The 115,026-nt window shown below is 48.3% G+C and carries 112 protein-coding genes, 1 tRNA gene and 1 pseudogene (1 of these 114 only partly in view); 21 read left to right on the forward strand and 93 right to left on the reverse strand.

The window, feature by feature from the left end:
- The 14 genes and pseudogenes from ftsZ to mraZ form a co-directional block, all read right to left on the reverse strand.
- Positions 1 to 624, reverse strand: the 5' portion of a protein-coding gene (gene ftsZ / locus CPZ25_RS04855; RefSeq protein WP_058694251.1) for a cell division protein FtsZ. 471 nt of this gene lie to the left of the window's left edge; 624 of the gene's 1,095 nt are visible here — the first part of the coding sequence; it begins with the start codon at positions 622 to 624; its stop codon lies off the left edge, out of view.
- A 311-nt stretch (positions 625 to 935) separates the two neighbouring features.
- Positions 936 to 1,247, reverse strand: a pseudogene (locus CPZ25_RS20745) (small basic family protein); the annotation flags it as partial.
- A gap of 31 nt (positions 1,248 to 1,278) precedes the next feature.
- The gene (locus tag CPZ25_RS04865; protein ID WP_058694250.1) at positions 1,279 to 2,007 is read right to left on the reverse strand and encodes a DUF881 domain-containing protein; all 729 of its coding nucleotides are present in this window, start codon (positions 2,005 to 2,007) and stop codon (positions 1,279 to 1,281) included.
- A gap of 9 nt (positions 2,008 to 2,016) precedes the next feature.
- Positions 2,017 to 2,733: a DUF881 domain-containing protein gene (locus CPZ25_RS04870; protein WP_058694249.1), complete on the reverse strand. Its 717-nt coding sequence runs from the start codon at positions 2,731 to 2,733 to the stop codon at positions 2,017 to 2,019.
- 14 nt (positions 2,734 to 2,747) lie between these two features.
- Complete coding sequence (locus tag CPZ25_RS04875) at positions 2,748 to 3,524, reverse strand: cell division protein FtsQ/DivIB (protein WP_074617305.1); 777 nt, start codon at positions 3,522 to 3,524, stop codon at positions 2,748 to 2,750.
- A 52-nt stretch (positions 3,525 to 3,576) separates the two neighbouring features.
- A complete protein-coding gene (gene murG, locus CPZ25_RS04880) occupies positions 3,577 to 4,683 on the reverse strand; it encodes an undecaprenyldiphospho-muramoylpentapeptide beta-N-acetylglucosaminyltransferase (RefSeq protein WP_096919674.1) in 1,107 nt (368 codons plus the stop codon).
- On the reverse strand, positions 4,680 to 5,795 hold the full coding sequence (ftsW, locus tag CPZ25_RS04885) for a putative lipid II flippase FtsW (RefSeq protein ID WP_074617303.1): 1,116 nt from the start codon (positions 5,793 to 5,795) through the stop codon (positions 4,680 to 4,682). Before ftsW ends, murG begins: the two co-directional genes overlap by 4 nt.
- Positions 5,795 to 7,171, reverse strand: a complete 1,377-nt coding sequence (gene murD / locus CPZ25_RS04890) for a UDP-N-acetylmuramoyl-L-alanine--D-glutamate ligase (RefSeq protein WP_058694245.1) — start codon at positions 7,169 to 7,171, stop codon at positions 5,795 to 5,797. The genes ftsW and murD overlap by 1 nt, the downstream gene beginning before the upstream one ends.
- 20 nt (positions 7,172 to 7,191) lie before the next feature.
- The gene (gene mraY, locus CPZ25_RS04895) at positions 7,192 to 8,157 is read right to left on the reverse strand and encodes a phospho-N-acetylmuramoyl-pentapeptide-transferase (RefSeq protein ID WP_096919673.1); all 966 of its coding nucleotides are present in this window, start codon (positions 8,155 to 8,157) and stop codon (positions 7,192 to 7,194) included.
- Positions 8,158 to 8,179: 22 nt separating this feature from the next.
- Positions 8,180 to 9,541, reverse strand: coding sequence for a UDP-N-acetylmuramoyl-tripeptide--D-alanyl-D-alanine ligase (locus CPZ25_RS04900; protein ID WP_096919672.1), 1,362 nt, complete (start codon positions 9,539 to 9,541; stop codon positions 8,180 to 8,182).
- Between the two features lie 728 nt (positions 9,542 to 10,269).
- A complete protein-coding gene (locus tag CPZ25_RS04905; protein WP_224168795.1) occupies positions 10,270 to 12,621 on the reverse strand; it encodes a penicillin-binding transpeptidase domain-containing protein in 2,352 nt (783 codons plus the stop codon).
- A gap of 57 nt (positions 12,622 to 12,678) precedes the next feature.
- Positions 12,679 to 13,191, reverse strand: a complete 513-nt coding sequence (locus tag CPZ25_RS04910) for a septum formation initiator family protein (RefSeq protein ID WP_096919671.1) — start codon at positions 13,189 to 13,191, stop codon at positions 12,679 to 12,681.
- Positions 13,192 to 13,210: 19 nt separating this feature from the next.
- Positions 13,211 to 14,146, reverse strand: a complete 936-nt coding sequence (gene rsmH / locus CPZ25_RS04915) for a 16S rRNA (cytosine(1402)-N(4))-methyltransferase RsmH (protein ID WP_058694240.1) — start codon at positions 14,144 to 14,146, stop codon at positions 13,211 to 13,213.
- A gap of 17 nt (positions 14,147 to 14,163) precedes the next feature.
- Complete coding sequence (mraZ, locus tag CPZ25_RS04920) at positions 14,164 to 14,586, reverse strand: division/cell wall cluster transcriptional repressor MraZ (protein WP_058694239.1); 423 nt, start codon at positions 14,584 to 14,586, stop codon at positions 14,164 to 14,166.
- 286 nt (positions 14,587 to 14,872) lie between these two features.
- Between mraZ and CPZ25_RS04925 the strand changes: the two genes are divergently transcribed.
- The 5 genes from CPZ25_RS04925 (at position 14,873) to CPZ25_RS04945 (ending at position 19,048) form a co-directional block, all read left to right on the forward strand.
- A complete protein-coding gene (locus CPZ25_RS04925) occupies positions 14,873 to 15,142 on the forward strand; it encodes an ACT domain-containing protein (protein WP_013380838.1) in 270 nt (89 codons plus the stop codon).
- A 13-nt stretch (positions 15,143 to 15,155) separates the two neighbouring features.
- Positions 15,156 to 16,514, forward strand: a complete 1,359-nt coding sequence (locus CPZ25_RS04930; protein WP_096919670.1) for a PFL family protein — start codon at positions 15,156 to 15,158, stop codon at positions 16,512 to 16,514.
- Between the two features lie 168 nt (positions 16,515 to 16,682).
- Positions 16,683 to 16,943 (forward strand): NAD(P)H-dependent oxidoreductase subunit E, encoded by a 261-nt coding sequence (locus CPZ25_RS04935; RefSeq protein ID WP_058694237.1) that lies wholly within the window; start codon positions 16,683 to 16,685, stop codon positions 16,941 to 16,943.
- A 23-nt stretch (positions 16,944 to 16,966) separates the two neighbouring features.
- On the forward strand, positions 16,967 to 18,487 hold the full coding sequence (locus CPZ25_RS04940) for a 4Fe-4S dicluster domain-containing protein (protein WP_058694236.1): 1,521 nt from the start codon (positions 16,967 to 16,969) through the stop codon (positions 18,485 to 18,487).
- 354 nt (positions 18,488 to 18,841) lie between these two features.
- Positions 18,842 to 19,048, forward strand: coding sequence for a hypothetical protein (locus tag CPZ25_RS04945; protein WP_096919669.1), 207 nt, complete (start codon positions 18,842 to 18,844; stop codon positions 19,046 to 19,048).
- Positions 19,049 to 19,098: 50 nt separating this feature from the next.
- Here the strand turns inward: CPZ25_RS04945 and CPZ25_RS04950 are convergent, their stop codons facing one another.
- The 6 genes from CPZ25_RS04950 to CPZ25_RS04975 all read right to left on the reverse strand — a co-directional run bounded on the left by CPZ25_RS04950 (position 19,099) and on the right by CPZ25_RS04975 (position 25,655).
- Entirely contained in the window at positions 19,099 to 19,746 is a 648-nt protein-coding gene (locus tag CPZ25_RS04950; protein ID WP_058694234.1) for an SGNH/GDSL hydrolase family protein, read from the reverse strand.
- 39 nt (positions 19,747 to 19,785) lie between these two features.
- Positions 19,786 to 20,367, reverse strand: a complete 582-nt coding sequence (locus CPZ25_RS04955) for a glycerol-3-phosphate responsive antiterminator (protein ID WP_074617296.1) — start codon at positions 20,365 to 20,367, stop codon at positions 19,786 to 19,788.
- Positions 20,368 to 20,719: 352 nt separating this feature from the next.
- The gene (locus CPZ25_RS04960; RefSeq protein ID WP_096919667.1) at positions 20,720 to 22,069 is read right to left on the reverse strand and encodes an amidase domain-containing protein; all 1,350 of its coding nucleotides are present in this window, start codon (positions 22,067 to 22,069) and stop codon (positions 20,720 to 20,722) included.
- A 404-nt stretch (positions 22,070 to 22,473) separates the two neighbouring features.
- Entirely contained in the window at positions 22,474 to 23,805 is a 1,332-nt protein-coding gene (locus tag CPZ25_RS04965) for an amidase domain-containing protein (RefSeq protein WP_167495164.1), read from the reverse strand.
- A 79-nt stretch (positions 23,806 to 23,884) separates the two neighbouring features.
- On the reverse strand, positions 23,885 to 24,331 hold the full coding sequence (locus CPZ25_RS04970) for a MarR family winged helix-turn-helix transcriptional regulator (protein ID WP_096919665.1): 447 nt from the start codon (positions 24,329 to 24,331) through the stop codon (positions 23,885 to 23,887).
- A complete protein-coding gene (locus CPZ25_RS04975; RefSeq protein WP_096919664.1) occupies positions 24,321 to 25,655 on the reverse strand; it encodes an MATE family efflux transporter in 1,335 nt (444 codons plus the stop codon). Before CPZ25_RS04975 ends, CPZ25_RS04970 begins: the two co-directional genes overlap by 11 nt.
- Before the next feature lie 152 nt (positions 25,656 to 25,807).
- Here CPZ25_RS04975 and CPZ25_RS04980 point away from each other — a divergent pair, with 152 nt between their 5' ends.
- Positions 25,808 to 26,692 carry a radical SAM protein gene (locus tag CPZ25_RS04980; protein WP_096919663.1) on the forward strand — a complete coding sequence of 295 codons (885 nt, stop codon included), beginning with the start codon at positions 25,808 to 25,810 and terminating at the stop codon, positions 26,690 to 26,692.
- A 446-nt stretch (positions 26,693 to 27,138) separates the two neighbouring features.
- Here CPZ25_RS04980 and CPZ25_RS04985 read toward each other — a convergent pair whose 3' ends face one another.
- The 38 genes from CPZ25_RS04985 to CPZ25_RS05170 form a co-directional block, all read right to left on the reverse strand.
- On the reverse strand, positions 27,139 to 27,711 hold the full coding sequence (locus CPZ25_RS04985; RefSeq protein ID WP_096919662.1) for a YcbK family protein: 573 nt from the start codon (positions 27,709 to 27,711) through the stop codon (positions 27,139 to 27,141).
- Positions 27,712 to 27,769: 58 nt separating this feature from the next.
- A complete protein-coding gene (locus CPZ25_RS04990) occupies positions 27,770 to 28,009 on the reverse strand; it encodes a DUF2922 domain-containing protein (RefSeq protein WP_096919661.1) in 240 nt (79 codons plus the stop codon).
- 211 nt (positions 28,010 to 28,220) lie between these two features.
- Entirely contained in the window at positions 28,221 to 28,448 is a 228-nt protein-coding gene (locus CPZ25_RS04995) for a DUF1659 domain-containing protein (RefSeq protein WP_058694225.1), read from the reverse strand.
- Positions 28,449 to 28,554: 106 nt separating this feature from the next.
- Complete coding sequence (locus CPZ25_RS05000; RefSeq protein WP_167495165.1) at positions 28,555 to 29,136, reverse strand: sigma-70 family RNA polymerase sigma factor; 582 nt, start codon at positions 29,134 to 29,136, stop codon at positions 28,555 to 28,557.
- A gap of 34 nt (positions 29,137 to 29,170) precedes the next feature.
- Positions 29,171 to 29,380 carry a hypothetical protein gene (locus CPZ25_RS05005; protein WP_058694223.1) on the reverse strand — a complete coding sequence of 70 codons (210 nt, stop codon included), beginning with the start codon at positions 29,378 to 29,380 and terminating at the stop codon, positions 29,171 to 29,173.
- Between the two features lie 9 nt (positions 29,381 to 29,389).
- Positions 29,390 to 29,953 carry a restriction endonuclease subunit S gene (locus tag CPZ25_RS05010; RefSeq protein WP_096919659.1) on the reverse strand — a complete coding sequence of 188 codons (564 nt, stop codon included), beginning with the start codon at positions 29,951 to 29,953 and terminating at the stop codon, positions 29,390 to 29,392.
- On the reverse strand, positions 29,954 to 30,877 hold the full coding sequence (locus tag CPZ25_RS05015) for a phage antirepressor KilAC domain-containing protein (RefSeq protein WP_167495166.1): 924 nt from the start codon (positions 30,875 to 30,877) through the stop codon (positions 29,954 to 29,956).
- Positions 30,877 to 31,545 (reverse strand): hypothetical protein, encoded by a 669-nt coding sequence (locus tag CPZ25_RS05020; RefSeq protein ID WP_096919657.1) that lies wholly within the window; start codon positions 31,543 to 31,545, stop codon positions 30,877 to 30,879. The genes CPZ25_RS05015 and CPZ25_RS05020 overlap by 1 nt, the downstream gene beginning before the upstream one ends.
- A 128-nt stretch (positions 31,546 to 31,673) precedes the next feature.
- Positions 31,674 to 32,516 carry a hypothetical protein gene (locus tag CPZ25_RS05025; RefSeq protein WP_096919656.1) on the reverse strand — a complete coding sequence of 281 codons (843 nt, stop codon included), beginning with the start codon at positions 32,514 to 32,516 and terminating at the stop codon, positions 31,674 to 31,676.
- A 116-nt stretch (positions 32,517 to 32,632) separates the two neighbouring features.
- On the reverse strand, positions 32,633 to 33,757 hold the full coding sequence (locus CPZ25_RS05030; protein WP_096919655.1) for a DegT/DnrJ/EryC1/StrS family aminotransferase: 1,125 nt from the start codon (positions 33,755 to 33,757) through the stop codon (positions 32,633 to 32,635).
- A gap of 1 nt (position 33,758) precedes the next feature.
- The gene (locus tag CPZ25_RS05035; RefSeq protein ID WP_096919654.1) at positions 33,759 to 34,667 is read right to left on the reverse strand and encodes an LbetaH domain-containing protein; all 909 of its coding nucleotides are present in this window, start codon (positions 34,665 to 34,667) and stop codon (positions 33,759 to 33,761) included.
- Between the two features lie 12 nt (positions 34,668 to 34,679).
- Complete coding sequence (locus CPZ25_RS05040) at positions 34,680 to 35,756, reverse strand: Gfo/Idh/MocA family protein (protein WP_096919653.1); 1,077 nt, start codon at positions 35,754 to 35,756, stop codon at positions 34,680 to 34,682.
- A 47-nt stretch (positions 35,757 to 35,803) separates the two neighbouring features.
- On the reverse strand, positions 35,804 to 37,129 hold the full coding sequence (locus CPZ25_RS05045; RefSeq protein ID WP_341473490.1) for a nucleotide sugar dehydrogenase: 1,326 nt from the start codon (positions 37,127 to 37,129) through the stop codon (positions 35,804 to 35,806).
- A gap of 12 nt (positions 37,130 to 37,141) precedes the next feature.
- Complete coding sequence (locus tag CPZ25_RS05050; RefSeq protein ID WP_096919651.1) at positions 37,142 to 38,572, reverse strand: flippase; 1,431 nt, start codon at positions 38,570 to 38,572, stop codon at positions 37,142 to 37,144.
- 48 nt (positions 38,573 to 38,620) lie between these two features.
- The gene (locus CPZ25_RS05055) at positions 38,621 to 39,709 is read right to left on the reverse strand and encodes a glycosyltransferase (protein WP_167495167.1); all 1,089 of its coding nucleotides are present in this window, start codon (positions 39,707 to 39,709) and stop codon (positions 38,621 to 38,623) included.
- An 81-nt stretch (positions 39,710 to 39,790) separates the two neighbouring features.
- Positions 39,791 to 40,828 (reverse strand): EpsG family protein, encoded by a 1,038-nt coding sequence (locus tag CPZ25_RS05060; protein WP_096919649.1) that lies wholly within the window; start codon positions 40,826 to 40,828, stop codon positions 39,791 to 39,793.
- Between the two features lie 62 nt (positions 40,829 to 40,890).
- Positions 40,891 to 42,087 (reverse strand): glycosyltransferase, encoded by a 1,197-nt coding sequence (locus tag CPZ25_RS05065; RefSeq protein ID WP_167495168.1) that lies wholly within the window; start codon positions 42,085 to 42,087, stop codon positions 40,891 to 40,893.
- 316 nt (positions 42,088 to 42,403) lie between these two features.
- Entirely contained in the window at positions 42,404 to 43,540 is a 1,137-nt protein-coding gene (locus tag CPZ25_RS05070; RefSeq protein WP_096919647.1) for a glycosyltransferase, read from the reverse strand.
- A 6-nt stretch (positions 43,541 to 43,546) separates the two neighbouring features.
- On the reverse strand, positions 43,547 to 44,410 hold the full coding sequence (locus CPZ25_RS05075; protein WP_096919646.1) for an NAD-dependent epimerase/dehydratase family protein: 864 nt from the start codon (positions 44,408 to 44,410) through the stop codon (positions 43,547 to 43,549).
- Complete coding sequence (locus CPZ25_RS05080; RefSeq protein ID WP_083337118.1) at positions 44,407 to 45,027, reverse strand: sugar transferase; 621 nt, start codon at positions 45,025 to 45,027, stop codon at positions 44,407 to 44,409. Before CPZ25_RS05080 ends, CPZ25_RS05075 begins: the two co-directional genes overlap by 4 nt.
- A 364-nt stretch (positions 45,028 to 45,391) precedes the next feature.
- Positions 45,392 to 46,516: a GTPase family protein gene (locus CPZ25_RS05085; RefSeq protein ID WP_096919645.1), complete on the reverse strand. Its 1,125-nt coding sequence runs from the start codon at positions 46,514 to 46,516 to the stop codon at positions 45,392 to 45,394.
- Positions 46,500 to 47,642 carry a YcjF family protein gene (locus CPZ25_RS05090; RefSeq protein WP_096919644.1) on the reverse strand — a complete coding sequence of 381 codons (1,143 nt, stop codon included), beginning with the start codon at positions 47,640 to 47,642 and terminating at the stop codon, positions 46,500 to 46,502. The genes CPZ25_RS05085 and CPZ25_RS05090 overlap by 17 nt, the downstream gene beginning before the upstream one ends.
- A gap of 260 nt (positions 47,643 to 47,902) precedes the next feature.
- A complete protein-coding gene (locus CPZ25_RS05095; RefSeq protein ID WP_096919643.1) occupies positions 47,903 to 48,844 on the reverse strand; it encodes a serine O-acetyltransferase in 942 nt (313 codons plus the stop codon).
- Positions 48,845 to 48,971: 127 nt separating this feature from the next.
- Complete coding sequence (locus CPZ25_RS05100) at positions 48,972 to 49,739, reverse strand: ABC transporter ATP-binding protein (protein WP_096919642.1); 768 nt, start codon at positions 49,737 to 49,739, stop codon at positions 48,972 to 48,974.
- Positions 49,717 to 50,565: an ABC transporter ATP-binding protein gene (locus CPZ25_RS05105; protein ID WP_074616981.1), complete on the reverse strand. Its 849-nt coding sequence runs from the start codon at positions 50,563 to 50,565 to the stop codon at positions 49,717 to 49,719. Before CPZ25_RS05105 ends, CPZ25_RS05100 begins: the two co-directional genes overlap by 23 nt.
- The gene (gene opp1C / locus CPZ25_RS05110) at positions 50,562 to 51,446 is read right to left on the reverse strand and encodes a nickel/cobalt ABC transporter permease (protein ID WP_096919641.1); all 885 of its coding nucleotides are present in this window, start codon (positions 51,444 to 51,446) and stop codon (positions 50,562 to 50,564) included. The genes CPZ25_RS05105 and opp1C overlap by 4 nt, the downstream gene beginning before the upstream one ends.
- 1 nt (position 51,447) lies before the next feature.
- Entirely contained in the window at positions 51,448 to 52,377 is a 930-nt protein-coding gene (gene opp1B, locus CPZ25_RS05115; RefSeq protein WP_096919640.1) for a nickel/cobalt ABC transporter permease, read from the reverse strand.
- A gap of 147 nt (positions 52,378 to 52,524) precedes the next feature.
- Positions 52,525 to 54,114 (reverse strand): nickel ABC transporter substrate-binding protein, encoded by a 1,590-nt coding sequence (nikA, locus tag CPZ25_RS05120; protein WP_096919639.1) that lies wholly within the window; start codon positions 54,112 to 54,114, stop codon positions 52,525 to 52,527.
- Positions 54,115 to 54,223: 109 nt separating this feature from the next.
- Positions 54,224 to 54,982 (reverse strand): class I SAM-dependent methyltransferase, encoded by a 759-nt coding sequence (locus CPZ25_RS05125; protein WP_058694194.1) that lies wholly within the window; start codon positions 54,980 to 54,982, stop codon positions 54,224 to 54,226.
- A 199-nt stretch (positions 54,983 to 55,181) separates the two neighbouring features.
- Positions 55,182 to 55,682: an HD domain-containing protein gene (locus CPZ25_RS05130; RefSeq protein ID WP_167495169.1), complete on the reverse strand. Its 501-nt coding sequence runs from the start codon at positions 55,680 to 55,682 to the stop codon at positions 55,182 to 55,184.
- 100 nt (positions 55,683 to 55,782) lie between these two features.
- A complete protein-coding gene (locus CPZ25_RS05135) occupies positions 55,783 to 56,082 on the reverse strand; it encodes a helix-turn-helix domain-containing protein (RefSeq protein ID WP_013380888.1) in 300 nt (99 codons plus the stop codon).
- Between the two features lie 990 nt (positions 56,083 to 57,072).
- On the reverse strand, positions 57,073 to 58,581 hold the full coding sequence (locus CPZ25_RS05140) for a sensor histidine kinase (RefSeq protein ID WP_243129345.1): 1,509 nt from the start codon (positions 58,579 to 58,581) through the stop codon (positions 57,073 to 57,075).
- Positions 58,565 to 59,260: a response regulator transcription factor gene (locus CPZ25_RS05145; RefSeq protein ID WP_096919636.1), complete on the reverse strand. Its 696-nt coding sequence runs from the start codon at positions 59,258 to 59,260 to the stop codon at positions 58,565 to 58,567. The genes CPZ25_RS05140 and CPZ25_RS05145 overlap by 17 nt, the downstream gene beginning before the upstream one ends.
- Positions 59,261 to 59,712: 452 nt before the next feature.
- The gene (locus tag CPZ25_RS05150; protein WP_096919635.1) at positions 59,713 to 61,104 is read right to left on the reverse strand and encodes a sensor histidine kinase; all 1,392 of its coding nucleotides are present in this window, start codon (positions 61,102 to 61,104) and stop codon (positions 59,713 to 59,715) included.
- On the reverse strand, positions 61,095 to 61,754 hold the full coding sequence (locus CPZ25_RS05155) for a response regulator transcription factor (protein ID WP_096919634.1): 660 nt from the start codon (positions 61,752 to 61,754) through the stop codon (positions 61,095 to 61,097). The genes CPZ25_RS05150 and CPZ25_RS05155 overlap by 10 nt, the downstream gene beginning before the upstream one ends.
- 72 nt (positions 61,755 to 61,826) lie before the next feature.
- Entirely contained in the window at positions 61,827 to 62,597 is a 771-nt protein-coding gene (locus CPZ25_RS05160) for a lantibiotic immunity ABC transporter MutG family permease subunit (RefSeq protein WP_096919633.1), read from the reverse strand.
- Positions 62,598 to 63,356, reverse strand: a complete 759-nt coding sequence (locus CPZ25_RS05165; protein WP_096919632.1) for a lantibiotic immunity ABC transporter MutE/EpiE family permease subunit — start codon at positions 63,354 to 63,356, stop codon at positions 62,598 to 62,600.
- Entirely contained in the window at positions 63,350 to 64,072 is a 723-nt protein-coding gene (locus CPZ25_RS05170) for a lantibiotic protection ABC transporter ATP-binding protein (protein ID WP_058694186.1), read from the reverse strand. The genes CPZ25_RS05165 and CPZ25_RS05170 overlap by 7 nt, the downstream gene beginning before the upstream one ends.
- A 126-nt stretch (positions 64,073 to 64,198) precedes the next feature.
- On the opposite strand from CPZ25_RS05170, the gene CPZ25_RS05175 reads away from it, so the two are divergent.
- Together CPZ25_RS05175 and CPZ25_RS05180 are read left to right on the forward strand one after the other, a co-directional pair.
- The gene (locus CPZ25_RS05175) at positions 64,199 to 65,353 is read left to right on the forward strand and encodes a M20 metallopeptidase family protein (protein WP_096919631.1); all 1,155 of its coding nucleotides are present in this window, start codon (positions 64,199 to 64,201) and stop codon (positions 65,351 to 65,353) included.
- Positions 65,354 to 65,408: 55 nt separating this feature from the next.
- Positions 65,409 to 67,025, forward strand: a complete 1,617-nt coding sequence (locus CPZ25_RS05180) for a putative polysaccharide biosynthesis protein (protein ID WP_096919630.1) — start codon at positions 65,409 to 65,411, stop codon at positions 67,023 to 67,025.
- Between the two features lie 44 nt (positions 67,026 to 67,069).
- Here the strand turns inward: CPZ25_RS05180 and CPZ25_RS05185 are convergent, their stop codons facing one another.
- Positions 67,070 to 67,651, reverse strand: a complete 582-nt coding sequence (locus CPZ25_RS05185) for a sugar O-acetyltransferase (protein ID WP_279230340.1) — start codon at positions 67,649 to 67,651, stop codon at positions 67,070 to 67,072.
- 132 nt (positions 67,652 to 67,783) lie between these two features.
- Between CPZ25_RS05185 and CPZ25_RS05190 the strand changes: the two genes are divergently transcribed.
- Positions 67,784 to 68,272, forward strand: a complete 489-nt coding sequence (locus CPZ25_RS05190) for a GNAT family N-acetyltransferase (protein WP_058694182.1) — start codon at positions 67,784 to 67,786, stop codon at positions 68,270 to 68,272.
- A gap of 119 nt (positions 68,273 to 68,391) precedes the next feature.
- The gene (locus CPZ25_RS05195; protein ID WP_096919628.1) at positions 68,392 to 69,849 is read left to right on the forward strand and encodes a helicase HerA-like domain-containing protein; all 1,458 of its coding nucleotides are present in this window, start codon (positions 68,392 to 68,394) and stop codon (positions 69,847 to 69,849) included.
- Between the two features lie 49 nt (positions 69,850 to 69,898).
- Here the strand turns inward: CPZ25_RS05195 and CPZ25_RS05200 are convergent, their stop codons facing one another.
- Entirely contained in the window at positions 69,899 to 70,126 is a 228-nt protein-coding gene (locus tag CPZ25_RS05200) for a hypothetical protein (protein ID WP_058694180.1), read from the reverse strand.
- Positions 70,127 to 70,321: 195 nt separating this feature from the next.
- Positions 70,322 to 72,157 (reverse strand): ATP-dependent zinc metalloprotease FtsH, encoded by a 1,836-nt coding sequence (gene ftsH, locus CPZ25_RS05205; protein WP_096919627.1) that lies wholly within the window; start codon positions 72,155 to 72,157, stop codon positions 70,322 to 70,324.
- 252 nt (positions 72,158 to 72,409) lie between these two features.
- On the opposite strand from ftsH, the gene CPZ25_RS05210 reads away from it, so the two are divergent.
- Positions 72,410 to 72,940 (forward strand): TetR/AcrR family transcriptional regulator, encoded by a 531-nt coding sequence (locus CPZ25_RS05210; RefSeq protein WP_096919626.1) that lies wholly within the window; start codon positions 72,410 to 72,412, stop codon positions 72,938 to 72,940.
- Positions 72,941 to 72,962: 22 nt separating this feature from the next.
- Here the strand turns inward: CPZ25_RS05210 and CPZ25_RS05215 are convergent, their stop codons facing one another.
- The 7 genes from CPZ25_RS05215 to CPZ25_RS05245 all read right to left on the reverse strand — a co-directional run bounded on the left by CPZ25_RS05215 (position 72,963) and on the right by CPZ25_RS05245 (position 79,470).
- The gene (locus CPZ25_RS05215) at positions 72,963 to 73,382 is read right to left on the reverse strand and encodes a NifB/NifX family molybdenum-iron cluster-binding protein (protein ID WP_096919727.1); all 420 of its coding nucleotides are present in this window, start codon (positions 73,380 to 73,382) and stop codon (positions 72,963 to 72,965) included.
- 10 nt (positions 73,383 to 73,392) lie between these two features.
- Positions 73,393 to 73,788, reverse strand: a complete 396-nt coding sequence (locus tag CPZ25_RS05220) for a DUF134 domain-containing protein (protein ID WP_074616993.1) — start codon at positions 73,786 to 73,788, stop codon at positions 73,393 to 73,395.
- Between the two features lie 82 nt (positions 73,789 to 73,870).
- Positions 73,871 to 75,397 (reverse strand): DUF4153 domain-containing protein, encoded by a 1,527-nt coding sequence (locus CPZ25_RS05225; protein ID WP_096919625.1) that lies wholly within the window; start codon positions 75,395 to 75,397, stop codon positions 73,871 to 73,873.
- Between the two features lie 186 nt (positions 75,398 to 75,583).
- Entirely contained in the window at positions 75,584 to 75,811 is a 228-nt protein-coding gene (locus CPZ25_RS05230) for a helix-turn-helix domain-containing protein (protein ID WP_058694174.1), read from the reverse strand.
- Positions 75,812 to 75,822: 11 nt separating this feature from the next.
- A complete protein-coding gene (locus CPZ25_RS05235) occupies positions 75,823 to 76,275 on the reverse strand; it encodes a DUF2975 domain-containing protein (RefSeq protein ID WP_096919624.1) in 453 nt (150 codons plus the stop codon).
- Positions 76,276 to 76,313: 38 nt separating this feature from the next.
- Positions 76,314 to 77,318 (reverse strand): DUF3089 domain-containing protein, encoded by a 1,005-nt coding sequence (locus tag CPZ25_RS05240; protein ID WP_096919623.1) that lies wholly within the window; start codon positions 77,316 to 77,318, stop codon positions 76,314 to 76,316.
- A gap of 76 nt (positions 77,319 to 77,394) precedes the next feature.
- Positions 77,395 to 79,470 (reverse strand): PTS sugar transporter subunit IIC/EAL domain-containing protein, encoded by a 2,076-nt coding sequence (locus CPZ25_RS05245; protein WP_096919622.1) that lies wholly within the window; start codon positions 79,468 to 79,470, stop codon positions 77,395 to 77,397.
- A gap of 176 nt (positions 79,471 to 79,646) precedes the next feature.
- Here CPZ25_RS05245 and CPZ25_RS05250 point away from each other — a divergent pair, with 176 nt between their 5' ends.
- Entirely contained in the window at positions 79,647 to 79,889 is a 243-nt protein-coding gene (locus CPZ25_RS05250) for a helix-turn-helix domain-containing protein (RefSeq protein WP_058694170.1), read from the forward strand.
- 32 nt (positions 79,890 to 79,921) lie between these two features.
- Here the strand turns inward: CPZ25_RS05250 and CPZ25_RS05255 are convergent, their stop codons facing one another.
- From CPZ25_RS05255 to CPZ25_RS05270, 4 genes are all read right to left on the reverse strand, one after another.
- Positions 79,922 to 82,951, reverse strand: coding sequence for a bifunctional diguanylate cyclase/phosphodiesterase (locus tag CPZ25_RS05255; RefSeq protein ID WP_243129346.1), 3,030 nt, complete (start codon positions 82,949 to 82,951; stop codon positions 79,922 to 79,924).
- Positions 82,952 to 82,969: 18 nt separating this feature from the next.
- Positions 82,970 to 84,409, reverse strand: a complete 1,440-nt coding sequence (locus CPZ25_RS05260; protein WP_096919621.1) for an extracellular solute-binding protein — start codon at positions 84,407 to 84,409, stop codon at positions 82,970 to 82,972.
- 157 nt (positions 84,410 to 84,566) lie between these two features.
- Positions 84,567 to 84,643: transfer RNA gene (locus CPZ25_RS05265), tRNA-Arg, on the reverse strand.
- Positions 84,644 to 84,824: 181 nt separating this feature from the next.
- Positions 84,825 to 85,274, reverse strand: coding sequence for an OsmC family protein (locus tag CPZ25_RS05270; RefSeq protein WP_058694167.1), 450 nt, complete (start codon positions 85,272 to 85,274; stop codon positions 84,825 to 84,827).
- A gap of 139 nt (positions 85,275 to 85,413) precedes the next feature.
- Between CPZ25_RS05270 and CPZ25_RS05275 the strand changes: the two genes are divergently transcribed.
- Positions 85,414 to 86,070 (forward strand): Crp/Fnr family transcriptional regulator, encoded by a 657-nt coding sequence (locus CPZ25_RS05275; RefSeq protein WP_058694166.1) that lies wholly within the window; start codon positions 85,414 to 85,416, stop codon positions 86,068 to 86,070.
- A gap of 83 nt (positions 86,071 to 86,153) precedes the next feature.
- Here the strand turns inward: CPZ25_RS05275 and CPZ25_RS05280 are convergent, their stop codons facing one another.
- The 5 genes from CPZ25_RS05280 to CPZ25_RS05300 all read right to left on the reverse strand — a co-directional run bounded on the left by CPZ25_RS05280 (position 86,154) and on the right by CPZ25_RS05300 (position 90,880).
- Positions 86,154 to 87,107, reverse strand: coding sequence for an SPFH domain-containing protein (locus tag CPZ25_RS05280; RefSeq protein ID WP_038351343.1), 954 nt, complete (start codon positions 87,105 to 87,107; stop codon positions 86,154 to 86,156).
- Positions 87,108 to 87,118: 11 nt separating this feature from the next.
- A complete protein-coding gene (locus tag CPZ25_RS05285; RefSeq protein WP_096919620.1) occupies positions 87,119 to 87,568 on the reverse strand; it encodes an NfeD family protein in 450 nt (149 codons plus the stop codon).
- 113 nt (positions 87,569 to 87,681) lie between these two features.
- Positions 87,682 to 88,845: a CdaR family transcriptional regulator gene (locus CPZ25_RS05290; protein WP_096919619.1), complete on the reverse strand. Its 1,164-nt coding sequence runs from the start codon at positions 88,843 to 88,845 to the stop codon at positions 87,682 to 87,684.
- An 18-nt stretch (positions 88,846 to 88,863) separates the two neighbouring features.
- Positions 88,864 to 89,994, reverse strand: coding sequence for a glycerate kinase (locus CPZ25_RS05295; RefSeq protein ID WP_096919618.1), 1,131 nt, complete (start codon positions 89,992 to 89,994; stop codon positions 88,864 to 88,866).
- 76 nt (positions 89,995 to 90,070) lie between these two features.
- Entirely contained in the window at positions 90,071 to 90,880 is an 810-nt protein-coding gene (locus tag CPZ25_RS05300) for an alpha/beta fold hydrolase (protein WP_013380924.1), read from the reverse strand.
- A 213-nt stretch (positions 90,881 to 91,093) separates the two neighbouring features.
- Here CPZ25_RS05300 and CPZ25_RS05305 point away from each other — a divergent pair, with 213 nt between their 5' ends.
- Complete coding sequence (locus CPZ25_RS05305; protein WP_058694162.1) at positions 91,094 to 91,555, forward strand: hypothetical protein; 462 nt, start codon at positions 91,094 to 91,096, stop codon at positions 91,553 to 91,555.
- Positions 91,556 to 92,358: 803 nt separating this feature from the next.
- Here CPZ25_RS05305 and thiI read toward each other — a convergent pair.
- From thiI to CPZ25_RS05325, 4 genes are all read right to left on the reverse strand, one after another.
- Complete coding sequence (gene thiI / locus CPZ25_RS05310) at positions 92,359 to 93,516, reverse strand: tRNA uracil 4-sulfurtransferase ThiI (protein WP_074617002.1); 1,158 nt, start codon at positions 93,514 to 93,516, stop codon at positions 92,359 to 92,361.
- A 17-nt stretch (positions 93,517 to 93,533) separates the two neighbouring features.
- Positions 93,534 to 94,700, reverse strand: coding sequence for a cysteine desulfurase family protein (locus CPZ25_RS05315; RefSeq protein WP_058694160.1), 1,167 nt, complete (start codon positions 94,698 to 94,700; stop codon positions 93,534 to 93,536).
- 130 nt (positions 94,701 to 94,830) lie between these two features.
- Positions 94,831 to 95,373 (reverse strand): dCTP deaminase, encoded by a 543-nt coding sequence (gene dcd / locus CPZ25_RS05320; RefSeq protein WP_058694159.1) that lies wholly within the window; start codon positions 95,371 to 95,373, stop codon positions 94,831 to 94,833.
- Between the two features lie 29 nt (positions 95,374 to 95,402).
- A complete protein-coding gene (locus tag CPZ25_RS05325; RefSeq protein ID WP_058694158.1) occupies positions 95,403 to 95,792 on the reverse strand; it encodes an ASCH domain-containing protein in 390 nt (129 codons plus the stop codon).
- Positions 95,793 to 96,087: 295 nt separating this feature from the next.
- Here CPZ25_RS05325 and CPZ25_RS05330 point away from each other — a divergent pair, with 295 nt between their 5' ends.
- A complete protein-coding gene (locus CPZ25_RS05330) occupies positions 96,088 to 96,681 on the forward strand; it encodes an XRE family transcriptional regulator (protein WP_013380933.1) in 594 nt (197 codons plus the stop codon).
- Positions 96,682 to 96,806: 125 nt separating this feature from the next.
- Positions 96,807 to 97,595 carry an EFR1 family ferrodoxin gene (locus CPZ25_RS05335; protein WP_167495170.1) on the forward strand — a complete coding sequence of 263 codons (789 nt, stop codon included), beginning with the start codon at positions 96,807 to 96,809 and terminating at the stop codon, positions 97,593 to 97,595.
- A 24-nt stretch (positions 97,596 to 97,619) separates the two neighbouring features.
- Here the strand turns inward: CPZ25_RS05335 and CPZ25_RS05340 are convergent, their stop codons facing one another.
- On the reverse strand, positions 97,620 to 98,162 hold the full coding sequence (locus tag CPZ25_RS05340; protein WP_096919616.1) for a hypothetical protein: 543 nt from the start codon (positions 98,160 to 98,162) through the stop codon (positions 97,620 to 97,622).
- A 249-nt stretch (positions 98,163 to 98,411) separates the two neighbouring features.
- Here CPZ25_RS05340 and CPZ25_RS05345 point away from each other — a divergent pair, with 249 nt between their 5' ends.
- Together CPZ25_RS05345 and CPZ25_RS05350 are read left to right on the forward strand one after the other, a co-directional pair.
- Positions 98,412 to 99,089 (forward strand): LiaF transmembrane domain-containing protein, encoded by a 678-nt coding sequence (locus CPZ25_RS05345; RefSeq protein ID WP_058694155.1) that lies wholly within the window; start codon positions 98,412 to 98,414, stop codon positions 99,087 to 99,089.
- Positions 99,086 to 99,931, forward strand: a complete 846-nt coding sequence (locus tag CPZ25_RS05350; protein ID WP_096919615.1) for a DUF4097 family beta strand repeat-containing protein — start codon at positions 99,086 to 99,088, stop codon at positions 99,929 to 99,931. Before CPZ25_RS05345 ends, CPZ25_RS05350 begins: the two co-directional genes overlap by 4 nt.
- A 47-nt stretch (positions 99,932 to 99,978) precedes the next feature.
- On the opposite strand, the gene CPZ25_RS05355 is transcribed toward CPZ25_RS05350, so the two are convergent.
- From CPZ25_RS05355 to CPZ25_RS05390, 8 genes are all read right to left on the reverse strand, one after another.
- A complete protein-coding gene (locus CPZ25_RS05355) occupies positions 99,979 to 101,577 on the reverse strand; it encodes an ABC-F family ATP-binding cassette domain-containing protein (protein ID WP_058694153.1) in 1,599 nt (532 codons plus the stop codon).
- Between the two features lie 157 nt (positions 101,578 to 101,734).
- Entirely contained in the window at positions 101,735 to 102,778 is a 1,044-nt protein-coding gene (locus CPZ25_RS05360; protein ID WP_096919614.1) for an RnfABCDGE type electron transport complex subunit B, read from the reverse strand.
- A 13-nt stretch (positions 102,779 to 102,791) separates the two neighbouring features.
- Positions 102,792 to 103,367 (reverse strand): electron transport complex subunit RsxA, encoded by a 576-nt coding sequence (rsxA, locus tag CPZ25_RS05365; RefSeq protein ID WP_013380941.1) that lies wholly within the window; start codon positions 103,365 to 103,367, stop codon positions 102,792 to 102,794.
- On the reverse strand, positions 103,364 to 103,990 hold the full coding sequence (rsxE, locus tag CPZ25_RS05370; RefSeq protein ID WP_058694151.1) for an electron transport complex subunit RsxE: 627 nt from the start codon (positions 103,988 to 103,990) through the stop codon (positions 103,364 to 103,366). Before rsxE ends, rsxA begins: the two co-directional genes overlap by 4 nt.
- The gene (locus tag CPZ25_RS05375) at positions 103,990 to 104,619 is read right to left on the reverse strand and encodes an RnfABCDGE type electron transport complex subunit G (protein WP_074617008.1); all 630 of its coding nucleotides are present in this window, start codon (positions 104,617 to 104,619) and stop codon (positions 103,990 to 103,992) included. Before CPZ25_RS05375 ends, rsxE begins: the two co-directional genes overlap by 1 nt.
- Positions 104,612 to 105,592 carry an RnfABCDGE type electron transport complex subunit D gene (locus tag CPZ25_RS05380; protein ID WP_058694149.1) on the reverse strand — a complete coding sequence of 327 codons (981 nt, stop codon included), beginning with the start codon at positions 105,590 to 105,592 and terminating at the stop codon, positions 104,612 to 104,614. The genes CPZ25_RS05375 and CPZ25_RS05380 overlap by 8 nt, the downstream gene beginning before the upstream one ends.
- A gap of 12 nt (positions 105,593 to 105,604) precedes the next feature.
- Positions 105,605 to 106,945: an electron transport complex subunit RsxC gene (gene rsxC / locus CPZ25_RS05385; protein ID WP_058694148.1), complete on the reverse strand. Its 1,341-nt coding sequence runs from the start codon at positions 106,943 to 106,945 to the stop codon at positions 105,605 to 105,607.
- A 186-nt stretch (positions 106,946 to 107,131) separates the two neighbouring features.
- Positions 107,132 to 108,574, reverse strand: coding sequence for an aminopeptidase (locus CPZ25_RS05390; RefSeq protein ID WP_096919613.1), 1,443 nt, complete (start codon positions 108,572 to 108,574; stop codon positions 107,132 to 107,134).
- 131 nt (positions 108,575 to 108,705) lie between these two features.
- Between CPZ25_RS05390 and CPZ25_RS05395 the strand changes: the two genes are divergently transcribed.
- Positions 108,706 to 109,518 (forward strand): MBL fold metallo-hydrolase, encoded by an 813-nt coding sequence (locus tag CPZ25_RS05395; protein WP_058696363.1) that lies wholly within the window; start codon positions 108,706 to 108,708, stop codon positions 109,516 to 109,518.
- Between the two features lie 23 nt (positions 109,519 to 109,541).
- On the opposite strand, the gene CPZ25_RS05400 is transcribed toward CPZ25_RS05395, so the two are convergent.
- The 3 genes from CPZ25_RS05400 to CPZ25_RS05410 all read right to left on the reverse strand — a co-directional run bounded on the left by CPZ25_RS05400 (position 109,542) and on the right by CPZ25_RS05410 (position 113,606).
- Positions 109,542 to 110,435 (reverse strand): methyltransferase domain-containing protein, encoded by an 894-nt coding sequence (locus CPZ25_RS05400; RefSeq protein WP_082669255.1) that lies wholly within the window; start codon positions 110,433 to 110,435, stop codon positions 109,542 to 109,544.
- A gap of 1 nt (position 110,436) precedes the next feature.
- Positions 110,437 to 111,747: a methionine gamma-lyase family protein gene (locus CPZ25_RS05405; RefSeq protein WP_074617162.1), complete on the reverse strand. Its 1,311-nt coding sequence runs from the start codon at positions 111,745 to 111,747 to the stop codon at positions 110,437 to 110,439.
- Positions 111,748 to 111,824: 77 nt separating this feature from the next.
- The gene (locus CPZ25_RS05410) at positions 111,825 to 113,606 is read right to left on the reverse strand and encodes an ABC transporter ATP-binding protein (protein WP_058694146.1); all 1,782 of its coding nucleotides are present in this window, start codon (positions 113,604 to 113,606) and stop codon (positions 111,825 to 111,827) included.
- A gap of 172 nt (positions 113,607 to 113,778) precedes the next feature.
- Here CPZ25_RS05410 and CPZ25_RS05415 point away from each other — a divergent pair, with 172 nt between their 5' ends.
- Entirely contained in the window at positions 113,779 to 114,141 is a 363-nt protein-coding gene (locus tag CPZ25_RS05415; protein WP_074617011.1) for a demethoxyubiquinone hydroxylase family protein, read from the forward strand.
- 12 nt (positions 114,142 to 114,153) lie between these two features.
- On the forward strand, positions 114,154 to 114,963 hold the full coding sequence (locus tag CPZ25_RS05420) for a family 1 encapsulin nanocompartment shell protein (protein WP_074617012.1): 810 nt from the start codon (positions 114,154 to 114,156) through the stop codon (positions 114,961 to 114,963).
- The last annotated feature ends 63 nt before the right edge of the window (positions 114,964 to 115,026 follow it).

The raw sequence follows: 115,026 nt of genomic DNA on the forward strand, positions 1-115,026 counted from the left end.
GCTTACAAGACCCGGCATGGAGATCAGGTCAGAGATACTCTTAACACCCTGTAATAATACATCATCTGCCAGTTTGAAAGCGTCTCTTAAAGAAGTGGTTTTGTCAGCCATTCTTAACAAACGGTCATTTGGAATGGTGACCAGCGCATCGACATTATCCTGAAGGAAATCACTGGCAATCTGAGCGTTGCGCATACGGACTCGGCCTTCAAAAGAAAATGGTTTGGTGACAACACCAATGGTTAAGATTCCCATTTCACGGGCAATTTTTGCAATGATCGGCGCAGCACCGGAACCGGTTCCGCCGCCCATACCAGCAGTGATAAATAACAGATCTGTTTCCTGAATTAAATCTGCAATGGCGTCACGGCTTTCTTCCGCAGACTTCTGACCCATTTCAGGGTTACCGCCCGCACCAAGACCGCCGGTGGTCTTTTCACCAATCTGAAGGCGTTTTTCAGCCAGGGTCAGGGCCAGCGCCTGATTATCGGTATTGATGGATATGAAGTCAACACCCTTCAGACCGGATTCGATCATGCGGTTAACGGCATTGTTCCCGCCGCCGCCAACACCAATTACACGAATTCTCGCAAAATTATCATTGTAGCCATCTAATTCAATCACTTTTCTTCCTCCTCTATTTCACGTAAGAAACTCTTAGTTTGTTTTTTATCATCATTTTTTTGTTCTTCATCCAGTTCTTCATCATCTTCAAAGACTTCATCCTCGTCGGAAGCGTCACCGCGGTAGCCGTTCTCGTCAAGCTCGACGGCATCATAGTCTTCTTCCTCATAGTCCTCTGTCTCGTCCAAATCATCGGTCGTGGAATGTATTATTTCTATAGGCTCAGCTTTATGGCCGGTTGAATGACCATGCTTCTGCTCCTTTGAAATCGCTTTAGGATCTGATTCTTTGCTGCCAGACCGGAAATAATAACGCCGGATCTTCGCAAAATTTGAAAACAGGCTGGTTCCAAAATAAAAGATTGCTGCGTAATAAATTGGAATCCCTACTCTGTCACCGATATAGGTCAGCAGCGCCGCTAAAATGGTGTTGCCAAAAAAACCGGTAATAAACAGTTTTTGGTCAAATTTTCCTTCCAGGTCTGCCTGAATACCGCCAAATACTGAATTCAGCGAAGCGAGTATTGCGATTGAGAGATAGGATGAATATGCCAGCGGTATTTCAAAAGGCAAAACAACACCGATTAAAAGCCCTGCAAGCAGCCCTATTAATGGATATAGCATCGTTGTCCTCGTTTCTCTGCAAAAAATCAAATTACAGTTTATTACTTTTGTTGAGTAGTAAATATTCTGACTTTTCTATATTAACCTTTATTTCCCAATATTTCAACAGTTGAATAACACTTTCATCAGAATTTAAGTAAATATACATGGATTCTGGGTCTCCAATGGCCTCAATCACAAATGGCGGTGAGGATATCTCATCATCTACATTGATGACCGCGCCGCCGCAGTCGATGTTGCTGCTGTTTGTCACGCGCATCTTATTGAGCTGGATTCCCTCCGCCCCGGCTGCCTTCAGTTCGTTGATGACCGCCAGCACATCTGAGTTGTGTACCAGGTATTTATTGGGGTTTTCACCAGGCTCGATGGCTTTGTCACTGTCTTCCAGCGTAATGACAATGCCAGGTCCCTGGATGGGTACAGAGCCGTCCGCCATTTTATAGTTTTCAAGCTCTGCGTCCAGATATTGGCCGACGGTATCGACCACAGACCCTTCATCCTCGATGGCCCTTCTGGCCTGTTCGTAGGTTTCAAGCCTTTTCTGCTCAGCCTCTATTTTTTTGCCGAGCTCCTCATTTTTGACCTTGAGGTTATCCTCCTCAAGCTCCTGGTTATATAAGGTCTTCGCATTGACAAAGGTACGCTGCGCCGGGATGTCTTTTGAACCAATTTCCTTAACGATCAGAGCCATTCCAATGCCAACCACCAGAAAGACCAAAACCAGTATCCGGTTCATGGTTTTTTCACTTATACTTTTCATAGCCCACCGCTACTCATCGGCCCCACTGCCTGAGGCCGGCGTTGCATACTTAAGGTCAATCACACCACTGTAGGCCTTTACCAGAACATTGTCCTCCTGTGAAATAGAAACCTTCAGTTTATTGGACTGCATGACATCCACAACACCAGCCCGCATTTTGATGGCAGCGGACAGATCCTGGGGATTGCCAATGACTTTCACCTCAAAGGGTGCACCGTATTTGTTACGGTTAATATTAATATAGGAGCCCGCCTGGCGGATCTCCGAGGTATTAATCAAACGTTCGCCATTGATGGAAATGGCTTCTGCGCCTGCTGCGTTCAGCTCGTTTACCAGTGAGAGCAGCAGATCGGAGCTCTTGGAATAGAGAGACGCGTCGTAATCTGTGCTGTCGGTATCGATGGTGATGACCAGGCCTGAGCCCGTCACATCCGTCACACCTGCAAGCACGCGTTCCTTCTCCAGCTCCTGCTGTTTTTTCTTTATGACATCATCGGTTCCAGCGGCGTCAGATTCATAGTTAGCCAGCTGTTTTTCGAGATCCTTGAGCTGATTGTTCAGCTCGTCATTTTTGTTTTCAAGGGCTTTCACTTCAGCAGCCAGGTCGCCAGCGCGCTCGGAATCTACCGTCCCGCCCAGCTGGTCGACTGTTTTCATCTGAAGGATAATCAAAACGCCCACAAAAATACATATTAACGCAATGGCCAAACTGCCTTTTCGCTTCAAGCCTTCACCTCAGTTTATCTTGGTTTCAGAATCGGTTTGTTACCGCCAGTGGTCAGATTGATATCCAGATTGCTCTTGTTTTCGGCAAACACCGTATTGATATAATCATAAGAGCTCTTAAAGTTATCCAGATCCGCCACTGTCATAACCACATTATTTTTTGTAATGATCCGATAAGTATTATTTTCCGTAATACCCACTTCCGAAATCTTCGCAAGGTTGCCATCATTCTGGAAGGTCTTCAGAATCTCCATGACTGTGTCAAACTTCCAGTCCGGATTAAAGGTTACCGGATGTCCGATTTTATCAATGGTAATATCCGTGAAGCCCGTCACAATAGGAATATCCGTTTTGCGCAGATACTCACTGCGCTCAACCAGAAGGCCCTCACGGTTGATATAATTGATCTTGCCATCGTAGTTGACCGCGCAGATTGCCGGCGCTTCCTTTACCTTGATCACGATTTTGTCCGGCATGACTTTTGTAATCTCCAGCTTTTCAACATTTATGAGTTCCTCAATATTATAATGAGCCTTATTTAAATCTACCCAAAAAATGCTCTCACCTTCATTGATTCCTGAAGTTTCTATAATTGTTTCGCTATCGACAACTTCATTCCCAATTACTTCAATATGCTTAATGTTAAACACACCGGCGGAAATGGCGCTTGCCATGACAAAAATAAAGACAAATAAAATAGAAACAGCAACCACTAATAGTGTAACATATTTTAGCAGTCTTTTCCTTTTATTTTTTTTTAATTTTTTACGTCTTTGCAGCTTTTCATCCATTTTATCACCATTTACCGGTTTTTGTCACCCTTTTTATTTGTTTTTGTTCAATTTATTTGATCAGCTTCAAAGCTTCTGCACAAATCCGGTCACCTGCATCCAGTATTGCCCGTTCTTTCGTAGCTTTCCGCATCTTTTCAAGCCCCTTTTCATCCCGGAGCAGCGCCGGAATAGTTTCGGCCAGCAGGTCCGGCGTCAGCTCGGCGTCATGGATCAGGATACCGCCGCCGTTATCGGTGATAACACGGGCGTTGAATTCCTGGTGGTTTCCTGCCGCCATGGGGTAAGGGACCAAAATGGATGGAATTCCCACCGCCGCGATCTCAGCCACCGACATGGCGCCGGAACGGCTGACAACTAAATCTCCTGCGCCGATAAGGGTGTGGACGTCATTGCTGTAGGCTAAGACATTTATATTACGGCAATCATCTAATTTTACACCATTTTCCTTTAATTTTTCTAGGACTTTATCATACTGTCCTCTCCCGGTCAGGTGATAGACAACAATCTCCGGATTATCTGCATTCCGGACGATAAACGAAGCGGCCGCATTGTTGATGCTCCCAGCCCCCTGGCTGCCGCCCATGATGACGACCAGACGCTGGCTTTCCTTCAGGCCAAGCTTATCTCTGAGGGCCTTGCGGTCTGTCTGTTTAAACACGTCGCGCACTGGGTTGCCAGCCAGAAAAGTCTTGTCCTCCGGAAAGTACTCGGCGGCCTCCTTAAAGCTGATGGCCACGCGGTCCACCTTTTTCCCAAGCATCCGGTTTGTCTTGCCCGGGTAGGCGTTCTGCTCATGGATCATGGTGGGGATGCCCCGCTTCGCTGCCTCGAGAAGCAGCGGGCCACAGGTGAAGCCGCCTGTCCCAACCACCAGATCTGGCTGATGCCTTTTCAAGACCTTCTTTGAGTCTGAGATACCGTCAAAGATCCCCTTGACCGCAGCCAGCGTTTCCAGCGACAGCTCACGCTCAAAGCCGCGGACGCGGATGTACTCAATAGGATAGCCCTCCTTGGGCACAATATTTTTTTCCATGCCTACCTGTGAGCCGATAAAAACGATCTCGGCGTCGGGCAGGCGCTCCTTTAGTTTATCTGCAATGGCCAGCCCCGGATAAATATGTCCTCCGGTGCCGCCGGCCGCTACTAAAATTTTCATTTTCTTCTCCCTTTCCTTTTGCGCAGGTCGGCCTGCCTTGAAATATTGAGGATGGGCCCCAGCATGGCAAAGAGCACAACCATCGAGGTCCCGCCAGCGCTGACAAAGGGGAGCGCCATACCGGTAACCGGGATGACCGAGGTGGCGACCCCCACGTTTACAAACACCTGAAAGCCGAGCAGCAGCATGACACTGCTGGTGTAAAGGTAGCCGAACCGGTCTGGCGAGGTGTTGGCAATTTTGAAGCCGCGCCAGATAATGAAGGCGAAAAGACCCAAAACAAAAACACAGCCGATGAGGCCGAACTCCTCACCGATATTGGCGAAAATAAAGTCATTCTGAAGCTCGGGCAGGAACAGAAATTTCTGCTTGCCGTTGCCCAGCCCCTGGCCAAAGATTCCGCCGGTCCCAATGGCTAAAAGCGACTGGGTGATCTGATAATCATAGCTCCCGCGGCCCAGGAACACGTTAAAACGTTCCAGCCGCCAGGGCTCAAGGATCATCAGCCCAATGACACCCGCCGCGCCCAGAGCCGCATAGGGCGCAAAGCGTTTAAAACGCACCCCTGCAAAATAGAGCACTGCCACCATGCCAAAGCCGATGGCCATGGCCGCGCTCAGCGAGGGCTCAATGGCTGTGATACCGCAGATCAGAAAAATAGGGATCATGCACTGCTTGGTAAACTCCCAGGTACTGCCGTTCAGCACCTCCGGCTCCCGCGTGAGCAGCGAGGAAAGATAAAGAATGCCTGTGACCTTTGCGAGCTCCGAGGGCTGAAACTGACCGATGCCGACATTCAGCCAGCGTCTGGCATCATTGACCTTAACCCCGATGCCCGGTATCAATACAAGGAGCAGCAGAAAGACCGTCACGCCCAGCAGGATCATGCTGATTTTTTTATTGTTGTATTTGCGATAATCGATATTACTCATAAAGCCCATTACAAGGAGCCCCAGCGCTACAAACCCAAATTGCTTGAGAAAGAGCGAGTAGCCCTTGCTGCCGTCGACTGTTGAAGAATACATGCTGGCGCTAAAGACCATCAGGAGGCCAAAGCCTACCAAAATCAACAGAGCGATGACAAACGGCCTGTCTACTTTTCCTTTTTTCATCAGTTACTCCCGATTCGTTTAACTAAATCCTTAAAGACCTGTCCTCTGATTTCAAAATTATCAAACATATCCCAGCTGGCACAGGCTGGTGACAGCAGCACCACATCGCCAGGCGCCGCGCATTCAGAGGCAACCTTGACCGCCTCGTCATAATCGCCCACGCGCACGGTGTTGTAATAGCCCTGGCTCTCAGCTGTCTCCTCAATCTGAGACGCGGTTGCTCCGACCAGCACCATCCGTTTCACCTTTTTCCTGACCACCTCGATAAATTCGCTGTAGTCTTCTTTTTTATCGTAACCCCCGGCGATGAGGATGACCGGTTTGGTCATGGCGTTCAATGCCACGATGGCCGCGTTGGTGTTCGTGCCCTTGGAGTCGTTGATATAATCCACGCCGCCGATGTTCGCCACAAATTCCTGGCGGTGTTCTACCCCGCCAAAGGATTTCAGCGTTTCCGCGATACTGACCACGTCCACGCCCATAAAATAGGCGAGCACTGTGGCCGCAAGAGCGTTCTGTACGTTGTGAGGGCCCTTGATACCCATTTCCTCGATACGGCAGATTGGAATGACCGATTCATTGTCATTGATAAAAATACCGCCGTCCATGGCGTAGGCACCCTGGGCCACTTTTTTGTCCAGGCTGAAATAGTACTTCCGGCACTGTGCCTGGCGGCCCAGCTCACAGACCTGTTCGTCATCGGCATTAAGCACCAGAAAATCCTCGCCGCGCTGGTTTTCAAAAATCCGGGCCTTGGCGGCAATGTAGTTTTCCATGGTGCCGTACCGGTCCATGTGATCCGGTGACAGGTTTAAAATGGCCGAAGCGGCTGGACGGAATTTATTGATGGTCTCCAGCTGAAACGCGCTGATCTCTGTCACAAAAACATCCTCAGGCGCTGCTTCCATCACATAGTTGCTGATGGGGTCTCCAATGTTGCCCACCGTATAGGTTTTCCGGCCGCTGTTCTTAAAGATTTCACCTGTGAGGGTCGTGGTGGTGGTTTTGCCGTTGGTGCCGGTGATGGCTACAAAAGGCGCCTTTGTCATACAGTAGGCCAGCTCAGCCTCGCCGATGACAGGAACGCCGCAGCGGTAGGCCTCGGCGATGATGGGAATGGTCAGCGGCACGCCCGGGCTTGTGACCACACGGTCAATCTCATTGATAACCCCGGTGTCGATCTGACGGCCAAAAACCGTTTCGATGCCCTTTTCCTCAAGCTCTGCCAAGGTCTCCCGCACCTGGGGAAACTCTGCCAGAACCACGTCCTCCGGACGGTTATCGGTCAGTACCACTGCTTTGCCGTTATCCATTAAAAGCTTTGAAACCGCCACACCGCTGCGGGCAGCCCCAATCACTAAAATCTTTTCACTCAATTGTACTTACGCCTCCTAAATTATAAACATAAAAATGCCAGTGCCACAAAGACTGCCGTAACAATCCAGAACACGGTGACTACCCGGGTCTCACTCCAGCCCTTCAGCTCAAAATGATGGTGAATCGGCGCCATTTTAAAGAAGCGCTTGCCGTGGGTCAGCTTGAAATAACCCACCTGTATCACGACCGATAAGGCCTCAATCACGTAGAGCAGGCCTGCGATCAGCACGAATATTTGCATCCGTGTAATGATGGCCATCACGATCACAGCGCCGCCCAGAGCCATGGAGCCCGTGTCGCCCATAAAAATCTCGGCCGGGTTTGAGTTATAGCGCAGGAAGCCAAGGCACGCGCCGATCACCGCGCCGCTGAAAACAGCAGTGCTGACCTGATTCAGCGCAACGGCCATGGCCAGGAAAAAGACGCAGACAATGGCAGTAACGCCAGAAGCGAGACCGTCAAGGCCGTCGGTCAGGTTGACCGCGTTGGTCACTGCCACGACAGCAAAAAAGGTAAAAGGAACATACCAGAACCCAAAATCCACAGTGGCGCCTATAAAGGGGACAACCAGCTCTGTGCCGATGGAAGGCGTCCACGCCGCGTAAAGGGCAATGGCCAGGGCCGCCACAAACTGAAGCACCAGTTTCTGCCAGGCGCGCAGTCCCAGATTATGCTTCTTCGAAACCTTGATAAAATCATCGATAAAGCCAATAGCACCAAAGGCCACCATCACGATCAATGGAAAGAAGTCCCATTTTCTGGTAAAGAAGCTGATGATCATAACAGCGATGAGAACCGCGCCCTGGATGACAAGGCCGCCCATGGTGGGTGTGCCGGATTTTTTCATATGGCTCTGGGGACCCTCCTCACGGATGGCCTGCCCAAAGTGCAGCCGGTGCAGAATCGGCAGGACTCTGGGCATCGCGAGCCAGACAATAATAAACGCGGCTAATAAACTGACAATTGAAATTTTTAAAGTATCCATCTTTTCCTTGTTTCCTCTTCCTTTACTCCTGAATCATTTCCAGTGTTTTTTCCAGATGTACGCCCCTGGAGGCCTTGATGAGAATCACGTCTCCCGGCGCCATCAGCTTTTTCAGCAGTCTGCCGGCACTCTCTGCGTCGGCAGACCAGAAGCAGCGCTCATCTGCCAGGCTGGCGCCTGCGCCTTTAATATAGGCTTTCGATTCCGGGCCCACCGCAATGAGCACATCGGCCTTTTCTGCCGCATAAGCGCCAATCTCGAGGTGGCCGGTCTCAGACATCTCGCCCATTTCCAGCATATCTCCGAGCACCGCGAGCCTGCGGCTGCCTTTCCCCATATCCCACAGCATATCAAGGGCTGCCTTCATGGCGTCGGGATTGGCGTTATAAGAGTCGTTGATCACCGTGGCCGCTTTTACCTTGACAATATCCATGCGGTTGCCGCTTGGTTTAAAGGCGTCGAGGCCGTGCTGGATTTCGTCATGGGTCATCTGATAATATCTGCCGAGCCAGATGGCGGTCAGGCAGTTGTAAACATTGTGAATGCCAGGGTAAGCAAAGTGGTAGTGTTCGCCGTCTGCCTCAAAGCGGATACCCTGGGCAGAGGACTCGACCTGTTCTGCCTTAAGCGACAGACCCGCGCCCCTGATCCCCACTCGGGCAACCGAGAAGGGCTCTTCATCCTCTCTGATCTTATTGAGATACACATCGTCCCCGTTGAGCAGCGCGATGTCGCCAGCGCCCATGGTCTCAAAGATTTCCTTCTTGGCCGCCAGGATGTTATCCTGGGTTTTCAGAATCTCGATATGGGCTGTGCCGATATTTGTGATAACACCAATATGCGGCCTGACCTCACCGATGGATTTTCGAATATCGTTCAGGTGGTCCATTCCCATCTCGATCACGGCGATTTCGTGCTCTGGCTGTAAATTAAAGAGGGTCTGGGGTATTCCATACTCGTTGTTAAAATTTCCCTGGGTTTTCAGGGTGTTGTATTTCTGAGACAGCACCGAGGCGATGAGGTCCTTGGTGGTGGTCTTCCCGCTGCTGCCGGTAACGGCGATGACCGGTATATCATAGCGCTCCCGGTTGTACTTCGCCAGGGCCTTCATGGCTTCCAGGCAGGATTCGACCAGAACGATGTTGATCCCCTCTGGAAAATCCAGGGCTTCTGTCTCTGTAAAGCTTGTTGAGCAGCCTTTTTCAGCCGCGGTTTCGATGAAACGGTGCCCATCTACCTTTTCACCCTTAATCGGGATAAAAAGATCATTTTTTTCAATTTTACGGCTATCGATGGCCGCGCCGGTGACCCAGTCCGTTTTTCCTTTCTGGATAAGCCGGCCTTCTGTGATTTTCACCAATTGTTCAAGTGAAACTTTTTCCATATTTAAGTATCTTCTTTCTCTTGTTGTTTTGTCAAAGACAAACTGAAATTTTTACATACTTTCTTATTATAGCAAAACCACAGGCAAGGTTCCAACAATTTTATATTTTATTTACAAATTGACAAAAAGAAGCAAGAAAATCCTGCTTCTTCAATGATGATTTTAAGCTTAAGCGCCACGACCGTACGAAACGGGCGGTCGTCGCTAAACAGCTAAAACCGCCGATGGATATTATGAGATGTGGCACAATCAGGGTACTCTTACCTCTCAGCTTCGGCGGCTCTGCGGAAAAAAGCACAGCATTCTTTCTCAATGAGACCGCAGGCGCTGTTCGGTAAAATACCCTGCTCGCGCCATGGGGATAAATATCCATCGGCTCCGTTGAGAATTGATTGTGTTGTGGCGCAGCAGGTTATATTTAAATAAAGAATGTTTAACCTAAACAGACAGCTTTGATCTCTTTTAGCTAAAAGCAGCTGAACCGCTGCCTTTCAATTTTATGAGAAAGCAATGGATTTTTCACCCTTTCGCACCGCAGAGCGTAGCACTTTACCGAACTGCGCCTACGGTCTCATTACCGTACAATTATGTACAGATAACGCAGAGCCGTCGAAGCTGTGAGGTAAGAGTGCTGGGATTTGCGGCATCCTAAAAAAATCCATTGCTTGTCCCGCGCTACACCGTTGACCGTACGTTTCGTACGGTCGTCGCTGCCTTTACTTTATGCTTTAAGGCTTAAAAGTCACGCTGATCTCACTGCCTTTATCGACAACGGTTCCCGCCGCCAGGGACTGCTCGGTGGCAAAGCCGGAGCCGGTGACCTTAAGATTGAGGCCAAGGCCGGTAACAATCTCGTTGACAGACTGGATGGACATACCATTCAGGTCTGGAACTGTGACTTTGTCACCATTTTCACTGCTCTGGGACCCAATTTCAAGCACCAGCTCTGTATTGGGGTCGTAGACACTCTGGGCCGGGAAGCTCTGGGAAATGACCGTATCACCGTCACCCTTTACCTCCAGCTTATACTTGATGCCCTTTTCCTCCAGAATTTTAACGGCAAAATCCTTTTCCTGGCCGATCAGGTCCGGGATGGTAATGGAGTTCTGCTGAATCTGGGTGTCGCTGTCGGTCTGGCCGCCCATGTAGTCCAGAACCTGCTTCATCAGATTAATGGCTGTCGGCGCGGCGCTGGTGCCCCCAAAGGCGCTGGGGTCTGGCTCGTCAAGCACCATAAGGATTGAGTATCGCGGGTCCTCGACCGGCGCGTAGCAGAAAAAGGAGGTAACATAATAGGTGCTGTTGTAAGCGCCGTCCACAAATTTTTCGGCTGTACCGGTCTTGCCGCCAATACTGTAGCCCTCTGCCAGATTGGCGAGGGTCGAGTTTTCAGCGACGACATTTTTCATGATGTTACGCATTTCCGCCGAGGTATCTGAGGAAATGATCTGCTTGGGGCCGTTCAGCTGATTATTGACATATTCCTGCTGGCTGCTCCCCTTTCCGATGATGGTCGGATTCATATAGTAACCGTTATTGACAACACAGTTCAGCGCTGAGAGCAGCTGAATAGGTGTGGTGGCAAGGCCCTGTCCAAAGGAGAAGGTGGCGTAGTCCAGAAGGTTGATCTCACCGTTTCCATCAAATGGGCGGTTGATGATCCCGGATTCCTCTCCCGGGAGCTCGATGCCAGTCTGCTTGCCAAAGCCAAAGTTGTAAACATACTGGTAAAACAGCGCCGGGTCCAGCTTCTGAATGATCTGAACCAGCCCCGGGTTACAGGAGTTGGCAATGGCTTCTGAAACTGTCTGTGTGCCGTGGGAGCCTGTACAGTTGACGGTTACGCCGTTAATATTGATGGAGCCGCTGCAGTACACCTTGGTGTCCGGCGTCACCACGCCCTCCTCAAGAGCGCTGGACGCTGTTACGGCTTTGAAGGTAGAGCCAGGCTCATAAATAAAGCTGACTGCAGGGTTCTTCCACATCTCACTGAGCTGGTCAGCCTTGGATTTATCCTTAAGGTCGCCCGCATGCTTCGAACTGTAGTAGTCGCTGATGGAATAGGGATCGTTCAGATTATAATCCGGCTGGGTGGCCATGGCGATGATCTCGCCGGTTTTGGTATCCATGACAATGGCGGTGCCGCTTTTGGCCTTCCACTCCTCAACGGCAGACTTGAGTCCCCGCTCGGCCAGCATCTGAATATTGCTGTCGATGGTCAGCGTCAGGTCCTTGCCCTGGGTCGGTTTCTTGATGATTTTGGTCTGTGAAGGGATCTGGTTTCCCTGGGCATCCTTCTGGAAATAAATGATGCCGTCGTCCCCCTTCAGCTGATCGTTGTAGGAGGATTCGACCCCGGTGAGCCCGGTGTGGTCCTGCCCGGTAAACCCTAAGACATAGGAGGCAAAATTGCCGTTGGTATAATAGCGGCGTTTATCCTCAATGAGCTCAATGCCGTTGTAGCTCTTGGTCTCGCCCTTTTCATTTTTAATGGCCTGGTCCTCTTTAATCTCCCGGGCCAGGGTGTTGTCAACCTTGCCCTCGATGAGCACCGCACTGTTTTCCTTGCGGGTCAGCACCTCGTAGGCGTCGTCGTAGTCCATACCCAGCACGCTGACCAGCACCTGCGCGGCAGATTCGGGGTCTTTGACCTCATCGGGCACTGCGTAGACGGTGCCGTCCAGAAAGCTGACTCCCTCGGGGATGCCGGCCACGACCTTCTCGCCATCGCCTTTTTTAACCCCGTTTTTAACCTCGACCTTGTCATCCTCCGTCTTGTTGACCTTGTCCAGAACCTCCTGGTAATCAAGGTTCAGCTTCTCACTGAGTTCTCTTGCCAGTTTTTCCGGTTCCTTGACCTCCAACGGGATGACGTGGATAGCGGTGGCTGAGGAGTCCTGCACCAGGATACGCATGTTGCGGTCATAAATATTTCCCCGGGAGGCCTTTAACGGCACCTCCTCCACCAGCTGATCCACCTGACGCGAGTACTGGTCGGTGGAGTCGATAATCTGGAGATACATCAGCTTTATTACAAGTATTAAAAATGCAACTGCTAAAATAACAATTGCATAATACATACGGGATTGCTTTAAATTTTTCTTTTTTCTCTTACGCACTCTCATTGTCACCCTCGATTATTTAAAAATCGAACGGAGCCAACTGTCGCCCTGGGTGTCCGCTGACGCTCTCTGCGTGTTTTCCATGGTGGTTTCATAGACATACTGGCCGGCAGTGGGCGTGGTCATGCCGTAGCCCCTGGCAGTGGCCTCGATGCCGCTCAGATCATCGGTGCTGGCCATAATCTGTCCGTTTTTACTGTCGTTGACTGCCTGCTTGTCCTCAAGCTCAGCCTGCATGGTGCGCACTTCCTCGTTCAGCTCTGAAATCATGGACTGCTGGAACAAAAGACCGATGCAGACCACAAAGATGAGCACTGCCGCGATCATCAGGTAGGATAAGGCGGTAAGCTCCTTGGCCTTGGCGTGGCCGCGGTGTTTTCGGCTGCCTGCCCTGGCGGCTTTTACGTTACTTTTAGCTTTTTTATGTGATTTTTTGCGGGTGCTGGCATGGCCCAGGCTTTCGCTGGCTGAAGCAGCATCCAAATTCATGGTATCAGAAATAACCCAACTGTTCTGCATGTTCTCCATTTTGATTTTGCTCCTTGTTCTATAGCTTTTCTGCAATTCTTAACTTAGCGCTTCTGGACCTGCGGTTGGCCTCGATCTCCTCCGCTGATGGAAGGATCGGTTTGCGCGTTATAATCTTGACTTCCGGTTTTTTCCCGCACACGCAAGTGGGGAACTCCGGCGGACAGGTGCAGGGGTTCTGCTTGTCCTTGAAAAAATGCTTGACGATCCGGTCCTCAAGGGAATGGAAGGTAATGATGCACATGCGCCCTCCGGGCTTCAGTGCTTCGATCCCCGCTGAAAAGGCATCCTCTAAAATGTCCAGCTCATGGTTGACCTCCAGGCGGATGGCCTGAAAGCTTTTGCGCGCCGGATGCTTCTCCTTGAAGCGCTCTTTAGCCGGGTAGGCGGCTTTGATGAGCTCGCTGAGCTCCAGGGTCGTCTCGATGGGCTTCGTTTCCCTTTCCTTTATAACGGCGTTTACAATACGGCCGGCAAAACGCTCCTCCCCATAGACCTGCAGCACCTTTTTCAGGCGCTCCGGCGGATAGGTGTTGACGACCTCATAGGCCGACAGCGCTGCTCCGCTGTCCATACGCATGTCCAGTGGGCCGTCGTGATGGTAAGAAAAACCCCGGGTTTCATCATCGAACTGAAAGGAGGAAACCCCCAGGTCGTAAATAATGCCGTCGATCTGTGAGACGCCGGTCAGCTCGAGTACCTCTTTCAGATTGACAAAATTATTTTTGACAAACTGCTTGTGGCACGCGCAGGGCGCGAGGCGTTTGCCCGCATAGTCCAGAGCAAAATCGTCCTGGTCGATGCCGATCAGGGTTCCGTCTTTACTCAGGCGTTTGCAGATCAGCTCTGAATGGCCGCCGCCGCCCAGGGTACCGTCTACATAGGTACCGTCTGGCTTAATCATCAGCCCATCTACGGTTTCGTGCAAAAGCACCGTTGTGTGTGAAAATTCCAAAGGCTCCCTCCTTTCTGCTAAATTCCCAGCTCTGCCATTTTATCGGCAATATCGCTGACGTCCATATTGTTGTAGTTGTCCCAATTTTCTGTGTTCCAGATTTCAAGCCGGTTGGAAACGCCGATAATCTTGGTTTCCTTCTCCAGCTCCGCATGCTTTCTGAGCGTCGCGGGAATGGAGATACGCCCCTGCTTGTCCAGCGCGCACTCGGAGGCGCCGCTGAAAAAGAAACGTGTGAAATCCCGGGCGTCCTTATCCGAGATGGGCAGGGTTCTGAGCTTGTTCACAAAGATCTCCCACTCCTCGGTTGAAAAGACAAAAAGGCAGCAGTCAAGCCCCTTGGTGATGACAAAGTCCTTGCCCAGCGCCTCCCTGAATTTGGAGGGGATGATCAGACGGCCCTTGTCGTCAATATTATGCTCGTATTCGCCAAAGAACATGCCAAACGCCACCCTTTCTTCCACTAATCTCCCACTTTATTGGGTTACTACTCCAATTCTCCCCACATTATACCACAATGCACCACCCAGGGACAAGTTATTACCACCAATCTTAAAAAATTAAATATTTACTTTTGCTCTTTATTTTAATAATTTTTGGGTATTACTTAAGCTGAAGTCCGTTTCAACCCACATTACCCCTTGTTCTGCGCGCTTTTTTAGTTTAATATAGTAGGGATCATTCAAATACTTTAACGCTATTAAATTGTAAGGAGTACGTGTATAAATGAGAGCAGTAGTTACGGTCATTGGTAAGGACCGCACAGGAATTATTTACAATGTGTCCAAAATTCTGGCAGAGAGCAACGCCAACATTGAGGACATCAGCCAAACGGTTATGCAGGACTTTTTCACCATGATCATGCTGGTGGACGTCACCAAGATGACCTGCGATTTCGCGCAGCTCAAGGAAGAGCTGGAAGCGCTCAGCAAGACCATCGGCATGTCGATCCGCATTCAGCATGAAGACATTTTTAATGCCATGCATTCCATTTAAGAGGTGATGCGCGATGGCAATGTTTAAAGATGTGCTTGAAACCGTCCGTATGATCGAGAAGGAAAATCTGGATATCCGTACCATTACCATGGGGATCTCTCTGATGGACTGCATCGACGCCGACGGCGAAAAAGCCCGCCGCAAAATTTATGACAAAATTACCCGAATGGCTGAACACCTGGTATCCCAGGGCGAACGCATCGAAACCGAGTTTGGCATTCCAATCGTCAACAAGCGCGTCTCGGTGACGCCCATTTCTCTGATTGCGGGGGCCAGCAATGACACGGACTATGTGGCCTACGCCGAAACCCTGGATAAAGCCGCCCACGAAATCGGCGTCAACTTTATCGGCGGGTTCTCCGCGCTGGTGCCCAAGGGCTTTACACGGGGGGACCTCAACCTGATCAACTCCATTCCCGAGGCGCTGGCCTGCACCGAGCGTGTCTGCTCCTCTGTCAACCTTGGCTCCACCAAAACTGGAATCAACATGGACGCGGTTAAAATGATGGGCGAGATTGTCAAACAGACGGCTTACCTCACACGCGACGACGACTCCATCGGCTGCGCAAAACTGGTGGTCTTCTGCAACGCGGTCGAGGACAACCCCTTCATGGCAGGCGCCTACCACGGCATCGGCCAGCCGGACACTGTGCTGCATGTGGGTGTCAGCGGACCGGGCGTTGTCAAAAAGGCTCTTGAAAAACACCAGAATGCCAGCTTTGACGAGATGGCTGAGATCATTAAAAAGACAGCCTTTAAGATCACCCGCGCCGGCCAGCTTGTGGGCACCACAGTCGCAGAGCGCCTGGGCGTTCCCTTTGGCATTCTGGATCTCTCTCTGGCTCCAACACCCGAAATCGGCGACTCTGTTGCCCGTATTCTTGAAGAGATGGGACTGGAACACTGCGGCGCCCACGGAACCACCGCAGCGCTGGCCATGCTCAACGACGCGGTTAAGAAAGGCGGCATCATGGCCTCTACCTCCGTTGGCGGCCTGAGCGGCGCTTTTATTCCCGTCAGTGAGGACGAGGGCATGATCGAGGCAGCCTCCATTGGTGCGCTGTCCCTCGACAAGCTGGAAGCCATGACCTGTGTCTGCTCCGTCGGCCTCGACATGATCGCCATTCCGGGCGATACCCCTGCCGCGACCATCTCCGGCATCATCGCCGACGAGGCGGCCATTGGCATGATCAACGCCAAAACCACCGCTGTGCGCCTGATTCCAGTATACGGCAAGGGCCTTGGCGAGTCTGCCTCCTTTGGCGGGCTGCTGGGCACTGCGCCCATCATGGCAGTCAATCCCAACGACTGCTCTGTCTTTGTGAACCGCGGCGGCAAAATTCCCGCTCCGATCCACAGCTTTAAAAATTAAAAAAATTCGAATTCAAATTTAACGCCCGGCCTAAGATAAATGGCAAAATATAAGACGCAGCGCCGTTCATAACGAAAGCGCGCATCCAATATATGCAGCTGATTTTGAACGGTACCGCAGCGCGGCATTCTGGCATTTATCGGCGGCCGGCAAACAGGGGGAGAAAACATGGAAGATTTAAAAGTAGCAGTTTGTGTCTGTACAGAATGTGTCATGAAAGGCGCCATGGACATCATCGAATCCATCGAGAGCTTAAACGATGTGAAGGATGTTCTGGAGCTTTCACGCGGTATTTATATCGAAACGGTTAAATGTATCGGCGAAGCAAGGCATGGAATGAAATCCCCTATTGTTTCTGTCGGAGATGTTGTGATCGAAAAGGCAAATACTGAGACTGTTATGGCACAAATTCTTGAAATGACAAAATAATCAAGAAGGAAGTGAATTTGTAAATGAGAGGAATTTACACACCTGTGACCAAAATCCGTCGTCAGGTTTTTGCCGCCATTGCCAAAATGGCCTATGAGGGCGGCGATTACGCCAGTAGAGTGGAAGAAATCCCTTTTGAAATTATACCCGGAGAGGTCGCAAACTACCGGGACAGCGTTTTTAAGGAAAGGGCCATCATCGGGGAGCGCCTGCGTCTCGCCATTGGCCTGCCCTTATACCCGGTCGACCAGCCTTCTCCCATCTCCAGAGATGTGGAGGAGAGCGCCATCGCTGAAAAGGTCTATGATCCACCGCTGGTTAATGTTATTCCTTTTGCCTGCGACGCCTGTGAGCCCAAGGCTTTCATGGTGACGGACAACTGCCGGGGCTGCCTGGCGCACCCCTGCGTATCGGTCTGTCCGGTAAACGCAGTCTACATGAAGGACGGCAAATCCCATATCGATAAAGAAAAGTGCGTGCGGTGCGGGCGCTGCCGGGAGGCCTGCCCATACGAGGCCATTGTAAAATACGACCGGCCCTGCGCGGCTGCCTGCGGCGTCGACGCCATTGAGAGCGACGAGCTGGGACGGGCCAAAATCAATTACGACAAGTGTGTTTCCTGCGGTATGTGCCTGGTCAACTGTCCCTTTGGCGCCATCGCGGATAAAACCCAGATTTTTCAGCTGATCCACGCCATCAAGGAGGGCGATGAGGTCATTGCCGAGATTGCCCCGGCCTTTGTCGGCCAGTTTGGCCCCCTGGCAACACCGGAGAAGATCAAGGAGGCCATTAAGGAGCTGGGCTTTGCCGATGTGGTGGAGGTTGCCCTGGGCGCTGACCTGGGCGCGGTCGAAGAGGCCCACCACTATGTCAACAAAGTCGTTAAGGGTGATGATCCCTTTATCGGCACCTCCTGCTGCCCCTCCTGGTCTGTCATGGCCAAGACAAAATTCCCGGAGATCGCCCACTGCATTTCCGGCGAGCTGACCCCAATGGTGGCCACGGCCCGCATTATTAAAAAGGAACACCCCAAGTCCAGGATTGTCTTTATCGGCCCCTGCGCGGCCAAAAAGCTGGAGGCCTCCAGAAAAAGCGTGCGCAGCGACGTGGACTTTGTCATCACCTTCGAGGAGCTCATGGGCATGTTCGTGGCCAAGGGCATTGAATTCGGCGACCTCGGGGACGACGGCAAGCTGGACGACGCAACCGCGGCCGGCCGGGGTTATTCTGTGGCCGGGGGCGTCGCAGACGCCATCTGCAACGCAGTCCATGACCTCTACCCGGGCGTGGATGTAAAGATCGACCGCGCCGAGGGCCTGAGGGAATGCCAGAAAATGCTGAAGCTGGCCCAGGCTGGCAAGCGTGACGGCTACCTGTTGGAGGGCATGGCCTGCCCGGGCGGCTGTATCGGCGGCGCCGGCACACTCATGCCGATTAAGAAGGCCGTCACAGCGGTTACCAAGTTCCAGAAAGAGGCCGACGAAAAACTGGCGACCAAGAGCGCCTATATGTCTGAGCTGAATCTGATGGACGATAAAAAATAAGCGCTCTAGAGAGCATCTTTATAAAATATTTATACGATCCGCCAAGCCTTAACACCACCTTCACGCCAAACGTGATAAGCTATCCTTAAAGAAGGTGGAAACTATGGCAAATATCTTTTTACTCTTAATATTCATTTTTACTGGCATCGCGGGCTATTTCGCCGCCTCCCACATCGACAGCTTTATAAGAAAGCTGCGCACTTACGGGTGGCGCAGGCTGTGAAGTGATCACGTATCATTAAAAAGACGACCGTACAAAACAGGCGGCCGTCTTTTTTTGATACTCCCTCCCTGCTCTGGGTATAAACGAGACAGAAAGGCATTTATGCCGTTTACGATGAGGAGGAAAATAAAATGACAAAACACACCATTGCAGGCGAATTTGACAAAATAAAAAACAAGCTGCACCGCAAAGATAAAGCCGGGCATCCCAAGGAGCTGGATGTGGAGGATGTGATTTCGGAAGAAATTGATCTAAATTCAGAGGCGGCGGTAAACATCAGCGAGCACAACAGCCGCGAACACGCCAGCCATCCGTCCATTGACGATATGACCCGGTAAAACCACGATAAGCGGGCAGGCCTTTTGACCTGCCCGCTTTTTTATTCTCACTATCCAATAATACGCTTAACTTCCTCTACCATGGCCTTGCCAAGCAGCTCGTGCTGGTCTGCCTGAAGGTGGAGGCCGTCCTCATCGCTGCTTTTTACCACTGTTCCGGCGTCGAAGAACTCGACACCGTAGGCTTCAGCCACACCCTTGTAGAACTGGGCGACATCCTTGGATTTTTCTTCGTTGCCTGCAAACATGTACTTGAACACGCCGTCTGCGATTGGCCCCAGCGGCGGCGGTCCTACCAACAGCACCTTGGGCTCGCCGGTATAGTCTCCGACCTGATGCAGGGCTTTATCCACCAGAATACCCACGCCGTTGGCAATATCCTGGGGCGATACGGTATAGCGCACCTTGAGGTCATTGGTGCCCACAAAGATGATGATCATGTCAAAGGGCGCCTGGGCGTCCATGGTTGGAATGATCTGGTCCTTGCCGCAGCGGTATTCCTCGATGGGATCGTCCCAGACAGTGGTACGGCCGTTAAGCCCGTCGGCGATGACCTTGTACCCGTCCCCCAGGCCGGCCTGCAGTACGCCCGGCCAGCGCACATCGTCATCCCATCGCTCCAGCGGCTTGATCATGTCGTTTGAGGGCTTCCAGCCCCAGGTGTTTGAGTCTCCAAAAATCAAAACAGTCTTTTTCATTATATTACCTCCACTAAAATATATTTTAAGCCCGAAGGCTTATGAACCAATGGTCTGCCATAATGCCGGCTTGGTAACGGCCGCGGCCAGGGCGCCGTTATCCAGGGCTGCTGTCACCAGCGCTTCCTCCATGCCCAGCCCGCCTGCCAGAAGCGGCACCCGTATCTGGCGCAGAATGGCCTCGTAGATGCTGCCCGGTATGGTCATGGGCATGACCAGTCCCGCGTCGGGCCGGCTCTCATTAATGCTCTGGATGCCTGTGGCCAGGGCGTTGGTATCAATGAGGAACAGCCCCAGAATCGAGAGCATTTCCTCCTCCTTTATCCACCGCACACACTGGGGCTTCATGGTGACCACTGCGTCCGCCCCCAGCCTTGACAGAAAATCGATGCTGGTGCGGTCCCGGGCCAGCCCCTTGATGGAATCCTGATGCACCACCGCTTTGCGCCCGTACTGGTGAATGAGCCTGATGATTTTTGGCAGGGTGTTAATATCCCCCAGCTTGAGCATAACGCAGGGCAGGCTGGTCTTTGTGAGCACACACTTCAGCCCCTCTGCCGAATTGACCGACGGGATGATCCGCGTGCCGGCGAGCAGCAGCTCCAGTTTAGACGTTTCCAAAAAAATCCCTCCTGATTTTAGGTATAAAAAATCCGTATCATACCTCATCGCACAACAAATAAACGTTACACTGTGTAACAAGGTATAATACGGACAACTCTTAGACTCAAGTCCCTAAATGAATGATTAATTGTTTACATTATATGCTAAACCTTTTCAGTTGTCAAGCTTTAAATTAGAGAAGCCGTAGAGGGGCAGATTTGCACCTGAACTTTCCACTATCCACTTTCAACTTTCAACTTTCAACTTTCAACTTTCAACTGAACAGTCCTCTCTTTAACGCTCTGCCTGTTCATGATATCCTTTGTCTGCACTTTGAGACGGCCGCCCGTTTCGTACGGTCGTCTCTTTCTTAATCGTTCCAGCCAAGAATGCGGATGAGCCTCAGATCAGAATAGGCGTAGGCACTGGCCGGGTAATTGATCCGGTCGGTGGTGTTGGAGTTGATCAGGTAATCTTTGACGCTGCCATCAGCGCCTTTCACCACATCGGTGATGATCACGGAATGGTTCCACACGCCGTCCACGCCGTACTGGAGGATATCCCCAGCCTGTCCTGTGTAAAGATTGGCGGTGGTATCCGCTGCCAGGCCATAGCCGGTGTTACCTTCGGCATAGTCATAGAATTCCTCAACCCCTGCCCAGGAGCCGGAGCGGCCGCTTGCTGTCTGGCGGGTATTAACGGAATCACCATACCATTTCCACTGCTCCTCCCCCTCGGTATCCATGGGGATACCGCCCGCGTACAGGCACTGTGAGATATAGTTATTGCAGTTGCCGCCGTATTCGTCATAGCGTCCCCAGGCGTCGTTTCGGATAACGGACAGCGGGTCCACCCAGTCCATGGCGTAGGCCACAGCGGCAGTCCGGTCATAGTCATGGCCGCACAGAGCAGCGGGCTCACTGCCGGCTGCGGCCTGGCTTTTTGCCTGGCTTAAGGCGTCAATATCCTGCCGCGCCTGATCCAGCAGCTCTGATTTGATCTGGTCCAGAATCTGGCTGGACTGAGCGTGTACCGCGCCCTGGCTTTTTTCGTCATAGCGCTCCTCGATGAGCAGATAGCCGTCCTCCTCCTTTTGGTGCTCAATGATCCGGCAGTTGTTTCCATCCCGGCGGATCACAAAGCTATGCTCAATGCCGGAGCTGTAGGAATCAACCCCGTCGATAAAGCTGAAGCGCACCGCATGGTCCTCCTCCAGCGTCACCTCCAGATCGCCGTTTTCCAGCGTCTGGGCTCCGGTATAGGTCACGCCGCAGCTATAGCCCGTAAGCCGCAGGTCATTATCCTGGAGAGACCGCACGCCCACCAGAAAGGACAGGGCTGTCTGGTCGATGGCGGCGCTGACAGCCCCCTGGCTGTCGGACAGGTCAAAATATTGGGTCACGTCCTGCTCGCTGAGGTCTGCCAGAGCGCCAAACCAGGTGTCCAGATAATCCCTGATGGTGTCCTCCTCGCCGCTGTCAATGCCATAGGCGGTTCGGCTGTTGCGCACAACCACCTTCTTTTTATCCTCCGAGCTGTCTGTGGCGGCCTCCTCGACCGGTACCTCAGCGCTGCGCCCCGCGGCCAAAGCACTTGTCACATGGCGCACAGCCGCAGAGCCCGCCACGATGAACACTGCCATCAGCGCCACCAGCGCTGCCGCCTGCCGCCTCTTTCTGTTCTTTCTTCTGGTCTGCCTTGTATCTGGCCGTCGATTCATCTGTCAATTTCCGATCCTTCCTCAAAGATAGTTTACATTATAGACGACTTTTGTGACAGTTTTGTGACAATTATGTGACGCAATAAAAAAAGATGATGAATGGTTTCATCATCTCAGACTGTAGACAAAGGATATCAGCAAGAGATAAAGCGTTAAAAAGAGGCTGTCAAGTTGATAGTTGATAGTTGACGGTTGAAAGTTTGGGAGCAAATCAGCCCTTGGCCGATTTGATTGGACGCGGCCTTTGGCCGCATATTAATCGCTTGAGCCACAGGCGAAAGCGCACTGCAACTATCCACTATCAACTATCCATTATTAACGCAAACAATTTCAAGCTTTAGCTTTGCATCTCATGGATAACTTTGTCGACACGCTGAGATGATGAATGGTTTCATCATCTTCCTTTAATCGTTCCAGCCCAGCACGTGTATGAGCCTGAAATCATAGTAGGCATACGCGCTGGCCGGATAGCTGATTCTGTCGGTTGTGTTGGAATTGATCAGATAGTCCTGAACCCTGCCATCCTCGCCGTAGATCACATCGGTGACGATCACGGAGTGCCGCCATTCCCCGGTGGCGCCGTACTGCAGGACATCTCCGGGTTCTCCGGCGTACAGGTTTGGATGAACATCTGCCACCAGGCCAAAGCCGCTGTTGTTCTCGGCGTAGTTATAGAACTCCTCGACCCCTGCCCATGCCGGCGACCGGCCGCTTGGCTGGTTCCAGGTATCCACCTCATCGTCAAACCATTTCCATTGGGCATAGCCGTCCCAGTCCATGGGGATGCCTCCCGCGTAAAGGCACTGCGAGATAAAATTATTGCAGTTGCCGCCGTAGCCGTCGTAGAGAAACCAGTCCGGGTTGCGCTTTACGGTGAGCGGGTCGACCCACTCCATGGCGTAGGCCACTGCCGCGCCCCGGTCATAGGGATGGGCGTGGGGCTTGTCGGCCGCCTTGCTGTCTGCCGCTGTGTCACGCTGGGCGTTCTGGTAATCGATGGCCGCCCTGGCGCTTTCGAGCAACGAGGACTTGATCTGGTCCAGAACCTCTTTGACATTGGCGGGGTCTGCACCGCCGGTTTCCTTCTCATAGCATTCCTCAATGAGCAGGTAGCCGTCCTCCTCCTTTTCGTGGGCCACAATGCGGTAAGCATCGCCGTCTTTGCGAAGTGTAAAGAGATGCCGGATACCGGTGCTGCTGGCATCGACCTCCGGAATAAAGGCAAAATTGACGACCTGGTCCTCTAACACCTCGATCTGCACGCTGCCGCCGGGCTGCGGCACTGCATTAACATAGGTAACACCGATGCTGCAGGCGTCCATTTTAAGGTCGTTTGGCTGCAGCGCTCTCACCCCGATCAGGTAGGAAAGCGCGGTCTGGTCGATGGCCGCGGCCCTGGCGGCCTGTGGGTCGGCAGTGTCGTAAAGGGCCGTGAGGTCCTGTTCTTCCAGGGAGGCCACACTGTCAAAATACAGGGACATATAGCTCAGAATGCAGTCCTCTGCCGCGGTGTCAAGGCCAAAGGACTGGCTATCGTTCCGGGCCGTTACGGTGATCTCACGGGCTTCTGTCAATCCCTCCAGGTCTCTGAAGCTTCTTGACCAGTTTTCATAGGCCAGGGCTCCGCCGGATACAAAATCGTAGGCTGCCAGCCCCTCCAGGAAAACAATGGCCAGAATCAGAATGGTCAGAACCAGCTTGCTGCATGGCTGCACTGTTTGCTTTTTATCACTCATTCTGTTCTCCATTTGAAGGTATTCGCTTCATTATATCATTTTTGGAGGCGTCTGTGTGATAAAATTTCACTCAATTCCATCAAGAATCTGTATTAAGGGCTTCCTCCAGGCGTGCCAGCATAATCTGGCTGGTGCGGATAAAGTCCTCCCGCTCCTCCCGCGTCATTGCACCCAGGGCCTTTTCCTCAAAGGCGCCCAGGTCCTTTAGCAGCCGGCCCGCATACTCTGTGCCTGTCCTGGTAAAGACGATACGCTTGTTGCGCTTATCCGAGGGGTCGGCCTTTTTCTCAACGATTCCTTTTTTGGTCAGCGCCTCTAAAATAGTGTTGACGGTCTGCTTTGGCAGCATCAGCTTCTCACAGATCAGCCGTTGGTTACAGCGCTCCGGATACGCGTCCACTGTGTAGATCACAAAGAGGGTATTGACTGTAATGCCCTGCCGTTTGGCCCATTTCTCGTACAGTGCGTTGCAGCTGAACCAGAAATCATAATAAGCGCTTAAGGTATCATGAATGCTATCCGGCATACTCTGCCTCCCTGCTCCTGAGCGTGCTTCTGTGCAGCCCCCATAAAACCATGAGCACTGCCATGATCAGCGCCTGGGCGCCCGGGAGCGCCATCCACACTCCCTTGAGGCCAAAAAGCCTGGGCAGGATAAAGATGCACAGCGGCGTGAACAACACTGGGTCCAGATAGACCAGCAGGGTAGAGTACAGGGTCTCGCCGCAGGCATAAAAATAGGAGGTGAACAGCTTGCCCAGGCCCATCATCGGGAATGCCAGCCCCAGAATGGGCAGGGCTGACCGGATGATCTCAGCAGTCTGGGCCGAGGTGCCAAAAAAGCCGGGCAGCAGGTCCACCGCCGGCACACAGGCGATCAAAAACAGCGCCGAAAAGACGAGCACTGTCATCAGACCCTTGTTTTTCAGCCGTTTCATGGCCCCGTAATCCCCCGCGCCGCTGGCGTAGCTGATCAGCGGCTGCATCCCCTCTCCCACGCCCTCCAGCAGCAGAAGCACTGAGCCGATAAAGTAATTGATGACCGCGTAGGCCGAGACAGCCAGGTCGCCGCCGTAGGCCAGGCACTGCAGATTATTGTAGATGGTGATCACTGACGGCATCAGCGACAGGCCAAAGGGTGACACGCCAATCTTCAGCATCCTGGCCATCATGCGCTTCTGCAGACGGAAATGGCTCCTGCGGACTGGGTGTGCACGATCTTTGAAAAGACAGGCCAGGCTCCCAGCCACTGTCAGCGACTGGGCGGTGATGGTGGCCAGTGCCGCGCCAGCCAGCCCCATGGGGATTATCATGGTAAAGCAGGCGTCCAGAATAATATTGCAGACAAGGCCAGTGCCCATGATCATCATGGCCTGAATGGTCTTGTGGCTGTTCCGGATCATGGGGATCAGGCCCGAGGCCAGTATCTGCATGCTGCCGCCGATGGAAATGATCCGGATATAGGCCATGGCCGCGTCGTACACCTCGCCCCTTGCCCCCAGGGCGTATACAAGCGCCGGATTCATAACGACCAGCAACAGGGTGAGCAGTGCACTGGCAGCCGCCAGCAGCATCAGGGTGTTGGCCCGCGCCGCGTTGGCGTTTTCGTCACACCCTGCGCCCCGCGCCGTGGACATCAGCACTGAGCCGCCCACCCCGATGCCCATGCCCAGGGCGATGAGCACCGCTGTAATAGGCCATACGAGGCCGATGCCTGCCAGGCCCACATCTCCCACCGCATGTCCCACAAAAAAGCCGTCTACAATGGTGTAAAGCCCATTTAAAAACATGGTAAACATGGAGGGCAGGACAAATTTAAAAAACTTTTTATCAATCGCTTGCGCTTTCATTTTTCACCTCATCAAATTAGTCCGGATTCGGACTAATAAATTTTAACACAGGCTTAAAGAAAACGCAAACCAAAGTTTCGACTGGCCTTTTTGGCAAAAGCGTGTTATAATCATTCAAACAAAATAATTAGCATACAAAGGAGTTGACCGTCATGCGCTATGAAGGACGTGTATTCCGGCCGCCCAGCGAGGCCTACAGCCTGATCATCCAGGCCACCGTAGGGTGCAGCCATAACAAATGCCGTTTCTGCGATATGTATAAAGAAAAAAGCTTTCATGTCCGGCCTCTGGAGGAAGTCGTTGAGGATCTGAGTCAGGCCCGTGAGGCCTACGGCCCTGTGGGCAGGATCTTCCTGGCCGACGGGGACGCCCTGGTCCGCCGTTTTTCAGATCTGGAGGCCATCCTGTGCGCCATTCAGGAAATCTTTCCGGAGTGCGGCCGGGTCACCAGCTACGGCTCGCCCAGAAGCATCCTGATCAAAACACCGGAGCAGCTTAGAAGGCTCAGAGCCCTGGGGCTTAAGATGATCTATATGGGCCTGGAATCGGGCAGCGACGCTATTCTCACCCATGTGAATAAGGGCGAGACTGCCAGCGAGATCATAAAAGCCGGCCAGATGGTGCGCGAGGCCGGCATGAATCTGTCGGTCACGGCTATCTCCGGCCTCGGGGGCAAAGCCCACTGGCAGGAGCACGCTGTCAAAACAGCCGAAGCCCTGAACGCCATGAATCCCGAGTACATTGGCCTGCTCACCTTCCGCCTGGAGGGGCAGGCGCCCATGATCGCCGAGGTCGAGCGCGGTGATTTCCAGATGCTCACCCCCATCGAGGTCGCCCGGGAGACCCTGCTGATGCTGGAGCATCTGGACAGCCCCGGCTCGGTGTTCCGTTCCAACCACATCTCAAACTATATCAGCCTGGCTGGTACCCTGAACCAGGACAAGCCCCGGATGCTCGCCGAGCTTCACGAGGCACTGGGAGGGCACGTGGCCTTTAAGAGCGAGGAAATGCGCAACTGGGACCTTAATTTTCATTAACACAAAAAAGACTGTTCATTTTTTTGAACAGTCTTAGAGTGTAGACAAAGACAAAATGTAGTTACAAAGTTAAAGCAAGAGGCGACTTCAATGGAGAATTGAGAATGCAGAATTGAGAATTAGAGGAACAAAATGCTGCGCATTTTGATTGGATTTTCGGCCAAAGACCGCTGTTTCAATCGTTTTTTCGGCAGAAAAAGGGCTCAATCATTCTCCATTCTCAATTCTACATTCTCCATTAAACAACCCTCACTTTAACGTTTCATCTCCTTATGATAACATTTGTCTACACTTTAAAAAAGACTGTTCGTTTTTGAGCAGTCTTTTTATATGCTCTGATTTTATTTTGAAATAAACGACATTAGTGTCATTTATACACACTTTTCAGAAAAGCCTTGTGTTTAAAGCGATTTTTAAAATACAAAGCGATTTCTTTCTTCGTGTTCTTAAATCTCAACATGGATGTAGCCATGGGCATAATAAGGCAGGACGTTTAAACCCACATCCTTTGCCGCCCCGGCCAGCTCTCCCACCGCCACACCGGGACAATAGAGATCCGCCGCGCAGCCCCGCATGTGGAAGGACCACGCCACACCGCCCACCTCCGCGTTGCGCGCCTCGCAGCGCACGCCGGAGGTAATGATGACAGGACGCCCAAAATAGCATCGGAGTGCCTCGATCTTCTCTAAAAGCTCTGGCCGCATTTCACAGGGCCAGCCGCCGCAGTAGCCTGCGCAGTCACACCGGTACTCCTCCATGGCGAAGTGGGCAGTGGCCATGAGTACTGGCGTTTCAGCCTCTGGCACTTTCTCCGCGGGCGGCGGCGCGTCCTCCGGTACCCCGGCCGGTGCTTCCGGCTCAGCGGGCAGCTCCTGCTCTGGCTCCCCCACTGCCTGCTCCGCTGTCGGCACAGGCTCCTCCTCCGCCCTAAGGCTCAGACCTATGAGAAAGACACAGGAAACGAGGAGGAGGACTGAGAGGATTAATCTTTGACTGATGGTTTTATAAATGTTTTTCATGGTTTCTCCCTTCCACTTTCAACCTTCCACATAAAAAAGGGGCCTTTCGCCCCTTTTTTTAAGCTGTTTCCTCAATGGCCACCTCGGTTTTGATGGTGTCGACCTTCACCGCGCCTACCACCTTGGCCAGGGCGAAGCCGTCGGGCTCGAAAGCTCCCTGATCCACGATGGCCTGGGCCCCGGTCTTGATCTCGGCGTCGGTAATACCCTCCTTGTAATCCGGGATCGTGATCTTGTGGTCCTTCCCGTCTGTACGCTGGAATGTGATGGTTAAATCCTTGTTGGTTGTTGCTGCCATGTTTTAATCTCCTTTAATTTTTAATTTTGATGCCTGTCTGCGGCACGACGGGGGCGTCGTGCCCTACGTTTTTTAATGGAAAATTGAGAATGCAGAATGGAGAATTTTGGAACAAAATCGCTATGCGATTTTGATAATAATCAAACCGGCCTAGCCGGTTTGGCCCTTTAATTCTCCATTTTCAATTCTTCATTCTCCATTGTTGAAATCGCTATGCGATTTCAACCAATTCCTCCGCCGTCACCTTTACCTGCTTCTCTCTAATAGGCTCCTGCATGCCGGTGATGGCCTTGGCGGTGGCCATAAAGGCCTCGTCGGTTACGTTCTCCTTGATGTCGCCGTAGGTTTTTGAGGACTTGACGATTTTTCCGTTCTCCTCGCCATGATTGACGGTGATCTTCATCCCTACGGATTCGGTGTTTTTCTGAATGGTTGCCATTTTTCTTACCTCCTGTATTTGCGTTTTGGCATCGCTGCCTTACACTAATACAATCCGGTTTTGGCTTAAATTTTAACCCCCTGCTTAAAAAATTTAAAAACACTGGTCATAAATACCGCTTCATTGCCGCCAGGGCCCGTTTGTGGGTCTGGGTGACGGCGGCCGGGCTCACCCCCTTTTGCGCCGCCAGCTGGGAGAGGGTGCCCTTTCCAAGATACTGCCACCGCAGCACCTCCCGCTGTCCGGGCGAAAGCTTTTTGAGGGCACGCAGACACGCTTTTCTCTGCTCCGACGCCACACAGGCGCCCTCGACATCCGCCCGCTCATCCAGAATCAGCTCGATGAGCGCCACAGCTCCGTCTTCGCCCTCCACCGGCATGTCCAGAGACACCGCGCCTGTCACTGAGGTGCTAAACCGGCCCTCCCGCCGCTTTAGAAAATAGTTGACCAGCCGCCCCCGCATAAAGGTCTGGAAGTAGACGCCGGCCTCCAGTGCAAAATCCCGGACACCCTCCATAAACACCACGCAGGCCTCCTGATACGCGTCCTCGAGCGCCCCCCGGTCATAGACATAGCGGCCGATCACCGACCAGAGCAAGGGCTTAAAGGCCAGCAGCAGCGTCTCTAAAGCGGCCTTGTCCCCCTGCTGGCCCCGCCGGACCAGCTCGTCCAGATACGTGTAATCCAAGGTTGTTTTTCCTTTTTGCAAATAAAGCCCCCTTTCAAAATAACGGGTCCTCCTCCCGGAGATCCCGCAGCTCCAGAACAATTTCCGGAAAGTGGTCCTCCACCTGGGCCGCGTACGCTTCAAATTCTGCCTCGGCCTCCCCGGGGCTTCTGGCCCAGAGCATCAGCCCTGCCCGGCAGTCTGCCCGGGCATAATAGGGGCGGCGCATGCTCACCACCGGTCTTCCTCTGCCATATCGGTTCATCCTTTCACCTCATTCCTCGTAAAGTTTAAAAATATCGGTTCCAAATACGCTGTTCACGTTGCGCTTCATGGCCTCCATGGCTGCCTCCGGACTGTGGGCCACGCCGCCGTCAGGAATACTACTGTATAGAGAAGCATGCTTATTGTTTAAAGCATTGTTTATAAACAGTCCGCCTGTGTGTCCGCTTTTAGCGCTGGTTTGCGTCCACACCTGTGTCCGTTCCGCTTGTTTTTCAAGCTGCGCCCACCCGGGCTCAAGTCCCTTATCAAAGGGGATCATCCGGTACCAGCCCGCCCGGTTGCCGGTGTCCTTCTCATAGGTCACCAGTCCGGCCTCAACAAGCTTGCTTCTCTGTCGCATGACTTTGCGCCGGTCGTCAAGGCCAAGGTACGCCATGACCACGGAGTTGGGCGCTTTAAAGGCTACAGGCCAGTGCCAGACGCCGGACACATCGGGCAGGGCGCTCTTGTTGTTAAAATACATGAGCAGGTGCCAGTAGGCCTGAAGCAGCCCGGGCACGGGGTGGGCCGAGAGCCAGTGGTAAAAGGCCAGAAGCTCGGTCAGGTAGTTCAATCACACCTGCCCGGTCTGGGCCGGCGCCTGGTACCTGTAGGGATGAACAGCCACTTCTCCTAGACGGGCTTTTTCGTGAAAGAGCCTTAAAAGCTCTGCCTGCCCGGTTCCGGTCACCAGCACCATGGTCTCGAGCACCGAAACGCCGCCCAGGATGCGGCGCTTCTCCTTTACCTTAAACCACCCTCTTTCCATACACCAGGCGTAAGGTGTGTTAAAGCTGCTGGGCTGTGAGCAGAGGTAGCCCCAGCGGCGCAGCAGGCGGTACAGGTTATTCCGGCCAAGGGGACAGTCGTTATCCTCGTTTAAAAAACCTGCGTTTGCCAGCATTTTGGCCGTATCGCCCATGGAGCTGGCGTTTTCGGCGCCGCCGATGGTGTCGTAAAATTCGATCTTGGGCTGGGCCTCGGTCAGCTCGTCCAGCAGGGCGCGGCTGTGGGCCTTCTCACGGCTCAGCGCCTCGAACAGCGCGTCTCTGGCCGCGTCGTCGCTCTGGGCCCGCGCCAGCACCTCAGGCTCCATATAGGCCCCGTAGCGCTGGATGGAGGGCAGCACCACCCGCTTCACAAAATCCCCCAGGCGTCTGGCGTCCTCCATCTGGCTGCCGAAGATGAGCCCGTATAGGCCTGGCTCGTTGATGATCCACATCCGCTGGCTGCGTCCCGCGCCGTCCACGACCGTCCGTTTCGTACGGTCGCCGGGCGCCACGTGGCGCAGAATGGCGTGGGAGGCGTTGCGGTACTCCAGAATGTCGGCCGCGTCCTTGCCCACAAAGCCCACATCCCGCCGGGTGACGGGGTTTCCGAAGGCATCGTGGATGGCCTCGCCCAGCTTGTCGTAAACCGGCCATTCAATGACCAGTGTCCGCAGGCTGGTGACGCCGTCAAATTTAAAGACGCGCTTGAGTAAATAATCCTTTTTCATCACAGTGTCTCCCATCCTCGTTTTAATTTCACATCAATGCCGAGCCGCAGCGCCTGCTTTCCCTCAAGGAGCCTTTCGATGTTGACGCCGACCAGAGCCAGCTCCTGGCTGAGCGCCCCGCGCAGCTGCGGGTCCACGGCTGTTTCCAGCAGCAGCGCCCGCTCCAGGCCCAGGTAGTCCAGAAAATAGACCTCGCGGCATCCCTCGTCGCTGGTATCGTCAGGCACCTGAAGCCGCACAGGCTTCAGCAGCTTAAAATAGCGCTTCAAAAAGCCGAAGAATTTAATCCCCAGCAGGGCCGCCAGCCCCTCACTGCTGAAAAGCGCCTGGTTCTTGTCCCTGAGGACACACTCCAGATCGCCAAGCTCTCTGTGATGCCAGATAAAAAGCCGCTGCTCCACGCTGCTCTCATCCACGCTGTCAAAGTGCAGACCATCCGGAAAGTAACCCATATAGCCCCGGTAATTCATGCACAGGCCTTCATAATTCTCCAGGGTGGCGTCGAACAGGCAGCCCCCGTCCCTGCCGAGCCCCCTGTAAAAGCAGTTCGTGCACATACACTGCTCCCTGTTTACCTTTCGCACTGTTTTCTGTTTTTGGCCGCAGGAAAACAGAGCCTCCCGTGTCGATTTTTTGGAAAAACCCTTTTGTACCGATTGTTCTTTCATTTAATCAGTACCTCCTTGTTTATGATTAACGCCGCGCTTGTTACCGCCTGCGTTGGGATTATTATATTCCCGTTTTAACCTTGAAACTATCCACTCTGCGTTGGATTTGCTTTTATTGGGATCAAATTTTACCAGCATGGGTCCCCGTTTTCGTCCGAGCATAGCCGCCGCAGCCGGCTGTACCAGTTTTTGACGGGCTCCGCTTCGCCTGCGCGGCGCACCTGCTCCCTTGCCCAGACCACCAGCTGTTTACGCCTTAGCAGCAGCCGGTCCTTCCGGCTGGGCTTCTCTCCCCTGCGCAGCCAAAGACGGATATCCTGGGGGATCACCCGTTCTGATAAGGGCCCGGACAGCCTGGCCTGGGCGTAACCGACTGTTTTCTGAAAGTCCCGTTTGACAGCCACAGCCTGCTCCTCGCTGAAATAAACCTCCACCTCTGGGTATTTTTTGGCAAAGCCCTCGCAGATCAGCGCCTCATAAACCTCTGACTCATACTGCCGCCGCTTTACCATAGATTCCGGCAGAATCCGGTGGCAGTACTGGGCTTTAAAGGCCTCATCCATGGCCCGCCGCTCCTGGCAGTCCGGACACAGCAGCACCGGCGCCAGAAAAATATGGATATGATCCATCAGGCTGATGAGAACGCGGATGGCAAACCCGTTTTTGTTCAGCCGCTGTCCGCATTTTTCGGTATCTCCGGTCTCTCCAGGATTATGAGGACGTTTCCAATCCAGCCCGGACTTCTTTGCTCCCAGCACATCCGACGCCCAGTCAATGGTGTTTTCGCAGAAAAAGTCTTTCAGAAGCCTGATCCTGCTGACCGCCGGCGAATACCCGAACTGCCTTTTAATATCTGTGAGCAGTGCTTTTAAAGCCCTGCTCCTGGTTTTTTTAAAGGCCGGGCCAAAATCCTCGTTCTCCTCAATCAGAACCTCCAGCTCAAACGTGCCCGGCTCTGCGCACTTCGACATAAAACCCTCCTTGCCACTGATTTAAAGTAATAAAAAAACCGGTACGCGAAGCTTTTACGCTTCGCGTACCGGTTGATTGGGATGTGTCCCGGAAACCATGTTTTGTTGTGGGGTGATTAGATTTGCTTTTTTATTTCAGAGGCAACGGCGCCGATGGCTCCCTCTGTCAAATAAGGGTGCATGGGCAGCGCCAGAACCCGCCCGCAGAGCTGCTCAGTCACCGGACAGCTGCCTTTAATAAAGGGCGTGTCCTTGAAAGCGGTCTGCTCATGCATGGGCTTGGGATAATAGATCATGGTCGGAATCCCCTGCTCCTTAAGCGCGGCCTGCAGCCTGTCCCGCTGGCTGGCTGATGACAGGGTGATGGTGTATTGGGCCCAGCTGGATAAAAAGCCCTCTGGAATAACGGGTGTTTTGACCACGCCGCTCAATTTCCTGGTGTACTGGGCTGCCGCATCGTTCACGGCCTGCAGCTCGTTATCGGAAAAGGCCCTGAGCTTTACCTGAAGAATGGCTGCCTGAAGGGTGTCCAGCCGGGAGTTGACCCCAATGCGCACATTATCATACTTAAAGCTGCCCTTGCCGTGAATCTTGCAAGAGTTGATAAGGGCCGCCAGATCGCTATCATCCGTAAAGACAGCGCCGCCATCCCCATAACAGCCTAAGGGCTTGGCCGGGAAAAAGGAGGTGGTGGCCGCGTCGCCGAAGCTGCAGGCCCGTTTACCGTTAATGGCCCCGCCAAAGCCCTGGGCACCGTCCTCCAGCACCTTGAGGCCATATTTGTCCGCAATGGCCTGTATCTTAGGATAGTCGGCCGGCAGGCCAAAAAGGTCGACGGCGATGATGACTTTTGGGGTTAGCTGTCCCTCTGCAAGCACGGCCTGAATAGCTTCTTCGAGCCTTTTGGAATCCATGTTAAAACTATCTTCGTCTACATCTACAAACACGGGCGTGGCGCCCTGGTGGGCAACGACCTCGCCGGAGGCAAAAAAGGTGAAATCCGGCACGAACACCGCGTCACCCGGGCCGATGCCCCAGGCCATGAGCACCAGGGATAGCGCGTCGGTGCCGTTGCCGCAGGTCTCGCAATGCTTTACCCCCACGTATTGGGCCAGCTGCTCCTCCAACTCGGTGACGGGGGCGCCGGAAATAAAGTTCGCGTTGTCAAGCACGGATCCAATGGCGGCGTCGATGTCTTTTTTCAGGTGGTGGTATTGGGTTTTAAGGTCTCTGAATTGCATGTTAATCCTCTTGCTTCAATTTTTCTATAAACTTTTTATGTTCAATGGCAAAGTTGCCCGTTACAGCTTCATTGTCTGCTATATCTTTTGATACAATAGCTCCCATATTTGCCCTTGAATTTTCCCCTACAATAATGCCATTTCTCAGAATTGCACCAAATCCTATCCAACTACCACTTTTTATAACGGTTCTGCCACCGATTCCTGCATGGGCGACAACCATAACATTTTCTTTGATTTTCGCAGCATGACCTATATGAACTAAATTATCAATTTTTGAAAAATCACCAATTTCTGTCACGTCCCAAGGGTATACTGCTTTATCAATTGCAGTATTGTATTGAATTTCAACCTCTTTCCCAATTTTAACTTTTCCACAATGTGCTACTGGTACTATTTTTGAGCTTTCCCTTTTAAACTCAAACCCTTGGCCCCCAACAATCGTACCTGCCCGGATAATTGTATTATCACCGATTTCAGTATCTTCTTTGATAGAAACAAATTCTTCAATAATGACATTATTACCAATTTTCACGTTATTGGGGGCAATGTAGGCTAAATGACTGATCTTGCAGTTTTCTCCAATGCTTGTTTGATACACTTCTTTTTCATAGATGTTGTTTTCTGCACAAAAATTATGTAGCTGGAAGAAAACAATTCTTGGTTTTTCAAGGATGCATATTCCAAAATGGATATTATTCGGAAGTTCCTTGGCACATTCTTTTGTTGTCAAAACCATTTTAACGTTGCTTTTTATAGTCGAAACAAATTTAGGGTTATCTAAAAAAACGCAGCAAGGTTCTGATAAATCCGACTCAGTTAGTGCAAAGTATTGAAAGTCCTGTTCATTTTCGATTTGATAGATAAGAGTCTTATCTAATTTTTCTAAAAGTTCGCTAAGTAAGAGCATCTTTGTTCTCCCTTAAAACCTTCCTATAAAATCAGTGCTGCTGCAATTGTCAAGGGGCAGCTTCACGGGCCTTCCCTCTGCCGCGGACTGGTAGATGGCCAGCACCAGCTCCAAAGCATTTTTCCCGGCCTGGGCATCCACATAGGGCGCCCGGTCCTGCTCGATGGCTTCGATCACATCCCGGTACAGGCTGGTATGCCCGTTGCCGTAGACATTACTTGTCGCTTCGTGAAAGCCGTTGTTTTCAGTGCTTTCATGATCATCGGCGTCGGCCAGATCCCAGACGTCAATGGCGTTGGTGGACTTGCCGCCGAGCTTCACAGTGCCCTTCTCCCCAAAAAGGTACAGGGTCTCTTCTAGATTCTGGGGGTAAACGTTGGTGGTGCCTTCGATGGTGGCCACAGCGCCGTTTTTAAACTGAACCACGGCCATGCCAATGTCCTCTGCCTCCAGATAGTTGTGGAACTGCTGCCTGGTCACGCCATAAACTGTGTCGATTTCGTCCCCCATCATCCAGCGCAGCAGGTCGATACCGTGGATGCACTGGTTCATCAGACAGCCCCCGTCCTGGGCCCATGTGCCGCGCCAGGGTGCCTGGGTGTAATAGTCCTGATTCCGGTTCCAGCGCACATGGATGGAGCCGTGTGAGACTTGGCCAAAGCGCCCTTCCTCCACCGCGCCCCGCATTTTCTGCACAGCGATGTTAAAACGGTTCTGGTGGCAGGCGGATACCTTTACCTTGTTTTCTGCAGCCGCCTTGATAATGGCATCAGCCCCGGCAATGCTCATGGCCATGGGCTTTTCGATGATCACGTGAATGCCGTGGCGGATACAGTACAGGGCGATCTCCTCGTGCAGACCGCTTTCGGTGGCAATGCCGATTAAGTCGAGGGGGGTCTCTTCAATCATTTTTTTATAGTCCGTGTAACGCCGGATACTGGTGTCTTTTTCAAGGCCATGCTTTGCCAGCAGGCTCTCCATGTGGTCGGGGATCACGTCACAGACGGCCACGAGGTTCAGATTGTTATTTAATACGGCTTTGATATGATTGGTCGCGATGCGGCCACAGCCGATGAGTGCGTAGTTCATTGGTTACTCCTGTTTGTTCATTATAGTTTTATATTAAAACTCATCTGTTATAACAATTCGATATTATAACGATTTTCAACATTCTTCATCGCATTTTTTGTGTCAAAAATGGCTCTGGCATTTTGCTGAATCATTTCATAATCAACATTTGTGTGCGATGCTGTCACGACAATCAAGTCATATCGTTTGATAATTTCAGGATTGATCTTTTCAATTCCTTTGTGAATTGTACCTTTATACTTATACTCTGGGATAAAGGGATCATAAAAATCAATCTGTGCTCCAACTTTTTCAAAGTTTTCAATGACCTTTAACGCTGGGCTCTCCCGGTAGTCATCAATGTCCTGTTTATACGCCACACCGAGCGCAAGGATCTTCGCGCCGTTTAGGGCTTTTTTGTCTTTGTTTAAAATGCGCGAAGCCCGGTCAATGCAGTATTCCGGCATCCGGTCATTGATCATCATGGAACTTTCAATCATGGAGGTGTGGAAACCATACTCTCGAGCCTTCCACGACAGATAATAGGGATCGAGCGGGATGCAATGCCCACCTAAGCCCGGACCCGGATAAAAGGCCTGGAATCCATAGGGTTTTGTCTTAGCCGCGTCCACCACTTCCCAGATATTGATCTTCATGCGGTCACACAAGATGGCTAATTCGTTAATTAGTCCGATATTAACATTCCGGTAAGTATTCTCCAGAATTTTTTCCATCTCAGCGATGGCTGGTGAGGATACCTCGTAAACATCGCCGTCCAGCACCGCCCGGTACATGGCCGCAATCACCTCAGTGGCGTCCTTGCCAATGCCTCCAACCACTTTAGGCGTGTTTTTTGTTTTATAAATAGCATTGCCGGGGTCCACCCGTTCTGGTGAGAAGCCTAAATAAAAATCCTCACCACATTTTAAACCTGAACCCTGTTCGAGGATGGGTTTAATGAGTTCTTCCGTGGTGCCGGGATAAGTCGTGGATTCTAACACCACCATGGTTCCTTTTTTCAGGTATTTAGCAACCTCTTCGGTTGATGACTTGACATAGCTGATATCTGGCTGCTGGTATTCATCCAGCGGTGTCGGCACGCAGATCGCGATAAAATCCGCGTCTTTAATGAAAGAAAAGTCCGTTGTTGCCGAGAGCATGCCTGTTTCGACCAGTTCTTTCAAATCATCGTCTATGACATCACCAATATAGTTGTGGCCTTCATTGACCATTTTTACTTTTTCCCTCTGGATATCAAAACCAATGGTTTTAAAACTGGCTTTGGCTTTTTCTACAGCTAGGGGGAGACCTACGTAGCCTAGGCCGATGACAGAAACATGTATTGTTTTTTTAATGATTTTATTTAATAAATTTTGTTTCAATTTATTCTCCATCTTTCTAAAATTTCATTTCTTTTTTTTAAGTATATTTATTGCAATTTCATTTTTTCTAATTAATAAAACAGTCGCATACATTAACACTGATAAAAAAACCTTTAAAATTAACTTTAAAATATAATTAAATTCAAACTGTTCAATAAATAAGCATATTATAATAATAGCAACAATTCCAATTAAAATATCGATCAAAAAATTTAATTTAATTTTAGGAACAAATATTTTTTTTGAATAAAGCGAGGACAGTATTGCGACTATTATTTCAGCTATCATAGTTGTTAAAGCAGTCGCTAAAAATCCTAATTTGGGTATAAAGATTAAGTTAAGCCCTATATTAACTACTGCGCTAACAACCGTGATTAGCAAAAGCTTTTTTTCTTGTTTTGATGGTAGCATCACTGATGTTGCATAAAAATTTGCAATTGTTGAAAATATCAATGCAATAGACAGCACTCTTAATGAATTGCTCCCTACCAGATATGCCTTACCTCCTAATAATAGCATTAACTCGTCACTAATAAAAAGCATACCAATCGAAACTGGAAAAATCAGCAGAATAATACAGTTAAATGCTTTCCTTAATAATTCATTATACTTCCCTTTTTTATCATAAATATAGTAGTATGATAATCTAGGTAACATGACCACTATAACTGCTCCAAACATCCGTTTGAAAACAGTGTATGCTTTTACTGCTACGCTGTATATACCTACATTTTCATCGTTCGAAAGTATTCCCAATAGAGTAATATCTGAGTTAACATATATCGTAACCATTAATTCATTGCTAAAAAGAATAAGCATTGGTAAAATATGCTTTATTGCATTTGGATGTTTTGTTATTTTTACTCTTGTATATTTTTTTACATTGAAAAAAGATAGTAAATACATACCACTATATGAGATCACATATATAATTGAATAAATTATATAATCAGATGGTTCACGAACAAATGTAAATAAAAATATAAGCGAAATAATTTGCACAATTATGGTACATATTGTAGTATATTTATAATCTTCAAATGCACTATAAATCCATTCAATATTAAAAATATTAAATACTATCATGAAACTTTGTACCATCAACAAAATTCTATATTGATACAGTCCTTTACATATTAGTAATAAAAAAAACAATAACAATAGAGCTATAATAGACATTATTATATGTGTTGTAAACAATTGACTAGTAAATTTATCTAAATCTTTTTTATTGTTTTTTAATATTGCACTTTGACGTGTAGCATATGTTGCAATCCCCAACCCGGCAAAAAGTACAAAATAAGAGATAATTGAAATACAAAAATTAACTCGACCGTAGTTTTCAGCTCCTAATATTCTAGTAGTATATGGTATAGTTATTATTGGAAATAATCCTGTGCAAATTTGTTTTATGGTATTGTAAAACGCATTTTCTCTCATCGACTTATTTTGCAAATTACCACCTGCTCTTAATTTAAAATTTTTTCACTAGCTACAAATTATTCATCGTTTTTTATATGCAATCCCTTTTCTATAAAATTTATAAGCTTTTGTGCCAATAAGACGATTTCTTATCTTGGTCATAAAAGGATATAAAAGTTTTAAAAAAATTATATCTTTCTTAATTTTTTTAGTTATTTCTTCTTTGCTTTTTTGAGGTAAATCGGATATCATCATGATTGTCATATCTTCTATTGTTTTAAGTTCTTTTTTTATATTAATATTTTCTTTGTTGCTAGTATAATGTTTATTATATCTAGGATCCTGAACTATCATTGGCGACTTATATATTATAAATACATAATAAAAATGGACAATGTTAATAAAATTTATTAATTGAAATTCTCTTGGTAACTCATTTTTAACAAATTCAAATTCACATTTATAACGGGGATAACAATATATTGGTGCGTATACATTGATACCATTTTTTGATTTATTAACCGCCACATCTGAAGCTCTTAAAGTGTCCGCATAAATCCAGCCTATAGTACTTGATGTCAGAAAATCTGCTTTTGCAGAAAGGTCATACCTAATTAATTGGTGAACAATAAATCCATAATTATTGCTAAAGTATTTTCTTATGTACTTTTCATATAAATCTAACTGTAGATATGTTTTGTTATATAAATTTCCACTTGGGTGTATAGGTATTGTCTTTTGGTTTTTAGCTATATCAAAACCTTTTTCAAAAAAATGATCCTTAAAATTTAGTCTTAAATTACCTTCTTCATCAAAAGCCGAAAAATAATAGAAACCTACTTTGGGATTATCTTCAATTATTTTTATAATTTTAGGTATATTCTCTACATATATATTGTCTCTTGTTCTAAATATATATACATAATTAGATTTACAGCATCTCAACCCATGTAGAATATTTAAATCATGTCCAATATTACTTTCTGTTTTGAAATAAGCAATTCTTTTATCATTATAACTAATTACTAAGTCTTCAATTCTATCTGTGGAACAATCATCACTAACGACAATCTCGATATCATCATTTTTATATTTAGTTATCAAATCAAGATTAGTTTTTAATATATCTATTTGATTGTAAACTGTAAAACATATACTTAGTTTTTTCAAAATATTGAGATCTCCCTTATTACTTTAATTAAATATAATATCTATTTGTTGCCTTTCTAATGGAGCCATGGCTACTTATCTTCAATGAAATAAAAAATTACTTTCTATAATTTTTTTAGTAACAGTTTCATACAAAGCTGCATTCCAAGAAAGTTGTCTCATAAAAAAGAAAATTGCATAAGATACTGCAAAAACTGTGTTTAAGAATCGTATTTTTGTGCCTTGAATTTTTGCCCCTTTAAAAATAAGACCATTATTTAAAAACACAACATATACAATCAATGACATATTCCTGAAATATCTATAACCTTGTGATGATATCGAAATAAAAATACATGTTATAAGTATTATTGGTATTAATTTATTTAAATATCCATCTTCATTATCTTTATATAGTTTATTCTTACAGCTTACATCTGAATAATAACTCAAAGCAACTGAAACAATCGCAAAAAAACCGTAACCTATAACTTTACTTAATGTAGATCCCATCTCAATATAATCTTCAGAAACAAATTTAATTATCCAATTTATTATTTGATTTGGTAATAATGCATAGCAAATCATCCAACCTATAATGAACAGAATCACTATTTTAACTACCTTTTGATAATCCTTTAAATAAACCAATATAAATAAAAAATAAAATATCGACGCGGTATGGAAAGACATTGATAACAAACATAAGCTAATATATGCTAATATATTTTTTATACTATAATTTTTCAAAAATCGTATTGAAAAAAATATTATCGCCTCTGCCATAAAATTTCTAATTTGCACTACATCAAAAAAGAATGGGTAAATAAAATATAATATGATTGCGAAACAAGGACTATCACAATAATCATATATTGAATACGCTATTAAGAATAAACCAATAGCTGAAAAAAACATTAAGAATTCCTGATAAGAAAGTCCTAATTTTGTTCCCAAAACCATTAATAATGAATATCCAATCTCAAACCTATTTGTCAAACCTGAAACAGCAGTAATATCATACCAATTTTTATAAATAATATAATCTGCATTATCAGTACTAAATGCAAAAATCATCCATATAAATATTACAATTAAAATATAAAAAGAAAGTCTTATGTTTTCTTTCTTTATTACCATTTTGATTATCCCTTCATTTATATCTTGTTTAAAATGATAAATAAAAATTAGTTTTATAGTTTTTATTCATTTCCTACGGTTATTTGATATCTCTCTATAACGGGTTTAAAAGTTTCTTTCCAAGATAGTTTTAAACGTGTATAGTTCCTTATATTTTCAGCTGTACTTGTAAGTGAATCATAGAACTTTACCACCTTTTCTATGTCCACATATTCTTTTTCTTCCTCTATAAGATATAAAAACTCTGGTTTATCTATTTTTCCATCTGGTAACTCATATGGCAAATCACTAATTTGTGGAAGCCCTCTAGCCAAATACTCACCTGTTTTTAGAGTAATACATCCCTTCAGTTTGTTGTTCAATTCTTTAATTCTTAATCCATTAACGGCAATATCAGCCTTTACATAAATCTCATCTAAATCCTTTCCTTCTAGATGTCCATAGAATAAAACATACTTTTCAAGACCCAAATTTTCTACTAATTCTTTTAGTCTAAGGTTTTCATTGATATTACCAACAATATGAAAAAAAACATTAACTGTTGGGCTACTTTCATAATAAGTTTTCAAACCATATATAATCTTATCGTATCCATGTACAAATGATACATAGGCAACACCAATTAAATTTATTTCTTTTAATCCTCTAAATGGCTTTTTTTGTATTGGATAATTTTCTACATCCACAGCATTTACAATTTTTACAAACTTTTTACAGCTATTTTCACAAGTCCCAATATATGTTATCAAATCCACCTTATTTATTAGAAATTTATATAAGAGCGAATCAATTAAATAGAATACAAAATTTTTTAAATTTTTATATTTTATTATTTTCATTTCCGATTTCCATGGAAATGTTGGGTACTCGTATATAATATAAATTCCTTTCTTTTTTAAATAATTTAATAATTTTAATAATTTTAATGTTATTGGAACTATCCTTCTAATATATATGATTTTAATAGAATATTCATTAATAATTTCATATATAATCTCGATGTATTGTTTAAATAATATAAATTCATCCTGTATATTTCTTTCTTTCTTTGATCGTTTTTTCCAAAATTGATATTCTCTCTCTATTATCTCTTTCTTATTTTTATCAAAACTATAGAGGCATAAACAATCATTTTTTACTATAAATAACTTACTGTCAAAACCCAAATCAACGAAACTTTTAGCTTGACTATGTATTTTATTTTTGTATCCAGGACGGATATCTTCATTTAAAAAACTGGTATATAAAAATTTTTTCACATTATTAACCTCTATTTTAAAAATTCGGAATAACATATATCTATAAAAGATTAAAATTGGAAATACCGCATTATGTAAGGACAAAAGTTTCATATAGAATCTATATTTTATATGTTTTTCAGATTTGCTTTCCGGTAAATATATGATGTATATTGATATTCTCCATAAAACTATAATACTGAAAAACATATAAAAGCGGATATATCAACAGGGTTGTACGACAAAAATTGTTCTTACAATTGTAATCAATGAAATAAAAAAGCTTGATAAATAATTTGTTAGCGCTAAAAAGTGATGCTTCCTTTTTATTCTCCATTTAGTCCTCAATGTATAAGTCCTTTAAAATAGTTTTGAATTTTTTATTAAATGCTTCTGCAGAAAAATTTTCATTATACATTTTTTGTGTCTGTTTTGTCATTTTCAAATAATTATCCTCATTCAATTTAACTATTTCTTTTGATACCTTTTTTAAAGAATTTTTAGTTACATTAAACCCCGCGCTATATTTATCTACTAAACTTTCCGTATCAGCCGGTATATTACTGATAATCGGTAACCCTGCACAAAAATAGTCAATTGACTTCATTGTAAGGCCAACATAAACATCTCTTTTCATAATATTTAATCCAAAATGGCACTGATCAAATACTTTTATTTTTTCTATTTCATTGAAAATTTTTCCATGATCTTCTACTTCAATATCCGCTTCCAATAGCGCTTCTAATAAAGCTTGTTTATTTTCTCCATCACCAATAATATGTAATACCACACTTTTATATTTTTTTATCTCTTGAAGTAATTTTATGATCAATTCAATATCGATAATATTGTTTATTGATCCTAAATAACACATACAAATTTTCGATTTAAGTGTTTTTTTTCTTATTACATTTTCATTCATTTCTTTAGCTAAATATAATGTTTTCATTTTTTCTTTTGATACAATATATTTAAGCTGTTCTTGATAAAGTGAACATTCCGTAATTACTAAATCTGCTTTATTTAAAAAATTATTCCTTAAATTTTTCCAGAACTCAAATGGTATTTTGTATAAAGTTGATTCTTTTATAGGAATTGTTTCTGGCCACATATCAATAAGGTCATAAATCAAGAGAAACTTTGCTTTTTTTCTGTAGTTCCCTAATTTTTTTGTCAAATAGTTAGGTGGTATCATTACCCATAGCAAATCTGGTTTCAGTTGCTCAACTTTTTCTAAGACCTTTTTAGTAAAATTATAATGAGAATATATTCTTTTGAATGATAAATTCTTATAATAAGGTATCGTGTCTACCATAGTGTAATTTGCTTGCCGATATATTTTTTTACTCTTTTCTATATGATCAAAATCACTACAAATGATCGTTATTTCAAAACCTTTTTCAAGTAAGTAATTTTCAATAAATTTTATTCTATTTTCATAATAATCAAAACAACTAATAAGAACAGCCCTCATTCTTTTTTAAATTCCTTCCGTTTTTTTGACAGATAACTTAAAATTTATAATCTGATAATCATAATTTAATTCTGATATCTCTTTTTCATACACCAGACTTCCAAAAACTTTATTGATCACGAGCACTTTTTTAGAGCCCCAGCGGATCAAGGGATTGAATGCTTTGGTTAAACGCATTTTCTTTCCATAAACTTCGGCGATGGTTTTGACCAGTTCGGTGGTTTTGACGTATTCCTTATTTTGTGGAAAGAAAATGCCTCTCGTTTCATTGTCGATCATCAGACGGATAAAGGCGCAGAGATTCTCAATATAGAGCATGCTCCTCTCATTCTCGATGTCTGGGAAGATTGGGGTTTTCTGCGCCAATCGGGCAAGTTTTGGGTAATTCCCTTTGGAGCCTTTGCCGTAGATCATGGGTGGTCTGAGGATGACCACGTTAAAATGTTCATCCTGCAGGGACAGTATGCCCTGTTCGGCCTGCAGCTTGCTGTTGCCGTAGAAGTTGGTCGGTGTTGGGATGGTGTCTTTTGTGATCACGCGCTTTTCTCCAAGCTTGCTGCTGTCGCCATAGACAATGATGCTACTCATGAAGATGAACTGCTTGACACCTTCGGCCTTGGCTTTTTTAGCGGCTTCAATGGTCAGGTCGCGGTTCACTTGATAATACAAGGTTTCCATGTCTGCTTTGGCGTCCACATGGGCGATGCCGGCGACGTGAAAGACCACATCGTAGGGACTGAAATCATGGGTCTGCCAATCGCCTTTGGTATCAAGGGTATCGATTTGATAGTCGTTCTGCCATTGGCTCATCCATCTTTCAAAGGAGGTGCCAATGTAGCTGTCTTTGCCGGTGATCAGAATGTGTTTCATTTCAAGTCCTCCTCTATGCCCATGGCCCCGGTACCGCCTTCCTGTACGCCTTCGTTTTTTAAGACGGAGGTGATGGTTTTAAAGAACATTTTGCAGTCAAAGGGAAAGCTGATGTTTTTTACATACTGTCCATCTAACTTGGCTTTGACTGGTATTTCCAGTTCGTCCCGGCCACTGATCTGTGCCAGACCGGTGAGTCCTGGCCGTATATCGTTGGCCTTATACTTATCACGTTCTGCAATCAGGTCTTCCTGATTCCAAAGTGCCGGGCGTGGGCCGATGAGGCTCATTTCGCCTTTGATGATGTTGAAAATCTGTGGCAGCTCGTCCAGGCTGGTCTTTCTTAAAAACCTGCCGACCTTTGTAATGTACTGATCGGGGTTCTTGAGCATATGGGTGGGCGTATCCTTTGGGGTGTCGATGGACATGGTCCGGAATTTATAAATATTAAATAGCTGTTTATGGATTCCCACGCGTTTTTGTTTGAAAAGAATGGGGCCTTTGGAATCGGCTTTAATGGCAATGACAAGGATGCCGTAAACGGGTGAAAGAATGACCAGTCCGACTGTTGACAGTGAAAAATCCAGTATGCGCTTGATATATTTTTGATAGATCATCTTACACTCCTATTTCAAAGCTGTATTCTGGTTCTTCTTCCTTATTATCAGTATCTTCTTCTTCTGGAATAAAAACTTCTTTTCTATCTCCCATTTTTTTTCCTTTTATATTTTATATTAAAACTCATCTAAATTTAACATCTAAAAAAATCAGAGCCCTCACGCTCTTCTTTTTCTTACAAAACATCGACTTTTTCAATATCGAAACCTATTATAACATTTGCTCCTAAGAATTGCACGTAAAATTTTGAAATAATTAAAAAAATTTATTTAAATTCGATTTATAATGGTTGTTTTCTAATAATTTGGGTATAGTGTCTGCCTTTGACGACCGTACGAAACGGACGGTCGTCTTTTCAATTCTTTATTCGGGGCTCTGCACAATTTTATAATACGCGCACAGCTCTGCTTTCATTTTACGGGTATATTCCTTTAGCATCTGGTACAGCTGTTCCCTGTATTTGGCCAGGCCCTTTCTGTAGAACTGGGCAAAGGCGTCGTGTTTTGCGGTTCTCTTTTCCTTTTTAAAGAGGCCTTGAAAAAACTGGCCGATATTGTCGCCTGCGGCCTGGAGGGCATCGGTAAGGTGGAGCTTCATTCTCAGGGCTTCCAGAGGTTTTCTGGGCTTTTTGGCAAACCCGACGGGGTTTTGCTCGAGGTGGTCGCAGAACTTCCAGTAATAGCGGTAGGCTTCGGAGATAAGGGTATCGTAGGACTGCTCGATATCGCTCTGCGCTTCCTCCGCGTAGGCGGTAAAGAGGCGGTTTCGTTCCTTCTCTTTGTGGGAGCTGATACCGCCGGGCTTTCTGAGGTCGGCGTCGATGCGGTAGCAGCAGCGGGTATACCAGGTCTCGATGATCTCTCTGCCCTCCTCCTCAAAAATATGGGGGATCTTCTGGCTGATGGCGCTCAGCAGGCCGGCCTTAATCCGGCTGATAATGGCTTCCCGGCCATAGGCCTGGGTCTTTTTCCCGGTGAGCAGGGTTTTGGACTGGCTGTTGACCGGGAGGATATCCTCCTCGGGCACATGGCCGCTCTGGGCAATGGTCTGGAGCATGGTCATGAGGTTATCCTGCCCTCCTGCCACATCGGCGTGGGTCAGAGCCACGATCACCTGGTTGCCCCCCTGGCGGAGGCTCTCGATGATCTCAAGGTCGAAGTCCTCTACCCGGGCGGCTTTGGCCGAAATACAGTAAATGATGGTATGAAACCACTCGGTGATCTCGGGCACGTCATGGGCTTTAAGGGTATCGTCTATGAGCTGCTTCCAGTCTCTGGCCTTATCGGCCTCCAGGCCCCAGGAATCGTACAGGTGCAGGGTAAAATCCGGGGACAGGGTCACTGCCTCCTCGTAAATGCCCATGCCGGTAACAGGCCGCCCTGCCCCGGTAGCGTAGACGTTTCTGCCAAAGATATAATTGAAGAGGGCGGTCTTCCCGGACCCGGTTTTGCCCAGGATAAGCACATTGGCGTCAAGTGTCTTTTCCATTTTTATGCTCCTTCAGCCAGCTTTCCACAAAGCCGGAAAGGATGGCACTGTCAAAGAATTCCGGATAGGACTGGGGCTTGCTGCCCTCAAACACGGCTTTTGAGTAGTTGGCACAGCTCTGGGACAGGGCCGCGCCGATGGCGGCGGTAAAGGTGGAGGCCACAACGGTGTTCACGGCAATGCCGGCCGCGGTGCCCACGCCGGGAATCATCTTGAGCACTCCGGCGGTCAGACTCTGGGCCAGCATGCGCCCTGCCTGGGTCACCACCAGGCTGCCCACAAAGGAGATGAGCTCCTCGGAGACTTTATCCAGCCCATAGGTTCTTAAAATATGCATGGCCATGGAGACCTGTATGGGTTCCAAAAGCACCGCGTCTGAAAACGGAATGGGCGTCGCGGCCACACCTGCCGCCGCGGTGGTATAAATAGGGATGATCTTTTTTGTGACCAGTTCCTGCTTTTTCTGAACATGGCCTGCCAGCGATCCGATAAAGCCTTCCTTTAAAGAGTCGTCCAGCTCGCGGATAGCCCAGTCGATCAGGGCCTCCCACTCAATATAAGGCTCCATTACCTCCTGGATATATTGATCCTCATGGGCGCTGGTGGCAAAGCAATGGACATTACAGTTTTCTGTGACGGCTCTGAACATCTCACGGTATTCCTCATAGTCCACGCAGTCCAGCTGGGTCAGTACCACAACAGTTGGAATATTTTTTTCTAAAAGGGTCTGCACCACAGAGATATCCATATCGGTCACCCGCTTGTTGGCAGCGGAGATACAGTACCAGGCCTCGTGGATCTGACCGGCCAGCCCTCCCTCCCGGCGTTCCTCAATCCATTTTTCCACATTGTCCCGATAGGCGGAGATTTTTTCCTCGCCGATCTCATAACCTTCGGTGTCGAAAAGATTGACGCTGGTTTCCTCACTGCTGTACTCGGTAATGCCTCTGGTCAACGGCCTTCCTGTGCCGGTGGCGGCCACATTTTTGCCAAAAATCCAGTTGACCACGGTGCTTTTGCCTGCTCCGGTGGCCCCGCAGATCAGGATATTAGGCTTTCGGATTCCGGCCGCTACCTTTTCCAGTTCTCTCTGAAAATCAAAATTTTTTACTTTAATATCGCTCATGGTTGCGCCTCTTTTCTCATGGTTGATCCTATAGGTTCATTATACCCTTTTATCCTTTGTTCTTCCACCACAAAAAAACGATGGATCAACGATCCACCGTTTTGGGTATAGTCAATTATTGATTGCAGGGGACGACCGCCAGAGCAGATCAAATAGCGCGGAACCACGAGGCGTGGTTCCCTACAAAATAATGGCGAAAGCTCTATCCCATCAAATCTGCCAAAGGCTGATTTACACCATAATTTTCCATTGAATTTCTCTTAATTTGCCCAGTCAAAATTTTCCTCGACCTCCTGGGGCTCACCGCCCTCCACCTGGAGCTCTGGGTTTTTCACGCTGACCTTTGAGCCTGCCGGGACAGACTGGGTGATAAAGCAGTTCCCGCCGATGATGGAATCATGCCCGATAACGGTCTCGCCGCCCAGAATAGACACGTTGGAGTAAATAGTCACATTGTCCTCAATGGTGGGGTGGCGCTTATGCCCGCGCAGGTTCTGGCCGCCTCGGGTAGAGAGGGCCCCCAGGGTAACGCCCTGATACAGCTTGACATAGTCGCCGATAATGGTGGTCTCACCGATGACAATGCCGGTGCCGTGGTCCATAAAAAAGTATTTTCCAATGGTGGCGCCTGGGTTGATGTCGATGCCGGTGCGGCTGTGGGCGTATTCGGTCATCATTCTCGGTATGATCGGCACGCCCAGCTGATAGAGCTCATGGGCGACACGGTAGACCATCATGGCAAACACGCCGGGATAGGAGAAGATGATCTGATCCTTATCCGCCGCGGCGGGGTCGCCGTCATAGGCTGCCTGTACGTCCTGGGCCATGTGGGTTCTGATCTTTGGCAGGGTCTTCATAAAGGCGCAGCTGATCTGCGCGGCCTCGTCGGCCACGGCCTGCACCTGGTATTTTTCGGAATTTTCATACTTGCGCATGAGGCAGAGGCGGATCTGCTTGTGCAGCCTTTCCTCAATCCGCATTAAAATATCCCCGATATAGTATTGGATGGTACAGTTAAAGAGCTCCCGGCTGCCGTAATGCCTTGGGTAAAACAGCTCTCTTATATCACACAAAATGCCAATGATTTCGTTTCTGTTTGGCAGCGCTGTGGAGGTATAAGTGGTGTAGGCGTCATCCTCATGATAGCTCTCCACCATTTCCTGGGTCAGCGGCGTAATACATTGATTAAATTCTCTGCTCACTGGTTCTTCCTGCTTTCCTGATTTCCTGATTTCATACTTGTTCTATCAATTAAATATGTGATTAATATTGTACCGCTTTTGCATGAAAACGTCAATGGCTGGCCAGCTAAAATCCCCTTCTATTTCCCTATACTTCAAAGGGAATTACCGAGTCCAGCAGTTTTTTGGCATAGGGGTTCTGTACCTGAGCCAGCTCACCGCTCATGCGTTCCTCCACAATGCGCCCTTTATATAGGAAGACTATTTTATTACAGAGGTGGGCGACGGCCTGCAGGTCGTGGGCCACAAACAGATAAGTCATGTTCATCTCGACCCGCAGCGTGTGCAGCAGGGTCATGATCTGGGCCTGAACCGACACGTCCAGTGAGCTGATGGCCTCGTCCAGAACGATGAACCGGGGGCTCGTGGCAATGGCCCGGGCGATGCACACCCGCTGAAGCTGACCGCCGGACAGCTCGTGGGGATAGCGTTCCTTAAAGGCCTCGGGCAGGCCGACCTTTTCGAGCAGCGTGTCGATCTGCTGGTCCTCCGGCCTTTTTCCAAGGGCCAGCAGCGGCTCCGCAATGGCCTCCCTCACAGTGAACTGCCCATTGACCGAGGAGGTATAGTCCTGGAAGACAACGCTCATTTTGCCCCGGTTCTGGGCGAGCCATGTCTTAACGGGCTTACCCTCGATAAAAATACCGCCGCTGCCCTTATCGGCTTTTTCAAGGCCAAGGATCAGGCGGGAGAGGGTGCTCTTGCCGCTGCCGCTCTCCCCGATCAGGCCCACGCACAGGCCCTCCTCGATGTTAAAGCTCACGCCCTCCAGCACCTTGAGTCGGCCCCCGCTAAAGCCCTCGCCCACCTTCAGGTAGCTCTTGTGCACATCCTTAATTTCTACCAGGTTCTTCATGGCGCGCCTCCTTTTTCATGGCTTTTTTAAAGGAATCGGTGATCATGAGCCGGGTATCGATCAGATACCGGGTATAGTCGTTCTGAGGGTTTCTAAACACTTCCTCTGCCCTTCCAGCCTCCACACCGCAGCCCTTTTCCATGACAAACAGATCGTCACACAGGCGCTTGACCACGCCTAAATCGTGGGAGATAAAGATGAGCGCCGTACCTGTCTCCTGCCGCAGCAGTTCAAAGGCCTCCACCACCTGCTGCTGGTTTACGGCGTCCAGAGCTGTGGTTGGCTCATCCGCAATGATGACAGCCGGCTTCATGGCCAGGGCGATGGCGATCATGCAGCGCTGAAGCATGCCGCCGGATAATTGGTGCGGGTACTTCCTGACTACCTGCTCCGGGTCCCGTATATTCAGGGCTGCCAGCACCTCAGGCGCCAGGGCTTTCGCGTCCTTTTTGTCCATTTTCAGATTCTGCGCAAAGGTCTCGGCCATCTGGGTGCCCACACGTGCCAGGGGATCAAAAGCTGTCATGGCGTCCTGGAGGATCATACAGATTTCCCGTCCCCGGATATGTCTCAGCCGGCTCTCCTCCAGTCCGATCAGCTCTGTCTCACAGTCCTTTTGTGTAAACAGCGCAGAGCCAGTGGTCTTAAGCCAGGGATTTAACAAACCGAGCACTGCCCTCGCCGTCATGGATTTGCCGCTGCCGCTCTCGCCCACAATGCCCAGGCAGCTGTTCGCCCTCAGCTCAAAGCTCAGCTTGTTCACAATGACCTCGCCACCGCGCACATCGGTGACACTCAGGTCCTTTACACGCAGCAGACCGCTCATGACACCACCGCCTTTTTGCGCGCGAAGATGGATCTGCGCCTGCGCTTAAAGCCTTTGTCCAGCTTTGGATTCATGGCCTCCTCAATACCGTCGCCTAAAAAGTTAAAGGCCGCCACCACCAGAAAAATAGCGATCCCCGGCGCCAGCATCTGGCCGGGGTTGGTGGTCATGACGTTCTTGGCCTCGTTCAGCATCATGCCCCATTCCGCGGTGGGCGGCTGGACCCCAAGGCCCAGAAAGGACAGGGCGGATATGTTTAAGATAATGGCCCCGGTATCCAGCGTTGCCAGTACAGCGATCTCACCAAAAGCGCCCTTAATCAGATGCTTTCTGATAATATAGCCGGTGCTGCACCCCGCTACACGGGCAAACCGGATGTCATTTTTATCCATAAAACGGATCACAATGCCCCGGACCATGCGCACATACCAGGCCCACTTGGCGATGATGGTGGCGATGACAATGTTAAAGATGCCTGTACCCAGCATCCCCACAATGGCTAAAATCATGACCTCGCTGGGGAAGGACAGCATCATGTCGCACACGCGCATGATCACCTCGTCCACCACGCCTCTGAAATAGCCTGCAATCACACCCAGCGCCACCCCGATACCAATGGTGCAGAGCATGGTGACAATGGATAAGAGCACGGTAATCCGGCCGCCGTACAGAATACGCGAAAGGGTATCCCTTCCCAGCTGGTCGGTTCCAAACCAGTGTGCCAGAGACGGCCCCTGGAATTTCATGACGATATTCTGAGCGGTCGGATCATAGGGCGCAATGACTGGCGCCAGGACCGCGGCCAGAATGACCAGCAGCAAAAATACCGCGCTGGCCACAGCCAGCCGGTCAGCCTTAAAGCGTTTGAAAAATCCGGTCATGTTACACCTCCTGCCGCATCCGCGGGTCCATGAGCGTGGTGATGATATCCACAGCAAAATTACAGACAACAAAAAGCACTGCCATGATGAGCACATAGGCCTGGATCACCGGGAAGTCCCGGTTAAAAATGGCGGTCACGCAGAGCCTGCCCATGCCCGGCCAGGCAAAGATATTCTCAATGACTACTGTGCCCGCGATCAGCTTGGGAATGGACATGCCCAGGGCGTTGAGCGCGGTGTGCAGGGAGTTCCCCAGCACATGACGGGTGACGGTGCGCTGGCTGAGGCCCCGGGCCCGCAGATAGAGCACATAGTTCTCTCCCTGGTTTTTAATCATGTTATTGCGCAGCAGCCTGGCGTAGGTGGCGATATACCCCAGCGACAATGTCACCGCCGGCAGGATCACTGAGCCCGGCACGGTCATACCGCTGGTGGGCAGCAGTCTCAGCTTGACAGCAAAGAGCCACATGAGCAGAATACCCGCCCAAAAGGCCGGCATAGCTGTGCCGATAAAGATAACTCCCCGGATAATCCGGTCACCGATGCTGTCTCTGTAAAGCGCGCACAGCACCCCGGCCCCTACCGAGACCACCAGTATGATGACCAGGGAGACGAAGGCCAGGTACAGTGTCGGCGGCAGTGCCTTTGCGATCTCAGCGCCAACAGGCTTGTTGTTCGCGTAGCTGTTGCCAAAATCACCCCGAAGGGCATCCCCCACCCAATGGAAATAGCGGGTCAAAAAAGGCTCGTCCAGGCCAAGTTTTTCCCGCATATCCGCAATATTCTGTTCCGTCGGCACCACCTCGTTGACCCGCAGCGCCACCTCGGCAGGATCGCTTGGGCTTAAATTAATGAGGATAAAAGCAAAGAAGGAGATCCCGATAAGAATCGGGATCATCCAGAGCAGTCGCTTTATAATATAGTTTTTCATTGAGGTCTCTCTTAAAGGTTATAATCTTAATCTATCAGGAAAGATTTTTTGAATGGAGAATTGAGAATGCAAAATGGAGAATTTCTGAACAAACCAGCAAAGCCGGTTTGTTCTTTTAATTCTCCATTCTCAATTCTACATTCTGCATTAATTCCAGTACATCTTCTCAAAGGGAATCTCGTACTGAGAATCGTTGAACGTTACCCCCTGCAGGCCTTTAATCCCAACTGCCTTGGTCTTGGAGTAGGAGATGGGCACGTAGACGCACTGGTCGTTGATGTAGGTCAGGATTTCTTTGTACATACCCGCCCGGGCGTTGTCATCTGCCTCGATCATAATCTTAGTGATGGTATCGTCAAGCCACTGCTTCCTTTCAAGGCCAGTCTGCGCCTGGTAATCGCCGTGTGCCGGGATTCTCCATGAGGAGACATAGGACTGGGGATCGTATGGTGTTCCCCAGGACAGGGAGTACTGGAGATCAAAATCACCGGACTTCTGGCGGTCCAGGAATGCCTGCTTTTCTTCGGCTAAAATATTCATCTTAATCCCAACGGCGGCCAGATCGGCCTGGATGGATTCTGCGATGGTTCCCTCCTGGGCGTTCTGAGAGTTGTAGGAAAAGGTCACTTCGCATTTTTTGCCGTCCTTCTCACGCACACCGTCTGAGCCCATGGCCCAGCCCGCCTCGTCCAGAAGCTTTCCGGCTTTATCCGGGTCATAGGAATAAGTTTTTAAGTCAATATCACAGTAGGGTACGGTTTTCGCCATCAGTGTATCGGCCTGGTCCTCGGAGCCATTTAAAATGCCCTCGATGATGTTCTGCTTGTTAATGGCCATCTCGAAAGCCTCACGCACCTTCAGATCACTGGTGACCGGCGCTTTGCTGTTCAGCAGAATCGCTCTCGAGGCTACCGGTTCACTGAGGTAGGTCACATAGGCGCCCTCTGATTCCAGCTTTTTAAAGGAATCCAGATCAATCTGGTCGCCGTCAGCGCCGAAAAGCAGATCGACCTCGCCGTTTTGCAGGGCCAGCAGAATGGTCTGAGGATCGGGCATCACCTTCCAGTTAATCTTGGAAACCCTGGCCTTGTCACCCCAGTAGTGATCGTTGCGGGTAAAGGTGGCGTACTGGTTGTCTTCATGCTCCGACAACACCCAGGGGCCTGTTCCTGCGTAGCCGCTGACGCCGTCCTTGGTATTCCCATCCACAAAGCATTTGGGGGAGATGAAACGGAAGGGCCGTGTCAGGCCCAGCTCGACCAGTGTCGGGTAATAGGGATGGGCCAGCACCAGCTTGAAGGTGTTGTCATCCACGACCACGGTATCTGCGATTTCGTTGACCATATCCAGCCAGGCATGGCGCTCCTTGTTGCTGATAATGGCGTCAAAATTCTGTTTGACCGCCTGGGCGTTAAAGGGCTCGCCGTCCGTAAAGGTCACGCCTTTTCTTAAATGAAAGGTATACGTAAGCCCGTCATCCGAGATATCCCAGCTTTCTGCCAGGGCAGGCTTTACCTCACCATCTTCATTCTTTGTCAGCCCTTCAAACACCATGTTCTGGGCAGACATTTCTCCTGAGTACAGGTGTGGGTTGATGTCCCTTATATCCTTGGTGCAGGCGTAGTTGATCTCATCCTTCCCGGACACATCTGTGCCGCCTGTGCTGCCACAGCCTGCCAAAAGGCTGGTGCACATGACCGCTGTCACGAACAGCGCTGCAATTTTTTTAAGCTTCATTTTCTTCTCCTTATGGGTTTTAGTGTTTTAAACAAACACGCCTCTGCCACTTCACAGACGCTGTAAAATGGTAAAGGCGTATCCATAACGTTTGATATGATGCGCGGCCTTATTTGGTCGCTGCGATCATGAACATGGGGGTTGAGGCGTAGTTCACCTGTTCCTCGTCGTCCCAGACGCGGTCTCCCATATCCTGTTCGATCATCACTTTTTTAAAGCCGATGTTCAGCAGAACCGCGGCGTCCCACTGTGGGCGCATGGTACGGCTCAGCGGTAAATTTCTGGCAATCTCTTCCATGGCTGTGGTGTCTGTGCACACGTAGTGGTCGTTGTAACCCTGGGCCTGAGAGTTATTGCGGTCCTCAAAGTATTCCCGGCGCTTGTCCTCATCGTAAAGATGCAGGTACCAGTTTGCATCAAAGTTTAGCATTCTGCCGCCCGGCGCCAGCACGCGGTGCCACTCCTCATAGGCTTCATCTGGTCTTTCCAGGTTCCAGGTCAGGTTTCGGGTTACGATCAGATCAAAGGTGTTATCCTCAAAATCCAGCGAGTGGGCGTCCATGCGTCTGAAATCAATGGCGCTTTTATAAATGCCGGCGTTCTTTTTAGCCTTATACAGCATGGCGTCGGTGTAATCCACAGCGGTAACATCATAGCCGCAGGAGGCCATGGTGATCGCAAAAAATCCCGGGCCTGTGCCGATGTCCAGCACCTTCAGCTTTCGGCCGATCACATCCGGCTTATAGCTGTTGATCAGGTCTTTCCACACATCCATTTTATAGCTGTTCAGCTCAGCCTCGTTTACTTCAGAATAGCCGTCTGCCCGGCCTTCCCAATAATTTTCGACTCTCTCTAAAATATTCTCCATTTTTAACGTCCCCTTTTGATTATTATCACGCTACTTGTTCATTACAAAAAATAAAGCCACGAAGAACCAAAGCGGTCTGCAAACCGCAAAATAAGCCTTCATGACTTTGTATATACAGGTATTAACTTGTGAATATTTTCTCATATTTGACGGTCGTTGTCAATGGATTTTTAGATTTTTACTTTAAAAAAAATTGACGCTATTTAAGCATTCTTTCCAGCTGTCCCAGCGCTTCCAGAAAGTCAGCCTCAAAGCGGGTATTTTTAAAAAAAGGAACATACCAGCGCACGCTCTCGTCGTAGTACTTCTGCCGGAAGGCCCGGCTCGAATCCGCGGTTGTCCTCAGGTTATGAATCCTGTCCGCGCACTTTACATCCTTTGCCATAGCGTTTCGGTCAATCCCGCCCAGGTAGTCGGCCATGTCGTAGGGTTTGGGCTTGGTCAGCAGGATCACAGCGTCCAGCACCTCCCTGTCACTGCGCTTTAAAATCTCTTCCTGGGTGGTGTCCGTATCCTCCAGCAGGTCATGAAAAAGAGCCGTGAGTAAGGTATTATCATTATAGCCCCGCTCCTGTAGATAAGCCGCCACCGCCACAGGGTGGGTAATAAAGGGGATACCACCCCAGCGCAGCTGGCCCGCGTGTTTATCTGAAGCAAAGTCCAGAGCATCCTTTAAACGTGAATCGGTAATCTGAAACATAATGCGCCTCCTTTTTAACATTATACCCTCTTTTAGCTCAAATTACTATTGCCCGTAAAGCCCTTTCCAATCTAAAAGAGGCAAAGCCATCGCTTTACCCCTAATTGTTTTTATTGTTTAAATGATTGAATTCTGCGATCAGGCTGTTAATGATATGAATCTGATCGTCTGTTAAAAAGTCAAGATTAAAAACGCGCTCATCGGACAGGCCCAGGAGAAAATCGGTCGACGTATTTAAAGTTACCGCTATTTTTCGCAGTACATCGACCGATGGATACTTTGCAGAGGTCTCATAGGCCGAAACACTCCCCTTGGTGATCCCCAGCTTATCTGCCAGCTGCTGCTGTGTATATCCTTTTTCCTGTCTGAGTTGTCTGAGCTTTGATCCAAAATATACCATTTGCTTTTCTCCATCGCGTTTTTAATAACAATACCATTTGCTTGTATTCTAATAATAAACTAATATACCCTGAGTTGACTTTTTACCCGATGAGTGTTATTATTAGTATCATCATTAAAGGTATTATGAAGAAAAATAGTTAATGTCAATCAATAAATAATAAAGTTCACTATCTATGAGGCAGTTCCTTTCTCTGCCCACAGTGAAATCAGGCGGAAGCACTTCTCTCTTGGTATCCAAAACTGCTCCACACCATTTACTCGCTTCCGCCTAATAATAAAAATAAAAAGTGCCGGTTGGAAGCCTCCAGCCAGCACTTTTTTTACAAAACACCAAAGCTTTTCTTAAGAATTTTCACTTCATCCCTCACGCCTTTTGCCATTCAGGCCGCACCTTAGTCATTTCTCTTATTCTCTAAAGAAATTTATCCTGACAGGCTAATCCTTTCTACTCCTCCCGACCTGTATTTCATTCACGAACGTATGAAACGGACGGTCGTGGTAGAGACGGTGGTTGCAGTGCAGCGAGGAACCAGCAATGGATTTTCTTTAGGATGCCGCAAATCGCGGCACTCTTACCTCACAGCTTCGATGGTCTGCGCAACTCTGTACAAATTTGTCTGGTCATGAGACCATAGGCTCAGTTCGGTAAAGTGCCGCGCTCTGCGGCGGGACAGATAGAAAATCCATTGCTTCCTCAGAAAATTGACAAACTGGTATACAGCTCTGTGAAACTTGATAAGATTTATACTGCCCTCTCACTCTTAGGCGCTGCACCGCAAAACCACCATTTGTAGAGGAGCCGAAGGATATTCTCCCCGTGTGGCGCGAGCAGGGTACTTTACCGAACTGAGCCTGCGGTCTCATTGAGAAAGAAGGTTGCACATTTTTCGCAGACCGCCGAAGCTGTGAGGTAAGAGTACCCTGATTGTGCCACATACCTGAATATCCTTCGGCGGATTTTGGCTACACTCTGTTGCGACCGTCCGTTTCATACGGTCGTGTTCTCTTTGCCGGGCAGCTCCAGCGTCACAGTTGTGCCCTGACCTTCTTCGCTTGTGACCGTCAGGCCAATTTTGTGCCGCTCTGCGATCTCCTTGGCGATGGGAAGTCCCAGACCGGTTCCCTCGGCATTTTCCTCGGACAGGGTTTTATAAAAGCGTTCAAAAATATGCTTCTGATCCTCCGCGCTGATGCCGCAGCCATGATCGGTAATGGTAAGCGTATGCTCAGACAGGCACATTTCAATCTGTCCGCCCCCTGGTGAAAATTTTATGGCGTTGCTCATGGCAATCATGAGCAGCTGCCGCAGGCGCAGGTAGTCACCCTGCATAAAGTAAACGCCCGTGTCCACCTCAGTGGTGACAGTCAGTTCCTTTTCCTTTGCCATATTCTGGGCACTGCGCCGCACCTCGCTGATGATATCACAGAGATTCACCTGCTCCAGGTTAAGGCTGAACTCGGCATTCTGGAGTCTGGACAGGTCCAGCAGGTCATTGACCAGCCGTTTAAGAGCCAGGCTTTCCGCGTACATTTCCTGATGATAGGCAGCCACCTGAGCCGGATCCGTCACCACGCCGCCGGCCAGAGCTTCTAAAGAGCCGCAGAGCACTGTCACCGGGGTTTTAAGCTCATGGGAGATATTTGAGAAAAAGGCCTGCTGCATTTTCTGGAACCGCTCGTGCTCCTCACTGGAAAGCTTAAGCTGGTGGCTTAAGGTATCCAGCGAACCGGCCAGCTGCCCGATCTCATCCTGCCGCTTGATGTGGCTCGCGGCTGTATAATCACCCCCGGCCAGCCGCCCGGCCATTACCTGCATTTCTTTCATGGGCTTTGTGAAGCTGCGGGCCAGCAGCACCGCAAAACCAATCCCGATCACCAGCGCCACGCACAGGCTGATGGCCAGGGTTCTAAAGCCCTCATTGGCTGCGCTCTCAATCCCCTCCACCGGCGAGTGAAGCAGCACCACGGCCTGTATATTGCCCGAACTGTCCCGGACCGGAGCCCCAACCGTCAGCGTCGGGGCGTTTAGCAGGCCCGAGAAGCCCTCGCTCGCAGTGACCTGCCCCCCAAAAGCCTGGTCTACCACCGTTTCGGCATCGGCCGGCAGATCGGCGTAGTTATAGGTAGACGCCGGGGTCTGGTGGCCTTCGTGGGTGGATGGCGTTACCAGGTTGTGGTCGGCATCCACGACCCACACATCCGCCATGGCGATATCGTCCAAAAAACGGATATAGGCCGCGTAGCCCATGCCATTGCCGTTCCCTGCCCCGCGGCTTCCCTCGCCATGCTTTCCGTCTCTGCTGCCTTCGGCGGATATAAAGGTGCCAAAGGTATCCGCTATGGCGCCTGCCCGGTCCTCCAGCTGCTTCTGGGTCAGCGCGACATTCTGCTTTTTAAACAGCAGAAAAAACACCGAACCGGCCACCAGCGCAAAGACCAGAAGGGCCAGAGAGAAATATAGACCCAGTTTAAAGGCAATGCTACGCTTCCTCATCATTCACCTCAAAGCGATACCCAACCCCCCAGATGGTCGCGACGCTCCACCCGGGATGCTCTCTTTTTCCCAGCTTGGCCCTCAGGCGCCGGATATGGGAATCGACCGTACGGTTATCGCCGTAATAGTCATAGCCCCACACAGCGTCCAGCAGGTTGTCCCTTGAAAAGACCTTTTGCCGGTTCGTGGCAAGGGTCCAGAGCAGCTCTGTCTCTTTTTTAGTGAGCGGTACTGCCTCGCCGTCCACCGTTGTGGTATAGGTGTCCAGATCGATGGTCAAGCCCTTATAGCTGAAAAACTGATGTCTGGCTCCGCCATCCCGGGACAGCCGCCGCAGAATAGCCCGCACCCGCGCCATAACCTCTCCGCCGGAAAAGGGCTTGACAATATAATCATCGGCGCCAATGTCCAGCCCCATGATCTTCTCAAAGTCTTCGCCCCGGGCTGTTATCATAATAATCGGAACGGCCGATTCCTCCCGTATTCGCCTGCAGACCTCAAAGCCGTCAAGCTTTGGCATCATTACATCCAGCAGAATAACTGCCGGGGCTTCCCGCCTGTAGGCGGCGAGGGCCTCCTCACCGTCATAGGCGACAACAGGCTCAAAGCCCTCCTTACGCGCGTAGGCTGTGAGCACTGCTGTTATCTGCCTGTTATCATCCGCAATCAGCATTTTTTCCATATTCTTTACCTCGCATAAATTTCCTTACGCCTATTATACCTCAGAAGTATGACAAAAGGATGACGAAAGTTAAAGGGTTGTCAAATTTGAAATGCATATGCAAAATTAAAGCAAGAAGCAATCCAGGTGGAAGGTGGAAGGTTAACGAACCCTTTGGCTGACGCCAAAGCGATTAAGCAGGAGACGACGCCTTCGAGGTCTGCCCCATAGCTTGCCGCCTTACGGACAAACTGAAGCAGGTATCGTGCCGCCAGGGCAGATCAAATGCCGCGGAACCACGGGGGCGTGGTTCCCTACAGATTACAGTCCAGGAGTCCATTAGCGGCCGCAGGCCGCATCCAATCAAATTTGCCCCAGCGGCAGATTTGCACCTGAACTTTCCACTTTCCACCTTCAACTTTCAACTGGTCAAGCTTCTTTTTAACGCTTTTTCTTTTTATGATAACATTTATCTACATCCCAAAATTGCCTGTACCTTTCAATTTTATCACCACTCTGCCATGGCCAGTCTGAGGATCATTCTCCAAACACAGGCTGCCGCCGTGCTGCCTGATAATACTGTCTGTAATGTAGAGCCCCATACCATAGTGTTTTTGGGCGCTCCTGCTTTTGTCGCCCATGTAAAATTTACGGGCCGCGTTTTTGAGCGCGTCTGCGCTGAACCCTGGCCCGCCGTCTGTGACGGTTATGGAGATCACACTGCCGTCTCCCTCTGCCTTAAGGCTGAGGCTGCCGCCCTCTGGCGTATAGTCGGCGCCGTTGGCAATGATATTCATGACCGCCCGGGTCAGCAGCCCACGGTCGCCGGCAAAGGCCTCCGGCAGGTGCTCAGTGTCAAAGCGCAGCTGTATCTGCTTCCCGGCAGCATAGCCCTCGGCCTGCTTTTTTATCTGCTCCATAAAGGCCGCGGCCGGGATGGCCTCTGCACTCAGATTCCAGGCCGCTCTGTCCTGGGACACCTCCATCAAGAGGCGCGTGTACTCCTCAATGACCTCGGCGTTATCGTGGATATAGCGGACACATTCGGCCTGGTCCCCCCTCAGGTCATCCTCGGCGAGCAGCTCGCTGTTCCCTTTTATAATGGTCAGCGGTGTCTTGATATCGTGGGCCAGCGCGCTGATCTGCTCCTGCTTTTCCTGCTTCTCACGCCACTGCTGCTCCAGAGATTCTTTCAAGGCGAGGCGCATATCATCCATGGAGCTAAGCACCTGGTTAAACTCCCATATACCAGATGGGCTGGCCCTGTATTCCAGATCCTGATTCCGGATGGCATTTGTAGCCTCCATGAGCGGGGCCAGCTCATTTTTCAAGCGTTTGCTGAATGCTCTGGTGCCTAAAAAGATCACCAGAATATAGAGCGCTGCCGCTGTGATGATCACCGCATTCATCAGCCACTCCGGAGAGGGAAGCTTCTGGTTTAGTGCCTCGTCCTTATAGGACGCCTTGATATAGTATTGAAGGACACAAACCCCATCGGCCCGGGGAATCTGATAATAAAACCGATCGCCAAAGAGGTTCTGCCCTCTCTGGGCATACTCCCGGGCCTCTGCCAGCATTTTTGGATCCATATCGGTATCAAGCACCTGACCATCGTGGTCAATTAGCGCGTAGCGGCTCCCCTCCGGGACAAGTGACGCATCAAAGGGCTCTGCGGCCTGGATGGCCTCCTTCTGGTCCTGGATCGCGTTCTCCACACTGTTGGCCGGGACGAACTGGTCCGATGTGATAATCTCAGTCAGGGCGCCGGCAGCCATGACCAGCACCACCACAAAGGACAAAACGAGCAGACAGGCATAGATTAAGATAAGCCTGCTGATCTTTTTAGGATGCGCTCTCATTGCCATTTATACCCAATCCCCCAGACCGTTTCAATAGGCGCGCAGCCGTAAACACTCAGCTTTGCCCGGATATTTTTGACATGCTCCGCAATGGCAGAGCTGTCTCCCTCACCCTCGTAGCCGTACACCGCCTCGTAGATCTGTTCCTTGGAAAAGACCTGCCCGTGGTTTCTGGCCAGGAATTCACAGATGGCATACTCGCTTTTGGTCAAAGGTACCTTATGCTCTCCTGCCATCACCTCATGGGCGCCGAGGTTAAACCTTATGCCATCCAGACTCAGCATGCTGCGCTTTTCACGCTTTTCACGCCGCAGATGCGCTGCCACTCTGGCTCTCAGCTCACCGTTTCCAAAGGGCTTGGTAATGTAGTCGTCGCCGCCAATACCCAGGCCGTACATAATATCCTTCTCCATGGTTTTGGCGGTCAGGAAAAGGATGGGACAGTCCACATTTTCCCGAAGCTCCCGGCAGAGGGTAAAGCCATCGGTTCCAGGCATCATCACATCCAGAAGGATGAGGTCAAAGGCCTCAAGTCCGTTTATGGAAAGCTCTCCCGGGTCTGATAGGGTTCTGACCTGATGTCCATCCTTTTCCAGCACACGTTTCACCAGATTTAAAATACCCTTTTCATCGTCAACTGCCAATATTCTCGCCATCGCGTCCCCTCCTGTTGTTTCCATATTTCTACCATCAGTATAGCCTTTTGTGCCCAAGTGCACAAGGATTAATTATTCGCTGGCGCTTCTCCCCTCCCAGCGCTTAAACCAAAGCAGGCAGAGCGCGAAGAGCAGCAGTGTGGCGCCGCCAGCCGCCAGCCAGCCTGCGGCAGTCTCATTCTGGATAAACATGAGTCCTTCCGGCGTCGGGGCCGTCAGCGCTTTTATCACAGCCATATCGCAGAAGCGCACGCCCCATCCCCAGGGAATAAAATACCAGATTCCTTCCCCGAGGCCTGTCAGCATCAGCGCCGACACCAGCGAACCCGCAACCCCCACAGAAATAGACGCGCCCTTGCCAAAACGCAGGCTGATCCAGAGGTGGAGTAAATATAAAAATAAATCAGAAGCAAACAGAGCGCCTGCCAGCTTCAGATACAGCAGCGCCGGTACAGCCTGCTGGCCCGGCAGCAGGGCAAAACCCACTCCGTAAAGGCCGACAGCTGCCGCCAGCGCGCCAAGCCCCAGAACCGCAAGGAACCCGAACTTTCCTAAAAACGGAACCAGCCTGGACGGCAGCACCCCGAGCAAGTTCTGAAAACCGCCGGCCTGCTCCTCCTGGGAGGCGGCCATGCCGCAGACAATCCCAATGAGCATCGGAAAAGCCAGGGCCAGCGCCTCGAAATAGAAGGTCACCAAAACCTCAGTGCTCCATGCCGATATGGCGCTGTAAAAAAGAAACAGGCACACCCCCACAAGGGGAATGATCAGATGCAGCCACAAAATGGGCGTGTGTTTTATTTTAAGAGATTCGGCCTTTAAAGACCTGAAAAAGCTTTTCATTTATGCCGCCTCCTTTTTGCTGAACCAGCGCACGCAGAGAAGGGTCAGGGCCGCGCACAGCACCAGAGACAGCACAATCGCCACCAGAACCACGCTCGCGTCAAGCAGAGGGCTTCCAGGCTCTACCAGCAGATTGTTCGGCCTGATGCCCAGCACCGGACACATCGCACGGGGCGTCCAGGAGTATGGGATCATGAACCAGAAGCCCTGTTCCGCCAGTATGACGCCGCCGACAGTGCCCACGCCCACATTGAGCAGCACTGCTCCCAGAAATCCAAGCTTTTTGGCAAGCATAAAGCAAAGGGGTATCTCCCATACACTGGTCAGAAAGACCACCGCCATCCCCAGTACCATGGGTAAAATAGTGTCTGAAAGCGGCAGGGTTGTCCCCTCCCAGAAAAAGCCTTTGATTTCAGTGCCCAGAATAATGCCCAGGAGCACCACACCGCAGCTCAGAAGCACATAAAACGCAGCCACACCCATTTTAGCCAGCCAGGACGCTCTGAGGTCCACCGGCACTGCGTATAGGTTCTGATATTTAAGCTTTTTATTCCCGTCCTTCTGGTTGGAAAGGGCTGCGAACAGCGCAATGCAGCCCGGGTAGATCAGCGTATACCACCAGTTAAAGGCGTTGACCTGATAGTAGCCAAAGCCAAAGGTAAAGCTCAGAAGTATGAGCCCCAGAGGCCCCAGAAAAATCAGCATACGGCTGAATGTCCGTTTAAATTTCATGTTCTCTGCCTTCATTAGTTTTAGCATGATACGCTTCCTCCCTCCTGCGCACGGCTATTCTTAACGACCTGCATAAACAAAGCCTCCAGGTCCTCTCCTTTATGAATTTTTGACTGGTAGCCCAGCACCCCGTCGCTGATAATGCCGATATCATCGGCCATAAGCTCGACCTCTGAAAGAATATGGCTGGACAGTATCACTGTGATTCCATGCCCCGGAAAGGAACGGATCAGCTCCCGCAGCTCCTGGATTCCGATGGGGTCCAGGCCATTGGTGGGCTCGTCCAGAATCAGCAGCTTCGGGCTGCCCAGCAGCGCCAGAGCGATCCCCAGACGCTGTTTCATCCCCATGGAGAACTGCCCGGCGCGCTTGCTGCCAGTATTTTTAAGGTCAACAATTTTTAACACCTGCCCGATCCGTTTTTCCGGAAGACCCAGCAGCGTCGTGCGGACCTTCAGGTTTTCCTCTGCGGTCAGGTTGTCATAAAGGGGCGGCCACTCAATCAGGACTCCCATATTTTCAAGGTCTTTTCTGGACCAGCTGTGCCCGTTAAAAATAATCTCGCCGGCGGTGGGCCGCAGCATGCCGGTCATCATTTTGAGGGTGGTGGACTTGCCCGCTCCATTGGGGCCCAGAAGGCCGTAAATCGTATTTTTTCTTACCCTCAGGTTCAGCTTTTTGACAGCCTCTGTTTTCTTAAAGCTCTTGCTCAGAGCCCGCGTTTCCAACAAATATTCAGTCATGTTATCACTCCTTACTTTTTTGATGCTTCTAGTATATAAGGCAATTTTCAGGAATTTATAAGGATTGCGGAAATTTTATGGTATAATTGAAAAAACATCTTTTTAACCCACCACCGGAGGATTTTAATGACTCAAATTAAAACTGAAATCCACGCGCTGCTGCCGGAAATCATCCTGCTGCGGCGGCAGCTCCATCAGAACCCTGAGCTGAGCCTTGAGGAATACCAGACCGCGGACTGCATTGAGGCCCACCTGGACGCCCTGTCCATCCCACACCGCCGTATCGAGCCCACTGGTGTGGTCGCTGACCTTATCGTCAATCCCGGTTACCCTACCACCGCCATCCGGGCCGAGATTGACGCGCTGCCCATTGCCGATGAAAAAGCTGTTCCCTACGCCTCCCGGACGCCGGGCGTATCCCACGCCTGCGGCCATGACGGGATCACTGCCCTCACTCTGGGGCTGGCCAGGCTTTTAAGCGCGCATAAAGATGAGCTGTCCACCAATATCCGTTTTCTGTTTGAGCCAGCCGAGGAAACCGGCCGCGGCGCCAGGCTGCTGATGGATGGCGGGGCGCTGGAATCACCGAAGCCTGATCAGCTCATCATCTTTCATTTCGCCAATTCTGAGCCCTTTGGCATGGAAATACAGGAGGAGGCCTCTACGGCCACAGTCGCGGGCCTCAAAATCGAGGTTACAGGTTCCTCAGGCCACTGGGCAGAAGCCTCCCTTGGCAACAGCGCGGTGAGCGCAGCGGCTTCATTATTATGTGATATCGAGGGCCTCAACGCCACGGCCGTCACCCAGAGGCCTTTTATTATTGGATTTGGCACCATCAATGGCGGCGTTAAATCCAATGTCATTCCTGACGCCTGTGTCATGGAGGGGACTCTGCGCGCCTTTACAGAATCGGACTTTGATCTCCTGCTCTCCGCCATCCGGCGCATGGCAGAGAACACCGAAAAACGAACTGGTACTCAGATCCGTGTCGGCCTGTCTCACAGAACCCCTGCGGTCATCAACGATCCCCGCCTTATCCAAAAGGGCTTTGCTGCGGGCCAGACAGTCTTTGGCAGCCGCTGTGTCCTCTCCGGCTCGCCTTTTCTGGTCGGCGATAACGCTGGATGGTATTTTAAGGAGCTCCCGGGCCTGCGCATCGTCTTCTTTGCCGCCCAGGACACTGCCCCCAATTACCCTATCCACCATCCCAAATTTGATTTTAACGAGGGCATCTTTGGTCCGGCACTGGAAACGCTCTATAAAATGCTGCTCTCGTTTTAGACGACCGTCCGTTTCGTACGGTCACGACATACATTAATCAAGGAGAATATAATATATGAGTAAAACAGAAAAAAGCTGGGTTAAGGGCGCGGCTATTCTCGCCGCCGCTGGTATCTTTGTAAGACTGATCGGCATCCTTTTCCGTATTCCCATCAGCAATCTGGTGGGCAGCTACGGCAACGGCATTTTCTCAAATGTCTTTAGCATTTACAGCCTTCTGCTGATGGTATCCACGGTTGGCTTCCCGGTGGCTGTCTCTAAAATGATTTCAGAAAATGTAGCCATCGGAGATTTCAGGGCTGTCACCAATGTTTTCAAGGTCTCCCTGCTCACCCTCTTTGTGCTGGGCGGTCTTTCCAGCCTTTTCCTGTTTTTTGGGGCCGGCTGGCTCATCGAGGTGACCAACTGGCCGCCTGAGAGCATCTATGCCATCCAGGGTATTGCCTTCTCCCCGCTGATCGTGGCGGTCTGCTCGGTCTACCGAGGTTACTTTCAGGGTTTTCAGAATATGCTGCCCACAGCCATCTCCCAGGTAATCGAGCAGGTTGTCCGCATTGTGCTGGGCGTCTTTTTGTGCTGGTACTGTGTGGTCATGCTGCAAAACGTCAGCCTTGGCGTCGGCGGCGCTTACCTGGGAACCACCATCAGCAGTCTGGCGGCCTGCCTGCTCTTGATTGTCTGGCATTTTTATTTTACCCGGAAGCACAGAGCCCTGCTGCTCAAAACCAGCCGCAGGGTTCCTCTGACGCGCAAAAAAATTCTGAAACGCCTGGTGCTCATCGCTGTTCCGGTTACGCTCACCTCTGCCATGATCACCTTTTTCTCCTTTGCCGACGCCATGATGTATGTGGACCGGCTGGCGCTGGCAGGGTTCGATTCCTATACGGCCACAGCTCTTATGGGGGATTTCTCCTATGCCGATACCTTTATCAACATTCCTTTAAGCATCAGCGCCACCTTTGCTGCTGCCATGATCCCCGCCATCTCGGAATCCTTTGCCCTTAAGGACCAGGCCGGCATCAACGAGCGCATCAACACCGCCATCCGGCTGGTCGTGCTGGTGGCTCTGCCCTGCTGCATCGGCCTGTCTGTGCTCTCAGACGGTATCTTCACGCTGATCTTCCCCGGCTCCGAGCACGGCGCTGCCATCATGGAAGTCTATGCCTTCGCGACCATTTTTATCATGCTCTCCAATACCTTCCAGAGCATTTTACAGTCCATCGACCGTTTTATCATCCCGCTCATCGCGCTGCTGGGCGCCTCTGTGGTACGCATTGGCTGCAGCTATGTGTTCATGGCCGTCCCTGCGCTCAACATCTACGGGGTTGTCCTGAGCACGATGCTGACTTTTATCTTTTTGATGGTCGTCAATTTCCTGTTTATCCGCCGCTATACCCACGTCCGGCTAAGCTATACCGGCACGCTGGTCAAGCCCTTTATCGCCTCGGCCATCATGGGCATGTCGGCTCTTGGCTGCTACAATTTTCTGCTGCCCCGTACCGGCAACACTGTCTCGGTTCTTGCCGCCATTATTGTGGCTGCGGTTATTTATTTCTTTTTGATTATTTTCTTTGGTATTCTCACCGAGGATGAGCTGGACCTGCTGCCAGGCAAACGGCTTTTACTGCCCCTGGTCAAAAAAATACAGAAACTGGCGCCGAAAGCGTCGTAATGCAGGCATTAAAAAAGCGCGTTCCATACAGGAGCGCGCTTTTTTTAGCGTTCTGCCATCATTCTGTCCGCATCTGTTATCTCACGGAGCACCCTCGCCGGGTTGCCGGCTGCCACCACATTATCCGGTATATCCTTTGTCACCACAGAGCCGGAGCCGATCACCGCATTGCTGCCGATCGTTACTCCCGGGTTGATGGTGGCATTGCCCCCAATCCACACATTGTCCCCGATGGTCACAGGGCTGCCGCCCTCCTGAAGGGTGTTGCGCTCATGGCTGACCAATGGGTGCCATGCCGTAAAAATACAGACACGGGGCGCCATAAAGCAGTTGTCCCCAATGGTAATCGGGCAGACATCCAAAAAAATAGCGTCAAAATTAATATACAGGTTATCGCCTGCGGTTATGTTATAGCCGTAATCACACTTAAAGCTCGGCTCAACCGTGAAGTTCTTTCCAAGGCGTCCGAAAAGCTGCCCGATAATCATGTGGCGGTGCGGCAGCTCATATTCTGTTGTCAGATTAAATTGGCGGCAGAGCTCATGCGCTCTCATCCGCTCAAAAGACAGCTCTTCGTCCTCGGCACAGTAGAGCTGTCTAGCCAGCATTTTTTCTTTTTCTGTCATTATTTCCTCACTCTGTTTTTTATTTGCTTATCATAAATTATAACAAATAAATTTGCTTTGGCCTACCCCTTGCTCTCTTATTAACAAAGGTGTATACTTATCTCAGCATTGATTAAGTGAGGTAAATTTTGTATGAATATACGTATCCGGCAAGCCAGGCCTGAGGATCTTCCATCAATCGCTGCCCTGGAGGCCGCTTGTTTTCCGCCTGCCGAAGCGGCAGGCCCCGCCGCCTTTGAAAAACGCATCGAGACCTTCCCGGAAAGCTTTTTTGTCGCAGAGGTCGAAGGACAGATCGTCGGCATGATTAACGGCTGCGTCACCGATGACGAAACCATTTCGGACATTCTCTTTGAGGACAGCTCCCGCCACAATCCTGACGGCCGCTACCAGAGTATTTTTGGGCTGGACGTTCTGCCAGACTGGCAGCATAAGGGCATCGCGACCATTTTAATGACCTATTTTATTCATAAAGCCATGGATTTCGGCAGAGAGGGCTTAATTCTCACCTGCAAGGAAAAGCTGATCACCTTTTACGAAGGCTTTGGGTATCAGAACCTGGGTGTTTCGGGCTCGACCCACGGCGGCGCCGTTTGGTATGATATGCTTTTAGCCTTTTAACAGTCCCGCGGGGCTGTTTTTTTATTTTTTCCAAATTCGTCCTGTTTTTACCATTTTCAACGCCGCTGTACTTTCTGCCTCGAGTATAATTAAGATAGATTACTTATGGAGGAAAGCACATGTATACTGACGATAAAATCTGGATTGCAAAAGGCGAACAGCCTGTTTATCTCCTGCCCAAGATGGCCAATCGGCACGGTCTGGTGGCAGGCGCCACCGGTACTGGTAAAACCATCACCCTGAAGGTGCTGGCCGAATCGTTCAGCGAGCTCGGTGTTCCGGTCTTTCTGGCAGACGTAAAAGGGGACCTCTCCGGCACCTGTGAGCCTGGAACCGACAGTGAGGATATGCAAAAACGCATTGAAAAATTCGGTCTGGGCGACCAGTTCGACTATAAGCCCTACCCAGTACGCTTCTGGGACCTTCTCGGCAAACAGGGGCACCCCATCCGCACTACCATATCCCAGATGGGGCCTCTGCTGCTGTCACGGCTCCTCAATCTTAATGATACCCAGTCCGGTATTCTGAACATTGTGTTCAGAGTAGCCGACGCGAAAAACCTGCTGCTCATTGACATTAAGGACCTCAAAGCCATGCTCCAGTATGTTGGCAACAACGCCAAGGATCTGAAAATGGAATACGGCAACATCTCCTCCCAGAGCGTCGGCGCTATTCTGCGCGCCATCCTGGCCCTGGAGGACCAGGGCGCCGACCAGTTCTTCGGTGAACCCGCTTTAGATATCATGGACTGGATTCAAACCGATGAAAACGGCCTGGGCATCATCAATATTCTGGACTGCGTCGAGCTTATCCAGACCCCGGCGCTCTACTCCACCTTTCTGCTCTGGCTCATGTCCGACCTTTTTGAGGTTCTTCCTGAAGCCGGCGACCTGGATGCACCCAAGATGGTCTTTTTCTTTGACGAAGCGCATCTGCTTTTTAACGGCGCGCCCAAAGTTCTCCTCGAAAAGATCGAGCAGGTCGTGCGCCTGATCCGCTCAAAGGGGGTGGGCATCTACTTCATCTCACAAAGCCCAACCGATATGCCGGACACCATCCTCTCACAGCTTGGCAACCGCATTCAGCACGCGCTCCGGGCCTACTCGCCATCCGAGCAAAAGGCCATCAAGACCGCAGCCGAAACCTTTCGGCCCAACCCGGAATTTAAAACCGAGGAAGCCATCACCGATTTAGGCACTGGCGAAGCCCTGATATCCTGCCTGGATGAAGAGGGACGCCCCACCGTGGTCGAGCGCTGCTTTATCCTCCCGCCGCAGAGCCACATGGGTCCCGCCGCCCCCGATACCCGGAGCGGCCTGATCGAGCAGAGCCCCTTTAACGCCAAATATAAGGACACCATTGACCGCGAATCTGCCTATGAGGACCTCCAGCAGCAGGCTGAGGCCCCAGCCCAGGAAGCCGCCCCGGCAGAGAAAGAAAAAAAGCCAGCCAGAGAGGCCACGCCCAGACACCAGAAATCCTCTTTTGAAAAAGCTGCTGACAGCGCGCTGTCCACCATTGGCCGCGAGGTTGGAAAAAGCCTGGTACGCGGGCTCTTCGATGTTCTTAAACGCTGATAAAGAAAAAAATAAAACCAACGGTGCTGTACGCCGTTGGTTTTTTAGTTTAGAATAAATGCTTAATGGAGTTAAAAAGGTCTGACGGGCTTTTAATTTCACTCAAATCCACATTGTCCTTGATATGATTGATAAAGCCTTCGACCTGTTCGTCCGGCAAGTCCACCCCCAAAACAGATTCGGCTGTTTTAACAGGATCTTCCTTAAACTCGTTGGCCAGATTCGGATCTGACTTAATACGTTCCATCGCATCGCTGAATTTTTCCTGAATACTCATCTGATTCCTCCTGAAAATTTAATTATTCATCTTTATCCTACTATATCACAATCACGCCGAATCTTCGATTACAATAACCGTATTAAAGAGGCCTTTTCGGTAAAATCCCATAAGCACCTGCCAAAAACCGTTTGATCACTTCAAAAAATAAAAAAACGATGACCGCCCGTTTCGTACGGTCACCGTTTTGTTGTCTTAACGGTTCAGAATCTCCATGAATTCCTCTCCTGTGATGGTTTCCTTTTCCAGCAGATAACGGGCCAGCTCGTGGAGTTTTTCCTGGTTATCCTTTAAGATACCAATGGCCTTCTCATGGGCGCTACCGATGATATCCATGACCTCCCGGTCCACACGGGCAGCGGTCTCAGCGGAGCAGGCCAGCGAGGTGTCGCCGCCCAGATACGGATTGTCCACTGTCTCCAGAGCCACCATGCCAAAATCCTTGCTCATGCCAAAGCGGGTCACCATGGCCCGCGCCAGACGCGTGGCCTGCTCAATGTCATTGGACGCGCCGGAGGTTACTGAGTTGAATATAATTTCCTCAGCCGCTCTGCCGCCTGTAAAGGTGGTGATCTTATTATATATCTCATCCCGGCTCATGAGGTTGTGTTCACCCTCATCCACCTGCATGGTGTAGCCGAGGGCTCCAGAAGTACGCGGGATAATGGTAATCTTGTGTACGGGCGCCGAGTCCGTCTGCTTTGCTGCCACCAGGGCATGCCCCACCTCATGGTAAGCCACGATTTCCTTTTCCTTGGGGGATATAGCCGCATTTTTGCGCTGGTAGCCCGCAATGACAACCTCAACACTTTCCTCAAGGTCATTCTGCTTCACCATGTTGCGTCCGCACCGCACTGCCCGGAGAGCCGCCTCATTGATGATATTGGCCAGATCCGCGCCGGAGGCCCCGGCAGTGGCCCGGGCTATGGCGTTATAGTCAATATTATGATCCATCTTGACATCCTGAGAATGAACCTTCAAAATCGCTTCACGGCCATTGAGATCAGGCAGCTCAACCGGAATTCTCCGGTCAAAACGGCCCGGGCGCAGCAGCGCCTGGTCAAGGGTTTCCGGGCGGTTGGTAGCTGCCAGGATAACCACGCCTTTTTTGCCGTCAAAGCCATCCATCTCCGACAGCAGCTGGTTAAGGGTCTGCTCACGCTCGTCATTTCCGGTAAAGCCTTTGCTGTCACGCTTCTTTCCAATGGTGTCAATCTCGTCAATAAAGACAATACACGGCGCCTTATCGGTAGCCTGCTTAAACAGGTCGCGAACTTTGGCCGCACCCATACCCACAAACATTTCCACAAATTCTGAGCCCGAAATCGAAAAGAACGGGACCTTGGCCTCCCCGGCGACAGCTCTTGCCAGAAGTGTTTTACCCGTTCCCGGAGGGCCCACAAGCAGGGCGCCCTTTGGCAGGTTCGCGCCGATGTCGGCATATTTTTTAGGATTGTGCAGAAAATCGACAATCTCTGTCAGGGCCTCCTTGGCCTCATCCTGGCCGGCCACATCCTTAAAGGTTTTGCCCGTTTCGGCCTCGACGTATATTTTCGCGTTACTCTTGCCAAAGGTCATGGCATTGCCGCCCATTTTTTTCTGAAGCCTGTTGCCCATGAGCTGTCCGATTCCAAAGATCAGCAGGAAGGGCAGAATCCATGTGAGCAGGAAGCTGATAATGGGGGATGTCCTCTGCTGTGCAATCTGGGTAAAGGAAATTTTGCCCTGGTCGTTGGTGCCCTTGGCGGCAGACAAACGGTTGACCAGGTCCGGATCGTCCATTTTACCAGTGCTGTAAATCGTCTCCTTACCGCTGCCGTCCTTTGTCTTATACACAATTTCATCGTTATTTATTTCAACCGCATCGATGGTTCCACTGTCGATGGCAGATAAAAAGGTTCCGTAATCAACCTCGGTTACCTGCTCCTTCATCAGCGATGGGAATACCAGCGCATTGAGAAGCATGATGATAACCAGTCCGATCAGATAATAAAATATAAGGGGTTTTCTGGGGGGGTTTTTCTGTTCCATTTTTTCTCCTTTGATTATTTTTAAACACTCCAATAAAATTAAACAAATGTTGATTTTTGTACGTTGGTTGTATTATAATAAAGGAAATTACTTCTTTCAATAAACAATACATCGACTTTTGTCCAAAATTGAACATTTAAAGAAAATTTGTTTGATTTTATAAAATTCAACTTAAAAGGAGCTTAATCCATAGGAAGTAAAGCAGAATACCGAAGCGCCATTCGTTCGCGCAAGCTTATAAAAACAGCTTTTATGGAGCTGGCTGCTGAAAAAGAGATTTCAAAAATTACGGTAAAGGACATTGCCGACAGGGCCGACATCAACCGGGGCACCTTTTACGCCCATTACCGTGACGTTTATGACGTCCTCGAGCAGATTGAGGATGAGGCCATCGAAAACCTCAGCCATTTTCTTGACAATCTGAACAATTCGGTTGAAAACATCGGAGATATGATGTACCCCATCGACTGTTATCTGAACAAGGATATTAAGCTCAGCCAGAGACTTCTCAACTCCAGAGAATCCGAAATGTTTTTTAAAAAGCTTCACAAGGTCTTTAAGGAAAAGCTTCTATCCAATGAAAGCTATACAAAAATATTTGAAGGCGATTCCCTGTCCCAGGAGATCTGCACCACCTTTATCACCTACGGCTGCGCTGGTGTTCTCCAAAACTGTATGCAGCACCGGGACATCTACTCGCCGGAAACGGTCAATCATGCCCTTAACCAGTTTATCGAGGGCGGCATTCTGGCCTTTGGCCAAAACAAAAAGACGATGGCATAAAACCATCGCCTTTTTTATTCGATTAATGATGATGCCCGCAGCTATGGCCGTGCTGGCCGCAGCCCCCGTTTTCGTGATGGTGTCCACAGCCCTCGCCGTGGGCGTGGTCGTGATGGTCGCAGTGAACATTGGGGTTATAGTCCAGTGTGCCGTTCATATAAGCCTGAACCGCCTGATCCGCATTGCCGGCTACGCCGCCTTTAAACAGAATACCCGCGTTCATCAGGGCATTCTGGGCTCCGCCGCCAATGCCGCCGCAGATTAACAAATCGACGGACTCGTCTTTTAAAAAGCCCGCCAGGCTCCCGTGTCCAACACCGTTGGTGTCCACGACCTGCGAGGCCAGAATCTGGTCTGCGTCGACATCATAAATCTTAAACTGGCTGGTATGCCCAAAATGCTGAAATACATGTCCATCTTCGTAAGTAACTGCAATTCTCAATGTTAATACCTCATTCCTCTTTTTCGTTTTTTTTAGGACAGTGTCCCTTTTCCTGATGACAGCCACATTGTCTTTTGCCACATTGCCGCATTCTGCAGCCGCATTCCCGGTTGGTACAGATATCATAGCTTCCGCCCTCTATTTTGAGCGTCGCGCCTGTAATCAGATGCTCCGCCAGCTTAGACCGGGCGCTGTTATAAATGCGCTGGGCCGTTGTCCGGGCCACTGCCATCTGTTCTGCACACTCTTCCTGATTAAGGCCGACATGGTCAATGAGCCGGACGGTCTCGTATTCCTCCAGCGTCATCACCACTGGCTCGGCCTGCTTTTCACACACGTCTGCACAGACAAATATTTTTCCCTCAGGCAGTCCGCATATCCGCCTGCGTTTCGTTGGCCTTGGCATCTTTATTCCTCCCTCAGTGGTTCATCTGTCTTTATTATACCGTTATTATGGGCATATGTCAATAATCTTTTAAATCAGCCTTTTATTCCGCGGCCTTCCAATCCATTTTCCAAAGCGCAGACGCCCTCTCATATTCCAGACTGTAGCCGTAAAAACGTGCTTCTGCCAGATAAGAGGCGTACTCAGCGTGATGGTAAGCCTCGATGCGTTCTCTGGCCTCGGTATCCTCAGTCTGCTCATAAAAGGCCTTTACCGGCTCAATCGCCGCTGGGCCGCAGGCCGCCAGGGTAGCCATATCCAGCTCCTGGAGCTGGCCCTTTTCGTAAGCTGAAAGGTTGTAGGAAACGATCATCCTGTCCATATTCGTATAACTGAGCAGCACGACCATGACCCCTGCCACCATCGCACAGGTCTTCATAACTGCAAAGTCCCTGAACTGGCGAATGATCAGCACAATAAAGAACAGGGCCAGCAGAAGCATAAACCAGCTGGTAAAAACCCGGAGCTGTGTCATACCAAACCGCTCGATGTATAAAAACATTTTGCTGAGCGCTGTGGCGATGAGCAGCAATGTAAGGATAGACAGCGTTACATTCAGGCCCTTGAGCAGTATGCGGGCAGTCTTTTGAGCCTCTCTTAAAAAAAGCTGCCCTGCCCCCATTACCAAAAGATTGATGACTGAAACCTGGCACAGCTCAAAAAAACCGCGTCTGGCATACTCGGCTGCGGTTATGCCTCCACCCGGCAGGCTTCCCCAAAAAGCTGAGAAATAATAGCCACCCTGGGCGGCAAAGAACATAAAATAGGCCAGGCACAAAAGGCCAAGAACTGTGCAGCCTGTGACCGCCGGCAGCTTTTTCACCTTTTGCTTCCCTGTTTCCAGAGCCGCAGCATCAAATGCTGTTTTTTCTTTTTTGCACGCGCCGTAAAACAGCCCAAAGAAATAAGCTGACAAAACCAGTGCCAACGCGAGCCTCAAAACCTCCAGCAGCATTTGAGGTACGTTAAAAAACAAGCGCCCGATCATTGCCTGAAAAGCCGCGTCAGCCTCAACCAGCAGATAAAGCACCACCAAAAGAACCGGTACGCCAATGACAAGCCCTAACAAAACAGCCTTCAGGACATGACCTGCGCTGCTTCCGCTGCCCATTTTTTTAAAAACATGCCATTCCCTCGTATAATTAAAGAGCGGCAGCACCAGAAATGCATTAAACAGATCGGACAGGAAGAAGCGCCCACTGCCGGTTCTCGCGCCAGCGGCGCTCATTACCCAATAGGCCAGCATGGCAAAAAGGACTGGAAGCATCAGCACGCTTAAGCGTTGGTTGATAAAAAGCGTATAGCTAGCTCCCAAAGCCAATGCCATCACAAGCCAATAAAGCCCTTCCCCTGTAAAAACGAGCCCCTTTTTATTAAAATACAGGATGCCCGCCAAGGCAAACACTACTGTGAACAGCGTTACGGTCATTCCTAAAAATCCTTGGTAACCCGGAATAAAGCAGCGTACAAAAAGATAGGCCATGAACAGCGACATTGACGCCAAAAGTTTTTCGTCAACAGACACTTGCTGCGTTTCCTGGCTTTTCAGATAAATTGTATTTTCTTTCACTGTAAGTCCTCCTGTGCAGAAGCTGCATGCACGCTTTGAGCTCTTAATTTCTCAAAACACTTCTTACATTGAGGACAGTATAACATGATATTTTCTGTTTTTCAAGTAGTTTTTATTGTTTTTCGATAATTATCAATTGATAAACATCAAAAAAGAACGACCGTCTGTTTCGGACGGTCGTCCTTTTTAATCACTGCTACCCATCTCTTCATCAGGTATGTACTCAAGAATATCTCCCGGCTGGCAGTCCAGCGCCCTGCACAGGGCATAAAGCGTTGTAAAGCGCACTGCCTTGGCTTTATTGTTTTTAAGAATCGACAAATTAGCAGGGGTAATGCCAATTTTTTCTGCCAGTGTACCGGCTGACATTTTACGCTTTGCCATCATAACATCAATATTAACAACAATCGGCATCTTTGTTCCCCCTAAATTGTGTAGTCATTCTCATCTTTTAAGACCACAGCCAGCTGAATCACGTTTTTTACCACCCGCAGGATTAGCCCGATAAAGGCTGCCGCTACAGCAAGCAAGAGCCACGGAAGATAGTAAAGCCCTGAAATCAGGCAGATCAATCCAGCCGCAATACAGCACCAGGAGATAACCCGGAGGTGGCGGACATTTTCATCGTTAAAAACCTGGTCCAACCCAATGTTGTTTAAAAGCCGGTACAAATGGTATAAAAGCAGTGCCGCCGGGACGCAGCAGGCGTAAATGGTCATCAAAAAATAGGCGTAAAAAGCCTCCAGTCCCAGCTCTGAGTAAAAGGCCAGAAGGCTTCTTAACCAGAACGGCGCGCTGACACCAAAGCCTATGAGCAGCGCCATAAAAAGCCTTACACACAGCTTGGACAACGCCAGGCTTTTTGTTTCATTCCACATAACAGAACCTCCTCTTTACCCTTAAGATACCATATTTTTTATTGTTTATCAATAAATTCCTGCACTCTAAGCCCAGCGTTTTCCCGAATACAGAGCCAAAAAAGGCTATAATCGTATAAATGCAGATTTTGATGCCGTTTCATCTTCTCAGGCGCCGCATCCGGCAAATCTACCAGCAGCACCCCGGTTCTGGGCTCAATGGCAGCCGCCATTCCCTGAGGCATCACACGGGTACAGTCCTCAATCCCACAGACCCTTTTTCCCAGTGATATTTTGAAAATGGTATCGTTCCAGACAAAGGGATTAACACACAGGGAGTCTCCCTTTTCAGCGGGCAGGTCCTCTGGCACAGTGCCGCGCTGATAGCTTCTCCAGCCCAGATAGCCACCGGTCATTTCCGGCGTATTGGCAAAGGGAAGGTGTCTGAATTGGCCATGGGGAATCTGAAAGCCCGGCAGATAGGCGCACACCAGCTGCCTCTGGAGGCTGGTGCCGTCGAAAAATTCTCTCAGCAGCCGAAGCCCGTGAAAGCTTCCCTGGCTGTGTCCTGCGATGATCACTGGCCGGCCGTTGTTTTCATGTTCAAGATAATAGCTGAAGGCATTGCGAATATCCGAGTAGGCCATATCGAAGGCGGCCTGAACCGCGTCTGAGGGCTTTAGAAAAAAAGTTTTCACATGGGCCTGGCGGTACCTCGGCGCAAAAACTCTGGCGCATCGGTTAAACACACTGGCCTGCATCCGGATCGTTCCCCGGTCGGTAAAGGCGTTAAGGGCTGTGTCGTCAGTATCGCTGTTCCACGGTTCATCGTTGGCTCTGGCCCTCATCCGGTTCATCTCTGTCCGGTCAAGCATAATACTGCACCGGCCATGCTTCTGGCATAGATAGGTCGTTGGATGAATAAAGAAAACATCCGCCGCTTTATTGAAGTCTTCCTCCGGCAGAAAAGAAGGGACAAGGTCACTGGGAGAGGGCTTGTGAGGCGAAGACGCCCAGCTTTTCAATTGTTTGTAATCTGGTGCTTTAATACTGCTCAGTTTCATTGCTTATTTCTCCTTGCTGTTACAACAGTTGTACCCATTTTAAAAGGCCGGTAACCGCTCCGTTACCGGCGGCATTTCAATCGTTTTTCTGTATAAAAAGCCTCAGCGCGTCAATGGGGATGGCCGGGCTGTAAAGGTAGCCTTGATAATTTCTGCACCCCAGCGCCAGCAGTGTGTCACGCTGTTCGACAGTCTCCACAAACTCTGCCAGCACCTCAAATTTAAGGGAGTGGGACAGATAAATGATCGAGGCAATAATATCGCTGCTGCGCTGATTGCTCATCAGCTGCTTTACGAGCGAGCCATCAAGCTTGACCATATCAAACTGGTTATTCTGCAGGTACATCAGCGAGCTGTGCCCCATTCCGAAGTCATCCATGATCAGCGGCATTCCCATCTCGTGAAGCGCCATCAAACGGTCCGTCATTGCCTGTGAACTGGACAGTGCCATTTGTTCGGTCAGCTCAAGGCCCAGCTGCCAGGGGCCGAAACTGTGACGGTCAATCAGCGCTTTCATCTGCTCATAGATTTTGGGGTTATCAAGCTGGCTCGCGGTCAGATTGACTGAAATCATAAACCGATCGTCAATCAGGGGCTGGAGCCCCTCCAGATCGCCGCAGGCCGTCTCCGTGATGATCCGGCCAAGCTCTTCGAGCAAACCGGCTTCCTCTGCCAGCGCGATGACCAGCGGCGGATAAAGGAACCCTGCCACAGGGTGCTTCCACCTGAGCAGCGCCTCCGCCCCGATCACCCTTCCCTCTGCGTTAACCTGAGGCTGATAATAAAGATTGATGCTCCGGCTTCGAATATCACGCCGCAATTCACTGACAAGGCTCTTAGCCACCGTTGACAGTCTTCCTGTGCGTTTAAGTAAAACCGGCTTCTCTCCGCTCTCCTCTGCCCTTCTGACCACATCGCTGAGCTCCTCAATCTGGCGCGTCAGGGTTTTGAGCTGCTGCCTCTGGGACAGGTACACAAAGGGCAGGTATATCCCTATACCTACCGCCAGGTTCAGAAGCTGGAGCAGGCTCCCGGCAATGGAGCCCGTGGCCGCGTAACCGCTCAGAAAAATCGGGCTTGTCCACTCCACCGTGCTTGTGATCATAGGCACCAGGTCAAAATAAAAAGCACCATAGCTGATAAGCGTAAGCACAAGCGGCGTGAGGATAAAGGGAATAAAATAAACAGGGTTAAAGACCACTGGTATGCCAAAGAGGATCAGCTCATTCATATTAAATAAGACCGGGAAGGTCGCAATGGCAGAGAGCTCCCGCACACTTTTCCGGCGTTCTCCGATAAAAATGGCAGCTACCAGGCACAGCAGCGCGCCGCAGCCGCCAAAGAAGATGAACGTATCGAAAAAGGTTTTGGTCGCAATCCATGGGCCCTGGCTGAAAAAGGTCTTGGCGACATCATCCAGCATATTCGCCCCGTGCACGCCAAAGAACCACAAGAAGTGCATAATAAACACAAAGAACAGCGCGCTGCCCAGTCCTCTTCCCAAATGCTGAAAAAGCCCGAAAAGATAATTGGATATCAGCATCTGAAAATTAGGAATGCCAAAAACCATAACCATCAGATTATTCAGAAGGGCAAACAGGAAGATAATCATCCCACCCGGCACCAGGGCTGCCAGCGCCTGGTTAAAATGATTGTCCGCCCCCTCAGAATAGGATTTAAAAGTATTTGAAAAAAGATTGGATAATTTGTCATAGAGCAGGCAGGTCACAATCGAGACTACCACCGCGTTAAAAAGCCAGGTGCTCTGAAATATTTCAAAGGTGAAGCCCGTCTCGATATTGTAGGCAAAGGCAATATAAGCACAGAGACTGATCAGAGGCAGCAGGCCCAGATTTTCTGTGCTCGTCTGCTTTTCAAAGCTGAGGCTGATCGTCAACAGCAGGATCAATGAGATAATGCCGAGGGTCGCGTCGTTGATCAGCAAAAGCATATTCAAGAAAAAGCCATTCAAAAACGTCTCTAAAAAAGCCTTATAGGCCGGTATCGGAAGGCTTTTAAGCAGCAGTGCAAAGGACCCGGCCATAATCCATGGTATTGCCAGGATCATTCCGTCACGTACAGCTGTCAGTATGCGGTTTTCCTCAAGTCTGCTGAATAATTTTTCGATACTGCCGCTCAGAAGATTTTTCACAACATTTTCTCTCTTTCATTCCTATTTCCTCTATTCTATACTATTCCAGACATTTTTTAAAGCGAAAAGAAACGCTTTTCACAAATATCTGTGTTTTTCAAAAATTAATTATTGAATTTTTAAGAAATATCCGTTATAATATATTCATAAATTAATTTTTGAAAGGAGTCGTTCTCATGGACCCATATGAACAGATTCGGCTGCTGGAGGATCAGCTCCAGACAAAAAAAGAATATATTTCCAAGCTTGAGGCACAGCTTGAGGCGCAGAACAGCCGTGGCGCCGGAAGAAAGCGCAAGCTGAACAGCAAGGATATTGAACTTATTAAGAGCTACCGCGCAAAAGGCTGCACCTATGCCGAAATTGCGGAAAACTTTGGCCTGAGCGTCGGTTCTGTCTATAATTACTGCAACCATTAAGAAAACCCGGATATCGATTCCGGGTTTTCTTTTTATCTTTCATTTCTAACGTCTTTGTTTAAACGCAGGATTTCTGCCACCTGTTCATCTGTCAGCTTCTGTGGCTGTATATTTGGTCTGCCCAGATAGTAGCCCTGAACATAATCCACACCAAAGCGGATCAATGCGTGCAGCTCACTGGCGGTTTCCACCCCTTCGGCAATAATCTTAATTTTTCTTTCCTTAAAATAGGTTACCAGGTTTTGCAGCAGCTTTTGCCGGTTAATATCCTCATCAATATTCTGAACAATCGACATATCAATCTTTACATAATCCGGCGTCATAAACAGCAGATTCGCGTCACTGTTATAGCCTGTTCCAAAATCATCCAGAGCTAAGCCGGCTCCCCAGTTTCTTATATAGCGCTGTTTTTTACGCGTGAAGCTTTCATTTGTACGTTCTTCCTCTGTCAGCTCGACAACGACCTGTCCCAGAATGGGCTGGTAAAGCTGTTCCAGCTCTTCCATCTCATCGCTGGAGAGCAGCTGGTTGGAAATGGAGTTGATAAACATCCGCGCGCCGCCAAAGGCTTCCCGATTTTCTTTGAGTGCCTTCAGGCTGTTAAACCAGGTCAGCCACTCGATCTGATGAAGCTTGGACTGTGACTTGGCAAGCGCCAGGATTTCCATCGGAGTTCTCAGCGTCGAGAGTCTGGAGCGCATGAGTGCCTCATAACCGATAATCTGCCCATCGTGTATATCAACGATCGGCTGAAAATGGTAATCAACCAGATTGCCGTCAATAAATTTGTTCAACTCCTCTTTGTTTTCAAGCAGATAGGCGTTTTCGCTGTAACTCTTGGAGTCAAACTCGCAAAACTCGCCCTTGACAGAGTTTTTAATCTGGTACATGGCAAAGTCAGCATATTTTAAAAGCGCTTCATAGGAGCATGAATCATCCGGGTACCAGGCCACACCGCCGGAGGCTCTTATCTTGAGATCCGGGTCATTCAGCAGCGGAAAAGCTGTGTTCAAAAGCCTCTGCCGGATCTCTGATATGATCGGGCGTATCTGATCCTTGCTGTCATAGCCATAAATCAGGGCATAAAACTCATCGCCGGATATTCTCGCGAAAATCGCGTTGGCAGATGCAAACTGTTTGAGGATGTTAGCTGTGCTGCGTATATACTCATCCCCAAAATCATGACCATAGGTATCGTTAATGTATTTCAGGTTATCCAAGTCAAGCATGAGAACCGCTGCAGTTTTAAGCGTTTCAGGCGCCTCAAACCGCTCATTCAGCGCGGCATAGAAAGCCCGCCGGTTCAGCAGATTGGTCAGAATATCATAATCACGTTCATGCTCTATTTTCAACCGTTCCAGCGTCTCAATCGTCACATCCCGGATGACGCCGAGAATGTTCATATCGTCCTCTACCAGCTTAATTTCAATCCACTTGCTCTGCTTGTTCTGGTCCATAATTTCAATAACCGTCACATTTGTCTGAGGGTCAAAATCCTGGTTCAGGATTTTAAGGCCAAGCATGATGGTTTCGAAGTCTTCTCTGTCCAGACCATCAGCTGGCTTTTTCGCATGGGTTATATTCAGCATCTTGAAAAAGCTGTCCGTGCAGTAGACCTCCTCAGTCACCTTATTAATTTCAAAAGCGGCAATCGGTATTCCTGCAATGGCGATAATGCGCGAGAGCTTAGAAGCAGAACTGGCCACATCCTGGCTCAGGGTCTCAATGGCTCCGGCCAGCTCATCAATCTCTGTAATATTTGTTTTGTCAAGATTTACCGGCATCCTCGGGTTACTTTTTTTAACCTGCTGTACCAGCGTTGTAATGGGCTTGGTAAAATGGATACCAGCGAGCAGAATCCCGATCAGTCCAATGGCAAGAGAAATAACCAGCGCAATCATAACCATCCGCATGACCATATCCGAAAAGGCAAACAGGCTTTTATTGGTTGTCACACCGACAAGGGCCCATTTATCTCCCGAAAAGGGCGTATTGCTGTTGTACAGATTCAGGTACTGAACCGCGCCGAGCGCATCCTCTGTGATCCGCTCATTCTTTTTTATACCATAGATATTTTTGTAATAGGGATCGTCTTCAAAGGTTGTATGGTCGGCATTTCCGGCAAGCCGCTTATAGGCTGTCCCGGTCGTCACCACATTTTGAAAGCTTCCGTCATGATTGGCGTCCACCGCCAGAAGATAGGAGGCATTTTTATTGGAATCCAGCTCCGTATTCGGAAGGATCTTCTGAAGATAATCCGTTGAAATTTCAACGCCCAGCACCCCGTAAATCGTTCCATCGTTTGTTCTCAGCGGTACCGAATAGGTGATCACATCACTTTCGTCTGAATTCAGCTTAAAAGGATGACTCCAGTAAGCAAGGTCTGAATAGGCAAGCTCGGGGTTCTTGGCCGCGGCCTCAAGCGGCTTGTAATAAAAAGCCGACGTCTCCGGGTCATCCCCCGAGAAGTTCAGCAGCGGCGCCCAGCCCGTTGCCATGGTCACATTCGTGGCCTTTGTGACATCGACTGGCGCCCGCTCCAGTGAAAGGTCTGAATTGTCCACAACGTCATTCCCCGGGTCTGAATCCCGGATGTACAGGGAGGTCTTCTGCGCAGACTGCCCAGGCTCCAGTTCATAATTTGTGTCATTGCCTGTCAAAACAATAAAGGCGCCTGTCACAAAATTTTTTCGGAGCAGATAAATCAGATTTCGGGTATTTGAAGAAATGATGGCTTCGGGCAGTGCTGGGTTTGTACCCATATCCTGCACCGAAGCATTTTTTTCCTTCAGCACACTTTCGACAGTGCTGTTGATGCTCTTAACCGACTCATCCACATTGGACCAGCGTTGAATCATTTCATTCTCAAGGTAATTTTTCCGGTTAATGACTCTTTCGTTGAGGATGTCCAAGGCGTTGTTATTTAATTGTTCAATTGTTCCACCCCACAGGATGACAAAGGAAAATAGAATTGTCTGTATCACCATGACAATGATCATTGGAGTGAAAATTTTTCGAATAATGGACCGGTTACCCCAGTCCAAAAATTTATGCTTTGCCATTGAACACCTCGTCGAGCATTATTTTTGAGTTTCTTCCAGTTCTTTTTTCAGGTTTTCATACCATTGATTGAAATTTTCATCGGTATTATAGGCTGCAACGGCGGCCTCCTTAGCTGTTCCGGAGGTAACGGCGGCTTTTACAGCTTCTGCATCAGCTATGGCTTTCTTTTTCATTGAAGCCTCGAGAATATTACGGGCATTCGTACCGCCTTCAAAGGCTTTGTTGGTGTATAGCTCATTATTATTGGTAATATCCACAGCTACCGGAAGGGTTTTAGCCAGATTATCCGAAATAGCGTTGCCACCGGCTTCTTCCATTGCCGTCTCAAGCATTTCACGGGTGTTCGCTTCTTTCTTTACAGGCAGATAGCCAGAAGTGATTGAAAAGTCAATGTTTCTCTTCGCCTCGGTCAGCCATTTAAGGAAAACAGTCGATGCATATTCCTTGCGCTCATCCGATTTAACGACGACCATACCGGCCCCCTGTTGTACCGCTACCTTTTCGCCGTCCTTAAATTCCGGCGCCTGCATTACCACTGTTTCGATCGGATAGCTCTCGGTATCGCTGACGGTTACCTTAGAAGGATAATAGGTCGCACCGGAGGACGAGCCAACCAGTGCAATAATATCACCGGTTTTGGCGTCATCAGAAGCAAAGCGCCCGTAGGAAGCAAAATACCCGTTAATAAAAGGTATATAATAGTTGTCCCAAAGCTTGCGCATCACATCCTTATCCAGATTAAAGGTCACCTCTCCGTTTTTGACCTCGAAAATTTCCACGCCCAGCTGCTTAGAACCAATGATCATATAATTTGCCATGGCGTCACGGTTAAAGAAGGCTTTACCGCCAGACCAGTCATAATATTTTTTAGCTGTATCGGTCAATCCCTCAATTGTATTTAAACTGTCCAGTGAAGCGCCTGTGGCAGAAGCAAACTTGTCCCAGTCTGTCTTGTTAATCATCATGACTTCCATTGACTTGGCAAAGGGGAAAATTTTCAGGTTTTCCTCACTGTCAAAACGCCCCTCTTCAATATAGCTCGGGATGTACTCCTCAATTTCCTTTTTAGTCAGATAACTATCCAGTGAAGCGACCATTCCAAGCTTGTCGACCTGGTACGCCGTATCTGCGTAGCCGGCAAAAATATCCGGCACCTCATCCGCACCAACCTTTTTATTGGCGGATGCCAGCACCGCGTCGGTCAGCTCGTTGACGTTCCCCTTATTAAAAGCTTCAACGGTAATCCCCTTTTCCATACCCACGGTATCGTTAAACTCTGCTACCATTTCGTCAAAGGCCTCTTTTTGCGGACCGTTGTAATAATGCCATACTTCAAGTGACACCGGATCATCAGGGCTCAGCTTGACCTTTGTCGCCGGTGATGCGCTGCACCCCGCCAGTGTAACCGATAAAACAAGCAGCGTGGCAAGTGAAAAAATGCCAATTTTCTTTTTCATACTTCTCTCCCTTTTCATTCAAGTATATTATAATGATTATATACCATAACAGACAAATTAGCCAGCTTAAAATAAAGTTCAGCTATTAATAAAATTCATAGTATAAAAAAAGCTTGATTTCTTTGTTAGAGATCAAGCTTTGAAAACACATATTATATGGTGCGCCCGATTGGATTCGAACCAACGGCACATGGCTTCGGAGACCATTGCTCTATCCACCTGAGCTACGGGCGCATTTGCTACTGGTCTATTATACTATAAAGAAAATAAAATGCAAATACATTTTTCAAAAAACTATGGGCAAATAGAAAACATGCAGTCCTTATTATAAAACAGCGCGGCATTATTATCGATCATTTTACCAAATCAAACACTTTTTTACCAAAATAAAAAGCCAGCTTTCACTGGCCTTCTATTATTCCTGATGCACCACCACACCCGTTCTTACCAATTTTACCGGATTTTCCAGGCAATCGCCTACCGGACAGCGTGATTCGATAAAATCTGCCAGTTTTTCAGCTTTTTTCTGCGATGCGTCGGTTGTCATATGCATGGTAAAACGAATTTCGGAAAAGCCGTTTCGCACCTCTTTATTCAACCCCATAAAGCCGTCTGGATCCAGGTCGCCCTCCAGTTCAACATAAAAGTCCTTTAAATCAATGTGCATGGCCCCTGCAAAAGCATATGCGCAGATGGTCTGACAGGCACCCAGCGCGCTCAATACTGCTTCCACAGGATTTAAACCTTTATTGGTTCCGCCCAGATCTTCTGGTTCATCCAGTAGAATTTTAAAATTCCGCGCTGTTGTCTCAACCTGTAAGCCTTCCGGTAATTTTTTTGCTGTCGCTTTGAATATCGTGTTCATTGAAAACCTCCTCATTTTTTTACTATTATATCTCACTAAAGGCTCTGTGTCGGTGACAAAGTCACTGAGGCACTTTATGGCTAACTTTAGAATAAACTGTTATAATGAATTTACTAAAATTAATAACCGGAGGTTCACTATGTCTGAATCTATTTCCTTTCTTCCTTTCTGGGATGCCCTGACCGATTCAGAAAAGGCCGCCATCAACCATAGTATTTTTATCCAGAAATATAAAAAAGGGACTGTGGTCCATCAATACAGCGGCAATTGTATCGGTCTCAATATTCTTCAAAAGGGACGCGCGCGTATTTTTATCACCTCACCCGAAGGGGATGAGATCACCTTATGCCGCCTGCTTGAAGGAGAGGTCTGTATTCTCAGTGCCGCCTGCATGATTCACAATCTGAATTTTGATATTGATATCGCCTATGAGGAGGATACTGAAAGCTGTATCATTCCAAAAGATATTTTTAAGGCCATCAGCGACACAAACCCAAGCGTGAAGGATTTTACGCTCGGCATGGTCGCCAACAATTTTTCCATTATCATGGAACGGTTTAATCAGTTTGCCTTCTCCAGTATGCGCAACCGATTATCCAATGCCCTTTTAGAACACTACCGTCTGGAAAAAAGCAGAACCCTCCATTTAACGCATGATGCGCTGGCCCGGGATTTAGGAACTGCCCGCGAGGTCGTAACCCGTCTGCTCAACCAATTTCAGGCCGAAGGGCTCGTTCAGCTCTCCCGCGGAGAAATTACGCTTCTGGACCCGGAATCTCTTTGTTTAAGCTCTTAGATATCTATTTATACTATTATTTTCGCATTTAAAAAGCCGGCTTTTCTGCCGGCTTTTCTCTCTATTAACTTTTTGCCTCTTTATTATTTTTGACGAGGCGCAATTTTAGGCTTGCTGTCATCCTCTACCAGTGTTTTCAGAGAGGCGGCTAGCCCTGCAAGGCCCTGTATCTCTGATGGAATAATGATCTTCGTCGCTTTTCCATCAGCTGCCCTTTCAAAAGCCTCCAGGCTTTTGATGGCGATGACCTCTTTAATCGGCTCGGCCTCGTTCATCATCTTAACCCCTTCAGCCGTTGCTTTCTGCACCTTAAGGATCGCTTCTGCTTCCCCTTCGGCACGGCGTATCTGGGCTTCCTTATCTGCCTCGGCTTCCAGAATCGCCGCTTCCTTTTGAGCCTGGGCCTGTAGAATCAGCGCTTCTTTTTCACCCTCTGCTACGAGCACCGCGCTTTTCTTTTCGCCCTCTGCCTGAAGAATTTTTTCACGTCTTTCACGCTCTGCCTTCATCTGGCGTTCCATGGCGTTTTGAATTTCAGTCGGCGGCATGATATTTTTCAGCTCGACGCGGTTAATCTTAATCCCCCAGGGGTCAGTTGCTTCGTCAAGGATGATCCGCATCTGCGAATTGATGGTATCTCTGGAAGTCAGGGTCTGATCCAGCTCCAGATCCCCAATAATATTACGAAGGGTCGTGGCCGTCAGGTTTTCAATGGCGCGCATCGGATGATCAACGCCATACATATAAAATTTAGGATCTGTCACCTGCATATAGATTACTGTGTCAATCTGCATCGTAACATTATCCTTGGTAATAACCGGCTGTGGTGGAAAATCCGCAACGCTTTCCTTCAGGCTGATCCTTTTAGAAATTTTATCAATAATTGGAATTGCCATATGAAAGCCAGTTTCCCATGTCGCATGATAAGCGCCCAAACGCTCAATGACATAGGCGTGTGCCTGCGGCACAATCCGGGTATTGAGCACCACCAGCACCACTACCACAATAATCAGGATTAATAAAAAAATAAAACCCATTTTGTCCTCCTTTAAAGTTTGTACTTACGGACCATGGCTTTAACACCCTCGATCCGCTCTACCAGCACTTCGGAACCGGCCGGCAGAATATCGTTATCCACCACACTGCGGGCTGTCCATATCTTACCGTCTACCTCAATGCTCCCGGTACCGTGCAGATTATCAATTTCCTCCAGAACAATGGCTCTGAAACCAACGATCCGGTCCGCATTGGTTTTTGATTCCTTTGGCCTGATAAATCGTTTGATAAAAGGCCGGGTCAACAAAAGCAGAATAAGGGAGACACCGATAAAGAGACCTGTCTGCAGGCCAACTCCGCCACCTGCCAGCGCGCAAATCAAGGCCGCGCCGGAGCCAAAGCAAAACCAAATGGAAACCAGAGCACCCACAGTTAAAATCTCTGCTATCAAAAATATAACAAGCAGTACAATCCAGACTGTGACCATACTGATACCTTCCATATGAACGCCTCCTTTCCCTTATGTTGAAACCATTATAACCTAATTTACGACGAATTAACAGCTTCTTTTAAAAGCTTTACATTTTCTTTATATTTTAGGAGGATTTTTGATGTTTATTCTTTTATTTGTTCAAGATACCGGCAGATGATCAGCCGTATTAGCAGCAAATCGTTCATATTTCCTTTTGGGTCTATCCCCAGGCACTGGTCTACCTTCTTTTTCCTGAAAATAACCGTATTTTTGTGTAAAAACAACTCACTGGCTGTCTGCTCATATCGAAAGCCGTTTTCCATGAGATGCTTCATGGTCCATACCGCGTCCATTACGCCCTTTCCAAAAGAATCTTCCATCAATCTGATATAGGGATCTAAAATTCTTTCCCGGGCCTCATTCTCCATTTGGTTATAAAAGCCTTCAATTAAGTGACGGTGGCTGAAAAACAATGCTGTATCCTGCGGAAGTGAAACACTGTGGTACATTGCCGCAGCATCCTCATAAGATTTTCGATAGCCATTGATCCCCGTGTGATAGCCCCCGATAAAAAACTGAATGGCCCGCTGGTCCTCCTTGTCCAGATGTTCTAAAATATGCTCCTGATAATTTCTCAACGTCTGTTCAATTCTCCAGGGCTCAGCTTGATCCAGCCTTTTAAAAACCAAGATATATCCGGCGGACATTACCACAGAAAGGTCCTGCTTCGAATGGCTTTTTGAACGCTTTATGCGGTCCAGAAGCCTTTCATACCCGCCTGTGTTTGGTCTGGCTTTTATGGAAATGATGCAGGCAACCCTTGGCAGCTCCATATTATAACCCATTCGCTGCCCCCAACGCTTCATCTCCTCTGATGACATACCAGGGCTGTCACTGAGCAGCATTGTCACAAAAAGCTCCTTATCGTTTCGATGACGGTAAAACTGGTTCATGGATTCTTCCTGTTCGATGATCAGTTCAGCCGTCATTTTCACCAGTTTTCCAATATTGCGGACTTCGTCAGGTTTCCCGGTAATCCCCACAGCACCCAGCACTTTCCCATCTTTGCTGACAATGGGCATATTGATACCAGGCTTTACCCCCTGTAGCCGGGCGGCGTCCTCCTCAGTCACTTCATAAATAGCGCAGTCCCGAATTGTCTGCATGGCTGTTTCGTGAAAGGTGCCAATACGCTCAACGATGCCGCTGCCGATAATAATCGCGTTTTTATTCATGACATTTATATTATAGCCCAGGCTGTTCATTACCTCATCCGCTATCTTCTGAGCCGTTTTTGAATCGAGCATTACTTTTTATCCCCTTTTTTAATTAAAAGCCTGAACCAGCCTGAACAGATTTCGAGCCGTATTTGACAAATTCTCTTCTGTATGGGCCATTTGCCATTCAAGTCCTTCGCCGCTCTTCCAGGTTGAGAAAGCAGCGGTCAGTCCTTTTCCGTACAACGGTTCGTAGCCTTTCTCCAGAGCTCCGGATAGAGCTACAACCGGTATTCCTTGAGCCGCGGCCCTTCCAGAAACACCGCACAATACTTTGCCCATCGCGCTCTGCTCATCGGTTCTTCCTTCCCCGGTTACAACAAGGTCTGCCCCCTGCAGATGCCGGTCAAATTCCAGGACATCCAGCACGATTTCAAGCCCCGGTCTCAGCGCTGCCCCCATAAACGCCACAAAGGGCAAGGCCAATCCTCCAGCAGCACCAATTCCAGGCAGATCACGAAATTTTTCTCCCCTTTGCCCGGCGATGAGCCTTTCAAAATGGTCTAATCCCCTGTCCAGCCGGCTGACCGTTTCATCATCCGCGCCTTTTTGAGGACCATAGATTGCAGCAGAGCCTAATGCGCCGCAAAGAGGATTAACCACATCACAGGCAATGGTAATCTTTATTTTCTGCCAGCGTCTGTCAACAGATGAAAAATCAATGGTGACTATCTTCTCCAGACCTTTACCCGATAAGGGCACTTCCTGACCCTTATCATCCAGAAACTGTGCACCAAGGGCCGCCGCCGCGCCAATTCCCCCATCGGTTGTCGCGCTTCCGCCAATGCCCAGAATTATTTCCCTGCATCCTCTTTCCAGCGCGTCCAGCATCAATTCGCCAGTACCGTAGGTCGTTGTCTCCATGGGATTCCTTTTTTCCTCTGGAACCAGCGGGAGCCCTGATGCGGCGGCCATCTCAATCACTGCGGCGCCGCCTTCTAATATTCCATATTCAGCGTTAATTTCTTCAAACAAAGGGCCCTTTACCCTTTTAGTAATTCTCTCTCCCCCTGTTACAGCCAGCAGACTGTCAACCATTCCTTCTCCGCCGTCGGATACCGGAAGCTCTATAATTTCTGCCGATTCAAATACTTCTTCGGCTTCCCTGCCTACCACCTTACAAAAAGCTTCGGCAGAAAGTGATCCTTTAAATGAATCTGGCGCTATGATAATTTTCATTTTATCCTCCTGACAATTTTTCCTAAAAAAGAAAAATAACATGGAAATTTTCTTCCATGTTATTTTATCAAAATTTTTATGCTTCTACAAATTCCAGCAATGTCTGATTAAATTTATCTGGTTCTTCCCAGAAAAGCATGTGGCCGGATTCTTCAAAAAATACGGTTTTCGCATTTGGAATCACTTCGCCGACATAGGCGCTTCCCTGCCAGTCAAAAACATTGCTGTGGCGCGCCACGCACACCAGCGTAGGCATATCGATAAAAGGAAGGAAGTCGCGCCAGTCCAGATTGGTATGGTCACGCATAACTTCGATTCTTACATAGGGCGGACATTTTGAGATTTCATCCGCAATAAATTTCACCTCTTCATCCGATGGCGTATGGTGCAGGCAGGCAGTTGCCAGCCCCTCTGCACTCTCTCTCGGGGCATATTTAATATCGTAGCAGGTACGAATAAACATTTCCACATCATAACAGCCGTTCTGTCCCCAAACCCAATCCGGGCCTGTATACTGAAGCGGCGCCTGGTCGACACACACCAGCTTGCTGATACGATGTTTTCCAAAGAGCTCGATATAGCTCCACAGAATAGCAGCTCCCATGGACCATCCCAAAACCGTTACATCCTCAACGTCCAGATGATCCAGAAGATTTTTTACGTCCATCGCATAACGTGAAATACGGTGGCTATGCATAACTTTTTCAGATTCTCCGTGTCCTCTGTAATCCAGGAGAATAACCTGACATTTTTCTGCCAGCACATCACTGTTCTTTTTAAAAAACTGTGTGGTACAGGTCCATCCCGGAATCATTAAGACCGGTTTTCCTTCGCCTTTGACCTCGTAATAAAGCTCAACATTATCGTTTGTTTTAAATGTTGCCATTTGCATACCTCCTGCTAACTTTCCATTTAATTGTTTTTATTGTAAACCTTTTTCACGCACAATACAATAGGGTTCAAGTACAGAAAAAACATTCCTCCATTGTACAATAGTACAATCGCTCTCTTTTTAGAGGTCAAAAAACAGTCTTCCCGCTTTACTCATCTGTGATATAATACTATAATAATAAACTTGTTATAACTGGAGGAATAAACAATGGGTGTATATAATGGCACTGGTTACTTTATCAGCGCAGAAGATTTAAACCAAGTAAAGATTTCTGACATCGAGGCGCAATACCCAAAGGTCCGTGATATTTTTTTAAAGGAAAACAAAAATTCGTTTTCCCTAGAAGAGGACTCCTTTCTAAAACTGCTGCAGGCCAGCGGTCTGGCGACAGAACAGCCGATTATCCAATACGGCGACTCCGTCTACTTTACAGGGATTTTCAAAAAACACCTCGACGAGAAGGATATTCAACCGGAAAGCGGCGATTATGAAATGGTCGAAAAGCTTTTAAAAGAAGATGGATATGATTATGCTGTCAGCAACGAAAGCGAGCTGACGCCTTCCCTTGAGACATTGAATGTTATTCTCAAAGCATTTGGGCTGATCGGTTGTCATGACGTTCTTGAAACCTACTGGTTTTTAATGCCATACACCGGAGACGGCCAATAAAAAACAAAGCAGGAAACTTTAGGGGGAAGGTTTCCTGCTTTGTTTTTGAAAGATTATTTAATAAGGGGTTTGAGGAGATCAAACTAATTTATAATCTAAGGGGAGGATTATTTAGTTTAATATGTAATTCGTTCTATATTTTAATTTATCAAATATTGGAGGGAGATTGTAAGATTATTTGGAAGCTTTTAAAGCCTTTTCCATCATTTCTTTTAATGGGTTGTAGTACATCATTTCTTTTCACCTCTTTCAAGTTTAGTTATATTTCAGATGATAATTTTAGGGAAATTATCATTTTCTGATCTTTAAATATATTTACCCAGTTTTAATTACTTAACACTTTTCAATGCTTTTTCTCTTAATTCTTTTAATGGATTATAGGAGTATAATTTTTCATTCTTGTCTTGGGCTGTTCCTTTAACTTGATTATATTCTAATCTCTAGAGTGCACTCTAGGTCAAGCGTTTTTGTTTTAATTTTACAATAATTTTCAATAAAGTGTAAATTACATTTTTACTGAAAATTATTATTCCGTTTACATCAGCTAATTCTCAACATTTTCTAACCGAGCGCTTTTCGTTTTTTGTATACAATTATATAAGAATCGTTCTTTTTTATATTTAAGATTTTTTTAAGTTTCGTTTTATCATCAAGAAAGCTGTAATTTTTTAAACGAAAACAATAGAGTGTACTCTAGCTTTCACTTAATAAATTTACACTGTCCGTATTTTCCCGCTCTAAAAAAGGCAGAAAAACCGGTTTGGTTTTTCTGCCTTTGTTTTTCTGCCTTTAAAATGTTTTTATTAAACTCTTATAATTTCTGCATCCTCAATTGCTTTTTCAATCATAGGTCCCGCAATTTCTTCCATAGGTCTTTCTGATTTAACAACGGCTTCCAGCTTGGGCTTTGTCTCAGGATGCTTGGGAACAAAAATAGTACAGCAGTCCTCGTATGGTAAAATAGAGGTTTCAAAGGTGCCGATTCTTTCCGCGATAGCCACAATCTCCTGCTTATCCATTCCGATCAGAGGCCTGAAAACCGGAAGGTCTACAACTGCGTTGGTTGCTCCCAGCCCTTCCTGTGTCTGGCTGGCTACCTGCCCGAGGCTTTCCCCAGTAGTCAATGACATGGCTCCGTTGCGTCTGGCAATTTCCTGGGCGATCCGCATCATATACCGGCGGATAATAATGGTCGTCTGACGTTCCGGGCATACCTCAACAATTTTTGTCTGGATTTCTGTAAAGGGCACGACATACAACGTTACCTTTCCGCAGTAACCCGACACAATCTTTGCCAAATCAATGACCTTTTCCTTTGCACGGTCACTGGTGAAAGGAAAGCTGTGAAAATAAACACCGATCAGTTCCACTCCTCTTTTGGCCATCATATAACCAGCCACAGGGCTGTCGATTCCACCAGAGAGCAGCAAAGCCGTCTTGCCGCTGCACCCTACAGGCAGGCCGCCGTTACATTGAATAAATCTATGGTAAATATAAGTCTCTTCGCGGACCTCGACCCATAAGTTCATCTCCGGCGTGTGCATATCCACCTTAATATCCGGAATATTGCGCAGCACTACAGCTCCCAGCCGCCGTCCCAGCTCTGGAGACTGAATAGGGAAACGCTTATCCCCGCGCTTGGCCGTAATACGAAAGGTTTTAAAATCCGCCGCATTGGCCTGTTCCAACGTAGCCTTTTCAATGACATCAATATCACTTTCCACTACAATGGCCGGGCTGACTGATACAATCCCAAAGACCTTTGTCACTGCCTCAAGCGCCCCTTCCAGATCTTCTTCTGAAAGGTGGACGATAATTCGCCCCTGTATTTTCTGGACCTTTACACTCGTAAAGCGCTTCAGGGTATTTCGGATATTTTTCACCAATAAATCAATAAAGTAATTCCGGTTCAAGCCCTTCAGACTAATCTCACCATATCTTACTAAAATGACATGTTTCATCAATTCATTCCTCACTTTTATTTTTTTCGGCGCAAAAGCTTGCGCAACTGGCCTACCGCATTTTCTATGGCCTTTGCAGCCTCCAGCACTTCCTCTTTAGTCGTCATCATTGAAAAGCTGACACGGATGGTACCTTCCTTGTACTCCTCGGGAAGGTCAATAGCCTTTAAAACATACTGCTTTTCCTTTTTATGTGATGAGCAGGCCGAGCCAGTCGACACATAGATGTGCTGAGCCTCCAGGCTATGAAGCAGCACTTCACCCCTGACCCCCTTAAAGGACAGACTCAGAACATAGGGGCAGCCATTTTCAGGCCCATTTACCCGCATGTCTTCAATATTTTCTTTAAGACAGCTGATCATTTCACTTCGTATGGCACGCATTTTATCCAGCTGGCCAGAACCGCAGGCCTGCTGCACTTCAACAGCCTTGCCAAGCCCCATGATTCCAGGAACATTCTCTGTGCCGGAGCGAAGGTTGCTCTCCTGACCTCCTCCAATAATCAGCGGTTTAATTCTGACTCCCTTTCTAAGATAGATCGCTCCAATTCCCTTAGGACCGCATATTTTGTGGCCGCACAAGGTTAACGCGTCAATTTTACAGGCTTTCACATCTACGGGCAGTTTCATAAATCCCTGGACATAATCGGTATGAAAGAGGCAGTCGGGGTTACATTTTTTAATAAGCCCTCCAATGGCCGCCAGATCCTGCGCTGTTCCGGTCTCATTATTAACTCCCATAATACTGACAAGTACGGTATGCTCATTGATGCTTTTTTCCAGCTCACCCATATTAATAAATCCCTCATGATCCACACTGAGGTACACCACATCCATACCATGGTCCTCATAAAACTTAAAAACCTCCATGACAGAAGGATGCTCAATCTGCGTTGTAATAATTCTTATATCCTCAACACGCTGGTTTTCAACGATCCCTTTAATGATCGTATTATTGCCCTCTGTTCCTCCAGACGTAAAATACAGCTCCTCTGGATTACAGTGAATCGCGCCGGCTATGCGGCTACGCACATCCTTAATGGCCTTCTCGACCACAATTCCCCGGTCATATAAGGAGGATGGGTTTCCATAATCCTCTGTAAGATAGCGCATCATCTCTTTCGCAACTTCCGGATGGGGACGCGTTGTTGCGGAATTGTCTAAATATATTTCGTTCACTCTCATCACCTGATCTCAAATTCAATTTCTCAAGTCTGCTCTCTATTATACCCTACCGGCAGCCGTCTCTCAAGAAATACCATAAAAAAACCGGACGAATTGTCCGATTTAAATTTCCATAACAATTTTTGCTCTATTACTGTGCCTTCAGCTCTTTATCTAAAAAGATACGGCTGCCCACGGCATTGCGCTGGCCCTGGTATTTTCCGGCATAAGGGTTAAGCGCTTCCTCATCCATCTGCGCAAACACCAGCTGGCAGATGCGGCGTCCCGCCTCCAACTTAATGGGCAGGCGATTGGCATTATAAAGCTCCAGGGTAATTTCACCTTCAAAGCCAGGGTCGACCCATCCCGCATTTTGGATAAACAGGCCCATACGCCCGATGGAGCTTCTACCCTCCACGAAAGCCGTCAAATCACAGGGAAGCTTGATATACTCCATCGTTGTAGCCAGCAGAAAGGAATTGGATGGAATAATAATTGAATCACTCTCAAACTGGACATACTGGATCTCATCCGTCATGGACATTGCCTCAAACTTATTTTCATCCAATTTCAGAAAATTACGTCCCAGCCGAATATCGACCGAGGCTGGCTGAACTTGTCCATTCTCCAAGGGATCAATAACCAGTTCACCGCTGTCTAAATATTTATAAATGCTCTTATCTGATAAAATCATTGGTACCACCTAACGTATTTTTGATTATTTTAACATGCTCCGCTCTGCTTTTCAATCTGTTTCACTAAATTATCATCTAAATTCCAAAAACCCTGATACCCGCGCAGCAAAATCGGCTTTTTAAAAAAAACTGGATGTTTCAGCTCCCAGGCATAGCGCCCATCAGAAAAATCACCCCTTTTTATCTCATCTTTTGAGAGAGAATTTCTCAAAAGCTCTACTGGGCAGCAGTCGGTTATTTCGACAGTTCCAATAATTGCACCTAACGCCATTCCCTCCTCATATTCTGAATTTTTAATTTTAGCCGCGTGAATCGCAACCCTGCCGCGTATTTTGGTAGGCCAGGAACGGGTTTCATACTGCTTTAACCCCAAAACAACGTAGTTTGCCCATGGCTGATGAATACTGATCGCTTTCAATTTTTCTCTCCTCCTTTTTTATAAACTATTTCTTATTATGAACCATTCTTTGCATTTTTTCAATAGAAGAGGTTGACCACTTCTTTAAAACCATTAAGAATTGTGGAACTGTTTTCATATAATTAAAAAATAAAAGCAATTTAGTGTCTTTTATTTAAATATTTTTAATTGAATTTAAAATGTTTTGAATTTATTATTTACTTTTCTTTCATTTACTTATAAGATAATATTATCTTTGATTAACTGGAGCACTAATCAAAGCAATAAAAAATGTTAAGAGAGAGAGATTGGAAGAATGAACAAGTACAGACAACTCAGAAAAGAACGCAACTTGTCCCAGGCAAATCTTGCCGAAAGATTGGGTGTTTCACAGACTGCTGTCAGCCAGTGGGAAACGGATAAAAATTATCCGGATATTAACACAATTAAACAATTGGCAGATATTTATTCTGTTACCACTGATTACCTGCTTGGCGTAGACTCAAGTCGTCTGAAAAAGGACAATGAAATCGTTGTTTACACCCGTGTACCGGCAGGTGTTGAATGGGCAAATATTGAAGAACGGGCTGGTTATGAAGAATTGGGCGTTAAGATGCTTGAAAACGGCAAAACTTATGTCGGGTTCAAAGTTTCTGATGATGAAATGGCCCCTGTCTTTTTAAAGGACGATGTTCTGATCATCGAAGTTCGCGATAACTGCGAAGATGGAGAAATTGCCCTGGTACAGGTAAGCGGCTATGATGCAGAAATCAAATATGTTTTCATGCAGCCAAACGGCGTTTTGGTACAACCTTTAGTTCCTTCAAAACGCGGCGATTTTTACGCAAATACCAGTAAAGAAAAAGCGCGTATTCTCGGCGTTGTCCGCCAGGTAAGACGCAGCCTTTAATTTATCTACAAAGCCCCCTGGTTTGATCAAACCAGGGGGCTTTTTTAATGCCTGCCTCTTTCTTGACAGGAGGCATTTTAAGGCGTATGCTTAACTTAATAAAATCTAAAATCAGGGAGGCATTTATGAAAGATATTGATCTCGTTTATTTCAGTCCTACAGGAAATACCCGTAAAACACTCCAGGCCATCGCCGCCGGGGCCAAAACCCAGGTAATTGAGCATGACAGAACCTATCCGCAGGGCCGCAAAGAAAAACTTCATTTTACAAAAGACAGCTTTGTCATTCTTGGGTGCCCTGTCTACGCTGGGCGTATTCCACCAAGGCCGGAAAATATTTTTGAAGGTATTGAAGGCGACGACACCCCTGCTGTCCTGGTTGTAACCTATGGAAACCGCGAGTATGATGATGCTTTGCTGGAGCTGAAAAATCTTGCCATTGAGAATGGCTTTGTTCCTGTAGCTGCCGCCGCTTTTCTGGCAGTTCATTCCTACAGTGACAAGCTTGCCGGCGGCCGGCCGGATGAAAACGACCTTGAAATCATGGGGAATCTGGGCCGTACGATCCGCGAAAAATATCTGCGAAAAAAAGATTGTAAGGGAACGCTGATCGTAAAGGGCAACTATCCTTATAAAGACGGCATGAACTATACACCTCTGGCACCCGAGGTATCAGAGGACTGTACCCAATGCGGCGAGTGTATCCCGGTTTGCCCTGTTGCGGCCATTAATCCAGATGACCCGACCCAAACCGACCCGGACCTCTGCATCCGCTGCTGTGCCTGCGTAAAAATCTGCCCGGTCGAAGCCCGCAAATTTACGGCACCACCGTTTTTGGCCACTGTTCAATTCCTTGAAAGTAATTTCGCAGGCATTTATAAAAAACCTGAAATCTTCTATATCACTGAAGACTAAAAAAACCGGCTTAAGCCGGTTTTTTTAGTAATCTTCTTTGTTTTGTTTCTCCGCAAAGCTATCCAAAAGTTTTTCTAATATTTGAACAGAATCATCGCCCGGATTTTCTTCGATCAGTTTTTCGACACTCTGCCCGATATAGTACTCCAGATCATCCTGGGTAACGTCAAAATCTTCGTCCTTTGCTATCTCTGCGAGTTTTCCAAAAAGGTGATGGCGTCTTTCTTCCAGGCGTTCTTCTTTTGATTTTCCATCAAATACGACTCCCTCAACAAACTCGTCCCATTTGTTCGCTATCTTTTCGCCAAGACCTTCTCTTTTAGGGGCTGGATTTGCTTCTTTTTCAGCCTCTTCCTGCTGTTTATCATCAATATGAATGATTTCTTCTAAGATATCATCCTCCGGATTATCTGGAATGGTCGTTAACGGTGTGTAGCTTTCGGTCATCAATGCCGGGTCCATAAACATGTAACTGCCTGTTTCCAGAAGCTTTTCGTTATATTTTTCCAAAGCCTCGCGGTTGTCTTTAATGTAAGTAATAAACTTTTTAACTTCCTGTAATGCCATGGTCTCATCTCCTTATTAAATCATATGATTTTAACTATCTATTATAATATACCCAAAACCTTTAAATCATCAAGCAAAGTCTCTCTTTTTCTTTATAAATTACCGTTTCTTACCAGTCCGCGGCTTTAATCCTTTTTTACCGTGATTTTTATCATATTCATATTACATCTGTCACCACTTTTATATTTTGCTGTTAAATGCTCTTAGAATCCGTTATAATGAAGTCACTACAAAGCAAGGAGAATAAAAATGAGACATTCACTCGGTAATGCCCTTTGGGGGATTTTCTTTATAGCTCTTGGCGTCGGCTTTGGCGGACAGGTCATGGGATACTGGCATTTTTCATTATTTTTCAGCGGCTGGTGGACTTTAATCATTATTATTCCCAGCATTATCAGCATTGTTCAAAACGGTTTTAGAACAGGCAATTGTATTGTGCTGGCCATCGGCGTTTTATTACTGCTCGGCGAACAGGATTTTATTAACGGACATTTAATCGGTGAGCTCATTTTCCCGTTAATTCTGGTGATTATTGGTGTCAGCATTATCTTCCGCGGCAGAGGCAGCCGCCGTTCCCGTGAGGTTAAGCTTCTTACCCAGGGAGAAACACAGGACTATACCGCCATTTTTGGCTCACAGGAGCTGCGTTTTCCAGGGGAGTCCTTTCGAGGCGCAACGCTGACCGCTGTATTCGGAGGTATTGACCTTGATTTAAGGGACGCGCTTATTACAGAGGACATCACCATCACCACGACCAGCATCTTCGGCGGTATTGATATTAATGTACCGTCCAATGTGCGGGTGGATGTCTCCAGCACCCCGATATTCGGAGGCGTTTCTGATAAAACGCCCCGCCCCGCCGTTGCAAACCCGCCCACTATCTATCTCAACAGTGTCTGTATCTTTGGAGGAGTTGATATTTTATGAGAAGCACCAGTAAAGTCGTAAAATACGTTGCTATCGCCCTTGGGCTGATTCTGGCGATCTTTATCATATCTGTCATTGTTAAAACCGCCCTGAGTCTCTTTGGCGCTTTTGGACACTTCGGCAACAATACCGCCGGCAGTGTTGTGACAAATAAGGAATTTTCTCAGGAATTTAATGGCGTCACAACGCTTGACCTTGATTTTTCTGCTGGATATCTGGAAATTCAAAAGGGCGATGTTTTTAAGGTCGAAGGTTACAACCTCCCGAGTAATTTTACTGCCGAGCAAAAGGTTGATACCTTGAAAATTAAAGATAGCATTAAAGACCCAGTGAATTTTTTAAATGCCTTGTCGGATTCTAAAAAGCCTCATCTCACTGTCACCATCCCTGAGGGTACTGCCTTTAAAGAGGTAGAGCTGGCTTTTGGCGCCTCAGACACCAGCATTGATACCCTTAAAACAGGCCGTCTGAAGGTGGATATGGGCGTTGGGCGCGTTGAGATGAGCAGCATCATCGCTGATAATGCCAAATTCAATAACGGCGCAGGGGAAGTTATTCTCTCAGATATGAAGATAAACGACATGGATATGGAATGCGGTGTGGGTAAGGTTTCCTTTGAAGGCTCTCTCACTGGAAAAAATAAAATTGACGGCGGCGTCGGTGAGACGACCTTTGCCATCAATGGCAATGCCGCGGATTTTGACATAAAAGGTGAGCCTGGGCTTGGTGAGCTTACAGTGGATGGATCACGCTATACGAAAGACCGTTTCAGAAACAGCGGAGCCCCCAACAGCTTAGAGATAAACGGTGGTGTCGGATCACTGCGGATCGCTTTCGAATAAAATAAAAAAAGACACGGAAACATCGTATGTGATCCGTGTCTTTTTTATTATGCGTTCATCTGTTTTTTGTATTCCAGGAATTCATCATAACTCGATAACCGGTCAATAATGCCGTCATCTGTCAGCTCGATGATCCGGTTAGCCAGCGTCTGCATAAACTGATGGTCATGGCTGGCAAAAAGAATTACCCCTTTAAAATCCATCAATCCGTTGTTAACCGCGGTGATGGACTCGAGATCCAGGTGGTTGGTCGGCTGGTCTACCACCAATACGTTAGAGCCGAACATCATCATTCTGGACAGCATGCAGCGTACCTTTTCCCCGCCGGAGAGCACGCGCACCTCTTTATAGATATCATCCCCTGAAAAAAGCATACGTCCTAAAAAGCTTCTCAGGTAGGTTTCTGTTTCCTCGGTGGTGAACTGTTTCAGCCACTCTGCTATATTAAGAGTACAGCCCTCAAAATAGGAAGTATTATCCTGTGGAAAATAGGAGGTCGAAACGGTTTGCCCCCACTTAAAGCTGCCCTCATCAGGCTCCATTTCCCCCATCAGAATTTTAAACAGGGTCGTCATGGCAATTTCATTTTCAGCGACAAAACCGACTTTATCCTCTTTGTTAATTCTGAAGCTTACATTGTTTAAAACCTTCACACCGTCGATGGTCTTAGAAAGGTTTTCTACCTCTAATATTTCTTTTCCTGGTTCGCGGTCCATATTAAAACCAACATAGGGATATTTTCTGGATGAGGCCGGCATTTCTTCAACAGCCAGCTTATCAAGCAGCTTTCTTCTGGAGGTTGCCTGCTTGGATTTGGACTTATTGGCTGAAAAACGGGCGATAAAATTTTGCAGCTCTTTTATTTTATCCTCTTTTTTCTTGTTCTGGTCCTTCAGCATTCTCTGAACGAGCTGACTGGATTCGTACCAGAAATCATAATTCCCGACATACAGCTTGATTTTTCCAAAATCAATATCCACGATATGGGTACACACATTATTGAGGAAATAGCGGTCATGAGACACCACGATCACAGTGCCGGGATAATCCATGAGAAATTCTTCCAGCCAGACCACTGCCTGGATATCCAGGTTATTAGTCGGTTCGTCAAGCAGGATAATATCCGGCTTTCCAAAAAGGGCCTGAGCCAAAAGCACCTTGACCTTTTCATTACCGGTCAAACCGCCCATCTGCGCGTCAATGATGGAGGCATCCATCCCAAGCCCCTGCACCAGACGAGAAGCGTCAGATTCGGCTTCCCAGCCGCCCAGATCGGCAAATTCTCCCTCCAGCTCTCCAGCTCGGATGCCATCCTCATCGGAAAAATCCTCTTTCGCATAAATAGCGTCCTTTTCCTTCATAATGTCATAAAGATGCTGATTTCCCATAATAATGGTGTCCAGCACTGAATAGTCGTCAAAAGCGTAATGATCCTGCTTCAATACGGACATGCGCAGTTCCTTAGGCATAATGACATCACCGCTGGACGGCTCGAGATTACCAGATAAAATTCTTAAAAAGGTGGATTTACCCGCTCCGTTGGCACCGATAATACCATAGCAGTTTCCCGGTGTGAATTTTATATTAACGTTTGAAAACAAATTGCTTCCATCAAAATTTAAACTTAAATCAGATACTGTAATCATTCTGTAACTTCTATACTCCTCTGGTTTGAAAAATATGGCGCTTTGGCCCATGAATCTCTATTATAGCCTAAACCCAATGCTTTTTCCAGTTCTTTCTGCTGGAAATTATCGTTAATTCAAAAAAGGAGCGCCGCAACCTTAGCGGCACTCCTTAAGCCTATTTCAGATCGCTTATTTTAAACTCGACCTTATCTTTTTCATCTTCTGGATGTTCTTCTGCAGGATCAACTGTTTTTTCGGGTTCTTCCATATTTTCTCTTGTTTCTAAAACTTCGATTTCTCCGCTGACTTCTACAAATTCTTCTGCTGGCTCAGCATCGACCTGCATGATCGCTTCCATTTCCTCATCCAGATCCTTTTCTGGTTCCAGCTCAATAACGGTGGTTTCATCGCCAATGACAATGCGCTGTTCCAGTGTAATGGCGCCTGTCGGACATTTTTCAAAACAAGCCTGACACTGGGTACATTTATCATAATCGATGGATGCCAGATTATTTTCAACCGTAATGGCTTCCACTGGGCATACCTTCACACAGGCTTTACAGGCAATACAGCCTATATCGCAGACAGCGCGTACCAGCTTGCCCTTGTCTGTATTACGGCAGTCCACATGCACCAGCTGGTCTGCCGGAATCAAATCGATAATGCCTTTTGGACAGGCATCCCTGCATTTACCACAGGCCGTACATTTATCAACGTCCACCTCGGGCAGACCGTTATCACCAATGGATAACGCACCAAACATACAGGCGCTGACACAGGTGCCAAGCCCCATACAGCCATGCCGGCATGTCTTTACGCCGCCGCTCGCAATCATGGCCTGGCGGCAGTCCTGAATACCATAATAATCCGCACGGTTCGGCGAATGGGTACAATCACCGTTGCAGTGAATACAGGCCACCATCGGCTCGCTGCTGCCGATGCTTTCTCCCATAATCTCTCCAATGGCCATGGCTGTGGCCGCGCCGCCTACCGGACAGGCATTCACCGCCGCCTCACCGTTTACGATGGCCACCGCAAGGGCATCACAGCCTGGAAAGCCGCAGCCACCGCAGTTTGCCCCTGGAAGGGCATCTCTCACCAAAGGAACCCGCTCGTCCGTTTTAACCTCAAATACCTTTGAGGCGATGGCGAGACCAGCTCCGAAAATCAATCCCATGGCACCTAAAATACCTACAGGAATCAGTAATTCCATTAACATTTCCGGCACCTCCTTACAGCATTCCGGAGAATCCCAGGAACGCAATGGCCATCAGACCCGCTGTAACAAGCGCGATCGGGAATCCCTCAAAGGGCTTTGGAATATCGGACAGCTCCAGACGTTCCCGGATACCGGCAAACAGCACGATCGCCAGTGTAAAGCCAAGGGCCCCGGCAATCCCATTGAAAACTGTTTCGATAAAATTGTAACCATACTGGATGTTTAACAGCGCAACCCCCAGTACCGCACAGTTGGTCGTGATCAGCGGAAGGTAGACACCCAACGCCTGATAAAGAGACGGGCTGGTTTTTTGAATAATCATTTCAACCAACTGTACCAAGGCCGCAATAACCAGAATAAAGGCAATGGTCTGTAAATATCCAAGACCTAACGGGTCCAGAATAGCGTACTGCACCACATAGGTAATCGCCGAAGCCATGGCCATTACAAAGGTAACGGCAATCCCCATCCCCACAGCTGTTTCAATCTGTTTAGAAACGCCGAGAAAAGGGCAAATACCGAGGAATTTTGACAAAATAAAGTTCTGGACAAAAATGCCGCTGACTAAAATCAGGAGTATATTGGTCATGACAGGCTATCCTCCTTATTTGATTTTTTCGCTTCTAGTTTTTCTGTAATCTTATTGATGGCTGCAATGCCAACACCCAAGGTCAGGAAGGCTCCTGGCGGCAGGATAAATATAAGAACCGGTTCATAGCCAGCGCCGAAAATGCTCAGACCGAAAATCGCGCCTGCACCGATGATCTCGCGGATTGAACCCAGCACGGTCAGGGACAGTGTAAAGCCGAGGCCCATCCCTGCGCCGTCCGCAAAAGATGCCAGAACAGGGTTAGAAAACGCAAAGGCTTCCGCACGTCCGAGAATAATACAGTTGACAACAATCAGAGGAATATAAATCCCCAGCGCGGCATCCAGCGCCGGCACATAAGCCTTCATCAGCATGCCGACAATGGTTACGAAAGATGCGATGATGACGACAAAAGCCGGGATACGGATTTTGTCCGGAATGATTTTCCTTAAAGCTGAAATAACAACATTTGAACCGATCAGAACAACAGTGGTCGCAAGCCCCATGCCCAGACCGTTTATCGCCGAGGTCGTAACTGCCAAAGTCGGACACATCCCCAGCAGCAGGCGGAATGTTGGGTTCTCCTTGATCAGCCCATTTGTAAAATGTTTAAAATTACCCATTATTGTGCGCCTCCTTCCTTCGCAAGCGCTTCGTAGACTTTTTCAGATGCGTTGACGCCTGTTGTAACAGCTTTGGAAGTGATTGTCGCGCCGGTAATGGCGGTTATTTGATTGTCTGAAGCTTCTCCGCTTTTAATAACCGCGATCTCCTTTTTCGCGTCTTTTCCTTTAAACTGTTCCTGGAACGCCGGCTCAGTAGATTTTGCGCCAAGCCCCGGTGTTTCACTCTGGCTTAAGATCGTAATGCCTGTAATCTTGCCATCTTTATCGATACCGGTCAGTACTTCAACCGCTCCGCCATAGCCGCTCGGAGCTGTTTTGACGGTATAGCCCGCCAAGTCGCTTCCCTTATAGCCAACGTAGGCTTCCTTAATAATACTGGCTTCATTTGGGGCAGCAGCGGCCGCAATCGCTTCGATATTATCTACGGCCTCAAATTTATCGGCATCCGGCAAAACAGCCTGTCTTGCCTCAGTATTGGCCTGCTCATTGCGCTGGTCTATAACATCAGATGTTACGTAATTCGTCATTGCGAGGCAAAGAGATGCGATCGCCGTGATGACAAAGAGAATAACAGCCAGCTTGATGACGTTTTTCCAGTCGATGGATATTTTTTGTTTATTAGCCATTCACTTCCACCTCTTTGTTCTTTTTCTCCTTTTTCGGTGCTCCGTAAATACGCGGACGGGTAAACCGTTCGATGAGCGGAGCCGCCACATTCATCAGAAGGATAGAGTAAGATACCCCCTCAGGATAGCCGCCGAACATTCGAATAATCATAGTAATCAAGCCGCAGCCAAAGGCGAAGATAATCTGTCCAACCGGAGTGCTCGGAGATGAGACATAATCCGTTGCCATGAAGAAGGCACCCAGCATTAAACCGCCAGAGCAAAGCTGAAAGATTGGGTCCTGACCAAATACAAGCGATAAAACCGCCACTGTCGCAAGATAAACCGCCGGAATACGCCAGCTGATAACACCGCGGACAATCAGATAAATGCCCCCGATCAGCAGCGCCAACGCGGAGATTTCCCCAATGGAGCCATAGACGCCATTGATCCCAAGAAACATATCCAGATTACTGGGCAGCGCGGTCAGATCCAGGCCCTCCTTTAAAATTCCCAGCGGTGTCGCCGTCGTAAAGGTATCTGCCAGCGGGATATAGGCTGTGCCTGTCATGTGGGTTGGCCATGACGCTACCAGAAAAGCCCTGGCCGCCAAAGCCGGGTTCATAAAGTTATGTCCAAGGCCGCCAAAGCACTGCTTAACCAGGGCGATGGCAAAAACTGAACCGATAATACACATCCACCACGGTGCTGTGATAGGCAGATTAAAGGCCAGCAGAAGTCCCGTAACAACGGCGCTCCAGTCACTGACAGTAATGGGCTTTTTCATCAGCTTTTGGATAACTGCTTCCGTCACAACACAGCTGGCGACACAGAGCGCCACGATCAGGAAGGTTCTCATGCCAAATACATATCCGGCAACTGCGAGCGCCGGTAAAAGCGCAACGATAACACTCTGCATAATGCTGGACGTATTATGCTTTGCGCGTATATGTGGTGATGAGGATACAGTCAGTGTTAAATCTAATTTACTCAATTGATGCTCCTCCTATTTCTTTTCTTTCTGTTTTAATGCTGTTATCTGACGTTTTGCCACACGAATCGATGAAACCAGCGTCCGCTTGGCAGGACAGATAAATGAGCAGCTGCCGCATTCGATGCAGTCGAGAGCATGGTATTCCTCGCACTTTTCCCAGCGTTCCTTTTCTGAGTAGGCGGCCAGGTAAAGAGGCTGCAAATGAATCGGGCATGCCTCCGCGCATTTTCCACAGCGGATACAGTTAGAAGGCTCGGGGATATAGGCCGCGCCCTTTGTCAGGCACAGGATTCCTGATGTTCCCTTCATTATTGGGACATCGGTACTGAACAGGGTTACTCCCATCATCGGGCCACCGGAGATAACCTTGTATGGTTTCTTTGCAAATCCGCCGCACTGGTCAATAACCTCCTGATATGGCACGCCCACCTTAACCTCCATTGTCCTTGCATTTTTTACTGCGTTGCCTGTACAGGTCAGCAGCCGTTTATGCAGAGGTAAACCGGTTTCAAACGTGATGGCAATCTGACAGGCTGTGCCTACATTCATCACCACGACCCCTGCGTCGGCCGGCAGGCCGCCGGATGGCACCTCGCGGTCAGTAACCGCCTTAATCAGCTGTTTTTCTGCTCCCTGCGGATACTTTGTTTCTAAAACCACTACCTCGATATTATCCTTCTCAGTGATGGCCTTTCTAAGTTTTTCAATGGCGTTTGGCTTATTGCTCTCCACGCCAATATAGCCCTTGTCGACCCCGACTGCCCGCATGGCGATTCTCAGCCCCTGGACAATACGCTTCGGCCGGGCCAGCATCAGATGATGGTCAGCAGTCAGGTAAGGTTCACATTCCGCGCCGTTTAAAATCACGCTGTCCACCTTTTTATCCGGTGGAATGCTCAGCTTAACATGCGTTGGAAAGGTAGCGCCCCCCATACCGACAATTCCGGCTTCGCGGATAATGTCAATAATCTGCTTAGGCTCATACTTTCTGAAATTGCCGTAGGGCTTGATCGAAGGGTCAACCGTGTTTTTACCGTCAGATTCAATGACCACAGACATGATCATCTCCCCGTTGGGATGCGCCCGCTCCTCAACCGCGATAACCGTACCGGATACGCTTGAGTGCACAGGGGCTGAAACAAAACCGTTTGCTTCTCCAACTTTCTGGCCGAGGTAAACCATATCTCCCTTTTTCACTACCGGTGTACAGGGCGCACCGATATGAAGGGACATTGGAATCGTTACAACCTTAGGTTCGGCTGCAACTTTAACCGAGACGGATGCCGTTCTCTTTTTCCTGTAAGGTGGATGGATTCCACCCCGGAACGTTTTTTGTTTTTCCTTTAATTCCAATTCACACACCTCTTGCTTCTTTTTTTAACTTTATGTTACATGTAATCTATTTTAACACCTTTACCATACTAAAGACAAGAAGAAATTTTATCAGTAGTCTAATAAAGATTTCTTGCTTTAAGGTAATAATAAAAGCCAAAATTTCCACTTACCAGCGGAAACTTTGACTTCCAAGATTTACGCGTCTCAGCAATGGTCGAAGAATGCTTTATAACCTTTATAGGTCATATAAACATCCGCTTTTGAACAAAGCTCAAAGGGAGAGTGCATACTCAGCAATGCCGGACCGCAGTCCACCACATCCATGCCATATTCTGCCAGCATATAAGCGATGGTGCCGCCGCCGCCAAGATCCACACGGCCAAGCTCGCCCATTTGCCAGGTGACATCTGCTGCGTTAAAACACTCGCGCAGTTTTCCTAAAAACTCAGCGTGCGCGTCATTAGAGCCGGACTTCCCTCTGGAGCCGCCATATTTTGAAATGACCAGTCCTTTGCCCGCAAAAGGCGCGTTGTACAGATCATGTGTTCCTGAAAAATTCGGATCATAGGCTGCCGTAACATCTGCGGATAAAAACTCCGAATTTTTAAGACAGCGCCTTAAGGTCAGCTCAGGCTTATGATCCTCTGTCAGATCGATAAGCTCTGCCATTTCATTTTCAAAGAAATTCGACTGCATGCCCGTACTGCCATAGCTGCCGATTTCTTCCTTGTCGGCCAGAATCGTGCACAATGTGCGTTTAGGCGGTTTCTCATCATCCTGGTTTAAGATTGCCATTGTCGCTGTAAAGGCGCATACACGATCGTCCTGTCCATAGCTTCCCACAAAGCTGCGGTCAAAGCCCACATCTCTGGCAGCGCCGGCAGGTACAACCTCCAGTTCTGCGCTGGCAAAGTCCTCTTCGATAATGCCATAGGTGTCATTGAGCTGCTTGAGGATATTCAGTTTTACGGCATCGCCTATATCCTTATCCGAATATGGAATGCTGCCGATAATAAGATTCAGGCCCTCGCCCTTGATCCCTTCTGCCATTTTTTTCTGATTCTGTTCCTGTGAGAGGTGAGGCAGCAAATCGGTAATACAGAAAACAGGCTCTTCATCCTTTTCCCCCAATGAAATATTAATAACTTCACCATCTTTTTTGACAACTGTGCCATGAAGGGCCAACGGCATAGTCACCCACTGATACTTTTTAATTCCGCCATAGTAGTGAGTTTTAAAATAAGCCATATCGGATTCTTCATACAGAGGAGCCGGCTTTAAATCGAGTCTTGGCGCATCAATGTGGGCGCCAATAATCGACATGCCGTTTTCCAGGGCCTCCTCGCCCACAACAAACAACAGAACGGTTTTCTTTCTGAAAACAACATAAATTTTGTCTCCAGCTACGACCTTACCCTTAGCCTGGTAGTATTCCAGAGGTTTAAAACCTTTTTCTTCTGCCAGAAGAACGGTATAAGCCGCGCACAAACGCTCGGTTTTTGAAACGGTCAGATACTCTTTATAGCTTTCACAAAAATCATCGACCATTGTCTTTTCATCGTTTTCCAGCGCGTGCCACGCCAGTTCAAACTTTTTAGTCAGGGATTTCTGGAGTTCTTTTGCTTTACTTTCTTTATCTTTGCTCATAAATGAACCTCCTTTTATAAGTTTTGTCTAACCCTATTTTACCTTTTGTTACGAGCAAGGTAAAGTCCCAATTGATGAAAAAAAACTTCTATGATAAACTGGTTAAGGAAAATTCAAAAGGAAGTGACGACATGAAAACAGAAAAACTGATTGTCCTCGGCACTGGAAACGCCATGGTGACCGAATGTTATAATACCTGCTTTGCGATTAAAAGTGGAAAAGAATATTTTATGGTAGACGCAGGAGGTGGAAATGGCATCCTCAGGCAGTTGAAAAAAGCATCAATCAACCCCGCGCATATTCATCATCTTTTCATCACGCACGGCCATACCGACCATGTGCTTGGCGTGGTCTGGCTCATACGGCAGATCGCCTCGATGATGCTGGATCAAAAATACAAGGGCACCCTCAAAATTTACTGCCATGACGAGCTCATTAAAACTGTGGTGACCATCTGTGATCTGACTCTGCAGAAAAAGCTCACAGCCCTCTTTGGCAGCCGTATCCTTCTGATCCCTGTTCAGGACGGGCAGACCGAAAAAATCCTTGATTATTATATCACCTTTTTTGATATTCACTCCACCAAGCTTAAACAGTTCGGTTTTACCACCATGCTGAAAAACACAAAAAAGCTGACCTGTCTTGGCGATGAGCCCTTTAATCCTATCTGTAAAAGATATGTTCTGGATACAGACTGGCTGCTCAGTGAGGCTTTCTGCCTTTACAGTGAACGGGATATTTTTGACCCATATAAAAAACACCACAGTACGGTCCGGGAGGCCTGTGAGCTGGCCGAGGAGATGAAAATTGCCAATCTGGTTCTCTGGCATACCGAGGAAAAAAACTTGCAAAACCGAAAGAAACGGTATAAGGCCGAGGGAAAGAAATATTTTAAGGGCAAAATCTACGTTCCGGACGATCTGGACATTATTAAATTAAAATAAGAAAAGCGGCGAGGCCGCTTTTCTTATTTTTTGCCTTCTACGCAAATCCAGTATTTTCCATCCTTTAAATGGATCTTTGTTTCTTTATAACCGACCTTCTCAAAGAGTGCCTTAAACTCGTCGACGCTCAGGTTGCGCAGTTCAAATTTCTTGGCCATTTCGATGTGGTGCTCATCCAGATCGTCATTTAAATACATTTCCGCAATGAGCATAAAGGTACCGCCCTCTTTTAGGACACGGAACACCTCACGCATATCTTCCTCAAGATCTGGCCAGAAATAGTAGCTTTCTACTGTAATGATGGCGTCAAATAGATTGTCCACAAAGGGCATTTTAGACACAGAGCCCTGATGAATTTCCATTTTTCCGCTTTCAATATCCGCCTTGTTCAGTTCCTTCGAGGCCTCAACGGATACTTCGGAATAGTCGATACCGTAAAGCTTTCCGCCGTCAATACGGCCAGAGAGGCGTTTCAGAGCAGCTCCGCCGCCGCAGCCAACGTCCAGCACTTTATCTTCTGGTTTTAAATCCAGTTTATCGAGCGCCCAGGCCGTCATCTCTGCATGGCTTTCATTCATGCGCTCAATCATCATTTTGCCCGCTTCACCCTGGGGCTTTCTTGGGTTGCCCGCTTCAGTAACAGACATTCTTTCCTTGCGCTGAGCGTCCTCATATTCGACCGCCAGTTTTTCATTCATTTCTGCAATATGTGTCTTATCTTCCTCCGTATAGCTTTCTTCATAATCCGGGCTCATGATTTCAATGCTGTCCAGCTGGCTTTTCAAATTTGCCCGAACCGCTTCCAGATATTCAGCGCGCAGACTCTGCTGTTCTTCCAGCTCCTCTGTGGTCAGGCCTTCGGCCTTTTTCTTTCTTGCCAAAAAATTAATGCGTTCTATTTTATCTTTATTGATCATCTTAGTCCTCCTGTAATTTTTCAATAATCCCCGCTTCCTTTAAGCGCTGCAGGGTAAGCAGCAGACCGAGCTTTCCATGATAATGGGTAAGCCCGCCCTGAAAATAAGCGATGTATGGTTCACGCATGGGTGCGTCAGCGCTGAGCTCAATGGACGATCCCTGAATAAAAGCGCCTGCGGCCATGATAATCGGACAGTTATAGCCCGGCATATCCCAGGGCTCCGGTGTCACAAAGGAGTCCACCGGCGCTGCCTCCTGGACCGCGCGGCAAAATACCTTAACCGCCTCGGGGGTACAGAGCTTAATACTCTGTATAATATCGCTGCGGTAATCCTCCACACCAGGGCAGACCCCAAAACCAAGCTTATCATAGACCGCTGCCATAAGTACAGCGGTTTTTATGGCCTGCGCGACCACTGTCGGAGCCTGAAACAGGCCCTGGAGTAGTGTACGGTTAATATCCAGCGTGGCGCCGGTTTCCTTGGCAACACCCGGCGCTGCCAGACGGCAGGCTGCCATATAGACATATTTTTCTTTTCCCGCAACGTAACCGCCAGTTGGAGCCAGGCCGCCGCCTGGATTTTTGATAAGCGATCCGGCCATAAGATCTGCGCCCACTGCCACCGGCTCTTTATAATCGAGGAATTCACCGTAACAGTTATCCACAAATACCACCACATCAGGCTTGGCTGCCTTTACTTTCGTGATGATTTCCGCCATATCTGAAATTTTAAGCGCCTTACGCCAGCTGTATCCGGTAGAGCGCTGCATATAGATCATTTTTGTATTCTCATGGATGCTGGACAGAACCTTTTCCTCGTCAATTTTTCCATCCTCTGTCAGCTCAATCTGATTGTAATTTACCCCAAAATCCTTAAGGGTACCATTACCAACGTCCGCATCCTCAATGCCAATAACGGTCCGCAGGGTATCATAGGGGCTGCCCGTAATGGATAAAAGCTCGTCACCGGGTCTCAGAACCCCATAAAGGCAGAGCGAAATGGCGTGGGTCCCCGATGAAATATGAGGCCTTACCAGAGCATCCTCTGCACCAAAGATATCGGCATAAATGGTTTCCACTACTTCACGGCCTACATCGTCATAGCCATAGCCCGTAGCGGGATGGAAATGACGGTCGCTTAGGTTTGCGCGCTGCATAGCCTTGATGACCTTATACTGATGATACTCTGCCTTTTCGTCCAGCTCTGCCAGGCGAGTCTTTATTGCAGCCTCCACTGCATCGACAAAACAGATAACATCCTCTGAAATATTAAATTCTTCTTTTAAATAAGCGTTTTTAATGTTTTCCATACTTTCCTTCATTCTTGTACTCTGAACCAAATTCTCAGTTCAGTCTAACATATTTTCAGTTTTTTGTGTAGTCCCTTTTAAAATTCTTCGTTGAGATCGCGGTCTTCCGTATAAAGCTGATAAAGGTCGTGATAAATGCCGCCCTTTGCCATCAGCTCCCTGTGGGTTCCCTGCTCCACAATGCCGTCTTCAGTGAGCACCAATATAATATCCGCATTACGGATGGTGGTCAGGCGGTGGGCTATGGTAAAGGTTGTCCGGCCCACCGTCAGTTTCTCGAGGGATTGCTGAACAATCCGCTCGCTTTCATTGTCCAGCGCTGAGGTGGCCTCATCAAGAATCAGAACTGGCGGATTTTTCAAAAATACCCGCGCGATACTGATGCGCTGCTTCTGACCGCCGGAAAGCTTAACGCCGCGCTCGCCAACGTAGGTATCATAGCCCTCAGGCAGGCCCATGATAAAATCGTGGGCACCCGCCTGTCTCGCTGCGGTCTCAACCGCTTCTCTGTCGGCCCCGGGCAGTCCGTAGGCAATATTCTCAAATACCGATCCCGCAAAAAGATAAACCTCCTGCTGCACCATGCCGATTTCAGAGCGAAGTGAATGCAGGGTTAAATCTTTAATATCCTGCCCGTCAATGAGAATCCGGCCAGAGGTCACATCATAAAAACGTGGAATCAAGTTGCAAAGCGTGCTTTTGCCGCTTCCAGAGGGTCCGATCAGAGCAATGTTCTTTCCGGGCTCCACATGCAGGTCAATGTTTGACAGCACCTCGGTATGATCATCGGAATACATAAAGCCCACATGATCAAACCGGATATCGCCTTTAACATTTTTCAGTTTTTTGGCGCCCGGCGTATCCACAATTTCCAAGGGCTCGTCCATAATCTCGATAAAGCGCTCGATTCCCGTCATACCCCGCTGGAACTGCTCGGTAAACTCAACGACCCGGCGGATCGAGGTGAGCAGCGTTGTGACGTAGAGCAGATAAGCCATCAGGTCCCCTGGCGTGATCTTTCCGCCGATCATAAACAACGAGCCGGCCACTACCACCACGATATACATGATCCCGTCAAACAGACGGGTCATGGTCTGGAAGCCCGCCATATAGCGGTACATCATCTTTTTAATATTCAGAAATCCCGCGTTGCCTTCGTTAAACTTTTCCTCTTCAATGGCTTCATTGGCAAAGGATTTAACGACCCGCACCCCCAGCAGACTGTCCTCTACCTGCGCGTTGATATCCCCGGTCACCACACGGCCCATTTTAAAAGCCCGGCGCATCCGCTTGTTAAACCAGATGGAACACAACAGCATAATGGGGATTACCGCAAAGATAATCAGGGTCAGTGTCACGTTCACATTGGCTAAAATGATGAAAGACACAGTAATTTTGAGGGCGGCGATAAAAAATTCTTCGGGACAGTGGTGGGCAAACTCTGTTACGTCAAATAAATCGCTGGTAATCCTGGCCATAATCTGGCCTACTTTTGTATTGCTGTAATAGGAAAAGGAAAGCTTCTGAAGATGCTCAAACAAATCCCGCCGCATGTCTGTCTCGATCTTCGCGCCCATCACATGTCCAATATTTGCCATAAAATAGTTGGCAGCCGCGTCGATCAGCCTCAAAATCAGATAAAAAAGCCCCACATAAAGAATAAGCTTTACGGACAGGCTGGCCATATCGTTCATACCCTTGTCTGTAATAAAGCGCACGATCAATGGCAGTACCAGCTCACAGATCGTCGTCAGCGCTGCGCAGAAAAGATCCAGCACCAGCACGAAGCGGTACTTCTTAAAATAGGGTGCAAACCTTTTGATCAGGTAACCAGTGCTTACTTGTCTTGTCTCTTCCATAAATTCTCCCTCCACTCCAGCATTAAAAAATTCCAATGGCTTTCGGAGCCGTTGGAATTTTCAAATTAACAACAACCTGATTATAACACAAAAAACTTTTTTGATAAATGGTTATTCTTAAATAAGAGAGGGTATATATCATTGCAGATAAATTGAAAGGAGTGAACAGATTATGCCAGCATTTGGAGATCCGTTTGCAGGAAACGTAGAAAGAAAAATGACCAAGAAGGAATTGGCACAGGCCATCCGTCTTGATCTCGCAGGAGAACTGGAAGCCATTTATTTATATGACGCTCATGTACAGGCAACTGATAATGTCGTTGCCAAAAAGGTACTGGCCGATATTCGCGATGAAGAAAAAGCCCACATTGGAGAATTAACCACTCTGATGCGTTACTTAGATCCTGAAGAAGCAAAACTTTTTGAAGATGGTGCAGAAGAAGTACACGAAATGATGGAGGATTTAGGCATCCCAACCGGAAGCAGTGATGCACAATCCCCTGAAGGTGCTACCATCGGCAGTCTCATTGAGTAGGAGGCGTTTTACATGGATTATTTAGCAAGAACAACTGCTCCCTTCGGAGATGACCTTTGGGAACAGATTGACAATACCGTAGTGGAAGCCGCCAAGAAATGCATTGTCGGCCGCCGCTTTTTACCGCTCTACGGCCCTCTGGGCGCCGGAATACAGGGCGTTAATGTTGATGCCCAGACAAAAGAAGAAGAATTTGAAGATGACTTCGTGCGTACTACCGGCAGAAAATTTGTGGAGCTGCCACAGCTTTACGCCGATTTTATGATTTTATGGCGCGATCTGGAAGCCAGCCAGAGAATGGGTACCCCCATCGATCTGTCTGCTGTTGCCAGAGCCGCACAGGCTTTAGCAAAAGCTGAAGATAAAATGATCTTCTTTGGCAACAAAGCCTTAGGCCTCGAAGGTCTTTTAAACGCTCAGGGTATTACCACCATGAAACGTGAAGACTGGGGCACCGGCGAAAACGCCTTTTCAAATATTGCTGCCGCTGCCTCCCTTTTAGACGAAAAGGGCATCATCGGCCGTTATTCTCTGGCTATGGGTCCTGATTTATACTACCAGTTGCAGCGCATCCAGCCAGGCACCGGAATGATGGAAATCGATCGTATCCGCGAGCTTTTAGGCGGCCGTGTATTTAAGAGCAATACACTGGCAGGCAAAGCCCTTCTGGTCTGCTCCGAAGCACAGTATATGGATCTGGCCGTTGGTCAGGATATGGCTGCTTCCTATCTCGAGCTGGTTGATTTGAATCATCATTTCAGAATTCTCGAAACCGTTGCACTTCGCGTTAAAAACGGAGAAGCCATCGTCGTGTTCGAATAACTTAAATTTAGCATACTACTTTCCCTTAAAGATTAAAAAAGCATGGACTCCCCCAAGTCCATG

It is taken from the genome of Eubacterium maltosivorans (assembly GCF_002441855.2).
Classification (GTDB): Bacteria; Bacillota; Clostridia; order Eubacteriales; family Eubacteriaceae; genus Eubacterium; species Eubacterium maltosivorans.

Bases quoted from the DNA above. Each gene is read 5' to 3' on its own strand.
- CPZ25_RS04865 (WP_058694250.1), bottom strand. From the start codon at position 2,007: ATGAAAAGTATAAGTGAAAAAACCATGAACCGGATACTGGTTTTGGTC.
- CPZ25_RS04875 (WP_074617305.1), bottom strand. From the start codon at position 3,524: ATGGATGAAAAGCTGCAAAGACGTAAAAAATTAAAAAAAAATAAAAGG.
- murG (WP_096919674.1), bottom strand. From the start codon at position 4,683: ATGAAAATTTTAGTAGCGGCCGGCGGCACCGGAGGACATATTTATCCG.
- ftsW (WP_074617303.1), bottom strand. From the start codon at position 5,795: ATGAAAAAAGGAAAAGTAGACAGGCCGTTTGTCATCGCTCTGTTGATT.
- mraY (WP_096919673.1), bottom strand. From the start codon at position 8,157: ATGGATACTTTAAAAATTTCAATTGTCAGTTTATTAGCCGCGTTTATT.
- CPZ25_RS04900 (WP_096919672.1), bottom strand. From the start codon at position 9,541: ATGGAAAAAGTTTCACTTGAACAATTGGTGAAAATCACAGAAGGCCGG.
- CPZ25_RS04905 (WP_224168795.1), bottom strand. From the start codon at position 12,621: ATGTATTATGCAATTGTTATTTTAGCAGTTGCATTTTTAATACTTGTA.
- CPZ25_RS04910 (WP_096919671.1), bottom strand. From the start codon at position 13,191: ATGGAGAACATGCAGAACAGTTGGGTTATTTCTGATACCATGAATTTG.
- mraZ (WP_058694239.1), bottom strand. From the start codon at position 14,586: ATGTTCTTTGGCGAATACGAGCATAATATTGACGACAAGGGCCGTCTG.
- CPZ25_RS04925 (WP_013380838.1), top strand. From the start codon at position 14,873: ATGAGAGCAGTAGTTACGGTCATTGGTAAGGACCGCACAGGAATTATT.
- CPZ25_RS04930 (WP_096919670.1), top strand. From the start codon at position 15,156: ATGGCAATGTTTAAAGATGTGCTTGAAACCGTCCGTATGATCGAGAAG.
- CPZ25_RS04935 (WP_058694237.1), top strand. From the start codon at position 16,683: ATGGAAGATTTAAAAGTAGCAGTTTGTGTCTGTACAGAATGTGTCATG.
- CPZ25_RS04940 (WP_058694236.1), top strand. From the start codon at position 16,967: ATGAGAGGAATTTACACACCTGTGACCAAAATCCGTCGTCAGGTTTTT.
- CPZ25_RS04945 (WP_096919669.1), top strand. From the start codon at position 18,842: ATGACAAAACACACCATTGCAGGCGAATTTGACAAAATAAAAAACAAG.
- CPZ25_RS04950 (WP_058694234.1), bottom strand. From the start codon at position 19,746: ATGAAAAAGACTGTTTTGATTTTTGGAGACTCAAACACCTGGGGCTGG.
- CPZ25_RS04960 (WP_096919667.1), bottom strand. From the start codon at position 22,069: ATGAATCGACGGCCAGATACAAGGCAGACCAGAAGAAAGAACAGAAAG.
- CPZ25_RS04965 (WP_167495164.1), bottom strand. From the start codon at position 23,805: ATGAGTGATAAAAAGCAAACAGTGCAGCCATGCAGCAAGCTGGTTCTG.
- CPZ25_RS04970 (WP_096919665.1), bottom strand. From the start codon at position 24,331: ATGCCGGATAGCATTCATGATACCTTAAGCGCTTATTATGATTTCTGG.
- CPZ25_RS04975 (WP_096919664.1), bottom strand. From the start codon at position 25,655: ATGAAAGCGCAAGCGATTGATAAAAAGTTTTTTAAATTTGTCCTGCCC.
- CPZ25_RS04980 (WP_096919663.1), top strand. From the start codon at position 25,808: ATGCGCTATGAAGGACGTGTATTCCGGCCGCCCAGCGAGGCCTACAGC.
- CPZ25_RS04985 (WP_096919662.1), bottom strand. From the start codon at position 27,711: ATGAAAAACATTTATAAAACCATCAGTCAAAGATTAATCCTCTCAGTC.
- CPZ25_RS04990 (WP_096919661.1), bottom strand. From the start codon at position 28,009: ATGGCAGCAACAACCAACAAGGATTTAACCATCACATTCCAGCGTACA.
- CPZ25_RS04995 (WP_058694225.1), bottom strand. From the start codon at position 28,448: ATGGCAACCATTCAGAAAAACACCGAATCCGTAGGGATGAAGATCACC.
- CPZ25_RS05005 (WP_058694223.1), bottom strand. From the start codon at position 29,380: ATGAACCGATATGGCAGAGGAAGACCGGTGGTGAGCATGCGCCGCCCC.
- CPZ25_RS05015 (WP_167495166.1), bottom strand. From the start codon at position 30,877: ATGAAAAAGGATTATTTACTCAAGCGCGTCTTTAAATTTGACGGCGTC.
- CPZ25_RS05020 (WP_096919657.1), bottom strand. From the start codon at position 31,545: ATGAAAGAACAATCGGTACAAAAGGGTTTTTCCAAAAAATCGACACGG.
- CPZ25_RS05025 (WP_096919656.1), bottom strand. From the start codon at position 32,516: ATGTCGAAGTGCGCAGAGCCGGGCACGTTTGAGCTGGAGGTTCTGATT.
- CPZ25_RS05030 (WP_096919655.1), bottom strand. From the start codon at position 33,757: ATGCAATTCAGAGACCTTAAAACCCAATACCACCACCTGAAAAAAGAC.
- CPZ25_RS05035 (WP_096919654.1), bottom strand. From the start codon at position 34,667: ATGCTCTTACTTAGCGAACTTTTAGAAAAATTAGATAAGACTCTTATC.
- CPZ25_RS05040 (WP_096919653.1), bottom strand. From the start codon at position 35,756: ATGAACTACGCACTCATCGGCTGTGGCCGCATCGCGACCAATCATATC.
- CPZ25_RS05045 (WP_341473490.1), bottom strand. From the start codon at position 37,129: ATGGAGAATAAATTGAAACAAAATTTATTAAATAAAATCATTAAAAAA.
- CPZ25_RS05060 (WP_096919649.1), bottom strand. From the start codon at position 40,828: ATGGTAATAAAGAAAGAAAACATAAGACTTTCTTTTTATATTTTAATT.
- CPZ25_RS05070 (WP_096919647.1), bottom strand. From the start codon at position 43,540: ATGAGGGCTGTTCTTATTAGTTGTTTTGATTATTATGAAAATAGAATA.
- CPZ25_RS05075 (WP_096919646.1), bottom strand. From the start codon at position 44,410: ATGAAACACATTCTGATCACCGGCAAAGACAGCTACATTGGCACCTCC.
- CPZ25_RS05080 (WP_083337118.1), bottom strand. From the start codon at position 45,027: ATGATCTATCAAAAATATATCAAGCGCATACTGGATTTTTCACTGTCA.
- CPZ25_RS05085 (WP_096919645.1), bottom strand. From the start codon at position 46,516: ATGGAAAAGACACTTGACGCCAATGTGCTTATCCTGGGCAAAACCGGG.
- CPZ25_RS05090 (WP_096919644.1), bottom strand. From the start codon at position 47,642: ATGAGCGATATTAAAGTAAAAAATTTTGATTTTCAGAGAGAACTGGAA.
- CPZ25_RS05100 (WP_096919642.1), bottom strand. From the start codon at position 49,739: ATGAAGAACCTGGTAGAAATTAAGGATGTGCACAAGAGCTACCTGAAG.
- CPZ25_RS05105 (WP_074616981.1), bottom strand. From the start codon at position 50,565: ATGAGCGGTCTGCTGCGTGTAAAGGACCTGAGTGTCACCGATGTGCGC.
- opp1C (WP_096919641.1), bottom strand. From the start codon at position 51,446: ATGACCGGATTTTTCAAACGCTTTAAGGCTGACCGGCTGGCTGTGGCC.
- opp1B (WP_096919640.1), bottom strand. From the start codon at position 52,377: ATGAAAAACTATATTATAAAGCGACTGCTCTGGATGATCCCGATTCTT.
- nikA (WP_096919639.1), bottom strand. From the start codon at position 54,114: ATGAAGCTTAAAAAAATTGCAGCGCTGTTCGTGACAGCGGTCATGTGC.
- CPZ25_RS05125 (WP_058694194.1), bottom strand. From the start codon at position 54,982: ATGGAGAATATTTTAGAGAGAGTCGAAAATTATTGGGAAGGCCGGGCA.
- CPZ25_RS05130 (WP_167495169.1), bottom strand. From the start codon at position 55,682: ATGTTTCAGATTACCGATTCACGTTTAAAGGATGCTCTGGACTTTGCT.
- CPZ25_RS05135 (WP_013380888.1), bottom strand. From the start codon at position 56,082: ATGGTATATTTTGGATCAAAGCTCAGACAACTCAGACAGGAAAAAGGA.
- CPZ25_RS05140 (WP_243129345.1), bottom strand. From the start codon at position 58,581: ATGATGAGGAAGCGTAGCATTGCCTTTAAACTGGGTCTATATTTCTCT.
- CPZ25_RS05145 (WP_096919636.1), bottom strand. From the start codon at position 59,260: ATGGAAAAAATGCTGATTGCGGATGATAACAGGCAGATAACAGCAGTG.
- CPZ25_RS05150 (WP_096919635.1), bottom strand. From the start codon at position 61,104: ATGGCAATGAGAGCGCATCCTAAAAAGATCAGCAGGCTTATCTTAATC.
- CPZ25_RS05155 (WP_096919634.1), bottom strand. From the start codon at position 61,754: ATGGCGAGAATATTGGCAGTTGACGATGAAAAGGGTATTTTAAATCTG.
- CPZ25_RS05160 (WP_096919633.1), bottom strand. From the start codon at position 62,597: ATGAAAAGCTTTTTCAGGTCTTTAAAGGCCGAATCTCTTAAAATAAAA.
- CPZ25_RS05165 (WP_096919632.1), bottom strand. From the start codon at position 63,356: ATGCTAAAACTAATGAAGGCAGAGAACATGAAATTTAAACGGACATTC.
- CPZ25_RS05170 (WP_058694186.1), bottom strand. From the start codon at position 64,072: ATGACTGAATATTTGTTGGAAACGCGGGCTCTGAGCAAGAGCTTTAAG.
- CPZ25_RS05175 (WP_096919631.1), top strand. From the start codon at position 64,199: ATGACTCAAATTAAAACTGAAATCCACGCGCTGCTGCCGGAAATCATC.
- CPZ25_RS05180 (WP_096919630.1), top strand. From the start codon at position 65,409: ATGAGTAAAACAGAAAAAAGCTGGGTTAAGGGCGCGGCTATTCTCGCC.
- CPZ25_RS05185 (WP_279230340.1), bottom strand. From the start codon at position 67,651: ATGACAGAAAAAGAAAAAATGCTGGCTAGACAGCTCTACTGTGCCGAG.
- CPZ25_RS05190 (WP_058694182.1), top strand. From the start codon at position 67,784: ATGAATATACGTATCCGGCAAGCCAGGCCTGAGGATCTTCCATCAATC.
- CPZ25_RS05195 (WP_096919628.1), top strand. From the start codon at position 68,392: ATGTATACTGACGATAAAATCTGGATTGCAAAAGGCGAACAGCCTGTT.
- CPZ25_RS05200 (WP_058694180.1), bottom strand. From the start codon at position 70,126: ATGAGTATTCAGGAAAAATTCAGCGATGCGATGGAACGTATTAAGTCA.
- ftsH (WP_096919627.1), bottom strand. From the start codon at position 72,157: ATGGAACAGAAAAACCCCCCCAGAAAACCCCTTATATTTTATTATCTG.
- CPZ25_RS05210 (WP_096919626.1), top strand. From the start codon at position 72,410: ATGGAGCTGGCTGCTGAAAAAGAGATTTCAAAAATTACGGTAAAGGAC.
- CPZ25_RS05220 (WP_074616993.1), bottom strand. From the start codon at position 73,788: ATGCCAAGGCCAACGAAACGCAGGCGGATATGCGGACTGCCTGAGGGA.
- CPZ25_RS05230 (WP_058694174.1), bottom strand. From the start codon at position 75,811: ATGCCGATTGTTGTTAATATTGATGTTATGATGGCAAAGCGTAAAATG.
- CPZ25_RS05235 (WP_096919624.1), bottom strand. From the start codon at position 76,275: ATGTGGAATGAAACAAAAAGCCTGGCGTTGTCCAAGCTGTGTGTAAGG.
- CPZ25_RS05240 (WP_096919623.1), bottom strand. From the start codon at position 77,318: ATGAAACTGAGCAGTATTAAAGCACCAGATTACAAACAATTGAAAAGC.
- CPZ25_RS05250 (WP_058694170.1), top strand. From the start codon at position 79,647: ATGGACCCATATGAACAGATTCGGCTGCTGGAGGATCAGCTCCAGACA.
- CPZ25_RS05255 (WP_243129346.1), bottom strand. From the start codon at position 82,951: ATGGCAAAGCATAAATTTTTGGACTGGGGTAACCGGTCCATTATTCGA.
- CPZ25_RS05260 (WP_096919621.1), bottom strand. From the start codon at position 84,409: ATGAAAAAGAAAATTGGCATTTTTTCACTTGCCACGCTGCTTGTTTTA.
- CPZ25_RS05270 (WP_058694167.1), bottom strand. From the start codon at position 85,274: ATGAACACGATATTCAAAGCGACAGCAAAAAAATTACCGGAAGGCTTA.
- CPZ25_RS05275 (WP_058694166.1), top strand. From the start codon at position 85,414: ATGTCTGAATCTATTTCCTTTCTTCCTTTCTGGGATGCCCTGACCGAT.
- CPZ25_RS05280 (WP_038351343.1), bottom strand. From the start codon at position 87,107: ATGGGTTTTATTTTTTTATTAATCCTGATTATTGTGGTAGTGGTGCTG.
- CPZ25_RS05285 (WP_096919620.1), bottom strand. From the start codon at position 87,568: ATGGAAGGTATCAGTATGGTCACAGTCTGGATTGTACTGCTTGTTATA.
- CPZ25_RS05290 (WP_096919619.1), bottom strand. From the start codon at position 88,845: ATGCTCGATTCAAAAACGGCTCAGAAGATAGCGGATGAGGTAATGAAC.
- CPZ25_RS05295 (WP_096919618.1), bottom strand. From the start codon at position 89,994: ATGAAAATTATCATAGCGCCAGATTCATTTAAAGGATCACTTTCTGCC.
- CPZ25_RS05300 (WP_013380924.1), bottom strand. From the start codon at position 90,880: ATGGCAACATTTAAAACAAACGATAATGTTGAGCTTTATTACGAGGTC.
- CPZ25_RS05305 (WP_058694162.1), top strand. From the start codon at position 91,094: ATGGGTGTATATAATGGCACTGGTTACTTTATCAGCGCAGAAGATTTA.
- thiI (WP_074617002.1), bottom strand. From the start codon at position 93,516: ATGAAACATGTCATTTTAGTAAGATATGGTGAGATTAGTCTGAAGGGC.
- CPZ25_RS05315 (WP_058694160.1), bottom strand. From the start codon at position 94,700: ATGAGAGTGAACGAAATATATTTAGACAATTCCGCAACAACGCGTCCC.
- dcd (WP_058694159.1), bottom strand. From the start codon at position 95,373: ATGATTTTATCAGATAAGAGCATTTATAAATATTTAGACAGCGGTGAA.
- CPZ25_RS05330 (WP_013380933.1), top strand. From the start codon at position 96,088: ATGAACAAGTACAGACAACTCAGAAAAGAACGCAACTTGTCCCAGGCA.
- CPZ25_RS05335 (WP_167495170.1), top strand. From the start codon at position 96,807: ATGAAAGATATTGATCTCGTTTATTTCAGTCCTACAGGAAATACCCGT.
- CPZ25_RS05340 (WP_096919616.1), bottom strand. From the start codon at position 98,162: ATGGCATTACAGGAAGTTAAAAAGTTTATTACTTACATTAAAGACAAC.
- CPZ25_RS05345 (WP_058694155.1), top strand. From the start codon at position 98,412: ATGAGACATTCACTCGGTAATGCCCTTTGGGGGATTTTCTTTATAGCT.
- CPZ25_RS05350 (WP_096919615.1), top strand. From the start codon at position 99,086: ATGAGAAGCACCAGTAAAGTCGTAAAATACGTTGCTATCGCCCTTGGG.
- CPZ25_RS05355 (WP_058694153.1), bottom strand. From the start codon at position 101,577: ATGATTACAGTATCTGATTTAAGTTTAAATTTTGATGGAAGCAATTTG.
- CPZ25_RS05360 (WP_096919614.1), bottom strand. From the start codon at position 102,778: ATGTTAATGGAATTACTGATTCCTGTAGGTATTTTAGGTGCCATGGGA.
- rsxA (WP_013380941.1), bottom strand. From the start codon at position 103,367: ATGACCAATATACTCCTGATTTTAGTCAGCGGCATTTTTGTCCAGAAC.
- rsxE (WP_058694151.1), bottom strand. From the start codon at position 103,990: ATGGGTAATTTTAAACATTTTACAAATGGGCTGATCAAGGAGAACCCA.
- CPZ25_RS05375 (WP_074617008.1), bottom strand. From the start codon at position 104,619: ATGGCTAATAAACAAAAAATATCCATCGACTGGAAAAACGTCATCAAG.
- CPZ25_RS05390 (WP_096919613.1), bottom strand. From the start codon at position 108,574: ATGAGCAAAGATAAAGAAAGTAAAGCAAAAGAACTCCAGAAATCCCTG.
- CPZ25_RS05395 (WP_058696363.1), top strand. From the start codon at position 108,706: ATGAAAACAGAAAAACTGATTGTCCTCGGCACTGGAAACGCCATGGTG.
- CPZ25_RS05400 (WP_082669255.1), bottom strand. From the start codon at position 110,435: ATGATCAATAAAGATAAAATAGAACGCATTAATTTTTTGGCAAGAAAG.
- CPZ25_RS05405 (WP_074617162.1), bottom strand. From the start codon at position 111,747: ATGGAAAACATTAAAAACGCTTATTTAAAAGAAGAATTTAATATTTCA.
- CPZ25_RS05410 (WP_058694146.1), bottom strand. From the start codon at position 113,606: ATGGAAGAGACAAGACAAGTAAGCACTGGTTACCTGATCAAAAGGTTT.
- CPZ25_RS05415 (WP_074617011.1), top strand. From the start codon at position 113,779: ATGCCAGCATTTGGAGATCCGTTTGCAGGAAACGTAGAAAGAAAAATG.
- CPZ25_RS05420 (WP_074617012.1), top strand. From the start codon at position 114,154: ATGGATTATTTAGCAAGAACAACTGCTCCCTTCGGAGATGACCTTTGG.